The organism is Pseudomonas sp. EA_105y_Pfl2_R69 (assembly GCF_963970915.1).
GTDB lineage: Bacteria > Pseudomonadota > Gammaproteobacteria > Pseudomonadales > Pseudomonadaceae > Aquipseudomonas.
On record NZ_CAXAOO010000002.1, the window covers coordinates 565,446 to 679,663 of the forward strand.

The window sequence follows — 114,218 nt, forward strand, 5'->3', positions numbered from 1 at the left end:
GCTGGCGGCGTCCAAGGTCGAGGAGGCCGAAGGCCTGCTGCCTGACGGCGCAGTGATCATCGCTGCCATCACCAGCTGCACCAACACGTCCAATCCGCGCAACGTGGTGGCTGCCGGTCTGCTGGCGAAGAAGGCCAATGAACTGGGTCTGCTGCGCAAACCGTGGGTCAAGACCTCGTTCGCCCCGGGCTCCAAGGTCGCCAAGCTGTACCTGGAAGACGCTGGTCTGTTGACCGAGCTGGAAAAACTCGGCTTCGGCATCGTGGGTTATGCCTGCACCACCTGCAACGGCATGTCCGGTGCTCTGGATCCGGTGATCCAGCAGGAAATCATCGAGCGCGATCTGTACGCCACTGCCGTACTGTCCGGTAACCGCAACTTCGACGGTCGTATCCACCCCTACGCCAAGCAGGCCTTCCTCGCTTCGCCGCCTCTGGTGGTGGCCTACGCCATCGCCGGTACCGTGCGCTTTGACATCGAGCAGGACGTGCTGGGTACCGATAAATCGGGCAACCCGATCACCCTGAAGGATCTGTGGCCGAGCGATGAGGAGATCGATGCGATTGTCGCTGCCAGCGTGAAGCCGGAGCAGTTTAAGCAGATCTACATCCCGATGTTCGATCTGGGCACTATCGAGGAGGCCGAAAGCCCGCTATACGACTGGCGTCCGATGTCCACCTATATCCGCCGTCCGCCGTACTGGGAAGGTGCCCTGGCGGGCGAACGGACGCTCAAAGGCATGCTGCCGCTGGCGATCCTGCCGGACAACATCACCACCGATCACCTGTCGCCGTCCAACGCGATCCAGATGAGCTCGGCCGCCGGTGAATACCTGCACAAGATGGGCCTGCCGGAGGAGGACTTCAACTCCTACGCCACCCACCGCGGCGACCACCTGACGGCGCAGCGCGCCACGTTCGCCAACAAAGAACTGGTCAATGAAATGGCCGTTGTTGATGGCGTAGTGAAGAAAGGTTCGCTGGCGCGCGTGGAGCCGGAAGGCAAGGTCATGCGCATGTGGGAAGCGATCGAAACCTACATGAACCGCAAGCAGAACCTGATCATCGTTGCCGGTGCCGACTACGGCCAGGGTAGCTCCCGTGACTGGGCAGCCAAGGGCGTGCGCCTGGCCGGTGTGGAAGTGATAGTCGCCGAAGGCTTCGAGCGTATTCACCGTACCAACCTGGTAGGCATGGGTGTGCTGCCAGTCGAGTTCAAGCCGGGTACCACCCGCCTGACCCTTGGCCTCGACGGTAGTGAAACCTATGACATCCAGGGCGAACTGTCGCCGCGCTGCGAACTGACTCTGGTGGTCAATCGCCGCAATGGCGATGTGGTCAAAGTGCCGGTGATTTGCCGTCTGGATACCGCAGCCGAAGTCAACGTCTACAACGCTGGCGGGGTGTTGCAGCGCTTTGCCCAGGACTTCCTCGAGTCTACTCAGGGCTGATCCATCACCGGGGCGGCAACGCCCCGGTCTTCGTAGGGTGGATCACGCGTTATCGATCCACCATGACAGCGTTGAACGGTGGATGGAAAAGCGCCATCCACCCTACGCCCCTCACGGCCAGGTAATCACCATGCCCCACGCACCCCAAATCAAAATTCCCGCCACCTATATGCGTGGCGGCACCAGCAAGGGCGTGTTCTTTCGCCTGCAAGATTTACCAGAAAACTGTCAGGTGCCGGGCGCGGCGCGTGATGCGCTGTTTATGCGGGTGATTGGCAGCCCCGACCCTTATGCCGCGCAAATCGACGGCATGGGCGGCGCGACTTCCAGTACCAGCAAGTGCGTGATCCTGTCGAAAAGCAGCCAGCCGAATCACGATGTCGACTACCTCTATGGTCAGGTGTCGATCGACAAGGCCTTTGTCGACTGGAGCGGCAACTGCGGCAACCTGTCGACTGCCGCCGGTGCCTTTGCCATTCATGCCGGCTTGGTCGACCCGGAACGCATCCCGGATAACGGCCTGTGCGTGGTGCGTGTCTGGCAGGCCAATATCCAGAAAACCATCATCGCCCATGTACCGGTAACCAATGGCCAGGTGCAGGAAACCGGCGATTTCGAGCTGGACGGGGTGACATTCCCGGCCGCCGAGATCGTGCTGGAGTTTCTCGACCCGTCCGATGACGGCGAGGAGGGCGGTTCGATGTTCCCCACCGGCAATCTGGTCGATGAGCTGGAGGTGCCCGGCGTCGGTACCTTCAAGGCGACCATGATCAGCGCCGGCATCCCCACCGTGTTCGTCAATGCCGAAGACATCGGCTACAGCGGCACCGAGCTGCGCGAGCAGATCAACGCTGACCCCGAGCAGTTGGCGCGTTTCGAGAAGATTCGTGTGGCCGGGGCCTTGCGCATGGGGCTGATCAAGACGGCAGAAGAAGCAGCGACCCGGCAGCACACACCGAAAATCGCCTTTGTCGCCAAGCCCAGGGATTACGTTTCATCCAGCGGCAAGACGGTGCAGGCGGGTGAAGTCGATCTGCTGGTGCGTGCGCTGTCCATGGGCAAGCTGCATCACGCCATGATGGGCACCTGTGCGGTGGCCATCGGCACGGCGGCGGCGATTCCGGGCACCCTGGTCAACCTGGCGGCCGGCGGCAGTGCACGGGAGGCGGTGCGTTTTGGCCATCCGTCCGGCACCTTGCGTGTCGGTGCTCAGGCATCCCTGGTCGACGAGCAGTGGACGGTCACCAAGGCGATCATGTCGCGCAGCGCGCGCATCCTGATGGAAGGCTGGGTGCGCGTGCCGGGGGATGCACTCTGAGGTGTATGGCCTAAGCTGAAAAGAGTCCGCACACAGCCGGAGGGGGCAAGAAACCGACGGAGGAATAAGCCCATGAGCGCCAATGCCGACCTGAACGTGCGCCCCGCTTACGACCAGGTGATCCAGGCTGTTGCCGACTATGTCTTGACCTACAGGGTCGAGTCCGCCGAAGCCCTGGATAGCGCACGCAACTGCCTGATGGACAGCCTGGGCTGCGGCCTGTTGGCCCTGCGCTTTCCCGCCTGCAGCAGGCACCTCGGTCCGCTCGTCGAGGGCACTGTCGTGCCGCACGGAGCCCGGGTGCCGGGTACCCGTTTCCGCCTGGACCCACTCAAGGCGGCCTGGGACATCGGCTGCATCGTGCGTTGGCTGGACTACAACGACACCTGGCTGGCGGCCGAGTGGGGCCACCCATCGGACAATCTCGGCGCTATTCTTGCCGTGGCCGATCACCTGTCGCAGCTGCGCCTGACCCGGGGCGAAGCCCCGCTGCGCATGCGCGCGGTGCTGGAGGCGATGATCATGGCCCATGAAATCCAGGGCGTGTTCGCCCTGGAGAACGCCTTCAATAGGGTCGGCCTGGACCACGTATTGCTGGTCAAACTGGCCTCCACCGCAGTCGCCGCCAAGCTGATGGGGGCGGGGCGCGAACAATTGCTCTCGGCCATCTCCCACGCCTTCGTCGATGGCCAGGCGCTACGTGTCTACCGCCACGCGCCGAACGCCGGGCCGCGCAAGTCCTGGGCGGCGGGCGATGCCAGCAGTCGCGGTGTGCGCCTGGCCGACCTGGCCATGCGCGGCGAAATTGGCATCCCTAGTGCGCTGAGCGCACCACAGTGGGGTTTCTATGATGTGCTGTTCAGTCACACCAACAGCGATCTGGCCCTGAAACCGGCGGAGCAGCGCCAGTTCAGCCTTCCTCAGGGCTTCGGCAGTTACGTGATGGAAAATGTGCTGTTCAAGGTCAGCTTTCCGGCCGAATTTCACGCACAGACCGCCTGCGAAGCGGCGGTGCGCCTGCATTCGCAGGTCAAGGATCGCCTGCAGCAGATCGACAGAATCGTTATCAGTACGCATGAATCGGCGATTCGCATCATCTCCAAGGTCGGCCAGCTGGCCAACCCGGCCGATCGCGATCACTGCATTCAATATATGGTCGCCGTGCCGCTGATCTTTGGCGACCTGGTGGCCGAGCACTACGAAGATGACTTTCACGCCGTCAACCCGATCATCGATGAGCTGCGCGAGAAGATGGAAATCGTCGAGGAACCACGCTACAGCCGCGAGTACCTGGAGGCCGACAAGCGTTCGATTGCCAACGCCGTGCAGGTGTTCTTCCGCGACGGCAGCGGTACGGACAATGTAGAGGTGGAATACCCTGTCGGCCATCGTCGTCGTCGCGCGGAAGGCATCCCGCTGCTGGAGGAGAAGTTCAAGGCCAGTCTGGCGACTCGCTTCAGCGCCCAGCGTAGCGCTCGCATCTTCGCTCTGTGCAAGGATCAGGCGCGACTGGAGGCGACGCCGGTGCAGCGCTTTATGGATCTTTTTGTCATCTGAGCCCGCAGGAAGCGTCGGCGCGCAGGCTCAGGCGGTTTTATTCGAGATCGAGGATGCGCGTTGCACAATCTTGCTTGCAGCCTACTTGAGGCGACGCTCGACGCCTTTTTCCACCAGGATTTTCGCGGAGATCTCCTCCACGGAAAAATAGGTGGAGTTGATAAAGTTGATGTTCTCGCGGCGGAACAGATTTTCCACCTCGCGCACCTCGAACTCGCACTGGGCGAAGCTGGCGTAGCGGCTGTTGGGCTTGCGTTCGTGGCGAATGGCGGTGAGGCGGTCCGGGTCGATGGTCAGGCCGAACAGCTTGTCCTTGTGCTTTTTCAGCACGGCCGGCAGCTGCAAGCGTTCCATATCGTCTTCGGTCAGCGGGTAATTTGCGGCACGAATTCCGTATTGCATTGCCATATACAGGCAGGTCGGGGTTTTGCCGCAGCGCGAGACGCCGACCAGGATCAGATCGGCCTTGTCGTAATAGTGGGTGCGCGCGCCGTCGTCGTTGTCCAGGGCGAAGTTAACCGCCTCGATACGCTCCATATAGTTGGAGTTGTGCCCGATGGAGTGGGATTTGCCCACCGAGTAGGACGAATGCGAGGTCAGTTCCTGCTCCAGGGGGGCGAGGAAGGTCGAGAAGATATCGATCATATAGCCGTCGGACTCGGCCAGGACGTCACGGATATCCTGATTGACGATGGTGTCGAAGATGATCGGGCGGGCACCGTCCTTCTCGGACGCGCTGTTGATTTGTTGTACCATTGCGCGGGCTTTTTCCACGCTGTCGATATAAGGCCGCGTGAGTTTGGTGAAGTCGATGGTTTCGAACTGCGCCAACAGGCTTTGACCCAGGGTTTCGGCGGTGATGCCGGTGCCGTCGGAGATGAAAAAAGCGGTTCGTTTCATTTGTACCATGGGCCTTAAGCTGGGAAGGAATCTTGGCTATCATAGGCCCGCCTTTGCAGGGCCGAACTGGCTGGCATTGTTACTTATTTTCCAGGGCCAGGCCACAATCGTGCGGGCAAGTACCGCCGAACCATCCAGCTCCTGAGTTTTTCCAACACCGATAGTGGAGAGATCACCTTGGTAGAGTACGTAGTTTCCCTCGATAAGCTCGGCAATCACGATGTTGAGCACGTAGGGGGCAAGAACGCCTCCCTGGGCGAGATGATCAGCAACCTTGCCGGTGCCGGTGTCTCGGTACCCGGTGGTTTCGCCACTACCGCCCAGGCCTATCGCGACTTCCTCGAGCTGAGCGGCCTGAATGCGCAGATCCATGCGGCCCTGGACGCCCTCGACGTGGATGACGTCAATGCCCTGGCCAAGACCGGTGCGCAGATCCGCCAGTGGGTAATGGATGCGTCCTTCCCCGAAGAGCTAAACGCGCAGATCCGCACTGCCTTCGCCGCCATGGCGGGGGACAACGACAATATGGCCGTCGCCGTGCGTTCCTCGGCCACCGCCGAAGACCTGCCGGACGCCTCCTTTGCCGGTCAGCAGGAAACCTTCCTGAATATCCGCGGCGTGGAAAACGTGATCCGCGCGGCCAAGGAAGTCTTCGCCTCACTGTTCAACGACCGCGCCATCGCCTACCGCGTGCACCAGGGCTTCGACCACAAACTGGTCGCCCTGTCCGCCGGCGTGCAGCGCATGGTGCGTTCGGAAACCGGCACCGCCGGGGTGATGTTCACCCTCGACACCGAGTCGGGGTTCCGTGACGTGGTGTTTATCACCGGTGCCTATGGCCTCGGTGAAACCGTGGTGCAGGGGGCGGTCAACCCCGACGAATTCTATGTGCACAAGCAGACCCTGGAAGCCGGTCGCCCGGCGATCCTGCGCCGCAACCTGGGCAGCAAGGCGATCAAGATGGTCTATGGCGACGAAGCCAAGGCGGGCAAATCGGTCAAGGTGGTCGATGTTGACCGCGCCGAGCGGGCGCGTTTCTGCCTGAGTGATGCCGAGGTCAGCGAGCTGGCCAAGCAGGCCATGATCATCGAGAAGCACTACGGCCGGCCGATGGATATCGAGTGGGCCAAAGATGGCGACGACGGCCAGCTGTATATCGTCCAGGCCCGTCCCGAGACGGTTAAGAGCCGCTCCAGCGCCAATGTGATGGAGCGCTACCTGCTCAAGGAAACCGGCACCGTGCTGGTTGAAGGGCGCGCCATCGGCCAGAAGATCGGTGCCGGCAAGGTGCGGGTGATCAACGATGTTTCGGAAATGGACAAGGTCCAGGCCGGCGACGTGCTGGTTTCCGATATGACCGACCCGGACTGGGAGCCGGTGATGAAGCGCGCCAGTGCCATCGTCACCAACCGCGGCGGGCGTACCTGTCACGCCGCAATCATCGCCCGCGAGCTGGGGATTCCGGCGGTGGTCGGTTGCGGCAACGCCACCCACGTATTGAAAGACGGCCAGGGCGTCACCGTGTCCTGTGCCGAGGGCGACACCGGCTTTATCTTCGAGGGCGAACTGGGCTTCGATATCCGCAAGAACTCGGTCGATGCCATGCCGGATCTGCCGTTCAAGATCATGATGAACGTCGGTAATCCGGATCGCGCCTTCGACTTCGCCCAGCTGCCCAACGAGGGTGTGGGCCTGGCTCGCCTGGAATTCATCATCAATCGCATGATCGGCGTGCACCCCAAGGCACTGCTGAACTTTGCCGGCCTGCCGCCGGAGATCAAGGACAGCGTCGAGAAGCGCATCGCCGGCTACGACGACCCGGTCGGCTTTTACGTCGAGAAACTGGTCGAGGGCATCAGCACCCTGGCCGCGGCGTTCTGGCCGAAGAAGGTCATCGTGCGGTTGTCGGACTTCAAGTCCAACGAATACGCCAACCTGATCGGCGGCAAGCTCTACGAACCGGAAGAAGAGAACCCGATGCTCGGTTTCCGCGGTGCGTCGCGCTATATCAGCGAGTCCTTCCGTGATTGCTTCGAACTGGAATGCCGTGCGCTGAAGAAAGTGCGCAACGAGATGGGCCTGACCAACGTCGAAATCATGGTGCCGTTCGTGCGCACCCTGGGCGAAGCCAGCCAGGTGGTCGATCTGCTGGCGGCCAACGGCCTGGCCCGCGGTCAGGATGGCCTGAAGATCATCATGATGTGCGAACTGCCGTCCAACGCCATTCTGGCCGAAGAGTTCCTCGAGTTCTTCGACGGCTTCTCCATCGGCTCCAACGACCTGACCCAGCTGACCCTGGGCCTGGATCGTGACTCCGGGATCGTCGCGCACCTGTTCGATGAACGTAACCCTGCGGTGAAGAAGCTGCTGAGCAATGCCATCCAGGCCTGTAACAAGGCCGGCAAGTACATCGGCATCTGCGGCCAGGGCCCTTCGGACCACCCGGACCTGGCGCGCTGGCTGATGGAGCAGGGCATCGAGAGCGTGTCGCTCAACCCGGATTCGGTGCTCGATACCTGGTTCTTCCTCGCGGAAGGCCAAGCGCCGGTCTGACATATATATATATCTATTCAAGGGCAGGGTTGATCCTGCCCTTTTTTGTGTTCAGCACATCCATGTGCTTCACCCCTCCGGGGCTTGCGCGCAAAAACGCTCCTGGCGTTTTTGTGGTCTGCCATCCCTGGCGACCACCCTTCGGGCCGTCGCTAGCGACGTTAAAAATTGCTCCTGGAAATTTTTTGTGTTCAGCACGTCCGTGTGCTTCACCCCTTCGGGGCTTGCGCGCAAAAACGCTCCTGGCGTTTTTGTGTTCAGCACGTCCGTGTGCTTCACCCCTCCGGGGCTTGCGCGCAAAAACGCTCTTGGCGTTTTTGTAGCCGGCCATCCCTAGCGACCGCCCTTGGGGCTCGTCGCGAGCGATGTGAAAGCTGCTCCCGGCAGTTTTTATGGCTGTCGTAGCAGTCACCGTAGAACGGCGTGAAAGATTGTCCCCAGCAACTCTTTGTACCAGAGCGCAGAAGATGCAGAGCAGCAGTGAGCTTTTCCCCGTCGCCTTGATCAGCGCGGAGTTTCGTGGCGATCTGAGCGAGGATGTCTATCGCCTCAAGCCCGGCAACAGCCCGGATAGCAGTGTGCAACTGGCTCTGACTCGCCTGGGTCGTGCCGATCATCAGCAGGATCGTGGTGTCCCCGTGATCCTGATTCCCGGCAGCTTTTCCAACCGGCGCTTCTGGTATTCGCCCAAATGCATCGGCCTCGGCCCGCAGTTGGCGCGTGCGGGCTTTGACGTGTGGATCGCCGAGATGCGTGGTCATGGTCTGTCGCCGCGCAATCGCCAGTACAAGCACAACAAGGTCAGCGACTATGTGCGTTATGACCTGCCGGCAATTGCCGACTTCATTTACGAGCAGAACCCGCAGAAAGCCCATTGGTTGGGCCATTCTCTGGGTGGTATCACCTTGGCCGGGGCGTTGGGCGGTGGTTACCTGGACGAGTCGAGAATGGCTTCGGCGGCGTTGTTCGGTAGCCAGGTCAGCCGCGTCTACTGGCCGCTCAAGGTGCCGCCGGTGGAGTGGGGCAGCCGTCTGCTGCTCAAGGGCTTCTCGGTGATTTCCGGCTCCAGGCTAAAGCGTGGGCCTGAGGATGAACCGGTCAGTCTGGCCATCGAAAGCCTGCGCTGGCACGGCTTGTTCGGGCGTTTTGGCGATGCCGAGCGGGACTGGTGGGCCGGCCTTGCCGAGGTGCGGGTGCCGGTCATGGCCGTGGCCGCGGTGGGCGACAGCCAGGACCCGGTATGGGCCTGCCGCAAGTTGCTCGAACAGTTTGGCTCGCCCGCGAGCGAATTTCTCTGTCTGGGCAAGAAGCACGGCTTCCACAGCGACTTCGGCCATGTCGAAATGCTGGTCAGCAAGGAGGCCCAGCGTGAGGTATGGCCACTGGTGGAGCAGTGGCTGCGCAAGAGCACGCAGGTCGAGAGTGGCGAACTTGAGCGGAACAAATCCGTTTCAGCCGAGTAGTCTAGCGGCTACTATCTGACTTCTGCGCAGATTCTGGTCACTCTGTGCGGGCGGCGGAGGTGCGATGTTTATTGCTCTTGAGCGCTTGCTCAACCTCGATGAGGGCTATCGTCGAGTTTTTTCGCTGCAAGGACGCAGTTTGCTGCTGATGGTGGTCGAAGGTCGTACCCTGTTGCTGGAAAATCGCTGCCCCCATCAGGGCGCTCCTTTGCATAACGCGACCCTGGTCGCCGGCGTGTTGCGTTGTGCACGGCACGGGATCGAGTTCGAACTGGCCAGCGGTCGGGCCTTGAATGCCCAGTGCCCCGGCCTTGTCCATCTACCCCTGGTCTATACGGCTGATCGAGTCGGCATAGAGCTTTAAGTCTTACCCATAGATAACAGGAGTTTTGCCATGCACTACATCACCCCCGATCTGTGCGACGCCTACCCGGAGCTGGTTCAGGTGGTCGAGCCGATGTTCAGCAACTTCGGCGGTCGCGACTCCTTTGGCGGCGAGATCGTCACCATCAAGTGCTTCGAGGACAACTCGCTGGTCAAGGAGCAGGTCGAGCAGCCAGGCAAGGGCAAGGTCATGGTGGTCGATGGCGGCGCTTCCATGCGCCGTGCACTGCTTGGCGACATGCTGGCGGAAAAGGCCGCGCACAATGGCTGGGAAGGCATTGTGGTGTATGGCTGTGTGCGTGATGTCGATGTACTGGCGCAGACCGAACTGGGTATCCAGGCCCTGGCCAGCCACCCGATGAAGACCGACAAGCGCGGTATCGGCGACCTCAACGTGGCGGTGACCTTTGGTGGCGTGACGTTCCGCCCGGGCGACTACCTGTACGCCGACAACAACGGCGTGATCGTCTCGCCGTCCGCGTTGCAGATGCCGGAGTAAGCTGAATTTGTTAGATGCCACAATGCCGCGTGAAGACCGCGGTCTGGTCCATGCCTTTGTCCTCGATGGACGTGGCGGCGCGCGGGCCGTGGATCGTCGCCAGCTGCAGGAACTGCAACTGGCCGAGCAGGAAAGCCTCTGGGTGCACTGGGATCGCAGTCACCCGCAGACCCAGGACTGGTTGCGCCGTGAGAGCGGGTTGAGCGAGTTCGCCTGCGACCTGTTGCTCGAAGAGAACACCCGGCCGCGCATGCTGCCGCTTCCGGAGCAGGCGTTGTTGCTGTTCCTGCGCGGGGTCAACCTCAACCCCGGGGCCGAGCCTGAGGATATGGTCTCGCTGCGCATCTTTGCCGATGCGCGTCGGGTGATTTCCCTGCGCTTGCGGCCTGTGCGGGCGACAGAGGCCCTGATCGCTGATCTGGCCGCGGGCAATGGGCCGAAATCCGCCTCGGAAGTGATCCTGAGCCTGGCCCACTACCTGACCGACAAGATCGAGAATCTGGTGACGGAGTTGTCCGAACAGGTCGACGAGCAGGAGGAGATGGTCGATGCCGAGCAGCGGCTGGTACCCGACCACGGCCAACTCCTGCAAATGCGCCGGCGCGCGGCCAGCCTGCGGCGGTTCCTCGCCCCGCAGCGGGATATCTATGCGCAGCTGACGCGCCATCAGCTGCCCTGGTTCCTGGCCGACGACACCGATTACTGGAACGAACTGAACAACCGCCTGACCCGTTATCTGGAGGAGCTGGAACTGAGTCGTGAGCGGGTCAGTCTGGTTCTCGAGGCGGAAAATCGGCGTATGGATCAGCGCATGAACCGTACCCTCTATCGCTTCGGCGTCATCGCCGGAGTGTTCCTGCCCCTGACCTTTCTCACCGGGCTGCTGGGTATCAATGTCGGCGGCATCCCCGGGGCGGAAAGCCCCTACGGCTTTGCCATCATCTGCGTGTTGATGGTGGTTTTGGCCCTTGGCCAATGGTGGTTGTTACGTCGGCTGCGTTTGGCCTGATGTGACTATCCAGGCCGTCCGCTCGTCTAGCCGTCACGTCCTATGAGGTGTGCAATGCACGACCCTTTTGAAGAATCGCTGCGCGATCTGCTCAAGTCATCCGCGTCGCATCACGACGACGATGCCTGTCTGCATCGCGTTTTGAAGACCGCCAACCGCCAAGTGGGCGCGGGTGATCTGTTTGCCCTGATGGGCCATTGCCTGGGCGCGCTGATGATCGCGATCAATAGCGGTGCCGCGCATATTTCCCCCGTCACCCGGCGCAAACCTTCCGATCCCTCTCTTGATAAGGCTGACTAAGCATGGAATTTACTCAAGTCCTGGTTGATGCGATGGCCAGCGTATGGACCCCGATTGCCGCGTTTATTCCACGCCTGTTCGGGGCGATGGTGGTGGTGCTGTTGGGTTTCGTGGTGGCCAAGTTCCTCGACACCCTGCTGTCCAAACTGCTCGGCAAGATCGGCCTGGATCGCCTGATGGCAGGCACTGGCCTGACCAAGCTGCTGAGCCGTGCCGGCATACAGGTGCCGGTATCGACCCTGATCGGCAAGATCGTCTACTGGTTCGTGCTGCTGATCTTTCTGGTTACGGCCGCAGAATCCCTGGGCCTGGAGCGGGTTTCTTCGACCCTGGATACCCTGGCGCTGTACCTGCCCAAGGTGTTCGGCGCGGCATTGGTGCTGCTCGCCGGTGTGCTGTTGGCACAACTGGTCAGCGGCCTGGTGCGCGGCGCGGCCGAGGGTGTGGGGCTCGAGTATGCCCATGGCCTGTCGCGCGTGGCCCAGGGCCTGGTGATCATCATCAGCATTTCGGTGGCCATCGGCCAGCTCGAAGTCAAAACCGACCTGCTCAACAATGTCATCGCCATCGTGCTGATTTCCGTTGGCTTGGCCGTGGCTCTGGCGCTCGGTCTGGGTAGCCGGGATATTGCCAGCCAGATACTGGCCGGCATTTATGTGCGCGAGTTGTATGAGGTTGGGCAACAAGTTCAGGTTGGTGAGGTCGAAGGGCAGATCGAGGAAATTGGTACGGTCAAGACCATACTGTTGACCGATGCGGGCGAACTGGTCTCCGTGGCCAATCGCACGTTGCTCGAGCAGCGGGTAAGCAGCCGCTAAGGCGTCAATCCCTGTTATTGTATGCCGCCGACCCAGTCGCCCGCTTGTGCGGACTGCGGCGGCTTTTGTCCTGACTGTCGGCCCGACTCGTTTTGAATAAAGCCCAATCTGTGTCTGTGCGTTACGACCCCCGCGAACTCTCGGATGAAGAGCTGGTGGCGCGTGCCCACGACGAGTTGTTCCATATCACCCGTGCCTACGAAGAGCTGATGCGCCGTTACCAGCGCACGCTGTTCAATGTGTGCGCGCGCTATCTAGGCAGCGAGCGTGATGCCGATGACGTTTGCCAAGAGGTCATGCTCAAGGTTCTTTATGGGTTGAAGAACTTTGAGGGTAAATCCAAGTTTAAAACCTGGCTGTACAGCATTACCTATAACGAATGTATTACCCAATATCGCAAAGAGCGGCGCAAACGCCGCCTTATTGATGCGCTGAGCCTGGACCCCCTCGAAGAAGCTTCGGAGGATAAAACCCCGAAAGTTGAAGAACGTAGCGGTCTGGATCGCTGGTTGGTGCATGTCAATCCGATTGATCGGGAAATTCTGGTGCTACGTTTTGTCGCAGAGCTGGAGTTCCAGGAGATCGCCGACATCATGCACATGGGCCTGAGCGCCACGAAAATGCGCTATAAACGAGCCCTCGACCGCCTGCGTGAAAAGTTTTCCGACAGCCCTGAAACTTAATTAGATTTTCTGCATCGAATGACTGGCCAATTCTGTTAGAATTGCTGGCTGAGTTGTCTTGTGTTTGTCAGACAACTTACTGACCACCAAGATAGGGAACATTAGTAATGAAATTGAAAAACACTTTAGGCGTTGTCATTGGCTCGCTGCTGGCCACATCCTCCCTCAGCGTTCTGGCTCAGGGTCAAGGCGCTGTCGAAGTGGAGGGCTTTGCCAAGAAAGAAATGTTCGACAGCGCCCGTGACTTCAAGAACAACGGCAACCTGTTTGGTGGCAGCATTGGCTACTACCTGACCGATGATGTTGAACTGCGCCTGGCCTACGACGAAGTGCACAACGCTCGTGGCGAAGATGGCCGCAACATCAAGGGCTCCAACACCGCTCTGGATGCTCTGTACCACTTCAACAACGCCGGCGACGCACTGCGTCCTTACGTTTCTGCCGGTTTCTCGGATCAGAGCATCGGTCAAACCGGTCGTGGCGGCCGTAACGGTTCCACCTTCGCCAACCTGGGCGGTGGTGCCAAGTACTACTTCACCGACAACTTCTACGCCCGTGCTGGCGTTGAAGCTCAGTACAACATCGACCAGGGCGACACCGAGTGGGCTCCAAGCATCGGTATCGGCATGAACTTCGGCGGCAGCCCTAAGCCTGCCGAGGTTGTTGAGGCTGCTCCTGAGCCGATGCCTGAGCCGGTTGCTGTTGAAGAACCGATGGAGCTGGTTCGTGTCGAGCTGGACGTCAAGTTCGACTTCGACAAAGCCAGCGTCAAAGAAGAAAGCTACGGTGATATCAAGAACCTGGCCGACTTCATGAATCAGTACCCGCAGACCACCACCGTGGTTGAAGGTCACACTGACTCCGTTGGCAGCGATGCCTACAACCAGAACCTCTCCGAGCGTCGTGCAAGCGCTGTTCGTGACGTGCTGGTCAACCAGTACGGCGTAGACGCTGCTCGCGTTAACGCTGCAGGCTACGGTGAGGCCCGTCCGGTTGCCGACAACGCCACCGACTCCGGCCGCGCTGTTAACCGTCGCGTAGAAGCTGAAGTAGAAGCCCAGATCCAGCAGTAATCGATCTGACGCTGTAGAAAACCCCGCTTCGGCGGGGTTTTTTATGACTTTTTTCCGCTCAGCGGTGGCGTTCTATCCACTGTCCGGCACCTTTCTGCGACGTGCTCCAAGCCTGCTTCGCCACGCACTCGGCCACGCTAGCGACGTATTTCCCCTCGGCGAAAAAAAGCCCGCTGAGGGGGCAGCGGGCAAGGTGGCAACTCCGCAGGAGCGCGAAGCAGTTAGGCACTGATGGCAATGGCCGCGTGTTGCTGTTGGCTCGCGACCTCGCCGATGACCAGGATGGCGGGGCTTTTCAGCTGGAAAGCCAGGGCATCCTGGTGCATGGCGTGCAGGGAGCTGCGGCATTCGCGCTGCTGTGGCAGGGAGGCGTTCTCGATCAGCGCCACCGGCATATCGGCACGCATACCGCCGGCCAGCAGGCTTTCGCGGATATCCGCCAGTTTGGCTACGCCCATATAGACCACCAGGGTGGTGCCGCCCTGGGCCAGGGCGGCCCAGTTCAGCGTGCTGTCGTCCTGGGTGTGGGCGGTGACCAGGGTCACGCCGCGGGCCACGCCGCGCAGGGTCAGGGGAATGCCGCACTGGGTCGCGCCGGCTAAGCCTGCGGTGATGCCGTTGACCATTTCCACCTCGATGCCATGGGCGCTGAGCCAGTCGACTTCTTCGCTGCCGCGGCCAAAGATGCATGGGTCGCCGCCTTTCAGGCGCACCACGCACTTGCCCTGGCGGGCGTAGCGCAGCATCAGGCGATGGATAAAGGCCTGGGGCGTGGAGCGGCAACCGCCGCGCTTGCCAACGGGTACCACCCGGGCATTCGGGCAATGCTCGAGCACGGCCGGGTTGACCAGGTCGTCGATCATCACGATATCGGCGCGATTGAGGGCTTTTACCGCCTTCAGGGTCAGCAGCTCCGGATCACCGGGCCCTGCGCCTACCAGCCAGACTTTTGCGCTCATATCAGATTCCTCTAGGCATTGATCGCTATTGGCGCAGTGGCCAACAATTGCTTGATTTCCGGGACACAGGAGCCGCAACTGGTGCCGCACTTGAGTTCCTGCTTGAGACCGTCGAGGTCGAGGCCGCGGGCGATCCCGGCGCATACCGCGTCCTGGCTGACGTTCAGGCAATTGCACAGGGTCTTGCTGGCTTTCCTGGCGCTGGCCGTGCCCGGTGGAGTGGACAGTGGCGCGAGCAGCCAGCGGCGCAGGTCGGCATCGGCCTGGCCGTCGCTCCACAGGCTTTTCAGCCAGTCGCGGGCGGCGGTTTCCCCGGCCAGACGGATGGCGGTGATGCGGCCGTCCTCGATGCGCACGCGCTTGCCGACCGCTTTGCGCGGGTCGTCGTAGGCCAGCACCGGACCCTCGTGCAGGCCGAGCAGTTGGTCGATCTGCGCCAGCAGCTCGGGCTCTGGTGCCACGGCGCTGGCGGCGCGGATCAGCAGCGCGGGGCGCTCGCGACCGGTCAGGTTGAGGTTGGCGTAGGCAAAGCCTTCGAACAACGGGCGCAGGGCCTCGAAACGGGTCTGCACCTGGCCTTCGACCAGGGCGAAGAAGGTCCAGGGCAGCTCGACCTTTTCCACCTCGACCCCGGCGTGCTTGAGCTCCGGCTGCTTGGACAGCGGGTCAAATGCCGGCTGGGTTAGCACATTGGTGCCCAGGCCCTTGAGAAAGCGGTTGCCCCAGTGCATCGGCAGGTAGGCCTGGCCGGCGCGTATGCTGTCGTCGGCTTGCACCGGCAGGATCAGGCTGCCACGCCGGCTGCGCACCTTGATCAGGTCGCCGCTTTCCAGGCGGCGGCGACGCATCTCGTCTGGGTGCAGGCTGAGCACGGCCTCTTCGACATGACCGAACAGGCGCGCGGCGGTGCCGGTGCGGCTCATGCCGTGCCACTGGTCGCGCAGGCGACCGGTGTTGAGGGTCAGGGTAAAGCGCGCCTCGCGTTTTTCCTTGGGCGCACGGTAGGGGTCGGCATGAAACTGTGCACGACCATTGGCCGTGGGGTAACGACCGTCGCCATAGAGGCGCGGCGTACCCTGGGTTGCACCGGCCGGAAACGGCCATTGCTGGGGACCTTGGTTATCCAGAACCGCGTAGCTGAGCCCCGACAGGTCGAGGTCACGCTGGGCAGTCAGGTGTTTGTACTCTTCGAACAGCCCTTGTGGGTGGTCGAAGTCGAACAGGCTGGGCAGGCCGGGGCGGAGCAGTTTTTCCAGGCGACGGGCGAAGTCGGTGGTGATCGCCCAATCCGGCCGCGCATCGACGGGCGCTGGCACGGCGCGGCGTACATGGCTGACGCGGCGTTCGGAGTTGGTCACCGTGCCTTCCTTCTCGCCCCAGCTGGCGGCGGGCAGCAGCAGGTCGGCGTAGTGGCAGGTCTCGGTGGTGAAAAAGGCTTCCTGCACCACCACGAACGGGCAGGCGGCCAGGGCTTCATGCACTTTGTTCTGGTCGGGCATGGACTGCGCCGGGTTGGTGCAGGCGATCCATAGCGCCTTGACCTTGCCGGCGCGCACCGCTTCGAACAGTTCGATGGCGCTCAGCCCGGTGCTGGCCGGCAGCGCGTCGACGCCCCAGTAGCGGGCGACTTCGGTGCGGTGTTCGGCGTTGCCGGCCTCGCGATGGCCGGGCAGCAGGTTGGACAGGCTGCCGGTTTCACGACCGCCCATGGCGTTCGGTTGGCCGGTCAGGGAGAAGGGGCCGGCACCGGGTTTGCCGATCTGCCCGGTGGCCAGGTGCAGGTTGATCAGCGCGCTGTTCTTGGCGCTGCCGCTGCTCGACTGGTTGAGGCCCATGCACCAGAGCGACAGAAAGCTCGGCGCGCTGCCGATCATCCGTGCGCATTGCTGCAGGCTTTCCTGGCTGATGCCGCACAGCTCGCTGACCATTTGCGGGCTGTAATCGCGCACCAGGGTCTTGAGGGCGTCGAAACCTTCGGTGTGGGCGTCGATATAGGCGCGGTCGATCCAGCCTTCCCACATCAGGATATGCAGGATGCCGTGGAACAGCGCGACGTCGCTGCCCGGAATGATCGGCAGGTGCAGGTCGGCCAGGTCGCAGGTGTCGGTACGCCGCGGGTCGACGACGATGATCTGCATGTCCGGGCGCTTGGCCTTGGCCTCTTCCAGGCGGCGGAACAGCACCGGATGGGCGAAGGCCATGTTGCTGCCGGCGATCAGCAGGCAGTCGCTCTGCTCGATGTCCTCGTAGTTGCACGGCGGCGAATCGGCACCGAGGCTGCGCTTGTAGCCGACCACGGCCGAGGACATGCACAGGCGCGAATTGCTGTCGATATTGTTGGTGCCGACCAGGGCGCGGGCCAGCTTGTTGAAGGCGTAGTAGTCCTCGGTCAGCAGTTGTCCGCTGATATAGAAGGCGACGCTGTCCGGGCCGTGTTCGCGGATGGTTTCGGCGAAGACGTTGGCGGCGTGATCCAGGGCGCTGTCCCAGTCGGTGCGGGTACGGGCCAGGCCTTTGCCCAGGCGCAGTTCGGGATACAGCGCGCGGGCGTCGAGGTCGCCGGTCAGGTGCAGGGTCGAACCCTTGCTGCAGAGTTTGCCGAAGTTGGCCGGGTGGCTGGGATCGCCCGCAACGCCAAGAATCTTCTCGCCGTCATGTTCGATCAGCACGCCGCAGCCGACACCGCAGTAGCAGCAGGTCGAAGCGGTGATTTGATTTGGGTTGGGCATGGCGTTCGACTCCGTGGTTTGCGGCCTGCTGCAGGAGCCAGGCAGAGGCGGGTTCTGCCGGCGATCCAGGCCGCGAAAAGCATCGCCAGCAAGGACTCGGCGTCCTCCCTGGCTCCTACAGTTCTATGCGCATTGCTCGGCGGTGTTCAGGGCCAGCAGCACCCGGCCGTTTTCCACCTTGGCCTGGTGCCGGTGGGCGCAGCCCTGGTCCGGGGCCACGGCTTCGCCGGACTCCAGCTCGATCTGCCAGTTGTGCAGCGGGCAGGCCACGCGCTTGCCGTAGATCAGGCCCTGGGACAGCGGTCCGCCCTTGTGCGGGCAGCGGTCGTCGAGGGCGAACACCTCATCGCTCGAGGTGCGGAAGATGGCGATATCGCCCTTGGGGCCGGCAACGATGCGGGCACCCAGTGGGTTTATTTCATTCAGGTCGCAGATATCCAGCCAGTTCATGCGTGCACCTCCAGTTCCTGCAGTGCGATGCGGTCGAATTCTTTCTTCAGCTGCGGTTTGGCCAGCTGTTCCTTCCAGGGGTCCTGCTCGAAGGACAGGGAGAACAGCAGGCGCTCATGCAGAGCCTTGCGCCGCTCGGCATCTTCCAGCACGCCTTTCTTGATGTGCTCCATGCCCACGCGCTGCATGTAATGCACGGTGCGTTCGAGGTAGAAGGCCTCCTCGCGGTAGAGCTGAAGGAAGGCCAGGCTGTATTCCATGACCTCTTCGGCGGTCTTGAGCTTGACGAAGAACTCGCCGGCCTCGGTCTTGATCCCGCCGTTGCCGCCGATATACAGCTCCCAGCCGGAGTCGACGCCGATGATGCCGACGTCCTTGATGCCCGATTCGGCGCAGTTGCGCGGGCAGCCGGAGACCGCCAGTTTGACCTTGTGCGGCGACCACATATTGAACAGCGCGTGTTCCAGGTCGATGCCCATCTGCGTGCTGTTCTGCGTACCGAAGCGGCAGAACTCGCTGCCGACGCAGGTCTTCACGGTGCGGATTGACTTGCCATAGGCGTGGCCGGACGGCATGTCGAGGTCCTTCCACACGCCCGGCAGGTCGTCCTTCTTGATCCCCAGCAGGTCGATGCGCTGGCCGCCGGTGACCTTTACCATGGGCACGTTGTACTTGTCGGCCACGTCGGCGATGCGGCGCAGCTCGGAGGCATTGGTCACGCCGCCCCACATCCGCGGAATAACCGAGTAGGTGCCGTCCTTCTGGATATTGGCGTGGGCGCGTTCGTTGATAAAGCGCGACTGCGGGTCGTCCTTGGCCTCGCCCGGCCAGGTGGAAATCAGGTAGTAGTTCAGCGCCGGACGGCAGGTGGCGCAGCCATTCGGCGTGCTCCAGTTGAGGAAGGCCATGGTCGCCGGGATACTGGTCAGGTGCTCGTCGCGGATGGCCTTGCGGATCTGCCCGTGGTTGAGCTCGCTGCAACCGCAGATGGCTTTTTCGCTCTTCGGCTTGACGTCGGCCGCACCGCCCACGGTGTTGATCAGAATCTGCTCGACCAGGCCGGCGCAGGAGCCGCAGGAGCTGGCGGCTTTGGTGTGCTTCTTGACCTCATCGACGCTGAACAGGCCGTTTTCCTGAATGGCCCGGACTATGGTGCCCTTGCATATGCCGTTACAGCCGCACACTTCCATGTCGTCGGGCATATTGGCGGTGCTGCTCTGACCCTGGTGGCCGGCGTCACCGATGGCGTTTTCGCCGAACATCAGGTGGTCGCGAATTTCGCTGACGTTGTGGTTCTCGCGGATCTGGCGGAAATACCAGCCGCCGTCGGCGGTATCGCCGTACAGGCAGGCACCGACCAGCACGTCGTCCTTGATCACCAGCTTCTTGTACACGCCGCCGATCGGGTCGGAGAGGGTGATGGTCTCGGTGCCTTCTGCGCCCATAAATTCGCCGGCGGAGAACAGGTCGATACCGGTGACCTTGAGCTTGGTCGAGGTCACCGAACCCTGGTAGCGGGCGAAACCGAGCTGGGCCAGGTGGTTGGCGCAGACCTTGGCCTGTTCGAACAGCGGTGCCACCAAGCCATAGGCGATGCCGCGGTGGCTGGCGCATTCGCCGATCGCGTAAACCCGCGGGTCGAAGGTCTGCATGGTGTCGTTGACCAGGATGCCGCGATTGCAGGCGATCCCGGACTGTTCCGCCAGGTCGCTGTTGGGGCGGATGCCGGCGGCCATCACCACCAGGTCGGCGGGGATGACGTCGCCGTCCTTGAATTTCACCGCGCAGACCCGGCCTTCGCCGTTGTCCAGCAGTTCGGCGGTGAGCTTTGGCAGGAGGAACTTCAGCCCGCGGTCTTCCAGCGATTGCTGCAGCAGACGGCCGGCGGTGCTGTCGAGCTGACGCTCCAGCAGCCAGTCGCCCAGGTGCACCACGGTCACGTCCATGCCGCGCAGCTTGAGGCCGTTGGCCGCTTCCAGGCCAAGCAGGCCGCCGCCGATGACCACTGCGTGCTTATGGGTCTTGGCGGTTTCCATCATCATCTGGGTGTCGGCGATGTCGCGATAGCCGATCACCCCGGCCAGGTCCTTGCCCGGAATCGGCAGGATAAAGGGGTTGGAGCCGGTGGCGATAAGCAGGCGATCGTACTCGGCCTCGCTGCCGTCGTCGGCGACCACCACACGGGCCTTGCGGTCGATGTTCACCACCTTGCGCCCGAGCAGCAGCTTGATGCCGTTGTCCGCATACCAGTTGAGGTCGTTGAGCACGATTTCCTCGAAGGTCTGCTCGCCGGCCAGTACCGGCGAGAGCAGGATACGGTTGTAGTTGGGGTGCGGCTCGGCACCGAACACCGTAATGTCGTAGAGGTCGGGGGCGAGCTTGATCAGCTCTTCGAGGGTGCGGACACCGGCCATGCCGTTGCCAATCATCACCAGCTTGAGTTTTTTCATGCCGGCCATCTCCTGAATAAAAAACACGGAAAACAAAAAAGGCGTCCCGCTAGTCACCTAGCGAGGACGCCTTTGTCCAAGTCCCGTTCTCTCGGGAAGCACAGCCCTCAACGTTGAAGGCTGTGCTTTATTAATTCTGCTAAATGCAATGCAGGGCTTGTGCCAACTTCTGCAAGTGGCGTTTTTCATGGCTTTTCAGCGACTTGCGGGCTTTGTCCGGTGCTGTTGCTGCACTACTTGAAGGCGTCTTGCGCTGTATTGGTGCGCTTTGGCTCAGAGCAGCAGAAACAGCAGCGCCAGGTTCAGCAGCAGGGAAAACAGCGCCACGCTGCGCCAGACCAGCAGGGGCTCGCGTTCGAGCAGCGGTCTTGGCCGGCTGCTGAGGGATTTGCGCTCGCCCTGTTCCAGGGCCAGCAGCCATTCCTCGGCGGTTTCATAGCGCGCCTTGGGCTCGGCGGTCAGGGCGCGATTGAGGCTGTCGTCGATCCAGCCTGGCAGGTCCGGGCGATAACGGCTGGCCGGGGTCGGCTGGCCAAAGCGCGGGTGCTGAAAGGCTTCGATCTCGCCGTAGGGATAATGCCCGGTCAGCAGGTGGTAGAGGGTCACGCCGGCGCTGTAGAGGTCCTGCTGGGCCGTGGGCGCTGTGCCGGCAAAGGCCTCGGGGGCGATATAGCTGGGCGTGCCGGGCAGCTCATGGGCCTCATCGCGGGACAGGCCCGGGCAGTAGGCCAGGCCGAAATCCAGTACGCGCAATTCGCCGTCATCGCCCCACAGCAGGTTCTCCGGCTTGATATCGCGGTGCAGGATATTGCGCCGGTGCAGCATGCCCAGGGCCTTGATCAGCCGCGGGGCGATGTCCAGCCATTCCGGCAGGCCCAGCGGACCATTCAGGCGCAGGTGTTCGGCCAGGGTCTGGCCGCTGTATTCGCGCTGCACGTAATACAGGTGCTGGCGTTGCGGCAGCGGATGCACATCGGCGAAGAAGCGCCCCGCGACCCGGCGCAGAAACCATTCCTCGAGCAGCAGTGCGGGGCCGGCCTGGGCTTCATCGGCGCGGCTGGGCGGCAGGGTCTTGAGCAGCCAGCGCCGCGTCTGGGCATCGCGCACCCGGTACATCAGCGACTGGCGCGACTCAGCGAGCAGACGCTCGACCTGCCAGCCCTCGAAATCATGCCCCTCGCGCAGGCGCGGCGGCACGGGCCAATGTTCCAGCTGCGCCAGGGTATCGGCCAGGTCGCTTTCCGGCAGGGCCTCGACCCTTAATAGCAGGGCGCTGGCATTGTCCTGGCTACCGGCCAGATGCGCGGCGTTGACCAGGGCGCGGCTGGCGGCCGCGAGATCCTGTTCGTCGTGGAGGATCTGCTGGATGGCGTTGTCGCCCAGGGTGGCCCAGACCCCGTCGCTGACCAGCACGAAGCACTCACCCTCGCGCAACTCGCCGTCCAGGTAGTCCACCACCAGGTGCTGATCCAGGCCCATGGCGCGCTTGAGCACATGCTGCATGCCCGGCTGTTCCCAGACATGGTCTTCGCTGATGCGTTCGAGCAGGCCCTGCTGCCAGCGGTAGGCGCGGCAATCGCCGACATGCGCCAGGGTAAAGCGGCGGCCGCGCAGTACCAGGGCGGTGAGGGTCGTGAGCAGCGGCTGACCGCCGCCATTGGCTTGCAGCCAGCGGTTATGGGCCACCAGCAGACGGTCCAGAGACTGGGTTACGGCCCAGGTTTCCGGGGTGGAATAGTAGTCCAGGGCCAGGGCCTGCAAGGTGGCGCGGGCGGCCAGACCACCGTCGGCGCACTGGCTGACGCCGTCGGCCAGGGCGAACAGGTAGCCCTTGCTCGCGGCCAGAGCCGGAGCCGGGGTCACCACGCGGATGGCATCCTGATTCTCGGCCCTGGGGCCAATGGCGCTGGCTTCGCCGAAGGTCAGTTGCAGGGCCATGGGGTCATCCTGGGCTTGTGAAGGGGGCGAAGGGTTGAGGCAAAGGCGGGGCTGGACACGGCTGCGTGAGTTCACCGTTGCCGGCTTCACCCGTTGTTTCTGACCAGTGCAATACAGCATTGCCGATCAGCCCCGCCCTTGCCTCAACTCTCCGTGGATTGTTGGCAATAGGGCGGGTTGGTACCCGCCCTACATTAGCAGCCTTACACGCGTGCCGCGGTCACTGCGGCCGAGCCCCAGGTTGTGCGCCAGCGGCGCTTGACGCTGTACAGGCCGAACCAGGCCAGTACGCCGAGGCTGGCGAACAGCCACAGGCCCACCTGGTAATCGCCGGTTTGCTGCTTGATGGTGCCCAGACCTGCGGCCAGGAGGAAACCACCGATACCGCCAGCCATGCCGATCAGGCCGGTCATCACGCCGATTTCCTTGCGAAAGCGCTGTGGTACCAGTTGGAATACCGCGCCGTTACCGGCACCGAGGCCGAGCATGGCGGTGACGAACAGGGCCAGGGCGGCGGCCGAACTGGACAGGTTGAAACCCACGGCGGCAATGCTCAGGGAGGCCAGGGTGTACATCATCAGCAGCGAGCGGATACCACCGATGCGGTCGGCCAGTGCACCTCCGAGCGGACGCATCAGGCTGCCGGCGCAGACGCAGGCGGCGGTGTAATAACCGGCGGTCACGGGGCTCAGGCCGTACTGGTCGTTGAAGTAGCCGGGCAGGGCGCTGGCCAGGCCGATAAAGCCGCCGAAGGTGACGCTGTAGAAGAACATGAACCACCAGCTGTCGCGGTCGCCCAGCGCTCGCAGGTAGTCGGTTGCGGCTTTCGGCTTGGGCCGCTCAGGCGAGTTCTTGGCTAGAAAGGCGAAGATCAGCAGGGTGGCCAGCAGCGGAATCAGTGCCCAGCCGAACACGTTCTGCCAGCCGAACAGGGCGGCCAGGCCCGGGGCGAACAGCGCCGCCAGCACGGTGCCGGAGTTGCCCGCGCCGGCAATGCCCATGGCCTTGCCCTGGTGCTGTGGCGGATACCACTGCGAGGCCAGGGGCAGGGCCACGGCGAAGGCGGCACCGGCGAAACCGAGGAACAGGCCTAGCAGCAGTGCTTGTTCGTAGCTCTGGATACCGATCTGCCAGGCGCAGAACAGTGCCACGATGACGATGACCTGGCCGATCAGGCCGGCGGTCTTGGGCGACAGGCGATCGGCCAGAAAACCCATCAACAGGCGCAGCACGGCACCGGCGAGGATCGGCGTGGCCACCATCAGGCCGCGTTGCTGGGCGGTGAGGTCCAGGGCGGTAGCGATCTGCACGGCCAGAGGGCCGAGTAGATACCAGACCATAAAGCTCAGGTCGAAATAGAGGAACGCGGCAAACAGCGTCGGTGTGTGGCCGGATTTCCAGAAACTTGTATTCATCGCAAACCTCATCGGCAGAAAAAGGGTCCCGGCGGGCGCGTCGTGCCATGGTCGTGGACACGGCGGCCGCAACCCGCCGGGGAGGTGCCGTACTTGTGGTGCGGCACCCTGAGGCCGAAGCCACAGCTGGGTTGAGAGAGTTACAAGCGCAGCCCCTGGATCGCAGGGGCTGCACCAGCTCCGAACACTGGAGCGTAAAAACGAAAAACGCCGCATCTACCGGTCGCCCTGGGGCGTGGTCTATGCGACGTCTTTGTCGTTTGTCGAGCAGCCACCGTTGGCTACTTGTAGCTATAGCTAAGCAAAAGCTGCGCCAACACACCGGTACCACGATTTACTAGGGCTGCGCACAACGAGGCGAGATGGCGGCGCTGCAAAAAGAGGCGTTGCGACAGTGGCTGCACCTGGATGGGGCGGACAGTGGGTGCCCGGCGATCCGGGCCGGTGATGGCGGGCGTTGGGCCTGGCCTGGATTTAACGCAGCAGGGCTGTAGCGTCTGCGCGCGCGGCCTGGGCGTTGCAGGCGGCGCGGCGCTCGGCCTCGCTCGCGCCTTGGGTCATGGCCTGAGTCGGTATGGGCAGGGTAAGCAGGGCGATGGCGAGCAGGTTGCTCGCCAGCCCGGCCTGGCGGACGTGGCTGCGCGTGGTTGGCATGGCGGTTCCCCCGTTGGCGTTATGGCTAAGGCGTAGCAGGCGAATCGCGATCTGTCATGTCGATAGCCTGCTATGCGACGTATGACCTTAAATAACGCAAAAAACGCGCCTGAGTGCCGGATTCAGTGCCGCTCGTCGACTCGGGGCATTTAGGCCGGAAGCCGTTGCCGCGCTGGATGGCCGCTGCTGTCGGCTCGAGCCCGGCTTGCCAAGGTCGGCGCTCGGCTCGGCCGATAGCCGCACGCTGGCGGGGAATTCCCGAGTGCTATACTCGGACTTGACCGTGGAACATAGATGCTGTGGAACATAGATGCCGGGCAGTGGAGCTGCGATGTTCGTATCGGCCAGACGCCACCTGTGAGACTCAGCCATGGGCTGTAGAACGGGGGGCTACAGCAGAGCGGGATGGGAGGTGTGTGATGAACAGACACTATTACATCAGCGACAATCTTGACGATCTTGAAAGCCTGGAAAACGAGCTGGAAGCCCAGGGTATCGGCACCGAGCAGATACATGTACTGAGTGAAAAGGATGCCGATGTAGAGCAGCATCATCTGCACGATGTGCCCTCGTTTATGAAACAGGATGTGGTCCATTCTGGCGAGATCGGTGCCGTGGTCGGCGTGCTATTGGCTGGCCTGGTGCTTGTCGTCGCTTATTTTATGGGCTGGACCGAAACGGCCGCCGGCTGGATACCCTTTGTCTTTCTCGCCATCGTGCTGTTCGGTTTCTGCACCTGGGAGGGCGGCTTCTTCGGCATTCAGGTTCCCAACGCCCACTTCCGCCGCTTCAAGCAGAACCTGGCGGAAGGCAAGCATGTGTTCTTCGTCGATGTCGAGGCGGATCAGGAGGCGGTCCTGGAGCAGGTGATTGAGCATCATCCCCGGCTCAATGCGGCGGGCACCGGATCGGCAGCGCCGCACTGGATAGTGGCCTGGCTGCACCGCTGGCATCAATTCAAACGCACCATCTAAGTAAGTCACCTGCCTGGCCCCCGTGCGCTGTCATGGCGCGCCGGGGCCTTGTCCCTGGCCGAGAAACAGCACGCGGCTCATAAAGATATAGTCCGCTTCGCTGGCCATCAGGCCGATCAGCACCAGCAGGCACAGCGGCGGCAGCAGGATGGCATAGACCATGGCCAGCCGTTCCCAGGCCATATGCATAAAGACGGCGACGATCAGGCCTGCCTTGAGCAGCATAAACAGGATGATCAGCGACCAGCGCAGGTAGCCTGAGAACTGGTAGTAGTCGACCAGATAGGACAGGGTGCTGAGCAGGAACAGCATTGCCCAGATCTTCAGATACAGACTGATGGGGTGGTGCTGTCCTTGATCCTGTGTCTGCGCCATGGTCTGTGCTCCTCTGCAGGGTTACCACAAATAGAAGAAGGCAAAGATAAACACCCACACCAGGTCGACGAAGTGCCAGTAGAGCCCGGCTATTTCGACGTTCTGATAGTTGCCTGAGCGTTGGTAAACCCCGCGCAGGACCTTCCAGGCGATCACGCACAGGTAGATGACCCCGATCGACACGTGCAGGCCGTGGAAACCGGTAATCATGAAGAAACTCGCGCCGAATTGCGCCGCGCCCATGGGGTTGCCCCAGGGGCGTACGCCTTCCTCGATCAGTTTGCTCCACTCGAACACCTGCATGCCGACGAAGGCCACCCCGCAGAGGGCGGTTGCCAGGATCAGGGCTCCGGTCTTGCCGCGCTCGCGGCGGTAGCCATAGTTGACCGCCATGGCCATGGTGCCGCTGCTGCTGATCAGCACGAAAGTCATGATGGCGATCAGGATCAGCGGGATGTGGTTGCCGGCGATGGTCAGGGCGAAGACTTCGCTGGTGTTCGGCCAGGGCTCGGTGGCGGTCATGCGTACCGCCATGTAGGCGGTGAGAAAGCAGGTGAAGACAAAGGTGTCGCTGATCAGGAATATCCACATCATCGCCTTGCCCCAGGGGACCTGGCGGAACGCCTGGCGATCCGCCGCCCAGTCGCTGGCGATGGCGGCCCAGCCGCTTTCGGGGACCGCGGTTACGGGATTGTGACGCTCTGCCGGTGGTGCTGGGTGCGCTGCCATGGCTTCACCTCAGGCCGCAGAATGCGGCGATGGCCTCATAGGTTTGCGGAGTGCTGGTCAGCAGGGCGAACAACAGCAGCCACAGTGCCAGCAGGTAGTGCCAGTAGATGGCGCACAGCTCCACGCTGGTACTGAGCGACTGCACTGGCTCACGCAACAGCAGTTTGCTCAGGGTTCTGGCCCAGGCAATCAGGCCACCGAGCAGGTGCAGCGCGTGCAGACCGGTCAGTAGGTAGAAGAAGCTGTTGGCCGGATTGCTGGCGAGCAGATAGCCCTGGGCGGCGAACTGTTGCCAGACCCAGAACTGTCCGGCGAGAAAGGCGATGGCCAGCGCACCGCCGAGGATAAAGGCGACGGCAGTGGTCTTGCCATGACCCCGGCGGGCGGCCACCCGGGCCCACTGCAGGCCGATACTGGCGGCGATCAGAAACAGGCTGTTGAGCCACAGCGAACCGGTTTGCGCCAGGGGGGCCATGGGTTCGGTCAGGGGCTGCCAGTCGGGGATTTGCGAGCGCAGGATAAAGGCGACCAGAAACAGCAAGAACAGCGAGCTGACCACCGCGAGAAACAGGCGCAGGCCGAGCTTGGCAGCGTGTGCCCGGTCCACCCCGGATACCGATGGAGTTTGCCAGGCATTGCCGGGGTTTGGCTGCGGCTGGTTGCGCAAGAGCGACGGGGTCATGGGCGCGGCTCCGGCTGGGGGCTGGCATCGCGGTGCCTCATTAGCTCAAGCTCTTCGTCGGACACCGTTTGCGCGACGAAATCCTGGGTGATGCCCGGCACGCTGTAGTCATAGGCCCAGCGATGCACCACCGGCAGATGCTCGCCCCAGTTGCCGTGGCGCGGCGGGGTGTGCGGCGTTTGCCATTCCAGGCTGCTCGCGCCCCAGGGGTTGCCACCCGAAGGCTTGCCGTTGAACAGGCTCCAGAACAGGTTGAACAGGAACAACAACTGGGCCACGCCGACGGTCAGGGCGGCGACGGTGATAAAGGTATTCAGGTCCTGCGCCGACTGCGGGATGAAGTCGTAGTTGTCGTAGGCGTAGTAGCGCCGCGGCATGCCGAGAAAACCCAGGTAATGCATGGGGAAGAAGATGGCGTAGGTGCCGAGAAAGGTAATCCAGAAATGCAGCTGGCCCAGGCGATCGTTCATCATTCGCCCGGTGACCTTGGGATACCAATGATAGAGGGCCCCGAAGATCACCAGCACCGGGGCCACCCCCATGACCATATGGAAGTGGGCGACGACGAAGTAGGTATCCGACAGCGGGATATCGACGATCACATTGCCGAGGAACAGGCCGGTCAGGCCGCCCACCAGGAAGGTGAGGATAAAGGCCAGGGCGAACAGCATGGGCACGGTCAGGTGGATATCGCCCTGCCACAGGGTCAGCACCCAGTTGTAGACCTTCAGCGCAGTGGGCACCGCGATGATCAGGGTGCTGATGGCGAAGAAGAAGCCGAAGTAGGGGTTCATGCCGCTGACATACATATGGTGGGCCCAGACCACGAAGCTGAGTACGCCGATGGCCACGATCGCCCAGACCATCATGCGGTAGCCGAAGATATTCTTGCGGGCATGGGTGCTGATCAGGTCGGAGACCAGGCCGAAGGCGGGCAGGGCGACGATATAGACCTCCGGGTGGCCAAAGAACCAGAACAGGTGCTGGAACAGGATGGGGCTGCCGCCCTCATGGTCGAGCTGCTGGCCGAGGGAAATGATCGCGGGCATAAAGAAGCTGGTGCCCAGCAGGCTATCGAGCAGCATCATCAGTGCACTGACGAACAGGGCCGGAAAGGCCAGCAGGGCCAGGATCGAGGCCATGAAGATGCCCCACACCGTCAGCGGCATACGGAACAGGGTCATGCCCTCCGTGCGGGCCTGGAGCACGGTGGTGACGTAGTTCAGCCCGCCCATGGTGGCGGCGACGATAAAGGTCGCCAGGGACACCAGCATCAGGATGATGCCCCAGCCGGTACCCGGGGTGCCCTGGGTGATGGCCTGCGGCGGATAGAGGGTCCAGCCGGCCCCGGTGGGCCCGCCTGGCACGAAGAAGCTGGCCAGCAGCAGCACCACCGAGAGCAGGTAGAACCAGTAGCTGAGCATGTTCAGGTAGGGGAAGACCATGTCCCTGGCCCCGACCATCAGCGGAATCAGGTAATTGCCGAAGCCGCCGAGGAACAGGGCGGTCAGCAGGTAGACGACCATGATCATGCCGTGCATGGTCATCGCCTGGTAGTAGGCGCTGGCATCCATGAAGGCCAGGCTGCCGGGAAAACCGATCTGCATGCGCATCAGGCCGGACAGCACCAAGGCGATCAGGCCGACAAAGAGTGCCGTCAGGAAATATTGAATGGCTATGACCTTGTGGTCCTGGCTCCAGATATAACGGGTCAGGAAGCTCTTGGGTTCGTGTAGAGCCTCTGTTTCGACCTGTTCCGCGTAGGCCATCACGTCATCCTCCGGGTGAGGGTTGAGTGCATTTTAGCGGTTTAGGGTGCTGCTCCCGGTGTGCTGTCACCTTCGCCGGTGGTGGACTTGATCAATGCGAGCAAGGCGTCGAGCTCGTCATCCGTCAGTTCGAAGGCCGGCATGACCGGGGCAAAATTCTTGACGACCGCCGCATTGGGATCGCGAATGGATTGCTTGAGATAGGCCTCGTCGACCTCCACCGAGGTTCCGTCGGCAAGGGTCTGGGTCTTGCCGTACAGACCCTGCCAGGTCGGTCCGACGCCCGGCTTGCCATCGATACTGTGACAGGTCAGACAACCGAGGGAACCGGCCAGTTGCCGGCCCTGCGCCGCCAGGTCGTCGGAGGCTGCCGCGGCATCGGCCGGGGCCTGTTCCTCTGGCGGAGCGCCGTTGAGCGACTTGATCAGGGCGAGCAGCGCATCCAGTTCCTCCTGCTTGAACCTGTAGGGCACCATGACCGGCGGGTAGCCTTGCACCAGCCTGGCCTTGGGATCGAGGATCGATTCGCTCAGGTAGGCCTCGTCGGCCTGGATGCTGCTGCCGTCCGCCAGCGGTCGCGAGCTGCCGTACAGACCTTGCCAGGTCGGGCCCAGGCTGGCACTGCCGTCGAGGCTATGGCAGGCCTGGCAGCCATTGTTCTGCGCCAACTGGCGGCCCTGCTCAAGCAGGCTGGTCTGGCTGGGTTTGGTGGCCGTGCGCAGGCTCTGGGCAAAGGTCGGCTGCTTGCCCAGCCACTGTTCGAAGTCGGTGCGCGGTTCGACGATCAGCTTGCCGCGCATATTGTAGTGGGCGAGGCCGCAGTATTCGGCGCACAGCACTTCAAATTCGCCTAGGCGGGTCGGGGTGAACCAGAAGTAGGAGACCATGCCCGGCACCATGTCCATCTTGGCGCGCACCTGGGGAATATAGAAATTGTGCAGTACATCCTTGGAGCGCAGCAGCACCTTGACCGGTTGTTCCAGCGGCAGGCGCACCTCGTTGCCGCTGATCAGGATATCGTCCTGGCCGGCGGGGTCATCGGGGTCGAGCCCGAAGGGGTTGCGTGCGTCAACCCACTGGTTGTCCGCGCTGCCCAGTTGGCCGTCCTGGCCGGGGAAGCGGTAGCCCCAGCGCCACTGCTGGGCGACCACTTCCAGTTCGTGGGCCTCCTGCGGAACCCGGACGAAGTCGTGGTACACCACCAGGCCGGGGGCCAGCAGGGCGACGATGCCCAGGCTGGTGATGCCGATCAACCACCATTCCAGCTTCTTATTGTCGGGCTGATAGGCGGCGCGGCGACCGGCCTTATGCCGGTAGCGAATGATGGCAATCGCCATAAACAGGCAAACGGCGACAAAGAAGGCCCCGGTGATCAGCAGGGTGATAAACAGTGCGGCGTCTATCGAACCCCAATTGGAGGCGGCTTCTGTCGCCTGCCAGGGACTCAGCACATGGAACAGCACCGAGACGACGACAAGCAGAATCAAGACGATTGCAAATGCCATATGTTGTGCATCCTGTTCTTGCCGCCCCCGGGGCGACACAAAAACATCCTGCCAAACACTAGCGGGGGAGTTCACCCCCCTTACACCTGCCGGGCCACGCTGGTGTTATGCCCAAGACGACGAGCCAGGCTGCAAGGAGTATAGGGGAGGAACTGTGGCGGTGCCCGGCAGCGCTCAGCCCATAGGCTATCGGCGACGGGCAGCCGGCTCGACGCTGTCAATTCACGCAAGGACAGGTTCGCGCGGATGCTCGGCACCCCTGACCGTTTTCCCAGCACCCTGTCCACGAAGCGGCTGTGGCCGTCCAGAATTCTGGCGACCAGCTGCAGCAGAACCGCAGGGGACCGTGGTAACGCCGTTCTGAGCGCGAGGAGCGCCTTGCAGGCCTGCCGGGCCGGGGCCTTGCTGGTGGAACCAAGCAAAGCCTTGTGGCCGACCGTAGCTGGCCATGAACCGGGGAAGTGCCTATAACTTAAGGCATGGCCCTTGCGCCGTAACCTGGCGTCGTCTGGGCCTCGGCCAGCGTGCGGGCCGCCAGGACCGCACCGACTCGGCAGCTCTGCACAAGAGGCCACGCCCATGTCCAGCAATCCCTTGCTCGAGATGATCGGCAACACGCCGATCCTGCCGCTGACCCACCTCGACAGCGGCCCCTGCCAGCTATTCGTCAAGCTGGAAAACCAGAACCCCGGTGGCTCGATCAAGGACCGCATCGCCCTGACCATGATCGAGGCCGCGGAAAAAAGCGGCCAGCTGCAACCCGGCGGCACCATCATCGAAGCCACCGCCGGCAACACCGGCCTGGGTCTGGCCCTGGTCGCCGCGCAGAAGGGCTACCACATGCTGCTGGTGGTGCCGGACAAGATGAGCCGCGAGAAGATCTTCCACCTCAAGGCCCTCGGTGCCGAGGTGCGCCTGACCCGCTCGGATGTCGGCAAGGGCCATCCCGACTACTACCAGGACCTGGCGCGCAGCATCGCCGCACAGATGCCGGGCGCTTTCTACATCGACCAGTTCAACAACCCGGCCAATGCCTGGGCCCACGAGAGCGGCACCGGCCCGGAGATCTGGCGGCAGATGGAGCAGCGCCTCGATGCGGTGGTGGTCGGCGTCGGCTCGGGTGGCACCCTCGGCGGCCTGACCCATTTCTTCCAGAAGGTCGCGCCAGGCGTCGAGATGGTCCTGGCCGACCCGGCAGGCTCGGTGCTGGCCGACTACGTGGAGACCGGCCAGTTCGGCGAGGCCGGCAGCTGGCTGGTGGAGGGCATCGGCGAGGACTTCGTGCCGGCCATCGCCGACTTCGCCCTGGTCAAGCGCGCCTACCGCATCAGCGATGCCGAGAGCCTGCACACCGCGCGCCTGCTGCTCAAGGAGGAGGGCGTGCTGGCCGGTTCCTCGTCCGGCACCCTGCTGGCCGCCGCCTTGCGCTACTGCCGCGAGCAGACCAGCCCCAAACGGGTGCTGACCTTCGTCTGCGACAGCGGCAACAAGTACCTGTCGAAGATGTTCAACGACTACTGGATGATCGACCAGGGCCTGATCGAACGGCCCAAGCAGGGCAATCTGCGCGACCTGATCGCGCGGCGTTACGACGAAGGCACCACGGTCACCTGCAAGCCCGACGAGACCCTGTCTGCGGTTTACGGGCGCATGCGCTTCCACGATATCGACCAGGTGCCGGTGATGGAGGGCGACGACGTGATTGGCCTGGTCGACGAATGGGACCTGCTGCGCGCGGTCAAGGACGCCCCCGAGCATTTCCAGTCACCGGTGCGCGAGGCCATGGTCAGCAACCTGCAGACCCTCGACCCGGACGTGCCGCTGGAACGCCTGCTGCAGACCTTCGACGCAGGCCACGTGGCGCTGATCGTGGAAAACGGCCGCTTTCTCGGCCTGATCACCAAGAGCGACGTACTCAACCTCTGGCGCCGGACCCTGCGCTAGGGGCTGTTACCGTTTTATTCGCGGCGTGCCGGAACCTTACGGCATCAACGGTGGGTTACGCCGCTGCGCGGCTAACCCACCCTACGGGCTCGACCCATCCTACGGTCTGGCAAGTTGAGTCCGTGGCAGAAGGCAAACCCTGCAAGGGAGTTCACCATGAGCGAATTCGAAACCCTGACCGTGCACGCCGGCTACGAGCCGGACTGGACCGGCGCGGTGATGCCGCCGATCTACGCCACCTCGACCTTCCGCCAGCAATCGCCCGGGGTGCACGCCGGCTACGAGTACGGGCGCAGCCAGAACCCCACGCGCCAGGCGCTTGAGCGGGCCATCGCCGAGCTGGAGGGCGGCACCCACGGCTACGCCTTCGCCTCCGGCCTGGCGGCCTGCGCCACGCTGCTGGAACTGCTGCCGGCGGGCAGCCACCTGGTCGCGGTGGATGATCTTTACGGCGGCACCTACCGCCTGCTGGAACGGGTGCGCAAGCCCGGTTCCGGCCTGCAGGTCAGTTATGTGCCGGCGGACGCCGACGCCGCCAGCCTGGCCGCCGCGCTCAGGCCCGAGACGCGGATGATCTGGGTCGAGACCCCGACCAACCCGACCCTCAAGCTCTGCGACTTGGCCCAGGTCGGCCAGCTCGGTCGCGCCCGCGGCATCCTCACCGTGGCCGACAACACCTTTGCCTCACCCTACCTGCAGCGGCCTTTGGAGCACGGCTTCGACATCGTCGTGCACTCGGCCACCAAGTACCTTAACGGCCACTCCGACGTGATCGCCGGCCTGGTGGCCATCGCCGACCGCGCGGAATTGGCCGAACAGCTGGCCTTCCTGCAGAACTCGGTGGGTGCCATCCTCGATCCCTTCTCCAGCTTCCTCTGTCTGCGCGGCATGCGCACCCTGGCTTTGCGCCTGCAACGCCATGTCGCTAACGCCGGCGAACTGGCCGCCTGGCTGGCGCGCCAACCCCAGGTTGCCTCGGTGCTCTATCCCGGCCTGCCCAGTCACCCGCAGCACCAACTGGCGCTGCGCCAGATGCGCGGCGCGGGCGGCCTGATTAGCCTGAATCTGGCCAGCGACGGTGAAGGCACCCGGCGCTTCCTCGAGGCCACCCAACTGTTCACCCTGGCCGAGAGCCTGGGCGGGGTGGAAAGCCTGATCAGCCAGCCGGCGAAGATGACCCACGCCTCGATTCCCGCCGAACGCCGCGCACAGCTCGGCATCGGCGACAATCTGGTGCGGCTGTCGGTAGGCATCGAGCACCTAGACGATCTGCGCGCTGATTTGCAGCAGGCCTTGGCCGCGATAGCGGGTTAGCCTGCGCCTGTTCGCCTCGAGATCACGCGGGCTGGCCGTCGGTTAGTCGAGCCAATTGACGGCGGGAAACAGGCCGCTGAATGCCTCGGGCATCGCCACCACCTGGCCGGTTTTGTAGTTGAAGAAGACGAAGCCCGACTTGGCCATCGCCACCAGGCTGCCATCTGCCGGGCGGCTGATACGGAAGCTGATGTCGCCGCCGTACTTGTTGAAATCCATCACCCCGACCTCGAACAGCAACTGATCGCGGGCATGAGCTTCGGCGCGGTAGGTGGTGGCCAGGTCGGTGACGATGATGCCGGTGCCGTCCTCGCGGGTTTCCTCGATGCCGAACTCGAAGAGAAAACGCGCCCGCGCCTCGGAGATCATCGAGATCATCGAGTCGTTGCCCAGGTGGTTGGCCGCATTGATATCGGTCACCCGTACCGTCAGGTGGGTGCTGTAGCAGAACTGGTCTTCGGGAAACTCGAGTTTAAGGCGGGCCATGGGCAGGTCTCGTGCAAACGGGATAGGGCGGCGCAATTGTACGTGGGCTTTTATCGACTTTGTGCGATCGGCCCGCTGAATGATGCACCGCCCGCCACGGCGATTCGCTCGTCCTCAACGGTGTTGGGTGTTCACATGATAGAAGGTCACCCGGCCGCCTTCATTGGACGGGCCGTAATTGTCCTGAATATAGGCACCCGCCTTGAAGTACAGCTGTTCCTTGCCCCAGTACGCGCTTAATTGCTGATAAAGCGCGCCCTTGTCGCCTTCGCTGCTCTGGACGTTGACACCCAGCTTGCCGCTCGAGGTGATGCGCAGCTTATAGCTGAAACGCTCGTTCAGCTGGATGTTCTCGGCCAGCAGAATGTTCTGTACTTCTGCATCGCCCGGGCGTTTGCGCAGCAGCAGTTCCAGCCGACCGACGCCGCGTAGGTAGTGATATTGCAGTTTAGCCAGCGGATCATTGTTGCTGCCGGGTTCGTCCTTGCTGTGGATCTGGCCGATGACGACCTTGCCCTTGCTTGGCACTTGATTGACCGTCAACACCGCGCTCAGGTGGTTGTCGGCGCTGTAGTAGTACCAGTTGCTCAGCGAGCCGTCGGCCTGGGTTTCGCGCAGTTCGCTGCGCGGGTAGCGGGCGTCGGCGGTATGCGAGCCGTCTACCGGGACCCAGAAGGTGACACTGCCATCGTCATTGCGGCGCAAGTACTGGCTGTCATAACCGTTGTTCAGGCGCGGGGTTTCGATGGTAGTGGGGGATGGGTCGGTGGGAACCGAGAGGTTCCAGGTGGTGAGATCGAGCACGACTGATCCTTAATGATCTTGAACGACTGTGAATGGCTTGGTTTCGGTGGCCGTCTGCGCATTAAGTTCAATCGGATCGGCAGTTCTCAGTCAGGCCGCTGGCCTGCCGCTATCAACCCGCTGCAATCCTTACCGCGGGTTGATGGCGGCACAGCTCAAGCTGCCGGGCGCTGCTGGCGCTGGTAGAGGAATTCCATCACCGCCGCCCGGTAGCCGTGGTACTGCGGGTCGTTGGCCAGGGCCAGTCGCTCGCGGGGACGGGCCAGTTCTACCTTGAGAATATCGCCCACGGTGGCTGCCGGACCGTTGCTCATCATCACGATGCGGTCGGACAGCAGCACCGCCTCGTCGACATCGTGGGTGATCATGATCACCGTGTTGCCCAGTTCGGCGTGGATATCCATCAGCGAGTCCTGCAGGTGGGCGCGGGTCAGGGCATCCAGCGCGCCGAAGGGTTCATCCATCAGCAACACCTTGGGCTGCATGGCCAGGGCGCGGGCGATGCCGATGCGCTGTTTCATGCCGCCGGAGATTTCGCTGGGGCGCTTGTCTTTGGCGTGGCTCATATGCACCAGTTCCAGGTTGTGCTCGATCCACTCGCGCATTTCACCGCGCGATTTCTTGCCCTGGAACACCTGGCGCACCGCCAGCTCGACGTTCTGGTAGCAGCTCAGCCAGGGCAGCAGGCTGTGGTTCTGGAACACCACGGCGCGCTCGGGGCCGGGTTCGTCGACCTCGCGGCCGTCGAGGATGACCCCGCCAGTGGTGGCCTTGTACAGACCGGCGACGATGTTCAGCACGGTGGACTTGCCACAGCCGGAGTGGCCGATCAGGGAGACGAACTCGCCCTTGTCGATGCGCAGGTTGACGTTCTGCAGCGCGCGGTACAGGCCCTTGTCGGTGGGGAAATCGATGCCGACGCCGCTGAGTTCGAGGTGTGAATGGCTCATGGAAAAGTCTCCTGATTAGCGCAGTACGGCATTCTTGTCCCAGCTGAACTGGCGTTGCAGCAGGAGCATAAGACGGTCGAGGGCGAAGCCGATCAGGCCGATGACGATTACCGCCACCATGATCCGCCCGAGGGAGTTGGAGCTGCCGTTCTGGAACTCGTCCCAGATGAATTTGCCCAGGCCGGGGTTCTGCGCCAGCATCTCGGCGGCGATCAGCACCATCCAGCCGGTCCCCAGCGACAGGCGCAGACCGGTGAAGATCATCGGCACGGCGGCCGGCAGGACGATGCGCCGTACATGCGACATGGGCGACAGGCTCAGCACCTTGCTGACGTTGTTAAGGTCCTGGTCGATGCCGGCCACGCCCACCGTGGTGTTGATCACCGTCGGCCACAGGCAGCACAGCGCCACGGTGATCGCCGAGGTGAGGAAGGACTTGGCGAACAGTGGGTCATCGCTGACGTACAGGGCGCTGACCAGCATGGTCACCAGCGGCAGCCAGGCCAGCGGCGACACCGGCTTGAACACCTGAATCAGCGGGTTGATGGCGGTGTAGATGCCCTTGCTCAGGCCGCAGACGATCCCCAACGGAATGGCGATCAGCGAGGCGATGGCAAAGCCGGCCATCACGGTGTAGAGGCTGGTGAAGATCTGCTGGATAAAGGTCGGTTTGCCGGTATAGATGCGTACCTTGACCTCGGCGTCCGGATTCTTCGCCAGCAGGGCGGCGTTGCGCGTGTCCTGGCGCTCATAGAAGGTCCGGGCCTTTTCGCGCTCCTTGAGGTGCGCACCGACCAGGCCGGAGAACTGTTCGGAGACCTGCACCGGGCCGGGAAACTGGCCGAGGCTGGTCTGGATATTGTTGGCCAGCAGCTGCCAGCACAGCAGGAAGCCGATGATGCCCAGCATGGGCAGGATCAGGGCCGGAGCCCAGCGCTTGAGCAGCGCACTGCTGCGCGCCGACTTGAGTGTTGCGGTTATCGGGGTGGCGACGCTCGGGTTGCTCATCGTCCTGTCCTCTTGGTTAGGAGGGAGCCGGGGTGCCGGCTCCGGGAGTGCCGATTAGAGCTGCGTGTCGCCTTTCAGGCCGATCTCGAACTGCTCGAGGTAGGCATTGGGCTTGCGTCCGTCGTAAGGCACACCGTCGATGGTGTCGGTCAGCGGGGCACGGAAGCCGTCGTCGTCGGCCGGTGGGAAGTCAGCGGCGCTGAACTTGCCTTCTGCCACCAGTTCGGCAGCGGCTTCGCGGTAGATCGCCGGCAGGTAGACCTGCTTGGCCATCTCCAGGTACCAACTGTCCGGCTTGGCGTCGGCGATCTGGCCCCAGCGGCGCATCTGCGTCAGGTACCACACGGCATCGGAGTAGTAGGGGTAGGTGGCGTGGTAGCGGAAGAACACGTTGAAATCCGGCACCTCGCGCTTGTCACCCTTCTCGAACTCGAAGGTGCCGGTCATCGAGTTGGCGATCACCTTGGCGTCGGCCCCCACGTACTCGGGACGGGAAAGGATCTCCACCGCTTCCTGGCGGTTGGCGTTGTTGTCCGCGTCCAGCCACTGACCGGCGCGGATCAGCGCCTTGACCACGCGCTTGTGGGTTTCCGGATTGGCTTCGGCCCAGCTCTTGGACACGCCGAAGACCTTCTCCGACATGTTTTTGCGGATGGCGTAGTCGGCCACCACCGGCACGCCGATACCCTTGAACACGGCGGCCTGGTTCCACGGCTCGCCGACGCTGTAACCGTGGATGGTGCCGGCTTCCATGGTGGCCGGCATCTGCGGCGGTGGGGTCACCGAGAGCAGGGCCTTGGCGTCGATCTGGCCGCTGATGTCGCCCTTGTGCGGAGCGTAATAACCCGGATGGATGCCGCCGGCGGCGAGCCAGTAGCGCAGTTCGTAGTTATGGGTGGACACCGGGAACACCATGCCCAGATTGAAGGACTTGCCGCCGGCGTTGAACTTCTCGATCACCGGCTTCAGGGCGTCGGCCTTGATCGGGTGCACCGGCTTGCCGCCTTCCATCGGCACATGCTTCTTCATCTCCTCCCAGACCGCATTGGAGACGGTGATGGCGTTGCCGTTGAGGTCCATGGTGAAGGCGGTGACCACGTCGGCCTTGGTGCCGAAACCTATGGTGGCTCCGATCGGCTGGCCGGAGAGCATGTGTGCGCCGTCCAGTTCACCGTCGATCACTCGATCCAGTAGTACCTTCCAGTTGGCCTGGGCCTCCAGGGTGACGTACAAGCCTTCATCCTCGAAGAAGCCTTTCTCGTAAGCGATGGCCAGCGGGGCCATATCGGTCAGTTTGATAAAGCCGAATTTCAGCTCGTCCTTTTCCGCCTCGGCGGCGAGGGCGATCTGCACGCTCAGCGGCGATAGCAGCATGACGGCAGCACAGCCGAGTCCGGCCAGGGTTTTCTTTAGTAGCGAACGGCGAGCGGTGGAGTTACGCATAGTGGTTCCTCAGGTCCCAGAAACGAAAAAAGACGTCGCGGACAACCCCGCCAGTAGCTGGCCGAGTGTCGTTGACGTCTTTGTCAATTTCGTCCCGATCACCGCCGTTGGCGATCTGAAGACGTGTGTAGGTGTCTTGAGGAGGTATATGCAAAGGGCTTGCCAGTTTTGCGTAAACGCTGGCAATGCCGCCCTCAGGAATGGACCTGCGGAACTTAGAAACAGTCTAGGATAGATTTATATATTTATATAAATCATATGCTTGGGGTTAATATTTAATATTAATTATAGGTCGTGAGACTGGCGCGCAGATGTCCCCGGCATTGGCCCATGGGACCGCATTGCGGTGTCCATGGGCCATTGGTGTGCAGGCACGAGCGGCGTTGGGCGCTTTTGGTTCGCCTGCCGGCCTGGGGAGAAATCCCTCAGGCCCTGTGTCCCTGGCGCTGGGGAGCGGATCGCGGCTGCGCCTCCTCGACAAACTCCTTGAGCCAGCGCAGCACTTGCACCGCCTCCCAGCGAGCGGGATCGAACATGGCATAGGCCAGGCCCTGGTAACCGACCACATCGAGCTGCTTGTGGTAGCCGGCACGTTGTAGCAGGGCCTCGATTTCGGCAAAACAGGTATTGAAGTGCACTCTGGAGAACGGCGTCTTGCCTTCGGTGACGATGCCTTCCAGGTGCAATTCGGCGACCGTGGCACGGACCTTTTCCAGCGCCATGCGGTTTACCGTGTGCTTCAACTGCAGTACGTCCAGCATCCTCGTTCTCCTGGTTAATCTCTGGGGTGGCCCGGGTGTGCAGCGTTGCAGGCCTGGCGTAATGAGCGGATTCAGGGTAATCGAAAAACACTGTACAAATAAACAGTATTCGATAATAGTAAGGCTGTCTCCCAGATTTACCGCCTTGCCGTAGGCCCTGAAAGCCGCTGCCGGAGTAACTGACAATGCAACAGATGCTGATGACAATTGTGCTGCTGGGCCTGCTGAGTGGTTGTGCCCAGCCACAACTGGAACAACCCAGGGCCAATGGCACCTACCTGGTGATCGAGGACGGCCAGGCCTGGGCCGTGCTGGTTTCCGATGGCAAGCGGGTGCAGGAACAGGGTCGGGTGGTGGATACGATCAGGCTGCCGAGCCGGGACGCCCGCGTCGCGGCCAGTTACGTGATCGAAACGGCCAATTGCGGCCGGGTGCAGTGGCTGAGCGAGCGCTCGGATGCCGCCGATGGCAGCACCACGCTGATGTCGCTGCACAGCAACAGCAGTCGCAGCCAGCTGAGCCAGAGTGGCTGCGTGATTGGCGACGGCCTCAGTCGGGTATGGACGGTGCTGGATTATTCGAGCTGATTGGACAGCGCCCTGCCGGCACGACACGCGCGCGGGCAGGGCGCAGGGGCTGCTCTGCTGCCAGGGTCGGCAGCCCCTGGCGAGCCGTCAGCTATCGGTGGCCTTACGCGGTTTGCTTGCAGCCGGGGGCTGGATCAGGCCATCGGCACGGAACATCGCCTTGATGCCGCGAATGGCCTGGCGGGTACGGTCCTGGTTCTCGATCATGGCAAAGCGCACATGGTCGTCGCCGTAATCGCCGAAACCGATGCCGGGCGAGACGCAGACCTTGGCTTCCAGCAGCAGCTTCTTGGCGAACTCCAGGGAGCCGAGGTGGGCGTACTGCTCGGGAATCTTCGCCCAGACGTACATCGAGGCCTTGGGGTTTTCCACCATCCAGCCGATCTCGTGCAGGCCCTTGACCAGCACGTTCCGGCGCTGGCGGTACTGTTCGGCGATATCGCGCACGCACTGCTGGTCGCCTTCCAGGGCGGCGATGGCCGCCACCTGCAGCGGGGTAAAGGTGCCGTAGTCGTGGTAGCTCTTGATCCGTGCCAGGGCGTTGACCAGCTCCTTGTTGCCGACCATAAAGCCGATGCGCCAGCCCGCCATGTTGTAGCTCTTGGACAGGGTGAAGAACTCCACGGCAATGTCCTTGGCTCCCGGTACCTGCATGATCGAGGGCGCCTTCCAGCCGTCGTAGACGATGTCGGCGTAAGCCAGGTCGTGGATCACCAGTACGTCGTACTGCTTGGCCAGGGCCACCACCCGTTCGAAGAAGTCCAGTTCCACGCACTGCGCGGTGGGATTGGAGGGAAAACCGAGGATCATCATCTTCGGCTTGGGGATCGACTCGCGAATCGCCCGCTCCAGCTCGGCGAAGAAGTCCACCCCGGGAACCAACGGCACCGAGCGCACCTGCGCCCCGGCGATTACCGCGCCGTAGATATGGATCGGGTAGCTGGGGTTGGGCACCAGCACCGTGTCGCCATGGTCCAGGGTGGCCAGCATCAGATGCGCCAGACCTTCCTTGGAGCCAATGGTGACGATGGCTTCGCTTTCCGGGTCGATCTCCACCGCATAGCGATCCTGGTACCAGCGCGAAATGGCGCGGCGCAGGCGCGGAATGCCGCGGGAAGTGGAATAGCCGTGGGTGTCGTCGCGTTGGGCGACCTGTACCAGCTTCTCGACGATATGCGGCGGCGTGGGGCCATCCGGGTTGCCCATGCTGAAGTCGATGATGTCTTCGCCACGGCGACGCGCGGCCATCTTCAGCTCGGCGGTGATGTTGAATACGTAAGGGGGGAGTCGATCGATGCGCGCAAAGCGGCGCGGAGCTTGGTCAGCCATGCTTTCCTCGGAAACGTAAGCGCCCGGAACCGTCCGAGCGACGTTGGCCAGTGCGCTGGCCAGGTGGCGAAGATAAGCGGGAAGGGTAGGGTCTGTCGAGAGGCTGAATGCGCTCTGTAGAACCAGCTTGCTGGTGATAGCCGCCAATCGCCAGTAAGCCGGCTCCTGCAGGCCGGGCTTTAGCCGCCCAGCATGTCGTGCATGGCGATGATCTGCTCGGCGACCTGCACCAGTTTCTGCTGGCGGCTCATGGCCTGACGGCGCATCAGGGTATAGGCCTCTTCTTCGTTGCAGGATTTCATTTTCATCAGCAGGCCCTTGGCCAGTTCGATTCTTTTGCGCTCGGCCAGTTGGGCGTCGCGGGCCTGCAACTGGGCGCGCAGGGCCTGGTCGCTCTCGAAACGCGCCATGGCCACATCGAGGATGGGTTGCAGGCGCTGGGCATGGATGCCTTCGACGATGTAAGCGCTAACTCCGCTCTGGATCGCCTGGCGCATCACGCCTGGGTCATGCTCGTCGGTGAACATGACGATGGGGCGCGGCTGGTCGCGACTGACCAGTACCACCTGTTCCATCACGTCGCGGCTGGGGGACTCGGTGTCGATCAGGATCACGTCGGGGCGTACCGCCTCGACCCGTTCCGGCAGGTCGATGGTCAGGCCGGACTCGTCGATGACCTCGAAGCCGGCCTCGATCAGGGCGGTTTTCAGCCGGCCGACCTTTTTTGGCGTGTCGTTGATCAGCAAAATACGCAGCATCTCAGAGGCTCTCTTCTAGGGCGGCCGCGGCGTTTTCGGCCAGGGCGTTGAGGGCAAAACTGCGGGCATATTCTGCCGGATCGCTGCCGTCCCAGGTTTTTCCATCGAGCAGTCGACTGCTGCGCATGGCATCCGGTACCTGGATACCCAAAGCGGCGGCTGCCTGGCTGTACAGCTCAAGCTGCTGCACCTGGCGGGCCAGCGCGAGGTAGTCGGGATCGTCGCGCAGCAGGCCCCAACGGCGGAACTGGGTCATAAACCAGATGCCGTCCGACAGGTAGGGCATATTCACCAGGCCGTCGGCATGGAAGCGCAGCGGATGCGGGTCCAGCCAGGCATGGCCGAGGCCGTCCTGGTACTGGCCGAGAAAACGCGGCTGGATGGCCGACAACGGCGCATCGACATAGTCGCTACCGCTGAGCAGCTGCGCGGTGCTGCGTTTGTTTTCCTCGCTCTCGTCGATAAAGCGGCTGGCCTCCAGGACAGCCATGACCAGGGCGCGGGCAGCATTGGGATGCTGTTCGACGAAGCTACGGGTGCAGCCCAGGACTTTCTCCGGGTGATCCGGCCAGATCGACTGGCTGGTGGCCAGGGTGCAGCCAAGCTGTTCGTCCACCGCCTGGGCGCTCCAGGGTTCGCCGACGCAGAAACCGTCGATGCGCTGCGCCTTGAGGTGCGCCAGCATCTGCGGCGGCGGCACCACCACGCTGTCGACGTCCTGAAGCGGATGAATGCCTTGGCTCGCCAGCCAGTAATAGAGCCACATGGCATGGGTCCCAGTGGGGAAGGTCTGAGCGAAGGTCAGTTTTGCACCGCCCTGGTGCGCGCGTGAGGCCAGTGCTTCGCCGCTGCACACGCCAGCCGCCTGCAGGGCCGGCGACAGGTTGATGCTCTGACCATTGTGGTTCAGCCCCATCAAAATCGCCATGTCGGTGGCAGGTGCGCCGCCGAGCCCCAGCTGTACGCCGTAAATCATGCCGTAGAGGCTGTGCGCCGCATCCAGCTCACCGCTCAGCAACTTGTCGCGCAAGGTGGCCCAGGAGGCCTGGCGCTGCAGGTTGAGGGTCAGGCCGTGTTTCTCGGCAAAGCCCTGGGTGGCGGCGACGATCACCGATGCCGCGTCGGTCAGGGCCATAAAGCCGATATTCAGTACACGCTTTTCCGGTACGTCACTGCGGCTGATATCGTGCTCGCTCATGGTGCTTTTCCTTGGTTCACGCAAAAAAGTGCCGTGCCAACGGCTGATCTAGTCAGCGATTGGGACGACACCATTGTCTATCAAGTCGTTTCCGCCGTTGGAAGGACTTAGCTGGCTATAGCAAAGCAAGGCATATGCCAGGGTTGCGGTGCGCTCGCTGGAGGCCGCCACGTCGGTGATGATGGCGCAAGAATCTCCCCGGACTACACCTGCTGCGGTATGGCCGGTTCGCTGTAGGCGAGCGCTAAAAGCCGGGGCTATAAAAAATGCCGCTCACTTAGGGAAAGTGAGCGGCATTAATGTGTTGCGGGTGCGATTTCAGCGTTCGAGCATCTGCTTGACATTGCTTTGCGGGATCTGCTGTTCGCGTCCTTCACTGTCGGTGAACTCGATCATTCCGGTGTCTTTATCCAGGCGCGGCTTGCCATCGCTGGTCAGCAGCTGGCCGTCGGTGGTGCTGATGATGTATTCGCTGCTGCAGCCGGCCAGACTGAGCAGGCACAGTGCAACAATGATTCCGTGCTTCATGGACTTCTCCTTATGGTGATGTGGTGCGTTATGGTACCGCCAGGCGCAGAAGGTAGCCGTTTGGCTTTGCTCTGTGCAATTGGCGCGTAAAGAGAAGCCCCGCACAAGGCGGGGCTGCTCTTTACAAGTGCAGCGCGATGCGTTGTTTCGTTAGGCTTGAACGACCGGGATCTGGGCGTTCGCAGCGGCTTCACGGAACTCGGCGATCTGGTCGAAACTCAGGTAGCGGTAAACGTCCGCTGCCATGGTGTCGATTTTCTTCGCGTAGACCATGTATTCCTCAACACTCGGCAGTTTGCCGGTGATCGCTGCAACAGCGGCCAGCTCGGCCGAAGCCAGGTAAACGTTGGCACCATCGCCCAGACGGTTGGGGAAGTTACGGGTGGAGGTCGAAACCACGGTGGAGTTCGCCTCAACGCGTGCCTGGTTACCCATGCACAGCGAGCAGCCCGGCATTTCCATGCGCGCGCCGGCTTTGCCGTAGATGCCGTAGTAGCCTTCTTCGGTCAGCTGATGCTGGTCCATCTTGGTCGGCGGCGACAGCCACAGACGAGTCGGCAGGGTGCCTTCGACTTTCTCCAGCAACTTACCGGCAGCGCGGAAGTGACCGATGTTGGTCATGCACGAACCGATAAACACTTCGTCGATCTTCTCGCCCTGAACGGAGGACAGCAGACGAGCATCGTCCGGGTCGTTCGGTGCGCAGAGAACCGGCTCGTTGATGTCGGCCAGGTCGATTTCGATGATTTCGGCGTACTCGGCGTCCTTGTCAGCTTCCATCAGCTTCGGATCGGCCAACCAGGCTTCCATCGCTTGGGCGCGACGCTCCATGGTGCGTGCATCGCCGTAGCCTTCGCTGATCATCCAGCGCAGCAGGGTGATGTTGGACTGCAGGTATTCGGCGATGGCTTTTTCCGGCAGCTTGATGGTGCAGCCTGCAGCGGAACGCTCAGCCGAAGCATCGGACAGCTCGAACGCCTGCTCGACGGTCAGCTCGTCCAGGCCTTCGATTTCCAGGATGCGGCCGGAGAAGGCGTTGATCTTGCCTTTCTTCTCGACGGTCAGCAGGCCTTTCTGGATGGCCACGTAAGGGATGGCATGGACCAGGTCACGCAGGGTGATGCCCGGTTGCAGTTTGCCCTTGAAGCGCACCAGTACCGATTCCGGCATGTCCAGCGGCATAACGCCGGTGGCAGCGGCGAAGGCGACCAGGCCGGAACCGGCCGGGAAGGAGATGCCGATCGGGAAGCGGGTGTGCGAGTCGCCACCGGTACCGACGGTGTCCGGCAGCAGCATGCGGTTCAGCCAGCTGTGGATGATGCCGTCGCCAGGACGCAGGGACACGCCGCCACGGGTGCGGATGAAATCCGGCAGGGTGTGGTGGGTGGTGACGTCGATCGGCTTCGGATAAGCCGCGGTGTGGCAGAACGACTGCATCACCAGGTCGGCGGAGAAGCCCAGGCACGCCAGGTCTTTCAGCTCGTCGCGGGTCATCGGGCCAGTGGTGTCCTGGGAGCCGACGGTAGTCATCTTCGGTTCGCAGTAGGTGCCAGGGCGCACGCCTTGGCCTTCCGCCAAACCGCAGGCCTTGCCGACCATCTTCTGCGCCAGGGTGAAACCCTTGGTGCTGGCGGCAGGCGGCTCAGGCAGCTTGAACAGGTCGGTTGGGCCCAGGCCCAGTTCGGCGCGCGCTTTCTCGGTCAGGCCGCGACCGATGATCAGCGGGATACGGCCGCCAGCGCGGACTTCGTCGAGCAGTACCGGGGTCTTCATTTCGAAGGTGGTCAGTACTTCATCGGTGCCGTGCTTGCAGACTTTGCCAGCATGCGGGTACAGGTCGATCACGTCGCCCATGTGCATGTTGGATACGTCGAATTCGATCGGCAGGGCGCCGGCATCTTCCATGGTGTTGTAGAAGATCGGGGCGATCTTGTTACCGAAGCAGAAGCCACCCGCGCGCTTGTTCGGCACGTTCGGCACGTCGTCGCCGAAGAACCACAGCACCGAGTTGGTGGCGGATTTGCGCGAGGAGCCGGTACCGACCACGTCGCCGACGTAAGCAATCGGGAAACCTTCGCCGCGCATGGCTTCGATTTGTTTCATCGGGCCAGTAACGCCTTGTTCGTCCGGCACGATGCCGTCACGGGCCATTTTCAGCATGGCCAGGGCGTGCAACGGGATATCCGGGCGCGACCAGGCATCGGGAGCCGGGGACAAGTCGTCGGTGTTGGTTTCGCCGGTGACCTTGAACACGCGCAGGCTGATCTTGTCGGCCAGGGTCGGGCGGTTCTTGAACCACTCGCCGTCAGCCCAGGATTGCAGCACGCCTTTGGCGTGAACGTTGCCGTTCTTGGCTTTTTCCGCGACGTCGTGGAAGGCGTCGAACATCAGCAGGGTGTGCTTCAGTTGTTCGGCAGTCACGGCAGCCAGTTCGCTGTCGTCGAGCAGCTCGACCAGGGTGGCGATGTTATAGCCGCCCTGCATGGTGCCGAGCAATTCAACGGCGTGTTGCTTGCTGATCAGCGGGGAGGAGGCTTCGCCTTTGGCAATGGCAGAGAGGAAACCGGCCTTGACGTAGGCGGCTTCGTCGACGCCTGGCGGTACGCGGTTGGTGATCAGGTCGAGCAGGAAAGCTTCTTCGCCTGCTGGCGGGTTTTTCAGCAGCTCGATCAGGCCTGCGGTTTGTTCGGCGTTCAGCGGCTGGGGCACGATACCCTGAGCGGCACGCTCTGCTACATGTTTGCGATAGGCTTCAAGCACAGTTATTACCCTCATCAGTGGTCCCAAAGGGTTGTCCGGGACGCGATCCAGAAAACAACGAACCAGGCGCTTCGCGGCTTTATGGGCCCCTCAGCCGAGGTTTCGCTGCTTTCTTGCAGAAGCTGTTTTCAAAGTTTTACGCCGGCAGGACGGGCTGGATGAGGGCTGGTGCCGACTCTTGAATGGGACTCAAGGGCCGGCACCAACATCGAACCTGCAGGATTGACTGTGCTCGTGACGCTTTGAAAACAGCTTCCAACGGACATTGCTGCCTATTAAAGGCGGGCCGATTCTACTGGAAAGCTTTTATAAAGTTAAGCCAAAGGCCCCGCTTATATGGGGGTGATCTGCCTTAGACAAAGGGCTAAGATGCCAGCCTCTCCGCCAGCCTCAATCCCCTTTGCCATGTCCAACCAACGTATCAAAACCCCTTGTGTCGGCCTGTGCTCCACTGTTTACGGCGATCTGGTGTGCCGTGGCTGCAAGCGCTTCCACCATGAGGTGATCCACTGGAATGGCTACAGCGACGAGGAAAAACATGCGGTATGGCTGCGCCTGGAAGTGCTGCTGGTACAGGTGATGGCGGCCAAGCTGGAGGTTTTCGATGCGCAGCGCCTGCGTATCCAGTTGGAACAGCGCAAGATCCGCTTCGTGCCGCAGCAGTCGCCCTATTGCTGGGCTTATCAGCTGATTGCCCGTGGTGCGCGGGTGATCAGCCAGCTGGATGCCTACGGTATGGCGTTGCTGCCGGAGTTCCGCGACTGGGGCTTGCCCGAGTTGCGCGATGCCATCGACCGGGAGTTCTTTCTGCTCTCCGAGGCCCACTACGAGCGCTATATCGCGCCGCGCTTTCTGCTCGAAGGCCTTGAGACAAGAGCCTGATCGAAGATATTGGATGAAAAAGCCGCCTATTCAGGCGGCTTTTTGTTGCGCTGCACAATGGGTCAGTGCTGTGCCACCAGCTCTTCAAGGTGGGCAATGATTTCATCGGGCTTGAGTACCAGCACATCGCTTTCCAGCGAGTCGAGAATCACCTCGGCGGTATTGCCGATCAGGGCCCCGGAAATCCCGGTGCGCGCCACGGTGCCGATCACCGTGACCCCGGCATTGAGTCGGTGGGCCATCTGCGGAATCAGTACATCGGCCGGGCCTTCGGCGATGTGCAGGCGTTCATCGGCAATCTCGTACTCGGCCTGGAAGGCCTTGCACTGGTCGCGATAGCGCGCCTCGATGGTTTCCTTGAGCTGAAAGGTCGGGTCGGCAGCCGAAAGCATGGGGGCCGGGTGGGCGCTGATCACGTGTAGTTCGGCCTTGGCCAGGGCCGCGATATCGAAACCATGGCTGACGATGCTGGTATGCAGGGTGCGGTGCTCGCCGTCGGCATTACCCACATCGACCGCTGCCAGGACCACGCTGTCAGCCCAGGGTTTGTCGGTTTTAACCATCAGCACCGGGCCGGGGCAGTAGCGCAGCAGCTTCCAGTCATCCGGGGTGAGCAGGGCTTTTTTCAGCGGGTTGTCCGGGTAATGCTGCTTGATCACCAGGCCGCAGCCCTCGGCCTGCTGCACGCTGATGATGGTCTGGTGCAGGTTCTCATGCCATGACTGCTGACTGGAGGCGCTGAAGCCTTCGCTGCCGAGTTGGCCGGTCAGATCCTTAAGGTAGGTGGTGTGATCATTTTTCTTGTCGCATACCAGCAAGTGCAGATGTGACTGGGTAACGCCAGCAATCAGTTTGGCGCGTTTCAGAGCCAGCCCTTCTGGCCGTTCGGGTTCCATTACCACCAGAATGCTGCGAATAGCTTGCATGATCATCTCCATGTGCAGTCAGTTGTACTGTTTATCACTATAGATTGCTGTCGCTCGGTTGCTACTTGATCGGTGTCAATCGAGTGGTGGTTCGCGCGCCCATTCGTATAATGGCCGTGCTCTAGCTGTATCACTCCCGCCGGTCTGATTTTGTGAATTTATGTATCTGTTAGCCGAAACCGATTATCTGTTGCTCTGTTCTATCCGTGTGCCGAGGGCTTGCCCGCTTGCATGTCGCTGTCTGGCTCCTGAGGGGTACCCATGAGTCTGCCGGAAATCCACGCGTTTCTCGGTTGCCGCACGCCGGATGCCTGGATCACCGCCGCGCTGGCCGATCAGCAGACCCTGCTGATCGATCACAAGAACTGTGAATTCAAGGCCGCCAGCACGGCCCTGAGCCTGATGGCCAAGTACAGCACCTATGTCGACCTGCTTAATGCCATGTCGCGCCTGGCCCGTGAGGAACTGGTGCACCATGAGCAGGTGCTGCGCATCATGAAGCGGCGCAAGATCGGCCTGCGCCCGGTGTCGGCGGCGCGCTACGCCTCGGGCCTGCGCAAGATCGTGCGCACCCATGAGCCGCACAAACTGGTGGACACCCTGGTGATCGGGGCCTTTATCGAGGCGCGCAGTTGCGAGCGGTTCGAGGCGCTGGTGCCGCATCTGGATGAAGAACTGGGCAAGTTCTATTTCGGCCTGCTGAAAAGCGAAGCGCGGCATTTTCAGCATTATCTGAAACTGGCCTATCAGTACGGTGATGCGCGGGATGTCGATCAAGCCATCGAGCGGGTGAGGGCGGTGGAGCGCGAGCTGATCGAGTCGCCGGACAGCGAGTTTCGCTTTCATAGCGGCGTGCCGGCGCTCTAAAGCAAAAAAGCGCCCGGCTGGGCGCTTTTTCCTGGGGCGGTGCTTACTGCTGCACTTTCAGATCCAATGATAGGTCGCGCGCGGCCTTGGTGGCCAGTACGCCCATCAGTTGGCCGATCTCATCCTGGCGGCTGCTGGCACCGTCGCTAGCGCCGCCCATCATCACGCTGGGTACCGGTGCCCGGGCGGCGGCCTCGGCCCAGACCTTGTTGATCGCGATCAGGGCATCGAGTTTGGGTTGCAGCGCGCCGTCGGCCTTGATCACCGCTTCGCGGGCATGAGCCTCGGCGTCGGCGGTGATCTTCGTCGCATCGGCGGTGATCGCCGCTTTATCGCGCAGCAGTTCGGCGGTCTGTTTCTCGATCTCGGCACGGCCTTTCTCGCGCTCGGCGTTGATGATCGCCAGTTGCTTCTCGGTTTCCGCCTGGGTGGTGCGTTCGATCTGGTCGCGCAGGGTTTCCTGGCGGCGCGCTTCCACTTCCTTTTCACCGCGGGCGGTGACCAGCAGTTTCTCTTCCTCTTCCTTCAGGCGGTTCTGCCGCGCCACTGCGAGTTCGGCCAGGGCTTGCTGCACCTTGACCATGCGCTGCTTGTACTGCGGGTTGGGATCGACGTTGGTGATGCGTGCTTCGACCACTTCCACGCCGTATTTGCGGAACTGCTGTTGCTTGCGCACCGGTATGCCCTTGCTGTCCATGACCTTCTCGGTGATGAACTGGCTGACATTGTTGTCGCCGAACGCGCCCTGCTCGGTGCCGGCCTGCAGAATCGCGGTCTGGCTCGGCTGATGGCCGCGCGGGCCGCGAATCTCCTTGCGCTTGATCAGGTAGAGGCCGTCATTGAGCTGGTTTTCGAACTCGGCGGCAAATTCACTGCGCGCCCCGGCGTAGAAGTCGTCGGCGCTCATCAGCGAGGCGGTGGCTTGCAGGGTTTCCTTGATGGCCGGCACCAGAGCGGTCTTGATGAAGTTTTCCGGGTTGCGGTACTCCTGGGCGATCTTCAGGAATTGCTCGCCCGCCGGCAGGCGAAAGCGCGCGGAGGACTCGACCTTGGCGTCGACATTGCCGAGAAACACGATGGGGAAGGCTTCGATGGTCGCGCCGAGCGAGTCGTTGTCGCTGCTGTCGTCGATGGCCAGGGCTTCGGTGAGTACCGACTGCACGCTGAGGGCCTTCTTCCAGGCGGTGGCGCGGCCGAACCATTTGGTCGCATAGCCCACGTCATCGACCACTTTCTCCTCGCCGAAGATGGTTCGCACATGGGTGGCGAAACCGGCTTCGTTATAGAAGAACACGCTGTTGAAGGTGGCGACGCTGAGTGCGATAAGCGCAACCGGTGCGATGACGTATTTGAGGAGCTGTTCCTTGCTGATCGGCATGATCTGTCCCTGATGGCATTTTGAGGGCGCTGATGCTGATAAGCGGCGCAAAATCCGTCAAGGGGGGCAGGGCAGCACTTTGTGCGCGCCATCAAGTTTTTGCCTGAATGGGACCTGGGCAAAGCCTTGTTTTTTCACCGGCAGGGCCCAGACCTGACGATCCCTGTCGCCGAGCACGATGCGCCTGGCATCTGCCCGTCGCCCGTCAGCGCATGCGCTAACGGGCGGTGGCTGTGGCCATGAATCAGCGGGCGCACACTATGAACGGCCATGACTCGCGACAACTCGCGGTGATACTCAGGTCGGATAAAGACGTCCATTTCCACAGCGGTGCTGCCGCCTCACGCCACGTCGTAGGGGGCATGTTGGCCGTTATTCCGCAGACTCAGTTGGCTGCCGGTTTCGCCGCCCGCGCGGCCTGGCGGTCGCCGCGCAGAATGACGATGGCCAAGGCCACCAGCAACAGCGAAGCGGCGGCCAACACCAAAAATACGTCATGCAGCGAGCCAGTGGTTTCACGGATATAGCCGGCCAGCAGGTTGCCCAAGGTCCCGCCCAGGCCGAAAGCCACCATGCAGATGCCGCTGATCTGCATGGTCGCGGTCGATGAGTAATGCTGATTGACCCAGCCGGCGACGATGCCCCACATCGGGAAATACATCAGGCCATAGCCGAAGCCGGCGACCAGGGCGAATTTACCCGGGTCCGCGACGAAGGCCAGCAGGCCCAGGGCGAAGCCGCTGAAGATCACCATCAGCGCGGTGCCATGGCCCTTGCGGTCGGCCAGCTTGCCCGTGATAAAGCCGGCCACCATGCCCGTGCCTCCTACTGTTGCCCAGGTGTAGCCGCCCAGCGCCGCCGGCAGGCTTAGCTCATCCAGGTAGCTGTTGAGCCAGTAGGAGAACGGCATGCTGGTAAAGCCCACGAGCAGACAGATCAGGCTGGCGAACAAGGCGGTGCGTTCGCCGATGATGGTGGCGAACAGATGGCGGGCCGGGATCGCCGCGTCGACCGGGCCGAGGCTGGCCGCTGAGCTGACGGGCAAAGTCTTGAGATCGCGCAGCATATGCCAGGTCAGGGCCACGACCAGCAGGCCGAATAGCCCGGCGACCTGCCAGCTGGCCTGCCAGCCAAGCAGCGGCACCACTATCAGGATCAACAGGCCATTGAGGGCGTAGCCCCAGGCCGTGCCGCTGGAGGCGCAGGACAGGTAGGTCGAGCGTGACTCGGCACGGGCGCAGCGGCTGACGATTTCGACGATGCAACCCCAGCTGATCGCCGCACTGGCCGCCAGGCAGGTCAGGGTCAGCGTGATCAGTATGGGATCACGCAGCTGCGACATGGTGAGCAGCAGAGTGCTCGAGGTGATGCCGGTGATAAGGGCCAGGCGACGTGTGCCCAGGCGATGGCCGAGCAAGCCGAGGAGCATGGCACCGCCCAGATAGGCCAGCTGGGTGAGGGCACCAATGCTTGCCAACTGCCAGGCGCTGATCTCGATGGATTCGCGCATAAATGGCATCAGGGCGGCAAACAGGAACATACCAAAACCGTGGCTGACGATCTGGTTCATGCCGAACGTGATGGGCATCCGCATTGTTTACACTCCGTGTTGGCGCTCGGGCGCATGGAAGCGATGGATTGAGGGCTAACATATCCGCTTGCCAGAGTTCATTAAAACGATAAATATTGATCGATGCCTTCAAGTAAGTTGAATTCTGCTATGCGCGATCTACCCATTGTTCTGTTACGCACCTTTGTCGTGGTCGCCGAGACCCTGAACCTGACCACTGCGGCCCAGCGCCTGCATCGCGCGCCCTCGACCATCAGCATGCAGCTCACGCGGCTGGAAGCCCTGGTGGCGGCCGAACTGCTGCAGCGCGGTCAGTACGGGGTCAGGCTGACTCCGGCCGGGGAGCAGCTGAAGTCTTGTGCCCAGCAGCTGCTCAACCTGCATGACCGTATTCTCGGCAGCTTCCAGCATGCCGATGTGGGCGGCCAGGTGCGCTTCGGTACCCATGACCAGTACGCCACCCGCAGCCTTGTCCCGCTGCTGGAGAGCTTCGTGCTGAGCTACCCGGAGGCCAGTCTGGAAGTGATCTGCGATCACCGCCCCCATCACCTGGCAACATTGGTGGCCGAGGGCAAGCTGGACCTGGCCCTGGTGGAAATGCCGGCCTTTTCCGATGGTGGTCAGCGCTTGTTTCGTGACCAGTTGGTCTGGGTGTGCAGCGAGACCCATTCGACTCATGAGCGCGACCCGCTGCCGCTGGCGGTCTTTGCCGAGGGCTGCTACCACCGCGACTCGGCACACAGGGTTCTGAGCGACGCGCAAATTCCCTATCGGGTCGCCTTCACCAGCCAGAGCCGGGCTGGCGTCCTGGCGGCTGTACGGGCGGGGATCGGCGTGGGCATCATTCCCCGTTCGACCCTGGAGCCAGGCTTGCAGGTGATCGAGGAAGGACTGCCGCCCCTGCCGGGCACGAATATCACCTTGTTCGTCGCCGATCAGGTCAACGAGGCGACTCAACGCCTGGCGCAAACCATTCAGGCAAGCCCGCAATATCGAGGTTATGAGCAGCCGCCGCTGTAGGGTTAAACCAGCGGCCGGAGGGATTAGCTGAGTGAGAAGGGTTTCTGGACAAAGCCTTGCTTATCCACCTGCAGGGCCCAGCCCTGACGATCCCAGTCGCCGAGCACGATGCGTTGCGCTGCCTGGCCGTTGACTTGCAGCTGATGGGTGGCCGGGCGGTGGGTATGGCCGTGAATCAGCGTGCGTACGCCATGGGCGGCCATGACTCGCGGCACCTCGTCCGGGGTGACATCGACTATATCGCTGGCCTTCATGCGGGTTTGCGTGCGGCTTTCATTACGCAGTTTGCGCGCCAGTTTCTGCCGGGTACTCAGCGGCAGGTTGCGCAGGATAAACAGCGAAACCGGGTGGCGCAGCCAGCGGCGCAGCTTCATATAGCCAATATCCTGGGTGCACAGGCTGTCGCCGTGCATCAGCAGCACGCGCTCGCCGTTAAGTTCGATCACGCAGGGGTCGGGCAGCAGGCGGCAGCCGGCTTCCTGGCAGAAGGCCTTGCCGAGGAGAAAGTCGCGATTGCCATGCATCAGGTAGATGCGCGTGCCGCTGTCGCTGAGTTGGCGCAGGGCCTGGGCAATCGAGCGTTGAAAGGGGCTGATGGCGTCGTCGCCGATCCACACTTCGAAGAAGTCGCCGAGGATATACAGCGCCTGGGCCTGGGTCGCGCGGGTTTCGAGGAAATGCAGAAACGCCCGGCTGATGTCCGGGCGCTCCTGTTCAAGATGTAGATCGGAGATCAGTAGAATCACTCAACGATCTCGGCACGCTCGATGATCACGTCATCAACCGGTACATCCTGGTGGCCGGATTTGCTGGTGGTGGCCACGGCCTTGATCTTCTCGACCACGTCCATGCCTTCAACCACTTCACCGAACACCGCATAGCCCCAACCCTGTACGGTCGGCGCGCTGTGGTTGAGGAAGCTGTTGTCGCCCACGTTGATAAAGAACTGTGCGGAAGCCGAATGCGGCTCCATGGTGCGGGCCATGGCCACGGTGCCGATCTTGTTGGCGACGCCGTTGTTGGCTTCGTTCTTGATCGGTGCGCGGGTGGTTTTCTGCTTCATGCCCGGCTCGAAACCGCCGCCCTGGATCATGAAGTTGCTGATCACACGGTGGAACACCGTGTTGTCGTAATGGCCTTCCTGAACGTATTGCTTGAAGTTAGCCACGGTTTCCGGGGCTTTGTCGTCGAACAGATTCAGGGTGATAACGCCGTGGTTGGTGTGCAGCTTGATCATGTAGGTAGTCGCTCTGTCGATAAAACCGTGAGCCGGCTCAATTTCCTTTGTTTAGGCTGTATTAGCGGCACGCAAAGGGCACTGAAGCGGTTCTTGGGCCTGTCAGGGGGTTGACAGCTTCGGCTATGATAAGCGCTTTGTTTTAGTCGGCCTACCCTGAGTGCCTGTTGCGATCCGCTGAGCTTCGGCCCGCCGGCTCATCAACGGCCCGTCAAGCCGCACCACGCAACCGTTAAGGACATCATGAGCAAGCCTACCGTCGAAAAAGCCGCCAACTTTCTGCGCCCCATCGTCCAGGCCGATCTGGACAGCGGCAAGCACGCCAAGATCGTCACCCGTTTTCCGCCGGAGCCCAATGGCTATCTGCATATCGGCCACGCCAAGTCGATCTGCCTGAACTTCGGCCTGGCCCAGGAGTTCGGCGGCGAGTGCAACCTGCGTTTCGACGACACCAACCCGGCCAAGGAAGACCAGGAATACATCGACGCGATCAAGAGCGACGTGCAGTGGCTGGGTTTCCAGTGGGCCGGCGAGGAGCGCTACGCCTCCAACTACTTCGACCAGCTGCATGACTGGGCCGTCGAACTGATCAAGGCCGGCAAGGCCTATGTTTGCGACCTGTCGCCGGAGCAGGCGCGCGAGTACCGCGGCAACCTGACCGAACCGGGCAAGAACAGCCCGTTCCGCGAGCGCTCGGTGGAGGAGAACCTCGAGCTGTTCGCGCGGATGAAGGCTGGCGAGTTTGCCGATGGCACCCGTGCCCTGCGTGCCAAGATCGATATGGCTTCGCCGAACATGAACCTGCGCGACCCGATCCTCTATCGCATTCGCCACGCCCATCACCACCAGACCGGCGACAAGTGGTGCATCTACCCCAGCTATGACTTCACCCATGGCCAGTCCGACGCCATCGAAGGCATCACCCATTCGATCTGCACCCTGGAGTTCGAGGACCACCGTCCACTGTACGAGTGGTTCCTCGCCCAGCTGCCGGTACCGGCGCAACCGCGTCAGTACGAATTCGCCCGGCTGAACCTGAACTACACCATCACCAGCAAGCGCAAGCTCAAGCAACTGGTCGACGAGAAGCACGTACAGGGCTGGGACGACCCGCGCATGTCGACCCTCTCCGGTTACCGTCGCCGCGGTTATACCCCGGCCTCGATCCGTACCTTCTGCGACATGGTCGGGGTCAACCGTGCCGGCGGCGTGGTGGATATCGGCATGCTCGAGTTCGCCATCCGCGAGGACCTCGATGCCAACGCCGCCCGCGCCATGTGCGTGTTGAAGCCGCTGAAGGTGGTGATTACCAATTACCCGCAAGACCAGGTCGAGAATCTGGAACTGGCGCGCCACCCGAAACAGGACATGGGCGTGCGTGTACTGCCGTTTTCCCGCGAGATCTATATCGATGCGGGCGACTTCGAAGAAGTCCCGCCGGCCGGCTTCAAACGCTTGATCCCCGGCGGCGAAGCGCGCCTGCGCGGCAGCTACGTGATTCGCGCCGATGAGGCGATCAAGGATGCCGAGGGCAATATCGTCGAGCTGCGCTGCAGCTACGACGAAAACACCCTGGGCAAGAACCCCGAAGGGCGCAAGGTCAAGGGCGTGATTCATTGGGTGCCAGCGGCGGAAAGCGTCGAGTGCGAAGTGCGTCTGTACGACCGCCTGTTCCGCTCCGCCAACCCGGAGAAGGACGAGGACGGCGGCAGCTTCCTCGACAACATCAATTCTGAGTCGCTGGTGGTGCTCAAGGGCTGTCGCGCCGAGCCATCGCTGGGCGACGCGCTGCCGGAAGAGCGCTTCCAGTTCGAGCGCGAGGGTTACTTCTGCGCCGATATCAAGGACAGCAAGCCGGGTGCGCCGGTGTTCAACCGTACCGTGACCCTGCGCGACTCCTGGGCTTAAGAACCTGTCTCGGATCTGCTGCGCGTCGGCGATACTGCGTTAAAAATGGCCTCGGCAAGCCGCTTGCGGCTAACGCGCTTCAGCGCGACCCGAAGGGCGAGTGAAACGAGTAATGCTCATTTACAGCTAGTAAACTCCGCTTCCTCGGCCATTTTTGCCTTGTCTCGCTCTAGCTCGCGAGATCCGAAACAGGCTCTAAGGCCCAGGCGCTCTGATTAGAACCGGGCCGCTGCGCCGGCCCGTGGTTTCCAAGGAACTGCAATGCTCTCGATCTACAACACGCTGACCAAAAGCAAAGACGTTTTCAAACCGCTGGTGGGGAACCAGGTGCGCATGTATGTGTGCGGCATGACGGTTTACGACTTCTGTCATATCGGTCATGCGCGGGTGATGGTGGCATTCGATGTGGTCACCCGCTGGCTGCGCCACCGCGGCTATGAGGTGACCTACGTACGCAATATCACCGACATCGACGACAAGATCATCAAGCGTGCCAATGACAACGGCGAGCCATTCGAGGCTCTGGTAGAGCGCATGATCGCCGCCATGCACGAAGACGAGGCACGCCTCAATGTGCTGCGTCCGGATCAGGAGCCGCGCGCCACCGGGCATATCGCCGGCATGCACGCGATGATCCAGACCCTGATCGACAAGGGTTTCGCCTACGCGCCGGGCAATGGTGACGTGTATTACCGGGTCGGCAAGTTCGTCGGCTACGGCAAGCTGTCGCGCAAGAAGATCGAAGACCTGAAAATCGGCGCGCGTATCGAGGTCGATGAAGCTAAACAGGACCCGCTGGACTTCGTTCTGTGGAAGGGCGTCAAACCCGGCGAGCCGAGCTGGCAGTCGCCCTGGGGCGCGGGGCGTCCGGGCTGGCATATCGAGTGCTCAGTGATGTCGACCTGCTGCCTGGGCGAGACCTTCGACATTCATGGCGGCGGTCCGGACCTGGTGTTCCCGCACCATGAAAACGAGATCGCGCAGAGCGAGGCGGCCACCGGCAAGCTTTACGCCAACGCCTGGATGCACGCCGGCGCGGTGCGCGTGGATGGCGAGAAGATGTCCAAGTCCCTGGGCAATTTCTTCACCATTCGCGAAGTGCTGGAGAAATACCACCCGGAGGTGGTGCGCTACCTGCTGGTGTCCAGCCACTACCGCAGCCCGATCAACTACTCCGAAGACAGCCTGCGCGAAGCCAAGGGCGCGCTGGAACGCTTCTATAACGCGCTCAAGGGCCTGCCGGCTGCCGCGCCGGCTGGTGGCGACGCCTTTGTCGAGCGTTTTGCCGCTGCCATGGACGACGATTTCAACTCGCCGGAAGCCTGCGCCGTGCTGTTCGAGCTGGCCCGCGAAATCAATCGCCTGCGTGACACTGATCTACAGGCCGCTGCTGGCCTTGCGGCGCGGTTGAAGGAGCTGGCCGATGTGCTGGGTGTGCTGCAGCTTGAGCCCGAGGCGTTCCTCCAGGCCGGTGCTGCCGGCAAGGTCGATGCTGCCGAGGTTGAAGCCTTGATTGCCGCACGTCTGCAGGCTCGCGCCGAGAAGAACTGGGGCGAATCCGACCGCATCCGCGATCAGCTCACCGCCATGGGCGTGGTGCTGGAGGACGGCAAGGGCGGCACCACCTGGCGTCTGGCCGAGTAAGTCGGCACCCGCGACGGCAAACTTAGGCACATAGAAATGCCGCTCATCTACCCGGTGGGCGGCATTTTTTCTGGCCTGAGCTATGTACTTGTCGGAGGGCTGCTCCTGTTCTGGCATGCCAGGGGATAGGACTGCGCTAGTCTGTGGTTCGGCAACGAGCGGGTTCAGGGAGGGGCAATGCAATTCAGTCGTCCGGCACGCCGCCTGTTGGTCTTGCTGGCCTGGGCCGCGGCCTTGTACCTGCTGCTCTGCCTGGCCTTGCTGCTGTTTCAGCGCGCGCTGATCTATTTCCCTCAGCCCCGCGCCGTGAGTGACCCGGCTCTGTTGCTCAGGTTACCCGCGGAGGAGACCGAGGTGCTGGTGTCCACCCGGCCGTTGGCAGGCCCCAAGGCCCTGATCTACTTTGGCGGCAACGCCGAGGATGTTTCGCTCAACCTGGCACCATTCGCCCAGGCCTTTGCCGACCATGCGCTCTACCTGTTGCACTACCGCGGCTATGGCGGCAGCGACGGTTCGCCCTCCGAGGCGGCGATTCTGGCCGATGCCCTGGCCCTGTTCGACCGGGTCCACGCCGAACACCCCTGTACCGTGCTGGTTGGGCGCAGCCTGGGCTCTGGGGTGGCGGTGCGGCTCGCCAGCCAGCGCCCGGCTGCGGGCCTGGTGCTGATCACCCCCTATGAGAGTATCGAGGCGCTGGCCCGGCAGCAGTTTCCCTATGTCCCCGTGCAATGGCTGCTCAGGGACAAGTTCGAGTCCTGGAAGTACGCCCGGCAGATCGAGGTGCCCACGCTGCTGATCCTGGCCGCCGAGGATAAGGTGATCCCCCGCGCCAGCAGCGATGCCCTGTATGGCCACTTCCAGCCCGGGGTGGCGAGACTCGCGGTCATCCCGGCGGCGGGGCACAACGACCTGTCGCAGCGCCCGGAGTATCTGCGCCTGATCGAGAGCGGGTTGTGCCCGGGCTCAGTTCCATAACCAGTTCCATACCCCCGGCAGGCGCGCGTACTGCAGCGGGTCGCCCAGGGCGCGCCTGAGGGCGGCGCGCTCGAGGGGCGCGCGCTGGTCATAGAAGGGCTTGGTGTGTGTGGCAAGGCCGACATCGTCGGCGACATCCAGGAGGATCTGCAGGTATTCGCGCATATGCCGTGCGGTGTAGGGATTGAGGTCGTGGAAGGTCACCACCAGCGGAATCACCCCGTCCACCACGGGCAGGGCCCCGGCATGGATCTGCTCGGCGGCCCGCGCCAGTTGCTCGCGCAGGTTGCTGCGCCGGCGCAGGCTGCCGTTGATGCCCCAGGTCTTGCCGTCGTTGGCGCTCAGGTCGGTCAGCAACAGGCGCAGGCCATGGGCCTGGTAGGCGGCGAAGGTGCGTTCGTCGTAGTTCCAGAAGGGCGGGCGCACCAGACGCGGTGCGGCACCGCTGATGGCGGAAAGGTCGGCTACGCCATCTTTCAGCGATTGCTCCAGCTCGGCCGGACTGAGGAAACGGTGGTTGGCATGCCCGGGCGTGGCGGTGTGAAAGCCCAGCAGGTGGCCGTCGCGCTGCTGGCGGCGCAACAGTGCCTGACCCTGGAGGCTGCCGCCGGCCCCCATGGCGCGGGTCTGGACAAAGAACAGCGCCTTGATCCCCGGCTGGATCGGGTTGTCGTCCAGGGCATCGAGAATCTGCCGGGTTGGGTTGTCTCCCAGGCTCGCGCTGGGACCGTCGTCGAAGCTCAGGAGAAAGCGGATCGGCTCGACATCGGCTCGTGGCGGCTGTGACGGCGCGCTGGTGCAGGCACTCAGCAAGGCCACAGTCACTATCGGCCAGCTCCACCTGGGTAATTTGTGCCCGGACAGGCGAAGCACGGGCCATGTTCGTGACGCGGCAGCGGTGGGGCGCAGTGGAAAACTCATCGATTGCTTTTGACTCGTGAAGACCGGGGCGCAGGGTACAGCAGCCTGCGGGGTTTTGGGGGGCAGCAACGGCGGCTTGACTGTGCCGCAGAGGTCCATGCAGGACAGCAGGAGCTACGGTTTCGACAGCGCCGCACGCTTATAGGTCCTTTTTTCTGGGCTATGTCTGAGTTGGCTGTTGCCGACCTGCTCAACCCTTGCAGGAGACAAATCGCGGCTGAAGAGAAAAACATCGCGCCAAGGCAGCTCCTGCGGGTTTCGCAGCAGCCTCCAGCACTGTCGGGCCTGTTTGCAGCGCCGTATCGGCAACACAGGTGGTTTTTCAAGGGCCCGCTAAGGCATAGCCTCTCGGCTGCTGTATGGAGGGTTTGCTGCTATACCTGAACAGGGCCATCCGCAACGATCAGCCTTGGGAGCAACAATCAGATGAATTGGACTCTTCGTCGCCGCCTCCTCGCCAGTTTCGCCGTGATCATCGCCATCATGCTGGCGATGGTGGGGCTGACCTACGAGGATATGCGCGAGATCGAACGGCGCGAACAGCAGATGCAGAAAGACGCCTTGCCGGGCCTGTATTACAGCGCGCTGCTGCGCAACGCCGCGTTGCAGGACTTTATGGCGCTGCAGCGTTTGGTGCTCGACCGGGATCTGCTGGTCAGCCCGCAAGAACTCGAGCAACTGCACGAGCTCGATGAGCGGATCGGCGAGCTGATGGAGCAATACGAACAAACCATCTTCAGCGAGCGCGACCGAGCCGCGTTTGCTACCTACCAGGCGCATCAGCAGGCGCACAACCGGTTGCAGAGCGAGGTGCTGCAGATCTATCAGCAGCAACAGCAGCAACAGGCGAGCCTGCTGCTGCAGGAGAAACTCTATCCAAGCTGGATGCAGGGCGAGGCGCTGCTGGATCAGATGGTGCAGCTAAACAATCAGGCGGTGACCGAAGGTGCCACCGGCATCGTCGCCGCCGTGACCGAGGCCGAAACCAATCTGCTGGTGGCATTGCTGCTGGTGGTGATCGCGGCGAGCGTCTGCGGTTACCTGCTGCTGCGGGCGATCCTCGGCCCGGTGCAAAACATCGTCGAGGCGCTAGCAGCGATGCGCGACGGTAACCTCAATACGCGCCTGGTGCTGGCGCGGCGGGACGAGTTCGGGGTGATCGAGAGCGGTTTCAATGCCATGGCCACGGCACTGCTCGAACTGGTGACGCAGTCGCAGCGCTCATCGATTGCGGTCACCACCTCGGTCACCGAGATCGCCGCCACCTCCAAGCAGCAGCAGGCCAGCGCCACCGAGACGGCGGCCACCACCACCGAGATAGGGGCGACCTCGCGGGAGATAGTCGCCACCTCGCGCGATCTGCTGCGTACCATGGACGAGGTGGCGTCCGCCGCCGATCAGGCCGCGGCCCTGGCGGATTCCGGGCAAACGGGCCTGGCGCGCATGGAAGACACCATGCATCAGGTGATCGGGGCCGCCGAGCAGATCAACGCCAAGCTGGCGACCCTCAGCGAGAAGGCCGGCAATATCACCCAGGTGGTCACCACCATCGTCAAGGTCGCCGACCAGACCAACCTGCTCTCGCTGAATGCCGCCATCGAGGCCGAGAAGGCCGGTGAATATGGCCGCGGTTTCTCCGTGGTGGCCTCCGAAGTACGCCGCCTGGCCGACCAGACCGCGGTGGCCACCTACGACATCGAGCAGATGGTGCGCGAGATCCAGTCCGCGGTATCGGCCGGGGTCATGGGCATGGACAAATTCTCCGAGGAAGTGCGGCGCGGCATGGCCGAGGTGCAGCAGGTCGGCGAACAGCTGACGCAGATCATCCAGCAGACTCAGGCCCTGGCCCCGCGTCTGTCGATGGTCAACGAGGGCATGCAGGCCCAGGCCAGCGGTGCCGAGCAGATCAACCAGGCGCTGCAGCAATTGGCCGAGACCACCGGGCAGACGGTGGAAGCGCTGCGCCAGACCAGTAACGCCATCGATGAGTTGAGCCAGGTGGCCAGCGGCCTGCGTAGCGGAGTGTCCCGCTTCCAGACCTGAACGAGGAGGCCGCGCAGTGCTTGCAGCACATCACCAACGCATGGGTACCACAGCCACGGCGGACAGGCTTTTTTTGCTGTTCAGTTGCGCTGGCGCGCGCTATGGCCTGGAGGTTGGCGAGGTGGCCGAAGTGCTGCCTTCGCGGCGCTTGCAGCCGGTTGCCCAGTCTCCTGCCTGGGTGGCCGGGATCTTCAGCCATCGCGGCAGCCTGGTACCGGTGCTCGACCTGAGCACGCTGCTGTCCGGCCAGCCTGCGGCGCGGCGCACCAGCACGCGCCTGGTGCTGGTGGACTACCGTCGCGACGATAACGGACCAAGCCATTTGCTCGGTTTGCGGGTCGAACGGACCGGCGAAACCCTGCGCTGCGCGCCGAGCGAGTTCCGCGACTATGGCCTGGATAATCAGGGCGCAGCCTATCTCGGGCCGGTGTACCAGGGGCCACAAGGCCTGGTGCAGTGGGTGCGGGTGCAGGCGCTGTTGCCTGCCGAGGCCCATGCTTTGTTGTTCCCGGGAGACCAGGTGGCTGCGCAGGAAGGGGGCTCGATATGAGCGGCGCGCAGCGCTTCGTCGACTTCCTCAAGAGGCAGATCGGTCTGGAGGTCGGCTCGGTGGGGATTTCGGTGATCGAACGGGCGGTGCGCCAGCGCATCGCCAGCGCGTGCGCCGCCGATGCCGACGCCTACTGGCAGGTGCTGCAGCACTCGGCCAAGGAGCGCCAGGCCTTGATCGAAGCGGTGATCGTTCCCGAGACCAGCTTCTTCCGCTATCCCGAGTCCTTCGCCTTGCTCGCCCGACTGGCCGGCCAGCGCCTGTTGAGCCTGGCCGGCAGCCGTGCGCTACGCATCCTCAGCCTGCCCTGCGCGACGGGGGAGGAACCCTACACCATCGTTATGGCGCTGTTCGACGCGGGCATTGCCGCGGCGCAGTTCCAGGTCGACGCGCTGGACGTCAGTCCGCGCCTGATCGAGCGGGCGCAACAGGGGCGCTACGGCAATAATTCCTTTCGCGGGGCGCAACTGGGTTATCGCGAGCGCTATTTCAGCGCGGTCGAGGACGGCTACGCGCTGGATGAAAGTGTCCGTCAACAGGTGCGTTTCCAGTGTGGCAACCTGCTCGACCCGGCATTGCTGGCCAATCAGCCCCTCTATGATCTGGTGCTGTGCCGTAACCTGCTGATCTACTTCGATCAGGCCACCCAGGAAGCCGTGCTGGCGGGGTTCAAGCGCCTGATGCGGCAGGACGGGGTGATCTTTGTTGGGCCGGCGGAGGCCAATCTGGCGTCGCGTCTGGGCCTGCAAACGCTGGGAACTCCCCAGGCATTCGCCTTCCGCTACCCCGACGCCTCGCTACCCATCGAACGGCCAGCGCGCGCGCCGCAGGCGTCGCAGCCCAAGGCCCTGCGCCAGCCGCCCGCGCCGCCTGCACGCAGTGTCGATGGCCGCCCCCGCACGGTGGCCAGGCATAAGGCGCACCCGGCAGCGGCAAGCCTTGCGCCGCCGCCCGCCGCAGAGAACGACACTGCGCAGCTGCAGGCCATCGCCAGCCTGGCCAATCAGGGCCATATCGCCCAGGCGCAGCAGGCCTGCGAGCGCTTGCTCGCCGAGCAGGGACCGAGCGCCGAGGTGTTCTACTGGCTGGGGTTGCTCAGCGATGCCAGTGGCCAGCCGACCCAGGCCCAGGGCTTTTACCGCAAGGCACTGTATTTGCAGCCGCAGCACCCCGAAGCCCTGAGCCACCTGGCCGCCTTGCTCGCCGCCCAGGGCGATCTGGCCGCCGCCGGCCGCCTGCGGGTCCGTGCCGCACAAGGAGTGGGCAAGAATGTCTGAGTCGATCCCGGTGAATTCGCTGGCAGAGGATGCGCAGCCGCTCGACGACTGCTGGAACCGCATCGGCGTACGCGGCGACCAGTCCTGCCCACTGCTGATCGAACATATTCACTGCCGCAACTGCGCGCTGTATGCCGCGGCGGCCATCCGCCTGCTCGATCGTTACGCATTGCAGCAGGACGAAGCCGATACGGAACACGCGCAAGCGCCCGCCACGGCGCAGGCGACCCGTTCGTTGCTGGTGTTTCGCCTCGGCGAGGAGTGGCTGGCCCTGGCGACCCGGATTCTGGTGGAGGTGGCCGTGCCGGTGCCGATCCATAGCTTGCCGCACCCCCGTGGCCGCGCCTTGCTCGGGGTCGCCAATGTACGTGGCGCGCTGCTGACCTGCCTGTCGCTGGCCGAGTTGCTCGGCCTCGACGTCGGCGCTGTGCCAGCCGCGGCAGCAGGCGTGCGGGTGGCCCCGCGCATGCTGGTGCTGGGGGCTCCCGGCGGCAATCTGCTGGTTGCGGTGGACGAAGTGGACGGCATCCATGGCTTCGACCTCGAGCTGCTCGCCGAAGCCGAGCGGGGCAATAGCCTGGACGCCGCCAAGTGCAGCCGTGGCGTGCTGCAGTGGCGCGGGCGCAGCCTGCGCCTGCTGGACGAGGCGCAACTGCTGCAAAGCATGATACGGAGCCTGGCATGACGCCCGAGGAAATGCGCGACGCGCCCATGCTGGAGCTGTTCCGCCTGGAGGCCGAGGAGCAGACCCAGGTGCTCGCGGCCGGGCTGTTGCTGCTCGAACGCAATCCGACCCTGAGCGATCAGCTGGAGGCCTGCATGCGCGCGGCCCATTCGCTCAAGGGGGCGGCGCGAATCGTCGGGGTCGAGGCCGGTGTGCGGGTCGCCCATGCCATGGAGGATTGCCTGGTCGAGGCCCAGGAAGGGCGGCTGCAACTGAGCCCCGCGCATATCGACGCCCTGCTGCTGGGCAGCGACCTGCTGCTGCGTATCGCCACTCCCGAGGTGCAGGTCGCGCCGGTGGAAATCGATGCCCTGATCGCCCAGTTGACCGCTCAGGGCGACGCGCAGGTGGTCGCGCCGCCTGCTGTAGCGCCGGCCAGCGTGCTGCCAGCCGACACGCCCGCCGATATAACCGCGCCGCCGCACACGGAGAATCGCCCGCCTGAAAGCGGCGAGCGGGTGCTGCGGGTGACCGCCGAGCGCCTCGACCATTTGCTCGACCTGTCCAGCAAGACCCTGGTCGAGGCCCAGCAACTGAAACCGCAACTGCTGGCCCAGCAACGCGGCAAACGCATGCAGATGCAGTTGGGGCGGATGCTCGAAAGCGCTCAACAGGCCCTGACCGATGGCGCTGCCGACCCGTCCGTGCTGGCGACCCTGACTGAGGCCCGACGCCTGCTCGGCGAGTGCCGGCAGTTGTTCGAACAGCAGGCCGGTGCCTTGGACGAGTTCGCCTGGCAAGCCGCGCAGCGCGCCCAGCAGCTCTACGACACCGCGCTGGCGTGCCGCATGCGGCCGCTGAGCGACGTGCTGCGCGGCCAGGCGCGGATGATCCGCGACCTCGCCCGCAGCCTGGACAAGCAGGTGCGCTTGCAGGTCGAGGGGGACGCGACCCAAGTTGACCGCGACGTGCTGGAACGGCTCGACGCGCCCCTGATCCATCTGCTGCGCAATGCCCTCGACCACGGTATCGAGGCCCCGGCCGAACGGCTGGCGGCGGGTAAGCCAGCCGAGGGGGTGATCAGCATCAAGGCCCGCCAGCAGGCCGGTTCCCTGCTTCTGGAGATCGCCGACGATGGTGCCGGGGTGGCGCTGTCGCGCCTGCGCGCGGCTATCGTCCAGCGCCAGCTGGCCAGTGAGGAAACCGCCGCGCAATTGAGCGAGGATGAGTTGCTGAGCTTTCTGTTTCTGCCTGGCTTCAGCCTGCGCGAACAGGTGACCGAGGTGTCCGGGCGCGGCGTCGGGCTGGACGCGGTGCAGCATATGCTGCGCCAGTTGCGCGGCGGCATTCAGTTGCAGCAACGCAGTGGCCACGGCATGCGCTTCCTGCTCGAAGTGCCGCTGACGCTCTCGGTGGTGCGTAGCCTGGTGGTCGAAGTCGGCGGCGAGGCCTATGCCTTTCCCTTGGCCCATATCGAGCGCATGAGCGAACTGGAACCGGCCGCCATCGTGCAGCTCGAAGGGCAGCAGCATTTCACCCACGAGGGCCGCTCGGTGGGTCTGGTGGCGGCCGGTCAGCTGCTCCAGTGCCCTGTCGAGCGAACACCGCGGGCCACGATCCCGGTGGTGCTGATAGGTCTGGGCGAGGCCCTTTACGGGGTTGCCGTCGAGCGCATCATCGGCGAACGCACCCTGGTGGTCCTGCCGCTCGACCCGCGCCTGGGCAATGTGCAGAACGTCCTCGCCGGTGCCGTGCTCGACGACGGTGCGCCGGTGCTGATTCTCAATGTCGAGGACCTACAGCGCTCGCTCGAACGCCTGCGCAGCAGCGGTCGCCTGGAGCGCATCGACCGCAGCGGGCAGGAGCAAGGTGTGGCGCGCAAGCGCGTGCTGGTGGTCGACGACTCGCTCACCGTCCGCGAGCTGCAACGCAAGCTGCTACTCAACGGTGGCTACGAGGTGGCGGTCGCGGTGGACGGCATGGACGGCTGGAATGCGCTGCGCGCCGAGCCTTTCGACCTGTTGATCACCGATATCGACATGCCGCGCATGGACGGTATCGAACTGGTGACCTTGCTGCGTCGCGACCACCGGATGCAGTCCCTGCCGGTGATGGTGGTGTCCTACAAGGACCGCGAAGAGGATCGCCGGCGCGGTCTGGAGGCCGGTGCCGATTACTACCTGGGCAAAGCCAGTTTCCATGACGAAGAATTGCTGGAGGCCGTGGCGATGCTGATCGGCAGGTCGCAATGAAGATCGCCATCGTCAACGACATGCCGCTGGCGGTGGAGGCGTTGCGCCGGACGCTGGCCTGCGCTCCCGAGCATCAGATCCTCTGGGTCGCCGGCGATGGTGCCGAGGCGGTTCGCCGCTGCGCGGCGCAGACGCCGGATCTGCTGCTGATGGATCTGCTGATGCCGGTGATGGATGGCGTCGAAGCGACCCGCCGCATCATGGCGCAGAGCCCCTGTGCGATTCTGCTGGTGACCGGCGACAGCAAGCGCAACCTGCGCCAGGTCTTCGATGCCATGGGCCATGGCGCGCTGGATGTGGTCAACACCCCGACCCTGGCCACGGGCAGGGCTGGTGAGGCCGGCGCAGCGCTGTTACGCAAGATTCAGAATATCGGCTGGCTGATCGGCCATGCCGATAAACGCGCCGGTTGCATCGCGCCGAGCCGAGCCAGCGGTGGCGCGGTGCAGAATTTGGTCGCCATCGGCGCGTCGGCGGGTGGCCCGGCGGCGCTGGCGGAGCTGTTGCATGACATTCCGGGCGATTTTCCCGCGGCCATCGTGCTGGTTCAGCATGTCGATAAGGTATTTGCCGCCGGCATGGCCGAGTGGCTGGACCGGGGCTGCGGCGTGCCGGTGCGGCTGGCGCGCGATGGCGAGCCGCCGCAACAGGGAACGGCACTGTTGGCAGGCACCGATCAGCACCTGCGGCTGCTGGCCAATGGGCAGCTGGCCTATACGGTCGAGCCTAGCGGCTATTCTGCCTATCGTCCGTCCATCGACCTATTCTTCGAGAGCGTAGCCACGCACTGGCGCGGTCAGGCGGTTGGCGTACTGCTGACCGGCATGGGCCGTGACGGTGCCAGAGGGCTTAAACAAATGCGCGAGCAGGGCTTTCTGACCATCGCTCAGGATCAGCAGAGCAGCGCCGTTTACGGCATGCCCAAGGCGGCAGTGGGGCTTGACGCCGCCATCGAAATTCGGCCCTTGCAGGAGATTGCGCCGCGTTTGCTGAGCTTTTTTGCCTGAGCGATGAAGGTCGTCACAGCCAAGGGTAATTGGGAGATTCACTTATGAGCGTTGCACATGATAGGTCCGTGCTGAAAGTCGATGAGAATGCCGTAATGGTCCTCCTGGTCGATGACCAGGCGATGATAGGCGAGGCCGTGCGGCGCAGCCTGGCCGACCAGGAAAACATCGATTTCCACTTCTGCTCCGATCCGCATGAGGCCGTCACTCAGGCGATGCAGATCAGGCCCACGGTGATCCTGCAGGACCTGGTCATGCCCGGGGTGGATGGCCTGACGCTGGTCAGCCAGTACCGCGCCAACCCGGCGACCTGCGATATCCCCATCATTGTCCTGTCGACCAAGGACGACCCCGGGGTCAAGAGCGCCGCCTTTTCGGCCGGAGCCAACGACTACCTAGTCAAGCTGCCGGATGCCATCGAGCTGATCGCGCGGATCCGCTACCACTCGCGCTCCTACCTGACCCTGTTGCAGCGCGACGAAGCCTATCGGGCCCTGCGCGAGAGCCAGCAGCACCTGATGGACACCAACCTGATGCTGCAGCGCCTGATGAACGCCGATGGTCTGACCGGCCTGTCCAATCGCCGGCATTTCGATGAGTTTCTCGCCATGGAGTGGCTGCGTGCCCAGCGCGAGCAGACGCAGATATCGTTGTTATTTATCGATGTCGACTCTTTCAAGGCCTACAACGACGAACTGGGCCACCTGGCCGGCGACGACCTGCTGTGCCAGGTGGCAAACTCCCTGCGCGAGAACTGCACCCGGCCTGCCGATATGGCCGCCCGCTACGGTGGCGATGAATTCGTCATGCTGCTGCCCAATACCCCGGCCGCCGGGGCGCGGGTGGTGGCCGAGAAGATTCGTGAAGCCATGCTGGCACGGCGGATTACCCACAGTTACCCCTCGCACGGCTCCATCATGACCCTGAGCCTCGGCGGGGCGACCCTGGTACCGCTGCCCGGCGAGTCCCCGCAGCTGTTGATTCAGCTGGCTGACCAGGGCCTCTATTGCGCCAAGAATCAGGGCCGCAACCGGGTCAAGACCCTGGAGCGGCCGGTGCCGCCGGCCTGATGTGCCCGTTACAGCCTCAGGCCTTGCTCCCTTAGCCGCTTATAGAGGGTATTGCGGCTCAGCCCCAGCCGCTTGGCCAGGTGCGAAACATTGCCGCCACAGGCTTGTAGCTGGCGGGCCAGGTCATTGTCAGCAAGCGCCGCTAGCGCCGGCTGACCACTCGCCGTTTGTTCCTCATCCTTTCCCTGCAGATCGGCAAAGAAATCATCCGGCAGATGCTCGGCGCGGATTGGCTGCTCGTCGGCCATGGCCAGGGCGATCTGCAGCACGCTGCTTAACTGGCGCAGGTTGCCCGGCCAGGGGTGACGCTCGAACAGGGCCATGACCTCCGGGCTGAGCCCGGCCCATTGTTGCGGTTCGCGCTGATGGTCCCAGATACGCTGGACCATGGCGGCCTTGTCCGTGCGCTGGCGCAGCGGTGGCAGTTCCAGGTTGAGACCGCTGATGCGGTAGTACAGATCCTGGCGAAACAACCCGGCCTCCACATCCTGGCGCAGCGGTCGATTGGTCGCCGAAACCAGGCGGATATCCACCGGGTACAGTTCGCTGCTGCCCAGGGGCTGTACGCAGCGTTCCTGCAACACGCGTAGCAGGCGCGCCTGTACGCGCAGGGGCATGTCGCCGACTTCGTCGAGAAACAGGGTGCCTTTGTGCGCCTTGCGGATCAGGCCAACACTGCCTTTCTGGTTAGCACCGGTGAAGGCACCTTTCTCGTAGCCGAACAGTTCGGATTCCACCAGTTCGGCTGGGATGGCCGCGCAGTTGACTGCGATCAGCGCCTGCTTGGCGCGCGAGCTGGCGTGGTGCAGGGCTTTGACGAACACCTCTTTGCCGACGCCGGTTTCGCCGTGGACCAGGATCGGGATGTCCTTTTCCAGCAGGCGTTCGGCCTGGCGCACGGCCTTGTCCACCCGCGGGTCGCCGAGGTTGATCGAGGCCAGGGTAAAGCCGCTGTCCTGGGCCGGCTGCCGGGCTTCGGCGGCTGGGCGGAAATCGCGGGCCTGGATCGGCGCGGGCTGTTGCGGGCGTTTGACCAGTGCGTGGAAGCGGAAACGGCCACCGGCGCGCAGGTTGAACGGCTGGCCTTCGGGCTGGTTGAGCAAGTGTTGCAGCGGCACATCGAACAGGCTCTCGATATTCACTCGGGCCAGGCCCACGCCCAGCAGGCTGTCGGCGCGGCGGTTGGCCGACACAACCTGACCCTGGTCGTCGAAGATCAGCAGCCCGGCCCAGGGGCTGTCGAGGTTGTCCAGGCTGGTGTTGAAGCTGAGTTGGAAGTAGCGCTGCTGGAACAGGTTGAGAATCAGGCGGTTCTCTACCGACTGGCTCATCATCTTGACCATGCCCAGGGTGTGGGCCGGCGGCAGGTAGCTGTCGCTGGAGACATCCAGCACCGCAATCATCTGCCGTTGCTCGTCGAAGATCGGCGAGGCCGAACCGGTCATAAAACGGTTGGCCTTGAGGAAGTGTTCGTCGTGCTGGATGTGCACCGCCTGGCCGCAGCTCAGGGCGGTGCCTATGGCGTTGGTGCCGGTATGGCGCTCCAGCCAGCTGGCCCCGGCGACGAAACCGGGGGCGCGGCTGGGCTCGATAAAGCGCTGGTCGCCCCAGGATTGCAGTACCTGGCCCTGATGGTCGGCGAGCATGATCAGGCAGTTGGAGTTGGCCAGGATATTGCCGTAGTAGGGCAGCACTTCCTTGTGGGTGGTCTGCACCAGGGCGTGCTGGCTGTCGAGCAGGGCCGACACTTCGCCGGGGCTGGGGCGGCTGAAGATGGGCGTGCTCTGATGGGTCAGGCCGAAGTCGCGGCAGCGCGACCAGGAGTCCTGGATGATGCGGTCGTGGGGCAGGGCAGCGGCAGCTTCAGCCATCACAAGGGTCTCGGGGTGGTGCTTGTTGTTATGGGTTTCGGTCTGCGCCGAAGTCGGTTGAGTGTCGCTCATGACTGTTCAATGTCAACGCCGCGACTGTTCAGTTGTTCACTGTGCACTGTTCAACATTGTTCAAATGATCTGCCGCGGGGATTCAGAATTATTAATTATTTTGTTGTAAATCAATGGCTTGACGTTTTATTTCAGGGTTTGGCACGGAACTCGCCTTGTTAGATGGAGATAACAAGAAAAAGGACGGCCCATGTCACTTACCCTGGAGCATGTCACGCGTATCGTCGATAACCAGCTGCATATCGACGATGCCTGCCTGAGCTTCGAACCCGGTTCCTTCAACGTGTTGCTGGGCCGCACCCTGTCCGGCAAGACCAGCCTGATGCGCTTGATGGCCGGCCTGGACAAACCCAGCAGCGGGCGCATCCTGATGAATGGCGCGGACATGACCCATGTCTCGGTGCGCCAGCGCAACGTGTCGATGGTTTACCAGCAGTTCATCAATTACCCGACCCTGACGGTGTTCGAGAACATCGCCTCGCCGCTGCGTCAGGCCGGGGTGAGCAAGGCCGAGATTCTGGAAAAGGTCCACGCTACGGCGAAGATGCTGCGTATCGAGGCCTTGCTCCAGCGTCATCCGCTGGAGTTGTCCGGCGGCCAGCAGCAGCGCACGGCCATGGCCCGGGCCCTGGTCAAGGATGCCTCGCTGATTCTGTTTGACGAGCCCCTGGTCAACCTCGACTACAAGCTGCGCGAAGAGCTGCGCCAGGAGATGCGCGAGCTGTTCGCCGCCCGCCACACCATCGCCATCTACGCCACCACCGAACCCAACGAGGCCCTGGCCCTGGGCGGTACCACCACCATCCTGCACGAAGGGCGGGTGGTGCAGAGCGGCAAGACCGCCGAGGTCTATCACCGCCCGCAGCAGGTGCTGGCCGCCGAGCTGTTCTCGGAGCCTGCGATCAACCTGATGCCGGGACGGATCAGCGGTACCGAGGTGAGCTTTGCCGATACCGTGCATTTCCCCCTCAACCCGGACCTGCAGAACATCGCCGAGGGCGAGTACCGCTTCGGTGTGCGCCCCAGCCATATCGGCCTGGTGCCGTCCAACGACGACGATCTGGAGCTGGCGGTGACCGTCGAACTGGCCGAAATCAGCGGCTCGGAAACCTTTCTGCATGTACGCAACGAGCAGTTCGTGCTGGTGCTGCACCTGCCCGGGGTACACGAGTACGACGTGGACACGCCGATCCTTATCTATATCCCCACCCACAAACTGTTTGTCTTCGCTGCCGACGGCCAGCTGATCCAGGCCCCCAGCCGCCGTTTAGGGAGGACCGCCTGATGGCCGAGATCCGTCTGCACAACCTGGCCCACAGCTACAGCCGCGACCCCAAGGGCCCGGCCGATTACGCCATCCGCGAGATGAACCACATCTGGCAGCAGGGCGGTGCCTATGCTCTGCTGGGGCCGTCCGGCTGCGGCAAGTCGACCCTGCTCAATATCATTTCCGGGCTGCTCAGCCCCTCCCATGGCGAGGTGCAGTTCGACGGCAAGGTGGTTAACCAGCTGCACCCCGAGCAGCGCAATATCGCCCAGGTTTTCCAGTTTCCGGTGGTCTACGACACCATGACGGTGTTCGACAACCTGGCCTTTCCGCTGCGCAATCAGGGCATGAACGAGGCGAAGGTCCTGGCCAAGGTCAACGAAATCGCCGAGGTGCTGGAACTGCACCCACTGCTGCACAAGCGGGCGCGCAACCTCACCGCCGACGAGAAGCAGAAGGTCTCCATGGGCCGCGGTCTGGTGCGCGATGATGTCTCGGCGATCCTGTTCGACGAGCCGCTGACGGTAATCGACCCGCACCTGAAATGGAAGCTGCGGCGCAAGCTCAAGCAGATCCACGAGCAGTTCAATATCACCATGGTCTACGTCACCCACGACCAGCTGGAGGCCTCGACCTTCGCCGACAAGATCGCGGTGATGTACGGCGGCCAGATCGTTCAGTTCGGCACCCCGCGCGAGCTGTTCGAGCGGCCCAGCCACACCTTCGTCGGCTACTTTATCGGCAGCCCGGGAATGAACCTGATCGAGGTGCAGCCCTGCGCTGAGGGGGTGCGCTTCAATGACACCGTGCTGCCGCTGTCGCCGGCGCTCAATCGGCGCATTGCCGAGCTGGGTGGGCAACGCCTGAAAGTCGGTATCCGTCCGGAGTTTGTGCATATCTGGGACGGCCCCAACGACGATGCCCTGTGCGGTGACGTAGTGCACCTGGAGGATCTGGGCACCTACAAGATTCTCAGCCTGAAACTCGATGGCCAGTTGCTCAAGGTGCGCCTGCAGGAGGACCAGCCGGTGCCGCAGCAGCGCGTTTACCTGAGCTTTCCGGCGCAGTGGCTGATGCTCTACGCCGACGACTTTCTGGTCGAGACCCAAGCGCCGGAGGTGCAGCCATGAAGGTGCAGAACAACAAGGCCTGGTGGCTGGTGCTGCCGGTGTTTCTGTTGGTGGCGTTCAGCGCCATCGTGCCGATGATGACGGTGGTCAATTACTCGGTGCAGGACATCTTCGACCACTCCACGCGCTATTTCGTCGGTGTCGACTGGTACAAGCAGGTGCTGCAGGACACCCGCCTGCATGACTCGCTGCTGCGCCAGTTCATCTTCTCCGGCTGCGTGCTGCTGATCGAGATCCCCTTGGGGATTGCCATCGCCCTGTGCATGCCGACCAAGGGCCGGATGGCCTCGCTGGTGCTGATCGTGCTGGCCATCCCGCTGCTGATTCCGTGGAACGTGGTCGGCACCATCTGGCAAATCTTCGGCCGCGCCGACATCGGCTTGCTTGGTTGGAGCCTGAACAGCCTGGGTATCAGTTACAACTACGCCTCCAATACCAGCGACGCCTGGGTCACGGTGCTGATCATGGACGTCTGGCACTGGACCTCACTGGTGGCGCTGCTGTGCTATTCCGGGCTGCGGGCGATTCCCGATGTGTATTACCAGGCGGCGCGGATCGACCGCGCCTCAAGCTGGGCGGTGTTCCGCCATATCCAGCTGCCCAAGCTGAAAAGCGTGCTGCTGATCGCGGTGATGCTGCGGTTTATGGACAGCTTCATGATCTACACCGAGCCCTTTGTGCTCACTGGCGGCGGGCCGGGTAACGCCACTACCTTCCTCAGTCAGACCCTGACCCAGATGGCCATCGGCCAGTTCGACCTGGGCCCTGCGGCGGCGTTCTCCCTGGTGTATTTCCTGATCATCCTGCTGGTGTCCTGGCTGTTCTACACCGCCATGACCCACAACGATAAGAACCGCTGAGGCCGACCATGAACCTACGCAAACAAGTGGTGCTGGGGCTGTATATCCTGTTCCTGCTGGTGCCGATCTACTGGCTGCTGAACATGTCGTTCAAGAGCAACGGCGAAATCCTCGGAGGCCTGAGTCTCTGGCCCCATGACTTCACCCTGGCCAACTACAAGGTGATCTTCACCGATCCCAGCTGGTACGAGGGCTACCTCAATTCGCTGTACTACGTCAGCCTCAATACGGCGATCTCCCTGAGCGTGGCGCTGCCGGCGGCCTACGCCTTCTCGCGCTACCGCTTTCTCGGCGACAAGCACCTGTTCTTCTGGCTGCTGACCAACCGCATGGCACCGCCGGCGGTGTTTCTGCTGCCGTTCTTCCAGCTGTATTCCTCGATCGGTCTGTTCGACACCCATATCGCCGTGGCCCTGGCCCACTGCCTGTTCAACGTGCCGCTGGCGGTGTGGATTCTCGAAGGCTTTATGTCCGGGGTACCGAAGGAAATCGACGAAACCGCCTATATCGACGGCTACAGCTTCCCGAAATTCTTCGTGAAGATCTTTATCCCGCTGATCGGTTCGGGCATCGGCGTCACCGCGTTCTTCTGCTTCATGTTTTCCTGGGTCGAGCTGCTCCTGGCGCGCACCCTGACCTCGGTGGATGCCAAGCCGATTGCTGCGGTGATGACCCGTACCGTCTCGGCCTCGGGTATCGACTGGGGCGTGCTGGCGGCGGCGGGGGTGTTGACCATCCTGCCGGGCATGCTGGTGATCTGGTTCGTGCGCAACCACGTGGCCAAGGGCTTCGCCCTGGGCCGGGTATAAGGAGAGAAACGATGGACTGGATGGCCTGGACTCTGCCCACCGCACTGTTTTTCGGCGGCATCGCCGCGATTCTCGCGGGCATGACGGTGTGGGAACTGCGTTCGCCCTGTGTCGAGCGCAAAGGCTTCTTGCCGATCAGCACCACCCGTGGTGATCGGTTGTTTATCGGTCTGCTGGGAAGCGCCTACCTGCACCTGCTGGTGGTGGGCACGACCGATTGGAGTATCTGGATAGCCACGCTGCTGTCCCTGCTCTGGCTGTTTGCAGTGATGCGCTGGGGTTAAGCCGGGCTGCCCTGGGCGCGCCAGCTGATTGGCGCGGCCATGACCCGCTTGCCTCATCCCAAACCCTGAGATGGAGGTCTCTATGTTCGACAATAACAACAAAACGCGACATAGCATGGCGCTGGCTGCCCTGCTGACATTGTCTGGATTAAGCGGCGCAGCCTGGGCCGACGCCTACGAGGAGGCCGCCAAGAAGTGGATTGCCGATGAGTTCAGCCCCTCGACCCTGACCGCCGAGCAACAGCTCGCCGAGCTGCAGTGGTTTATCAAGGCGGCTGAACCCTTCCGCGGCATGAGCATCAGCGTCGCCTCGGAAACCATCGCCACCCACGAATACGAGTCCAAGGTGCTGGCCAAGGCCTTCAGCGAAATCACCGGGATCAAGCTCAAACATGACCTGATGCAGGAAGGCGATGTGGTGGAGAAACTGCAGACCCAGATGCAGTCGGACAAGAACATCTACGACGGTTATATCAACGACTCCGACCTGATCGGCACCCACTTCCGTTACGGCAAGGCGGTGTCGCTGACCGATATGATGGCCGGCGACGGCAAGGACTACACCTCGCCGACCCTCGATCTCGAGGATTTTATCGGCCTGTCCTTTACCACTGGGCCGGACGGCAAGCTCTACCAGCTGCCTGACCAGCAGTTCGCCAACCTCTACTGGTTCCGCGCCGACTGGTTCGAGCGCCCGGAGCTCAAGGCCAAGTTCAAGGAAATCTACGGCTACGAGCTGGGCGTGCCGGTCAACTGGTCGGCCTATGAAGACATCGCCGAGTTCTTCTCCGAGAAGGTCAAGGAGATCGACGGCCAGCGCGTCTATGGCCATATGGACTACGGCAAGAAAGACCCGTCCCTGGGCTGGCGCTTCACCGATGCCTGGTTCTCCATGGCCGGTGGCGGCGACAAGGGCCTGCCCAACGGCTTGCCGGTGGACGAGTGGGGTATCCGCGTCGACGGTTGCCGTCCGGTGGGTTCCAGCGTTTCCCGCGGCGGCGACACCAATGGCCCGGCGGCGGTCTATGCCACCACCAAGTATGTCGACTGGATGCGCCAGTACGCGCCGCCGGAAGCCCAGGGCATGACCTTCTCCGAATCCGGCCCGGTACCGGCCCAGGGCAGCATCGCCCAGCAGATCTTCTGGTACACCGCTTTTACCGCCGACATGACCAAGCCGGGCCTGCCGGTGGTCAACGAAGACGGCACGCCGAAATGGCGCATGGCACCGTCGCCCAAGGGGCCGTACTGGGAGGAGGGCATGAAGCTGGGCTATCAGGACGCCGGTTCCTGGACCTTCCTCAAATCCACCCCGGACAAGCAGCGCCTGGCGGCTTGGCTGTACGCCCAGTTCGTCACCTCCAAGACCGTGTCGCTGAAGAAGACCCTGGTCGGCCTGACGCCGATTCGAGAGTCGGATATCAACTCCCAGGCCATGACCGACGCCGCGCCGAAGCTCGGTGGTCTGGTGGAGTTCTACCGCAGCCCGGCGCGGGTGCAGTGGACGCCCACCGGCACCAACGTGCCGGACTACCCGCGTCTGGCCCAGCTGTGGTGGCAGTTTATCGCCGAGGCAGCCAGTGGCGACAAAACCCCGCAAGAGGCGCTGGACGGCCTGGCCGCGGCCCAGGACACCATGCTCGGGCGTCTGGAGCGTGCCGGCGTACTGGGCGAGTGCGGGCCCAAGCTGAACGAGGCAAAAGACCCGCAATACTGGCTGGATCAGCCGGGTGCACCCAAGCCGAAACTGGCCAACGAGAAACCCAAGGGTGAAACCATCAACTACAACGAACTGCTGAAATCCTGGGAGCAGGCGCGCAACTGAGGGCCGCGCGCAATACAACATGTCCAATAAAAAAGGCCGCTTAGTTAAGCGGCCTTTTTTGTTTACTGGTTAAGCGATCAATCGTCGCCGCCCATGATGCCGAAGATCTGCAGCAGGCTGACGAACAGGTTGTAGATCGATACATACAGGCTGATGGTCGCCATGATGTAGTTGCGCTCGCCGCCGTGGATGATGGCGCTGGTCTGGAACAGGATGCAGGCCGAGGAAAACAGCACGAAACCGGCGCTGATCGCCAGTTGCAGGCCGCTGATCTCGAAGAAGAAACCGGCCAGCATGGCACCGATCAGGACGAAGAAACCGGCCGTGATAAAGCCACTGAGAAAGCTCATGTCCTTGCGGGTGGTCAGTACATAGGCCGACAGGCCGCAGAACACCAGGGCGGTCATGGTAAAGGCCGCACTGACGACCTCGGCACCATTGGCCGTGCCCAGGTAGCGATTGAGGATCGGGCCCAGGGTGTAACCCATAAAGCCGGTGAGGGCGAGGGTGGATACCAGGCCCCAAGGCGAGTTGCGCAGTTTGGCAGTGAGGAAGAACAGGCCGTAGAAGCCGATCAGCACCACGAAGATATTCGGATAAGGCAGGTTGGCGCGCTGCGCCATAAAGGCAACCAGACCGCTAAAGGCCAAGGTGATGGCCAGCAAGCCATAAGTGTTGCGCAGGACGCGGCTGACTTCTTGCTGCTCGACCTGCGTATGGTCGAGGGCATAATTGTGATCGTTCATGGCGACACTCCTGTAGAGGCTAGATGGTTCCGTGACCAAGGTCGAAGGGGATCATAACAGAGCCGCACGGGCTGCCAAGACGCAGAGTTTGACAGTGTGTTGCGTTCCGGTAAGATTGCCGCCCGCACTAACGCCGGAAGCGTGGCAGAGCGGTTGAATGCAACGGTCTTGAAAACCGTCGAAGGGGAAACTCTTCCGTGAGTTCGAATCTCACCGCTTCCGCCAATTTTCCTCTGGTCGTCATGCTCACGTATTTTGGCGTTTGCTTTTTGACGGTCATGCGCCAAGCTTGGTCAAACAACGTAAATCTGATTTGATCAGCATTTCAACAAGGCCGCTGTTTGGGGTGGCCTGACGCACAATGGGGTGTCGCTTGATTAGGGTGCTAGTAGTCGATGACCACGACCTGGTTCGCACAGGCATCACGCGGATGCTTGCCGACATTGAAGGGCTTCTGGTCGTAGGCCAGGCCGAGTCCGGTGAAGAATCCCTGCATAAAGCCCGCGAACTGAAGCCCGATGTCGTCTTGATGGACATCAAAATGCCCGGCATCGGCGGTCTCGAAGCCACCCGCAAACTGATCCGCAGCCACCCCGACCTCAAGGTCGTGGCCGTGACCGTATGCGAAGAAGATCCCTTTCCCACCCGCCTGCTGCAGGCCGGTGCCGCTGGCTACCTGACCAAGGGCGCGGCACTGGAGGAAATGGTCCAGGCCATCCGCATGGTGTTCAGCGGTCAGCGCTATATCAGCCCGCAGATCGCCCAGCAGCTGGCGCTCAAGTCGTTTCAGCCGCAGAACAGCAATTCGCCATTCGACCTGCTGTCCGAGCGTGAGATCCAGATTGCCCTGATGATCGCCGGCTGCCAGAAAGTGCAGAGCATCTCGGACAAGCTGTGCCTGTCGCCGAAAACCGTGAACACTTACCGCTACCGGATCTTCGAGAAGATGTCGATCACCAGTGACGTGGAGCTGGCACTGTTGGCGGTGCGCCATGGCATGATCGATGCCGGCAGCTGAAACCGGCGCGGCTTTCGACTCAAGCGCCTTTCTCGCCACCTGCAGTGGCCGGCCCGGCGTCTACCGCATGTTCGATGCGGATGCCAGGCTGCTCTATGTCGGCAAAGCCAAGAACCTGAAGAAGCGCCTGGCCAGCTACTTCCGCAAGACCGGTCTGGCCCCCAAGACCGCCGCTCTGGTGGGGCGTATTGCCCAGATCGAAACCACCATTACCGCCAATGAAACCGAAGCTCTGCTGCTCGAGCAGACGCTGATCAAGGAATGGCGGCCGCCCTACAACATCCTGCTGCGCGACGATAAGTCCTACCCCTACGTGTTTCTCTCGGATGGCGATTACCCGCGCCTGAGCATTCATCGTGGGGCGAAAAAATCGAAAGGCCGCTATTTCGGGCCCTATCCCAGCGCCGGGGCGATTCGCGAAAGCCTCAATCTGCTGCAGAAAGCCTTTCTGGTGCGCCAGTGTGAGGACAGCTTTTTCAAGAACCGCACCCGGCCTTGCCTGCAGTACCAGATCAAACGCTGCAAGGGACCCTGTGTCGGTCTGGTGACGCCCGAGGAATATGCCGAGGATGTACGCCACTCGGTGATGTTCCTTGAAGGTCGCAGCAATGCCCTGAACGATGAGTTGTCCAGCGGTATGCAAAAGGCGGCGGCGGAACTGGATTTCGAACGCGCCGCCGAGCTGCGCGACCAGATCTCCCTGCTGCGCCGGGTGCAGGATCAGCAGAGCATGGAAGGTGGCAGCGGCGACGTCGATGTGGTCGCGGCCATGGTCAATCCGGGCGGTGCCTGCGTGCACCTGATCAGCGTGCGCGGCGGGCGGGTGCTGGGCAGCAAGAATTTCTTCCCGCAGGTGGCCATCGAGGAGGAGGGCAGCGATGTCTTGTTGGCCTTCCTCGCCCAGTACTACCTGAGCAGTCAGGAGCGCGACCTGCCCAGCGAGCTGATCGTCAATGCCCAGCACGAAGACTTCCCCACCCTGATCGCCGCCATCGAGGAGATGCGCGGTCGCCAGCTGAGTATCAGCCATCGCGTGCGCGGTACCCGGGCGCGCTGGCAGCAGTTGGCGGTAACCAATGCCGAACAGGCCCTGGGGGCGCGTCTGGCCGACCGCCAGCATGTGGCCGCGCGCTTCGAGGCCCTGGCCGAGGCGCTGGCCATGGATGAACTGCCGCAACGCCTGGAGTGTTTCGATATCAGCCACTCCAGCGGTGAGGCCACGGTGGCCTCCTGCGTGGTGTTCGGCCCGGAAGGCCCGCTGAAATCCGATTACCGCCGCTACAACATCGAGGGCGTGACGGCAGGCGACGACTACGCCGCCATGCACCAGGCACTGACCCGGCGCTTCAGCAAGATCAAGGAGGGCGAAGGCAAGTTGCCCGATATCCTCCTGGTCGACGGCGGCAAGGGCCAGCTGGCCATGGCCCGCACGGTGCTCGAAGAACTGGCGGTGCCCGAGCTGATTCTGCTCGGCGTGGCCAAGGGCACCACCCGCAAACCGGGGCTGGAAACCCTCTACCTGAATGACGCCGCCCATGAGTTCACCCTGCCGGGCAATTCGCCGGCGCTGCACCTGATCCAGCAGATTCGTGACGAGTCGCACCGCTTCGCCATTACCGGTCACCGCGCCCGGCGTGGCAAGGCGCGGCGCACCTCGAGTCTGGAGGAGGTTGCGGGTGTCGGGCCGAAGCGCCGCCGTGAGCTGCTCAACCACTTCGGCGGCCTGCAGGAACTCTCCCGCGCCAGCAGCGAAGAAATCGCCAAAGCACCGGGTATCAGTAAAAAGCTTGCAGAGCTGATTTATGCCGCACTGCACAGCGAGTAGAATGCCCGCTCACTTTGCAGCCTAGTTGTGCCGATGAATATCCCCAACCTGCTTACCGTGCTCCGCGTTCTGCTGATTCCCTGCTTTATTCTGCTGTTCTATATGCCCTTCAGCTGGAGCTATTGGGCAGCCAGCGGGGTATTCGCCTGTGCCGCAGCAACCGACTGGCTGGACGGTTACCTGGCACGGCGGCTGGAACAGAGCACGCCATTCGGGGCCTTTCTCGACCCAGTGGCCGACAAGCTGATGGTGGCCGTGGCCCTGGTGCTGTTGGTGGCGGAGCACACCAACCTATGGCTGACCCTGCCGGCGGTGATCATTATCGGTCGCGAAATCGTGGTGTCGGCCTTGCGCGAGTGGATGGCCGAACTGGGCGCGCGGGCCCATGTCGCCGTCTCCAACCTGGCCAAATGGAAAACCGCGGCGCAGATGGTTGCGCTGATCGTCCTGTTGGCCAACCCGCCGACATTTACCGCCTGGGTGATCCTGGGTTATGTGCTGTTGATGATCTCCGCCGTGCTGACCCTGTGGTCGATGGTGCAGTACCTGATGGCGGCCTGGCCGCACCTCAGCCCAGTTGCCGAAAAGAAATAAGTTTTTTGAATCAAGGGGTTGACGCGGCGTTCCGAAGCTATAGAATGGCGGCCGTCAGCACGACAAGCGGGAATAGCTCAGTTGGTAGAGCACGACCTTGCCAAGGTCGGGGTCGCGAGTTCGAGTCTCGTTTCCCGCTCCAATTTTAACGGGCCGTTTGAACGGCCCGTTTAGTTTCAAGGCTGAGTAGCAGAGTGGTTATGCACCGGATTGCAAATCCGTGAACGCCGGTTCGATTCCGACCTCAGCCTCCAATTAGAAAAGCCTCGTAGATCCATGATTTACGAGGCTTTTTTCATTTTAAGGTGCGCGGCTTGCGGCTCGCCTATGGGCTGTATATAGTCCAGACCTCGCAAGTCGAGCCTCTGGCGGCACTAGCCGTCAGCCGATACGCAACAACGCGCCAAACGCCCCGATGGTGAAATTGGTAAACACAGCAGACTTAAAATCTGCCGACCGCAAGGTCTTGCCGGTTCGATTCCGGCTCGGGGCACCATTGACATGATTTCAGATGTTCCCAGATGAACCTGAAACCCACTGAAACCGGCCTTTGTAGCCGGTTTTTTTGTGCCCGTATGCTTTCCAGGGCTCCTGTACATTCCCATTATTCAGGGGTGCGTTTAGGGGTACGCCAGTTCGGTAAGGAAGGTGTACCCCTAAGAGCGGGCGCTAAATTAGATCCTGAGAACTCTAGCTCCCTACGCACTCTGCTTCCGTCGCCAGGTTTCCACCACTGGCGGCCACCTCGGTGTTAGGACGACTGATCGGCGACGTCAATGGCGATCATGGCCAGGAAATCAGACTCGCCGATGATCTGAATATCTTGCCCGGACTCCATCAACTCTTCAGCCTTAACGTGCTTGCTGCTCTTGTCCTTGCCACCAAACCTTGTGAGGTCCTGGTCGCCGACCACGAGGATGGTGGTCTTCTTGGTCACGCCATTAGTGGGCGCGCATCCAATAGCGGCCGCCAGGGCCTGTGCCTGCTGGCGTGGCATCTGGAGGGCACCCGTAAAAACGATGCTCTCGCCTGCTAGTGGACCATCTTGGTTCACGGTGATTTCGAGCTTCGCAGCGGTAGCTGTATGAAGGGACCGGCGATTCTTGGAAATCCACTCCACAGCTGCTATGCCGGTGGTTTCACAGGCTCGGGATAGGATCAGGCCGGCAGCTCTCGCGTCATCTACTGCATTGTGATGTCGTGGCAGGGGTATGCCGAGGTATTTGCACACAGAGTTGAGGCGGTATCCGCCATCAACGTATTTCTCCGGCCAGGCGCGCTTTACCACGGAGTGGATGTTGATCCACGGGTTGGCGATATTGGTCAGGGATCGTGTATGGCAAGCTTGGCTGAAGGCTGATCGATCGAAGTGGCCATAGCTGGCTATTAAGGACTCCCCGGCTATTTGCTTGACCTGCTCAAGTGCGCCGGCGAACAGTGGCTGCCCGGTAACCATCTCCGGGGTGATCTTGTGAATCCGGACGTTGAAATCTAGGAAGTCACCTTCCGGGTCAACCAGGGTTTCCCACTCCTGGACTATTTGACCGCCTGCAAATTCAACAACTCCGATCTGGCAGATTGAACCGAACCAGGAGTTGGCCGTTTCCACGTCAATGGCAACGAAGTGATTTTCGGACATGGCCTTCTCCTTGATGGCGGGTAGCTGGAGTTTTGCACAGTTGATGTAGTGTGGGTGGAAGCCGAGGCGAGAGAGTTGGCAGGCCCGGAGCTTCGACTGCAGCAGGCGCTGGCCCTGCCACGGCGTGCGATGCCCCAGCGTGATCTGTCGATCGCTTTGCGGAAACTGATCAGCATGGAGCGGCACCAGCTCGGCCTGGACGATGGTTCTTGGTTGCTCAAGGCCTACGCGGCTATAAATGCGTGCGCCGGTCCACTGTGTCGCGGATAGATAAGCGCTACAGCCCAGGGGGATTTCGTGAATACTGTTTTTTCGAACAGTGATGGCATAGCAACCATATCTGTTTATGCTGCTGAAAAAGCTTTTGCCGGAGTACTGGTATCTACCGGTACGAGAGCTATCCAAGAAGCATGCTGCAGAAGGATATCGCAAAGCATATGACGACTCTTATTCACCGTTCGATCAACGAGCCAGAGCGCTCAGGCCTAGACTGGGCTGCCACATGGAAAGGCCCCGATCGTGGGTTAATCAAGAGCTGGGAAACCGGCCGAAAACTCGCCATCCATAGGCCTGAGCTGACTGAGTGCTGTAAAGCCGGCGAACTGCCGCCGCTAAACTGGAAAGGCGGTGTCGCTCGTACCCTGAAGAAAAAGGACAAGGTCGGTGCGCTCCACTATCTCGCCCAGTGGCAAGGCCTGCGAGGTGATGATCTCGATGTCGATCTAGATGCCGAAGTAACTCTCACATGCACCAAGACGGGAATGGTGATTACCTATACCGGGGATATCACCAAGCTTGCCGCCCAGCAAAGCGACACTGAAAACGAGGAAGGAGACTCGAATGGTCGACCTGCACCAGGAATTCCAGAACAGCCGCTTTTTTCATGAGGCTCGAATTGACAGACGCTCAGCTGATGCGTTGGCAGGCTTGGCTGCCGGCATCACTGCGGACGGTATGATTAACCAGCAAGAGGCCGAATTTCTCGAAAGCTGGATCGCCACAAATCTCGTCCACCTGGACGATCCCGTAGTGAACCTACTCTATCGCCGACTGACTGACATGCTCGCCGACGGTGTGCTTGATGCTGAGGAGTCCGCGGAGCTGCTATGTATGCTGCGTAGTTTCACGGGCCTGAGTGTGGGTAAGCCCCTACCCAGGGATAACGCTTTTACAGCTCCCAACGATTTACCTTTGTGCAAGCCTGCTCCGGAACTGGAGTGGAACGGCCGGCTATTTGTCTTCACTGGCGTTATGGCTTATGGCCCGCGTAAGGATTGTGAGGCCTTAGTACTTGAGCGCAACGGTCAGATCGGTGCTGGCGTGAGTAAGAAAGTCCATTTCCTTGTAGTTGGCAGCATCGGAAATGACCAATGGCTACACAGCACCTACGGCACCAAAATCAAAAAGGCCGTCGAGTTACGTGAGGCCGGTGCTCATCTCGCCATTGTGAGCGAGGAGCACTGGCAAAACGCAATTTTTGGATAGCCGGGGGAAAATGGGCTGATATCGTAGACAAGGTCCCTTTACCCGCTGGGCACTTGGTCTGGCAGGTGCAATCATCATGGCGGTAGTTGCATATCAACTACCTTGTAGCTGATCGGCTGTAGAGTCAGATTCACCGTGTTTTCGCTCCTGTTTGGCAGGGGCACTTTCTGCTTTAGGGGGACAGCCTGAGCTTAAAAATTCATACGCAAGCATTTAAACGGTGTTTTGGCTGATATTCGACTCCGGCCGGCACCTTTCCTCGCTACAACTCCCTCGCCTTAAGCACGCTGTCACGCGCCTGTCGCGTCAGTGTCATATGCCTGCCACCTGTTTTAGCTGCAATCGCTGCAACTCATCTGGAGGTGTGGCGATGCGAATTTGCGTGATCGGAGCCGGGTATGTCGGGCTGGTATCGGCGGTCTGTTTTGCCGAAATGGGTAACCGGGTGATCTGCGTCGAGCAAGATGCCGCCCGTGTCGCCGGCCTCGCTGAGGGGCAGGTACCCATTTATGAGCCCGGATTGGAAGCGCTGCTCAAGGCCCATCTGGCCAGCGGCCAGTTGAGCTTTACCGAGCACCTGGCGCTGGGCGTCGCCCAGGCGGAGATCGTCTTTATCGCCGTGGGCACGCCAAGCGGGGAGGATGGTTCGGCGGATCTGTCCCATGTGCTCGCCGTGGCCGATGCCCTGGGGGCCTGCCTGCAGCGCAACTGCATCGTGGTCGACAAATCGACGGTGCCGGTGGGTACCGGGGAGCGGGTCGCGCAGCGGATCGACAATGGCCTGCGCAAACGCGGCCAGTCGTGCAAGGTCAGTGTGGCCAGCAACCCGGAGTTCCTCAAGGAGGGCTCGGCCATCGATGACTTTATGCGTCCGGACCGGGTCATCATCGGCTGCGACGAGCCGCAGGCCGCCGAAGTGCTGCGCCGCCTGTATGCGCCTTTCCTGCGCAACCACGAACGCCTGCTGTGCATGAGCCTGCGCGCCGCGGAGTTCAGCAAGTACGCCGCCAATGCTTTTCTCGCCACCAAGATTTCCTTTATCAATGAAATGGCCGGGCTGTGCGCGCGCCTGGACGTCGATATCGAGGAGGTGCGCCGCGGTATTGGCAGTGACAAGCGTATCGGCACGCACTTTATCTATGCCGGCTGTGGTTATGGCGGCTCCTGTTTCCCCAAGGATGTGCGGGCGTTGATCCGCACGGCAGAGCAGGAGGGCATTGAGCCCGGCATCCTGCGCGCGGTGGAGGCGCGCAATGCCCTGCAGAAGACCCTGCTGTTCCAGGCCGTGCGCGAGCACTTCAGCGGGCATCTGCAGGGTCGCGTGGTGGCGCTGTGGGGATTGGCCTTCAAACCCGGCACCGACGACCTGCGCGAGGCTCCCAGCCTGGTCCTGCTGGATGCGCTGCTGGCCGCGGGGGTGCGGGTGCAGGCCTATGACCCGGTTGCCGGTGCCGGCGTGGCGGCGCGCTATGGTGCAGAGGTCGAGAGCGGTCAGGTGCGCCTGAGCGAGTCGCCTTACAGTGCTGTCGAGGGGGCCGACGCCCTGGTTCTGGTAACCGAGTGGAAGCAGTTTCGTCAGCCGGACTTCGTCAGAATTCGCGGCCTGATGCGCATGCCGGTGCTGTTCGATGGGCGCAATATCTACGATGGCAAACAGCTCGCGGCGCTCGGTTTTCTCTACCGCGGCATTGGCCGTCCGGGGCTTGGTCATTGTAACGTCAGTGCAGCCTGATAGACTTGGGCGGTTTTTCGCTGTTTATTTAAAGGATTTTCATGATCAAGAAATGCTTGTTCCCCGCAGCCGGTTACGGCACACGCTTTCTCCCGGCCACCAAGGCCATGCCCAAGGAGATGCTGCCGATCGTGAACAAGCCGTTGATCCAGTATGGCGTTGAAGAGGCGCTGCAGGCCGGATTGACGGAAATCGCCATGATCACCGGGCGCGGCAAGCGTGCCCTGGAAGACCATTTCGATATCAGCTACGAGCTGGAGCATCAGATTCGCGATACCGACAAGGAAAAATACCTGACCGGGATCCGTCGCCTGATCGATCAATGCAGCTTTTCCTACACCCGCCAGGTCGAAATGAAAGGCCTGGGCCATGCCATTCTCTGCGGACGCCCCCTGATCGGCGATGAAGCCTTTGCCGTGGTATTGGCCGATGACCTGTGCCTGAACCTGGACGGCGACGGCGTGCTGACCCAAATGGTCAAGCTGTACAAGCAGTTCCGCTGCTCGATCGTGGCCATCCAGGAAGTGCCGCCGGAAGAAACCCACAAGTACGGGGTAATTTCCGGCGAAATGATCCGGGAAGATATCTACCGGGTTAACAGCATGGTCGAGAAGCCCAAGCCTGAAGACGCACCCTCGAACCTGGCCATTATCGGCCGCTATATCCTGACACCGGATATCTTCGAGCTGATCGAGCAGACCGAGCCCGGTAAGGGCGGCGAAATCCAGATCACCGATGCCTTGATGAAGCAGGCGCAGAATGGCTGCGTAATAGCCTACAAGTTCAAGGGCCAGCGCTTCGACTGCGGCGGTGCGGAAGGCTATATCGATGCCACCAACTTCTGTTTCGAGAACCTCTACAAGCCAGGCAAAGCCTACTGAGGCAGCAAGCTGAACGCCTTAAGCCGTAAGTGAATAGCAAAGCCACCGCGAGGTGGCTTTGCCGTTTTCGCTCAGAGCTTGCGGCCTGGACGCGCCCGTCAGGGTATCGGCATCGCCTCAGAGCCCGGCCCAAGCGGCTGGCCATAGCTGAACTCGACATAATTGCCCGCCGGATCACGCAGCCCGCAGTAATAGCCGACCGGGTAGGGCTCGTCGCGCGGGGCCCAGATCAGGCAGCCCGCGGCCTGGGCCTTGGCGGCAATGGCATCGACCTGCTCGCGGCTGGCCACGGCGAAGCCGAAGTGGCTGTAGTCATCGGCCGCCAACTGACGGTCCTGCCCGCCGGGCATGATCACGAAGATGAATTCGTGTTCCTTGCCGGGCTCGGCCATCCAGACAATCCGCGAGCCCTTGCCGGCGCGCTGGTGAATCACCGCCATGGCGCAGAACTCGCGGTAGAAGGCCACGCAGGCATCCAGGTCGGGGACGTGTAACGCCAAGTGGGTGAGGGTTGGACGCATGGGGCTGCTCCTTGAGGGTACCCTCCAAGCGTAGTCCGAGCGCGGCGCTCGGGGCGATTGGGTTATGCTTGCGGCCTGTTCTGGAGGCTTGTGATGACCTACGACTTCGACCTGTTTGTAATCGGTGCCGGCTCCGGCGGCGTACGCGCGGCACGCTTTGCCGCAGGCTACGGTGCCCGCGTGGCGGTGGCCGAGAGCCGCTATCTGGGCGGCACCTGTGTCAACGTCGGCTGCGTGCCGAAAAAGCTGCTGGTGTACGGTGCCCACTTCGCCGAAGACTTCGAACAGGCCCAGGGCTTTGGCTGGTCGCTGGATCAGGCGCAGTTCGACTGGCCGACCCTGATCGCCAACAAGAACCGCGAAATCGAGCGTCTCAACGGTATCTACCGCAACCTGCTGGTCAATAGCGGGGTGACCCTGCTGGAAGGCCACGCCCGCCTGCTCGATGGGCACAGCGTCGAGCTGGACGGCAAGCGTTACAGCGCCAAGCATATTCTTATCGCCACCGGCGGCTGGCCCCATATCCCGGAGATTCCCGGCCGCGAACATGCCATCGACTCGAACCAGGCCTTCTTCCTCGCGCAACTGCCCAGGCGCGTGCTGGTGGTGGGCGGCGGCTATATCGCCGTGGAATTCGCCTCGATCTTTCACGGCCTGGGCGCGCAGACGTCCTTGCTCTACCGGGGCGAGTTGTTCCTGCGCGGCTTCGATGGCGCGGTGCGTCAGCACCTGCGTGAAGAACTGAGCAAGCGCGGCCTCGATCTGCAGTTCAATAGCGATATCGCGCGCATCGACAAGCAGGCCGATGGCAGTCTGTTGGCAACGCTCAAGGATGGTCGCGAGCTGGTAACCGACTGTGTGTTCTATGCCACCGGCCGGCGGCCGATGCTGGACAACCTCGGCCTGGAAAACACCGAGGTGCAGCTGGACGAGCGCGGCTTTATCCAGGTCGACGAGCAATACCAGAGCACGGCTCCCTCGATCATGGCCATCGGCGATGTAATCGGCCGGGTACAGCTGACCCCGGTGGCGCTGGCCGAAGGCATGGCCGTGGCGCGGCGGCTGTTCAAACCGGAGGAGTACCGCAAGGTCGATTACCGGATGATCCCCACGGCGGTGTTCAGCCTGCCGAATATTGGCACCGTGGGCCTGAGCGAAGAGCAGGCGAGGGAGGAGGGCTACCGGGTCAAGGTGTTCGAAAGCCGTTTCCGGCCGATGAAACTGACGCTGACCGACTGCCAGGAGCGCACCCTGATGAAACTGGTGGTGGATGCCGACAGCGACCGGGTCCTGGGTTGCCATATGGTCGGCCCGGAGGCGGGGGAAATCGTCCAGGGCCTGGCCATTGCCCTGAAAGCCGGAGCAACCAAGCAAATGTTCGACGAAACCATCGGCGTGCACCCAACGGCGGCCGAGGAATTCGTCACCATGCGTACCCCGGTCGAGTCCTGAGGACGCCATGGCAGAACTTTTCTACCTCGCCGACCTGTTCGGCGTTGCGGTATTCGCCATTACCGGTGCGCTGATGGCCGGGCGCAAGTCCATGGACCTGTTCGGCGTGCTGGTGATTGCCATCATCACCGCGCTGGGCGGCGGCACCCTGCGCGATGTGATCCTGGACAACCACCCGGTCAGCTGGATTCTCAACGACCTCTATATCCTAGTGGCCTCTCTGGCAGCCATCGGCACGGTGATCTGGGTGCGCCTGACCCAGCCCATTCACGAGAAGGGGCTGCTGCTGGCGGATGCCTTCGGCCTGGCGGTGTTTACCGTGATCGGCACCGAAGTGGCGCTGCAGCATGCCGTGCCCCATAGCACGGCGGTGATCATGGGGGTGATGACCGGCGTGGCCGGCGGGGTGATGCGCGATGTGATCTGCAACGAGATTCCGCTGATCTTCCAGAAGGAAATCTACGCCACCGCCTGCATTGCCGGAGCCCTGATGTTTATCGGCCTGCGCGAGCTGGCCACCCCACACTGGCTGGATACCGGAGTGGCGATGCTGACGGTGCTGCTGATTCGCCTGGCCGCTATCCGCTGGCACGTATCCTTGCCCCGCTTTCATTTGCTGGACAGAGACTGATGATCGCGTGCCCGATCACCTGGTACTGACCCTGGCCGATATAGCACGGAGCATGGATTTCCACCGGCGCGTATTCGGCATGGGTCACCTAAGCGTTGGCCGAGGGCTATCGCCCCGATCGAGTCGGCGTAGTTCCGCGGCCCGGACGGCACCCTGATGGTGGTCAGCCGTCCCCAGCTCCGTTCGTCAACGCCTGATGGCATAGGCCGCTGTCGCGCCTCCAGCCCGCTATTGCCGTGCGCAAGCCTGTCTATCCGCGCCCTGGGCCGGGTTGAACTCTGGCTTCAGCAGAACGACTGATGCCGGCGAAACTGGACGCCCGAAACAGCTGAGCTAGGGTACAAGCACGAGAGAGTGAGATCGCAACGACAGGGATGCATCTATGGATAGATACGCGGTGCTGCCCTTCTGGCTGGCAGGGCAACACTTTGCAGTCGCACTCGAGAATGTCGTTCGAGTATTGCCAGCATTGCTCAGTACACCTTTGCCTGGTGCGCCGGCAACCGTGCGCGGGTTGGTCAATGTGCAAGGCCATGTACTGCCGGTGATCGACCTGGCCCGGCGTTTCGACTGGCCATCAGCCCCAACGACCCTGTGGCAACCCTTTATCTGGCTGAAAACCAGTAAACGCCAACTGCTTCTACCGGTGGAAAAGGTAGCGGCGGTATGCAGTTGCGCCGCCAGCGATTTTTCCCCGGCTCCCGATCCCCATGTGCCATCCAGCCTGCTCCAGGGCGTGCTGCGCAGCGCGGAAGGCATGCTGTTGATTCAGGATGTCGAGCAACTGCTTTGCGCCGCCGAAGAAAGCCAACTGGACGCCGCCCTGGCCGAACAGGGAGGTGCCGCCAATGCGAGAACCTAAGCCGTTCTGTTCGGCCCCGCTGCTGGAGGTGCTGGTGCACAAGGTCCATCGCCACCTGGGCATGGACTTTTCCGCGCAGCGCAGCGGCGAACTGTTGCGTCGCCTGAAGTTGCTGGCGGCCGAACAACAGTTGAGCGATCCGACGGCCTGGTTGCAGGCGCTGGCCTTTACCGAGTGGGATGCCGCGCTGATACAGCGCCTGGTACCGGCCTTCAGCGTCGGCGAAACCTATTTCCGCCGCGACCCGGAAACCTTCGACTGGCTGGCCCAGCACCACCTGGCCGGCCTGCTGGCGCGCCGCCGGCAGAGCGGGCAGCGCGTCCTGCGCCTGTGGAGCGCCGGCTGCTGTACCGGTGAAGAAGCCTATAGCCTGCTGTTTCTGCTCGATGAGTTGCTGGGCGACGAGCGCGATAGCTGGACGCTGGAACTGGTCGCCAGCGATATCAACGGGCAATTTCTCGCCAGGGCCGAGCAGGCCCTGTATGGCAGCAACGCCTTTCGCCGCAACGAAAGCGCCTTCCGCCAGCGCTACTTCCAGGCCGAAGGCCGCCTGTGGCGGGTCCGCCCGGCCTGGCGCGGACGCATCCGCTTTTGCCAGTACAACCTTATCGATGAGCAGCAGGGTTGTCTGCTGGCGGAGGCCGATCTGATCCTCTGCCGCAATGTGCTGATGTATTTTTCCCCGACACGGGCCGCTGCGGTGGTCAAACGCCTGCTCGGTTGCCTGAATGACGAGGGGCTGTTACTGCTTGGTGCAGTCGAGGCAGGGATCGCCACCCAGGCGGGGCTGACAGGTAGCTGGGCGGGCTGCAATTACGCCCTGAACCGTCACGCGGTGCGGGCAGCCGCGGCCGTTCCGGCTAGAACCATGGCAGCGCCGACGGAGACCTTTGCTCAGCCAGAAACCGCCCGCCGCAGTATCCGCACAGACAACCACCACGGGCACGCCGAAGTCCGGGCACCGATGCCGCTGACCACGCCCCAGGCCGTCCCTCCCGAGGAGCTCTGGCAGCAAGCACAGCAGGCCCTGGTTGCCGGTAACTCTGCGGCGACCCGCGCGGCTCTGCTGGCCTATCTGGCCTGTGCCGGTCTGAGTCGTGCACAACAGCACCAGGCCTGTCTGTTGACCGCGCGCACCTGGGCCGACCAGCAATGCCTCGACGAGGCCAGAGACTGGTTGCAGCGAGCGCTGCAACTGCAAGCCGACTCGGTGCCGGCCTACTGGTTGCAGGCCCAGTTGGCTCAGCACAGCGGCGACGACCCGGGCGCACTGCAGGCCCTGCACAAGGCCCTGTATCTGCAGCCCGAGTTTATCCTCGGCTACTTTTTCCAGGCTCGCTTGCTGGTCGCCCAGGGGCGTGCCCAGGCTGCCGCGAAAGCGCTGCGGGTTTGTCAGCAGTTACTGCGGCAGCAGAGCGGGGATAGCCTGGTGCCCCTGGGCGACGGCATAAGCTGTGGCCAATTGTTGCTCCTGTGCCAACAACTGCAGGAGGCCGCGCCACCATGTCCGAGCCGATAGACATCAGCCAACGCTGGGATCAGCTGCGCGAACGCCTGGGCGAACTCGACCGCCGCCTGGACGAAGGCCGCGATATTGACGCCAGCGAGTTGAGCGCGCGGCTGTCCGCGCGTACCCGTCAGTGGGCCAAGGCAGTGCAGCCGCCGGTACTCGGCGAGCAGCTCGAGGTGCTCAATTTCAGCATCAGTAGTGAGCGGTATGCCATCGGCAGCGAACATGTCGCTCAGGTGCTGCCACTGAACCAGTACACGCCCTTGCCCAATACCCCGGGCCATGTGCTGGGCATCGTCAATGTGCGCGGGCGTATCGTATCGGTGCTGGATTTGCGGGTGTTGTTCGAACGGCCCCACGGCAGCCTGTCCGATCGCAGCTTTCTGCTGATCCTGCATGGCCAGGACATGGAGTTTGGCCTGCTGATCGACCGCGTGCTTGGGGTGGCCCGGATCAGCTGCGCCAGCTTGCAGAAGGACCTGGCCAACCTGGGCGGGGTGCGCGCGCGTTATCTGCTGGGGGTGACAACAGAACAATGCACGGTGCTGGACGGCGCACGCCTGCTGGGCGACCCGGATCTGCGCGTTATGGCTGAGTAATGCTCAACGGAAAGGGACACAGATGATGCTCAGGATTTTGCGCTTCAACATAGGTGGCAAATTGCTCCTGGCTTTCGCCTTGCTGATTCTGGGCTTTGGCGGCCTGCTGTTTACCACTCTGGAGCGCTTCGTCGAGTTGCAAGCCCGCGAGGAGGTGCAGTTTCAGCGCAACTACGAGCGGATCTCGGCAGTCAAGGAGCTGCGCATCAATATCGCCGCCCAGCGCAGCGAACTGCTTCTGGCCATCAGCCCCGGGGGCAACGGCGAACTGAACGAGCGAGAGGAACAGATTCGCCAGCACAGCGTCGAGAACGAGCGCCTGATCAAGCAACTGCGCAGGGTGGTCAGCGACGACCCGCAAGCCAGCGAGCTGCTCGATCAATTGCTCGATGTGCGCAATGCCACGGCGCATACCCGCGCCACGCAACTGCAGCTGATCCGCAACGGTCAGCTGGAAGAGGCGCTACAGCTGAGCAAAGGCGTGCAGCGCGAGCGCTTCGAAACGATCCATGAGCTTGGCCTGCAATTGGCCACACTGACCGAGCAACGCATCGCCGAGACGCTGGCGTATTCCCGCCAGAGCCTCGAGACCCTGCGCGAGCGTATCCGCAATCTGAGCCTGCTGTTGGTGGGGGGGAGTGCCGTGCTGGCCTGGCTGTTGAGCCGGCATATTGCCCTGCCACTGGCCCGCCTGACCGGTCTGGCCGAGCAGATCGGCCGCGGCGAGATCCCGCGTGAGGTGAGCAGCAGCCTGCGTCAGGACGAAGTGGGGCGGCTGGCCCAGGCGTTCGTGGTCATGAGCCAGTACCTGCGCGAACTGGTGCAGGAAATGAATGAAGGCATTTCGGTGCTGGCCAGTTCCAGCGAGGAAATTCTCGCCGCCACCAGCCAGGTAGCCAGCAGCACCCAGGAAACCGCCACGGCCATCAGCGAGATCGCCACCACTGTCGCAGAGGTCAAGCAAACCGCAGTGCTGGCGGGCACCAAATCGCAAGGGGTCAGCGCAAGCGCCGAGCGCACTCGGCAGATCGCCCAGGGCGGTCGGCAGGCGGTGGAGGAAGCGCTGAGCGGTATGCAGCAGATCCGCGAACAGATGCAGGCGGTGGCCGAGAGCATCATGCGTCTGGGCGAACAGAGCCAGGCCATCGGCGAGATAGTCGCCTCGGTCGGCGACCTGGCCGAGCAATCCAACCTGCTGGGGGTCAATGCCTCGATCGAGGCGGTCAAGGCCGGCGAAACCGGTAAGGGTTTCTCGGTGGTGGCCCAGGAGGTCAAGGCCCTGGCCGAGCAGTCGAAACAGGCGACGACCCAGGTGCGTGGAATTCTCGGGGAAATCCAGAAGGCCATGACCAAGGCGGTGTTGCTGGCCGAGCAGGGCAGCAAGACGGTAGAGGTCGGCTACCAGCGCGCCCAGGCCAGCGGCGAGGCGATTCGCAGCCTGAGCAGCAATATCGATGAGTCCAGCGAGATGGCGCTGCAGATCGCCGCCACCAGCCAGCAGCAGATGGTTGGCATGGACCAGGTCGCCAGCGCCATGGAAAGCATCCGCCAGGCCAGCCAGGATAATGTCGGCGGCACCCGTCAGGTCGACCTGGCGGCGCGCAATCTGCACCAACTGGGCCTGAAGCTCAAAGGCCTGGCGGGCCGGTTCAAACTGTAAGAGCAGAAAGCCAAGCGGTCATTCAGGAAGAAGGAGTTGGAATGAGGATCAATATCAAGCTGGCGACGGCGATTGCCATTCTCACCACGCTGATTGTCGGCACCTTGGGCATGATGACCTATCTGAAGAGCCAGGCCGAGCTTGAGAGGAGCATCCTGCGAGAGGTGGACAAGGACATGCTGCAGCTGGCCACCGGCATCGAGCTTTCTCTCGGCCGGGTGCGTGAGGATGTCCTGTTCCTGAGCGCCACCCCGGCACTGGCGGACATCATCGATAGTCCTCAGGAGGGGGGGGCCAGGGTAGCTGCCGAACAAGCCTTGCAGCAGACCTTCGTGGCGCTATTGAAGAGCAAACCGGATTACTGGCAGGTGCGCTATATCGATGAAAACGGCTGGGAGCGCGTTAGGGTCGATGCGAACAATGGCGAAGTGCAGGTGATCCCGGCCGAGCAACTGCAGAGCAAGGCGCAGAATGCCTACTTTATCGAGACCATGCGGCTGCCGGAGCGGGCACTGTATGTCTCGCCGATGAATCTCAACCGCGAGCAGGGGCGGATCGAAACCCCGTACAAACCCACGCTGCGCTTCGCGGTGCCGGTCTTCGCCGAACAAGGGCGGACCCGGCGCGGCATGCTCATCATCAATCTGCATGGCAAGAATATCCTGGCGAGCATTCAGGCGCAGTTCGGTCAGATGTACCTGGTGAACAAGGAAGGGTATTTCCTCAAACACCCCGATGCCTCCAAGGAGTTCGGTCTCGACCTACAGCGGCAGTACAGGCTGGAAGACCTCAACCCGCTCCTGGCGGCCAAGCTGACGAGCGCAGGCTCGTTGGTCGAACACGCTGACAATGGCGCAAGCGCAGAGTCGCGGATTCATGGTTTCAGGAAGATCCACTACGATCCACAGGACAACAGCAATTACTGGACCCTGGTGTTTGAGTTGCCTACCGCCGAGGCGTTCGCCTCGGTGGATGCCTTACACAGGGATTTTATCTGGATCGGGTTGCTGGTCATTGGCGCGGGCACGGGCGCGGGCTTTGTCTGGAGTAAACAATTTTCCAAGCCCCTAACCGAAATAGCCGAACGCGCCACCTTGATAGCCGCCGGCGAAATCTCGGTAAAGTCCATAACCCGGCCGCGTAGAGACGAGATCGGCATTCTGGACGACGCCTTCAACCGGATGGCCGCCACGCTACAGGAGAAAGCCGATGTGGCGGAGCGAATTGCCACGGGTGATCTCACGGTGGAGGTCGCCTTGCATTCGGAGCGGGATGTACTCGGCGTGGCTTACCGTCGAATGGTCAGCAATCTGCGGCAACTGGCCGACAGCGCCGAGCGAGTGGCGCGCGGCGAGTTGACGGTCGAAATCCGCCCCGCATCGGAGAACGATCAGTTGGGACGAGCGTTCAGCGGCATGGTGAGTAACCTCAAGCAGGTGATCCACGAATTGAACGAGAGCATCACAGTGCTGGCCAGTTCCAGCGAGGATATTCTCGCCGCCACCAGCCAGGTGGCCAGCAGTACTCAGGAAACTGCCACGGCCATCAGCGAGATCGCCACCACAGTGGCAGAGGTCAAGCAGACCGCGGTGCTGGCGGGCAACAAATCGCAAGGGGTCAGCGCAAGCGCCGAGCGCACTCGTCAGGTAGCACAAGGCGGCCGGCAGGCGGTGGAAGAAGCGTTGAGCGGCATGCAGCAGATCCGCGAACAGATGCAGGCGGTGGCCGAGAGCATCATGAGCCTGGGCGAGCAGAGCCAGGCCATTAGCGAGATAGTCGCCTCGGTCGGCGATCTGGCCGAGCAATCCAACCTGCTGGGGGTCAACGCCTCGATCGAGGCAGTCAAGGCTGGCGAAACCGGCAAGGGTTTCTCGGTGGTGGCCCAGGAGGTCAAGGCCCTGGCCGAGCAGTCGAAACAGGCCACCGCTCAGGTACGGGGGATTCTCGGGGAAATCCAGAAGGCCATGACCAAGGCGGTGCTGCTGGCCGAGCAGGGCAGCAAAACGGTGGAGATCGGTTACCAGCGCGCCCAGGCCAGCGGCGAGGCGATTCGCAGCCTGAGCAGCAATATCGATGAGTCCAGCGAGATGGCGCTGCAGATCGCCGCCACCAGCCAGCAGCAGATGGTTGGCATGGACCAGGTCGCCAGCGCCATGGAAAGCATCCGCCTGGCTAGCCAGGACAATGTCGGCGGCACCCAACAGGTCGACCTGGCCGCGCGCAACCTGCACCAGCTGGGCCTGAAGCTAAAAGGCCTAGCAGGTCAGTTCAAACTGTGAGCATGCCATGAGCCTGAATCGCGAGGTCCTGCAAGAGCAACTGTTGGCCAGCTTCAAGCTGGAGGCCGACGAACGCCTGGTGACACTCGCCGATGAACTGGCCGGCTGGCGCGAGTCCGCCGCTTCGGCCGAGGCCGTGGAGTCACTATTTCGCGAAGTGCACAGCATCAAGGGCGCAGCTCGGGCCGTTGGCCTGGCCGCTGTGGAGCAGCTTTGTCATGCGTGGGAAAGCCTGCTCGCCGCAGTGCGCAGTGGCGGACTGGGCCTGAGCGCCGAGCGGGTCGAGTTGTGTCGCCATGCCCTGGGCATGTTGCAACAGCTGCACGGCGGCCGTTCGCCCGATAGCGAAGAGCAGGCCGAACTGATCGAGAGCCTGGAAGCGGCCGCTACCGGCGCACCGGTGCAATTGCCCGAGCTGCCGCAGGCTCCTGTGCTCTCGCGCAACGAGCCGGGTACCGTTCGGGTTTCGACCCAGCGCCTGGATGCCCTGCTGTTTCACAGCGAAAGCCTGTTGCAGCACCGGCTCGAGGCGCAATCGCTGAGCCAGCGTCTGAGCGAGCACGTACTCGCCTGCGCGCCGCAGCATGGCCGCCAGATCGGCGCGGGGACCCTGGAGCAATTGCGCGGCAGTCTCTCCGCGCTACCCACGGCGAGCCAGGGCGGTCTCAGGCTATTGTTCGACTACCTGGACTGGAGCCAGGCCCAGCTCGATAGCCTGCATTTCGCAGCGGTGCAGTTGGATAAGGCCGGCAAGCACCTGGCGCAGGGGCTGACGCAGCTCTCTGCGGGCCTTACCGATGAGTTGCAGAGCACGCTGCTGCTGGCCGGCAGCCACTTGGTGGAAGGCCTGCCGGCGATGGTTCAGGACCTGGCCAGCCAGGCCGGCAAGCGGGTCGAGCTGCAAGTGCGCGGTAGCCATCTGCAAGTCGACAAACGCATCCTCGACGAACTGCGCGCACCGCTGACCCATCTGCTGCGCAATGCCCTGGACCATGGTCTGGAAACCCCGCAGCAGCGCATCGCCAGTGGCAAGCCGGAGCTCGGCCGGGTGCAACTGGAACTGCTCCAGGAGTCGGCGGACCGCTTCGAACTGCGGGTCCGCGACGATGGCCGCGGCCTGGACCTCGCGCAACTCAAGGCCAAGGCAGTGAGCGCTGGCCTACTTGGCCAGGAGCAGGCCGAGGCACTCGGCGCTGCGGAGGCCGCCAAGCTGGTGTTCAGTTCCGGCCTCAGTACCAGCGCCATGATCACCGACCTGTCCGGCCGCGGCCTGGGCATGTCGATCGTGCAGGAGGTGGTCGAGCGCCTCGGCGGGCGCATCGAGCTAGAGTCCAGCCCGGGGCAGGGCTGTTGTTTCCACCTGCACCTGCCCCTCAGTCTGTCGACCTTTCGCGCAGTGATCGTGCGTATCGCCGAACGCACCTTCGCCGTCCCGGCCCTGGCGGTGGAACGTTGCCTGCGCTTGCCGGCCTCGGCGTTGAAGAACCTGGAAAACCGCCCTTCGCTGGTGTTCCAGGAGCAAGTGCTGGCGGTCTGGTCCCTGGCCGAGGTGCTTGGCCTCGGCACTCAGGTTCGTGACGGTGACAAGCTGACCCTGCTGCTGCTCAAGGTGCGCGGCGAGCGCTTTGTCCTGTTGGTGGACGAGCTGCTGGGCGATCAGGAAATTACCGTGAAGAACCTCGGCAAGCAGCTGGTACGGGTGCGTAATCTGCTGGGGGCAACCCTGCTCGGCGATGGCCAGTTGGTGCCCATTCTGCACCCCGGGGATCTCTACCGCAGTGCCCTGGAGACCCGCGTCAGCGCCCTTGCCCAACGCGCCGAGCCGAGTCCCGACACACCGCAGCAGCGCGTGCTGATCGCCGAGGACTCCTTCACGTCGCGCGGGCTGCTCAAGGCCATACTCGAGGCCGCAGGCTATCAGGTGGCCACCGCCAATGATGGCCTGGAAGCCTGGAATACCCTGAAACAGACGCAGTTCGACCTGCTGGTGTCCGATGTGGAGATGCCGCGCATGGATGGTTTCACCCTGACCAGCCGGATTCGCGCCGACCGCGAGCTGGACAGTTTGCCGGTGGTGCTGGTGACGGCCCTGGGAACCGCAGAAGACCGGGCCAGGGGGCTGGAAGCCGGGGCCAATGCTTATTTGGTGAAAAGCGGCTTCGAGCAGGACAGCCTGCTCGATGCCATTCGGCGATTGATCTGAGAGGGGCGCAACCATGCGAGTACTGATAGTCGATGATTCGCCAGTCCTGCGCTTGCTGCTGCGCGCGGTCTGCGAAGAAGCCGGCTTCGAAGTGTGCACGGCCGACAGCGGGGAGCAGGCGCTGACGCTGCTGGAGCGCTATACCCCGGATATCGTGACCATGGACGTGCACATGCCGGGCATAGACGGTTACGAAACCACGGCACGGATTCTCGAACGCTATGCCTTGCCGGTGGTGGTCCTGACCGCCAGCGCCAATGTCAATGACGCGACCACCGCCATGCGCGTACTGGCAGTGGGCGCGCTGGCCGTGGTGGAGAAGCCCCGCGGGCTCGATGCACCGGACTTCCAGCAGCGCATCGAGGAACTGCTGCGCACGCTGCGCAGCCTGGTTCAGGTCAAGGTGGTGCGCCGGCCCCGTCCGGCGCAGTCGCCCCAGAGGACTTGGCCAGCAGCCAATCCGATACTCCAGGCCGCCCCGCGGCTGGTCGCCATCGGGGCCTCGGCGGGTGGGCCGGTGGCGCTGAAAAGCCTGTTGCAGAGCCTGCAGCAGGCTCCCCCTTGGCCCATGGTATTGGTGCAGCACATCAGTACAGGCTTTCTGCCCAGTTTCTGCCAGTGGCTGGGCAGCCTGGTGACGCTGTCGGTGCAGATTGCCGAGGATGGGCAGCTGCTGCAGCCTGGGGTGCTCTATCTGGCACCCGATGGCAAGCAACTGGGTGTGAGTGCAGAGCTGCGCGTGCAGCTGCAGGCGGGCACTGCCCAGCAGCAATTCTGTCCGTCGATCGATCATCTTTTCAACTGCGTGGCTCGTCAGCTTGGCAACCGTGTCATCGGTATCCAGCTGTCCGGTATGGGCCGCGACGGCGCTGCGGGCCTGGCCGAACTGCGCCGGCAGGGGGCTCTGACCCTGGTGCAGGAGCCTGCCAGCGCGGTCATCGACGCGATGCCGCGGGCCGCCATCGAGATGCAGGCCGCCAGCCAGATTCTCGCCCCGGAACAGATTGCCGCCACGCTCGATGTGCTAGCCCGGCAAGTGGCCACAGCACCGGCCGGCGAAGGAGGAGGTACGTCATGTACGACCACGCTGAAATCCTGATAGTCGAGGACAGCCCGACCCAAGCCACCGAACTGCAGTACCTGCTGGAAGCCTCGGGTTGCCAGGTACGCGTCGCCCGCAATGGCGTCGAAGCCCTGGCCATGATCGGTGAGAGTCTGCCGACCATCGTTATCAGCGATATTGTCATGCCCGAAATGGATGGCTACGAACTCTGTCGACAGTTGAAAACTGCCCCGCGCACGACGAACATCCCGGTGATCCTGGTCACTCACCTGGCCGACGCCCGCGATGTGGTGCATGGTCTGGCCTCCGGGGCGGACAACTTTATCGTCAAGCCGTACGACGAGAAGTACCTGATGTCGCGCATCCGCTACTTTCTGGTCAACCTCGAACTGCGCAGCCATGAGCGGGTGCAGATGGGTGTGGAGGTGGTGCTGGAGGGCGAGCGGCATTTCATTACCGCCAGCCGCCAGCAGATCCTCGACCTACTGATCTCCACCTACGAGCAGGGCGTGCGCCTGAACCACGAGCTGCAGTCCAAGCACGACGAGTTGGCTCGCAACAACTCGCTGCTCAATTGCCTGTTCCACTTCACCAGCGGTCTGACCGATGCCAAGACCGAGCAGCATGTCATAGACGCGGCGCTCAAGCGCATTCTGGAGTTTCCCGAGGCCGTGGCGGCCTGGCTGCTGATGACCGACACCGATCAGGTCGACGAATCGGCGCGCCTGACCGGGGCCTGCGGCCGCGGCGCGGACTATAGCCTCGAGCGACTGAGCGCCTGTGTCGACAACTGCCCGTGCCGGCATGCCTGGCTCACCGACGGTCTGACCACGCCCAGCAATATCAGCGCCTGTCCGGCGCTGATCCGGCAGGCGGGCGAGGGCTGCCACGCGAGCATCCCGCTGCTGCTGGGGCGCGAAATTATCGGCATGCTCAATGTGGTCAGACGCAACACTCAGCCCTGGTCCGAGGAGTCGCTCGATGCTCTGGCCTCCATCGGCCGCCAGCTAGCCATGGCCCTGGGGCGGGCTCGGCTGTTCGAAAGCATGGAAGAGCTGGTGGCGCAGCGCACCCGGGCGCTGGCCCAGAACGAGGTGCTGCTGCGCAAGATTCTCGACAGTCTGCCGGTCGGCGTGCTGGTCGCCGATCACAGTGGCCGGTTGATCATGAGCAACCCAGAAAGCAGCCTGATCTGGGCCGGCAAACACCCCGTCGAGCTGGCCGACTACCCGCAGTACCAGGGCTTCTGGGCCGACAACGGCCAGCCCCTGGCAACCCCGGACTGGCCGCTGGTACGGGCGGTTCAACAAGGCAAGGCGACGCGCAACAAGGTAATCGACATCGAAGCCTTCGATGGCACGAGCAAGACCATCCTCAACTCTGCCGTGCCCTTTGTCGACGAGCAGGGGGTTTTGCAGGGGGCCATCGCGGTGCTCCAGGACGTCAGCGAACAGCGCCGCCGCGATCTGGATATCCGCATTCGCACCCGCGCCGTGGAGGCCAGCGTCAATGCCATCGTCATCACCGACAACGAACAGCCGGACCAGCCGATCGTCTATGTCAATCCGGCCTTCGAGCGTATCACCGGCTATCGCCGCGATGAGGTCGAAGGGCGCAACTGCCGTTTCCTGCAAGGGGCCGACACCGACCAACCGCCCCTGGGAAACATCCGCCGGGCGCTGCGGGCCCAGGAGGAGGGCGGGGCGCTGTTGTGTAATTACCGCAAGGACGGTTCGGCGTTCTGGAATGATCTGAAAGTCGCACCGGTGATCAATGACCGTGGCAAGGTCAGTCATTTTGTCGGCATTCTTCACGACATCACCGAGGGCAAACGTTATCAGGAAGAGCTGGAGCACCAGGCCAACCACGATGGCTTGACCGGCTTGCCGAACCGCAACCTGCTCAACGACCGTATCCGCCAGGCCATTGCCTTTGCCAACCGCAATGGCAGCCAGTTCACTCTGGCCTTTATGGATCTGGATCATTTCAAGGTGGTCAACGATAGCCTCGGCCACAATGCTGGCGACCAACTGCTGGTTCAGGTGGCTGAGCGCCTGCAGCGCAACAGCCAAGAAATCGACACAGTAGCGCGCCTGGGTGGCGATGAGTTCGTCATCCTGATGGTTGGCCGCGACCAGCGCATCGGCTGGCTGGAGCAGCTGCAACAGCTGATCGCCGAACCGCTGCTGCTCGACGATCAGGAACTGGTGGTGAGCTGCAGCATCGGTTTCTGCTGTTTCCCCGAGGACGGGGCCGATGTTGTCACCCTGCTGCGCAATGCCGATACCGCCATGTACCAGGCCAAGCACCAGGGGCGTAATCGCATCTGTGCCTTTACTCCGGAAATGAATGACAAGATGCAGCGGCGCCTGCAACTGGAGCGGGAAATTCGCCAGGCCCTGCAGAACAACGAGTACTGCCTGGTGTACCAACCGCAGCTGGACCTGCTTAGCGGACGCCTGTGCGGTTTCGAAGCGCTGGTGCGCTGGCAGCACAAGGGTAAGCAGGTCCCGCCCGATGAGTTTATTCCGCTGGCGGAGGAGACCGGCCAGATCGTCGCCATCGATAACTATGTGTTCGACGCCGTATGCCGTCAGCTGCAGTCCTGGGAAGACTTGATGAAGGGTCTGAGTATTGCGGTTAACTTCTCGGCGATCAGCTTTATGGAGGCCGACTTTATCGAACGGGTACAGGAGACCATGGAGCGCTACGGGGTGGCACCGGCCAGGCTCAAGCTGGAAGTGACCGAGACCATGCTGATGACCAACACCGATGAGGTGCTGTTGAAGATGCAGGCACTCAGTGCCACGGGTATTCGTTTTTCCATCGACGATTTCGGTACCGGCTACTCGTCCCTGGGTTATCTGAAGCGCTTCCCCTTCAGCGAGTTGAAAATCGACCGCAGCTTCATCACCGATATGCACCTGGAGCCCGACAGCGCCTCGCTGGTGCGCTCGATGATCTCCATCGGTCATAACCTGGGTATCAAGGTGATCGCCGAAGGAGTGGAAACCGCCGAGCAACTGGGTTTTCTGCGTCGTACCGGCTGTGACGAGATGCAGGGCTATTACTATTCGCCGCCGTTGCCACCTCCGGCCTGCCTGGCATTGCTCCAGGGCGGGGCAGAATTGCACCTGCCGGACAATATCATTGAGGGGCAGGAGCGCTACCTGCTGCTGATCGACGCTGAACCGAGCATCCTCGTGGCCCTGCAGCGCGAACTGCACCTGGAGAACTACCGTATCCTCACCGCTGCAAGTGACGCCGAGGCATTGCCGTTGCTGGCGACCTATCCGGTGGATGTGGTGCTGACCGATATACGTCTGGCCAATATGAGCGGGGTGGACTTTCTGCGCCGCCTCAAGACTCTTCATCCTGAAATCATTCGCATGGTGCTGAGCGGTTCCAGCGAGCTTGGCAGCATCCTCAAGGCCGTCAACGAGGGGGTGATCTACCGCTTTATCAGCAAGCCCTGGGCTGTCGACGATCTGCGCGGACAGGTGCGCGAGGCCTTCAAGCAGCGCGAACTGCAACAGGATAACCAGCGCATGCGCGAACAACTGCTGAGCCTGCAGCACAGTCAGCCGCAGGTGCATGGCGAAATTATCTAGCCGCCGTATTGGCCCGCGGCGCTCGAACACCCGATTAAGCCGGGCCGGCCACATCGACCGGCCCAGCAAGCCTCAGCCCTGGGGCGTTCTGCTGCGGTACTCGGTTGTGGTCATGCCGGCATAGCCCCAGTTATCGGTATCGACTTCCTCGATCACGATATGGGTGAGATCCGGGCGTTTGTTCAGCACGCGCTCCAGCGTCTCGGTGATTTCCCTGATGACCTGGGTTTTCTGCTCGCGGGTTACGCCATCACGGGTGATACGAACGTTAACAAAAGGCATGCTATTGCTCCTGCGTTGGGGGGAAGCTCTGAGGCACTTCCCCGGGAAGGTGATCACTGTATTCAGTCCCTTAGGGCTACCACTTGCCGGCGCTCATGCCTCCGTCCACCGGCAGAATGGCACCCGTGGTGAAAGGGGCGTTGGCCAGATAGAGCACCGCATCGGCGATTTCGCTGACCTGGCCCATACGCCCGGCCGGTTGCAGACCCTTGAGAAAATCATGGGTCGCCGGGTCGTGCATCGGGGTTTCGATGATTCCCGGTGCCACAGCGTTGACCTGGATATTGTGCGGCGACAGCTCCAGGGCGAGCGCGCGGGTGAATTGATTCAGTCCGCCCTTGATCAGCACCGGCAATGCTGCCGGAACCGCCAGGTTAGGTTGTAGCGCGATCGCGGCAGTGATGTTGATGATGCGCCCCTGCTTGCGCCCGATCATATGGGCCGCCGCCACCTGGGACGCGTAGATCACCCCCTTGAGATTGGTCTGCAGAAGGTTCTCGATATCCTCCGGGCTGTACTCGACGAAGGGCTTTGGCAGAAAGAAGCCTGCATTGTTGACCAGCACATCAACATGGCCGAAGGCCTCGATGCCCGCCTGAAAGATGCGTTCGGCGGTTCGCGGCGCGGCGATATCGCCTGTCACACCGATAAAACCCTCTGGATTGCCAAGTTTGCTGCTGGCCTCGGCCAGGCCGGCCTCGGAGCGGGCATTGCCTATCACGTTGAAGTCGTTGGCGAGGAAGGCCTTGACCAGGCCGAGGCCGATGCCGCTGGAGGCACCGGTAATAGCAACGGTTCTGCGAGTAGTCATGGGGTTCTCCTGAAAGGATTGAAGGCTTTCTCAGCGCAAGTAAAGGGTGGTGCGCTGCTGGGAGGGACTATATTTTTGCTTGATGAACTGATAAATAGGGTTTTTATAACTTCAATTGATACATGGTGTAATTAATAGTGCGGCGACAATTCGACGATGTATTGCTGGGCAGCATCGAGCTGTTCTGCCTCGCGGCGGAAGAGGGCAGCTTCACCGCCGCTGCGCTGTCTGCAGGGGTAACGCCGGCCGCAGTCAGTCGCTCGGTCGCGCGCCTCGAGGAACGCCTGGGGACGCGGTTATTCGTGCGCACCACCCGGAGCATTCGCCTGACGGACGGCGGGCGCAGCTATTACGAGCAGTGCCGCCAGGCCCTGACGCAGCTGGTGGAAGCGGAGCGGGAGGTGACGGGCAAGCAGCTGGACCCCTCGGGTACGCTGCGCATCAGCCTGCCCACCACCTATGGGCATCATCGCTTGTTGCCTCTGCTGCCCGAATTTCGCCGGCTTTACCCCAAGGTTCAGGTCGAGGTGCATCTGAGCAACCGCAATATCGATTTTGTCGCCGAAGGCTATGACATGGCCGTGCGCGTACGTGCTCAGCCGGACTCGACGCTGATCGCGCGGCCGCTTGAGGATGCCCGGCTGGTGGTGGTGGCCAGCCCCGAATACCTGGCACGGGCGGGCACCCCGCTGACCCTGGACGATCTGGAGCAGCATGACTGCATCCAGTTCGAACTGCCCAGCAGCGGCCGGCCGATCACCTGGCTGTTCAGCGAAGGCAGCAAGGAGCGGGAAATGCTGACCAGCGGCGGCTACCTCTGTTCCGACGACGTGCTGGCTGGCGTGACTCTGGCCAAGCATGGCGCGGGCCTGTTCCAGACCTATCGTTTTATCGTCGAACGCGAATTGGCCGAGGGTTCGCTGGTGGAAGTGCTTCAGCCATGTTCTGGACGCTCGCGCCCCTTCACCCTGCTGTACCCCCACAGCCGGCATATGCCGCTGCGTCTACGCGCGTTCGTGAACTTCATCATGGACAAAAAGCAGGCGTGGTGAGCGCATGGCTGAACGGCACACTGTTGCCGGCTAGAGCGCATTGATCTCGTTGTGCAACGGCAAACGGCAGCGCTCCACTTTCCACCAGGTGGGTAACAGCTTGCGGATCGCCGGCTGGTTGAAGCGATCATCGATCAGGTAGACCGCGCCCTGGTCCTGCACGGTGCGAATAACCCGGCCGGCGGCCTGTACCACCTTCTGCAAGCCCGGATAGAGGTAGGTGTAGCCGTAGCCGTTGTTGCTGCCGAACATCAGCTCCATCCGCTGCTTGATCTCTTCATTGACCGGGTTGATCTGCGGCAGGCCGAGGGTGGCGATAAAGGCACCGATCAGGCGGTCGCCGGGCAGGTCGATACCCTCGCCAAAGGCTCCACCCAATACGGCAAAACCGATGCCCCGGCCACTGCTGGAGAAACGATCGAGAAAGGCCTGGCGCTCGCTTTCATCCATCTGCCGTGACTGTTGCCAGATCGGGATCTGTGGATGCGCCATCTGCAGCTCCTGCAGCACCGCCTGCAGATAGGTGTAACTGCTGAAAAAGGCCAGGTAGTTGCCCGGTTTTTCCGCGTACTGGCGGGCAATCAGGGCGGCGATGGGGGCCAGCGAGAAGTCGCGATGGGCGTAGCGGGTGGAGAGGTTGCTGACGGCCTGGACGTGTAGCTGCTCGGCGCTAAAGGGCGATTCCACATCGATCCAGGGTGTGTCTTCCGGCAGGCCGAGCAGGTCGGCGTAATAGTTGGCCGGGCTCAGGGTGGCGGAGAACAGCGTGCAGCTGTGCGCCTCGTCGAAGCGCGGCGCGAGAAACGGCGCGGGCACGATATTGCGGATGCACAGGGTGGACACCGACTGGCCACTGCTCTCGTCGCGACTGATATCGAACAGCGAGTGCGCGGCAAAGGCCTCGGCCAGGCGGCAGAACAGCATGGCGTCGAGGTAGAAGTGCAGCAGTTCGGTGGCATTGCCAGCCGGCTGTTCGCTCAGGTGATCGGTGAGGGTGCTGACCGCCTTTTGCAGCGCCATGACGAACAGGTCCGGTGCGCTGGGGTACACCTGATACGCCACTTCCTGATCACGCTCCAGCTGTCGCCAGTGCCGGCTGATGCGTTCCAGCGGGGCCTTCATCACGCTCGGGGCGATGCGCCGTACTGCTTCAAAGCGCTGTTGATTGAGCTCGGCGGTGTACATGCCGCGCGCCCGCTCAATCAGGTTGTGGGCTTCGTCCACCAGCAGGGTGATGCGCCACTCATTGAGCAGGGTGAGGCCATACAGCAGGCCGCCCATGTCGAAGTAGTAGTTGTAATCGCAGACCACCACATCGGCCCAGCGGCACAGTTCCTGGCTCAGGTAGTAAGGACAGATCTGATGGGCCAGGGCGGTTGCGCGCACGCTCTCGTGGCTTAGCCACTGGCCTTCGAGTGCAGCCTGGCGGGCGGCGGGCAAACGGTCATAGAAGCCTTTGGCCAGCGGGCAAGAGTCCCCATGGCAGGCTTTGTCAGGGTGCTCGCAGGCCTTGTCGCGCGCCACATGCTCCAGCACCCGCAGCGGCATCGCTTCTTCCTGGCTGCGCAGGGTGGCCAATGCATCCAGCGCCAGGCGCCGGCCAGGCGTTTTTGCGGTAAGAAAAAACAACCGATCCAGCTGCTGCTCGGGGAAGGCCTTGAGCTGCGGAAACAGAGTGCCGAGGGTTTTACCAATGCCGGTGGTGGCCTGGGCCATCAGGCAGTGACCGTCACGGGCGGCGCGGTAGACCTGGTTGGCCAGCTGGCGTTGCCCGCTGCGAAACTCGGCATGGGGAAAGCGCAGGCGCTCCAGGGCTTGATCACGTTGGCGGCGATGCTCGCGCTCGTACTCGGCCCAGCGGATATAGCGGCTGCATTGCAGCTCGAAAAACTCACGCAGTTCATCCACGCTGGCGGTCAGGTGAAAGGCGGTTTCATGTTGGGTGATGACATTGAAATAGACCACCGCCAGATTGATCTGTGGCATGTCGCGTTCCTGGCAGAGTAGCCAGCCGTAGACCTTGGCCTGGGCCCAGTGCAGCAGGCGATGGTTTTCCGGGATGCGGCTGATATCGCCCCGGTGGGTCTTGATCTCCTCCAGCAGGTTTTCTTCCGGGTCGTAACCGTCCGCCCGGCCGCGCACCTGCAGCCCCAGGTATTCGCCATCCAGAGGAAGTTCTGCGGAGTAGCCTGGGCCGCGTCTGGCCACCACGATGGCGTGGCCGGTCATGCCTTCCTGGGCAGTGGGCGAGGGGGTAAAACGCAGGTCGAGATCGCCGACCTTGGCGGTGAACTCGCACAGCGCGCGTACCGCGACCTGATAGTTCACGCGTCGGCCCATTGCACGTAGCAAACGTCCACCGGCATGCCGTGCTCGGCGCAGAAGGCCAGCCAGCGCCGTTGGTTGTCCTGCAGGCGGTCGCCCGGGCCTTTGACTTCGATCATCCGGTAGCGCTGCTCGGCCGGCCAGAACTGGATCAGGTCGGGCATGCCGGCGCGGTTGGCTTTGATATCCGCCAGCAGGCGCTTGAACCAGGCTCGCAGATGCGCGGCGGGCAGGCAGCTCAGTGCTTGTTCCAGCAAGGTCAGATCCAGCGCGGCCCAGAATACAAAGGGCGACTGGATGCCGAATTTAGCCGCGTAGTTTTCCCGGATCACCTGCTTGTAAGCATCCGAGTCGAGGTGCGCCAGGCAGCTGGTAAACAGCTCCTCGCGCTGGGCATGAAAGTCTGCACTGAGCAGATCAACCGGGGCAGTGTGGAAAGGGTGGAAGAAGGCCCCCGGCACCGGCGCGAAGATGGCCTGCCAGCAGAGCAGACCGAACAGGCTGCAGATCAGGCTGTTCTCGACATAGTGCACCGGCGCGTCGGCCTCGTGCAGATGGGCTTTGACGGCAAACTCGACGCTTTGCGCCTCAGGCCTAGGCAGGCTCAGATCAAACCGTGCCGGCGCTACTGGCTTATCCTTGCCGGGCTGCGCTTGCCCGAGCTGGCGGGACAGCCGGGTCAAGGCGCGCTCCACGGCCTGGGCTTCGGCATCATTTTCCGCTGCCTGGATGGCCTGCAGCGTCAACCCATAGGCTTGCTCGAGGCGACCCAGGCGCTCCAGTACGCGGATCTGCCGCAGGCGCGCGCCGACATACCGGCAGTCGGCATAAAAGGCCAGCGCACCTTCCAGGTTGGCCTCACGCTCCAGCTGCTGGCCCATGCGGAACAGCAGCTTGTTGCGGCGCGCCGCCAGAAAGGGGGTGTCGCAGGGCAGGGCGCTGATCTGTTGCAGCACGTCGGCAAGCGGCTCGCCGGCCTCGAACCGTTCACGGCTGCGTTGCAGCTGCAGGTAGCAGTCCACATCCATGCGGTGGCGAAAGGCCCGCGAGTCGGGCGTCAACTCTACGCGCTCATAACGAAAGATACCGAGCTCGGCGAGGACGAACTCGGACCAGTCCTGGCGCAGATTGCCGAAGAACATCAGGCGCAGACGCTCGCACAGGGTGTCGATGGTCAGGGAAACAATCTGCTCCTCGCTGCCCGGACACCAGGCCGCAAAGGCGCGCGGCTCTGGGTAGGTCTCGGCAAGTTGGGCCAGCAGTTCGGATTTGTTCTGCGACTTTCTCGAGGCGGGGCCCGCCAGATGCTGGAGCACTTCATCCTTGCGCAGCAGCTTGAATAGTTCTTCCAGGCACAGCTCGACGTCATGCCGTACCCAGCCCGCTTCGAGCAGCGGCGTTACCGCCTGACGCGGGCAGCCGATCTCCTCATAGCTGAGCTTGCTCAGGCGAAAGTGGCTGCCCTTGCGCATGATCATCCGCACCAGCAGGGCCTGAGCGGGCCTGCCCATGGCGAAGAACTGCCGGACAAACTCATGTTCGGCATCGTTCAACAGATCGGCATAGCGCTCCTGCAGCCAGGTAAGGGCCTGACAGAAATTCGCCAGGTAGTAGAAGCGTGGATCGAGTTGAGACTGCATGAGGGGGCTGGTTGCGGTGTGCATAGTGGCTGGGAGGGCGCTGGGAATGCTGTTGGGGATATTGGTCGGCTAGAGTTTAGCCTGCGCTGTTTATCTATACAGCATTTTCCGCTATTCGGCATCGCACTGCTGCTGTTGTTCCGTTGGCTCGAGCGCAAGGGGTTCGGAGAGGCAACCACCGGGGTCTGTCTCAGCGGCTGTCGAGGCTGTGGTAGAGCTCGTCCTCCTGGGCGAAATGCAGGCGCGAGTTTGCGTCCGTACAGCAACTGAAGCGTCCCCAAGCGGCAAGCGATTTTTCAAAGGAGCGGCTGCCATCGCCATGCATGGACTCTTGCAATCAGGTTCTATTTTGTGGATTTAACATAATATACATTATGCGAAGTATCTAGTCAGGAAAGCACTAGATAGACGTTGTGCTTTGCGTTCTGCGCGACCTGGTATCACGCAGAGGGTTTTGAGTGATGTCACTGCCCTGTGAGTGCTTGCATCGCGGCAGCGAGTCCTCCACGTTGCAATCGTAGGTGCTGCTTTGGACAAGGAGCCCGCTGTAAGCTGATTATTCGAGCACCTCCAATACGGTCAGTTTGAAGATATTCACATGATCTGGGCCGGATTCATCTTTCCTAAGCAGCAGGCTCGCTTCGATACCGTCTTCAGCAAATCCAACGTACTCGGGCAACCACTTTGGCCTTCGTAGCCAGCAAAGGTAAACGTCTCGCCTACTCGACCTGATTTCCCGAAAAAAACGAAGGGGTAAATCTGTAAAAAAGAGCCGTACTCTATTCTTGTAGGATCCTGTCTTCCTTATCCCGCAATGTAGGGAGATAAGAGTAATCGTCGATATGACGAACAACAGCAGGTTAAACTATGGCAACCTGTCCGCTCGCCCCAGAAGGCAAGATGGAAACTATTCAAAAAACGCCGTATACGCCTCAGCCCACATATACCCAGGGACGTACTCATGCTTTTACCGCAGCAGCCTAGAAGCGCTGATGGATTCACTTTAAATCAGACATTTGCACACAATTCGGCGGTGCCAGATCAAACACTGCCGAACGTTTTCGAGTGAGAACCATGTCGAATTACGACAAGTTGATCATCTGTGAGCACTGCGACTGCGTATTTGAAAAGCTCACCCTCGCCAAACACCAAACCTCGCTTTGTTCACGTTGTGGCGGAGTGCTCCAACGTTTTAACAGCTTATCGGTTGAGCAGCGCCTCGCGCTCACGATCACGGCGGCGGTGCTATGGGGGTTCGCCAACTTCTACCCGGTCATGAGCATTAGCCTGCAAGGCCTGAAGAGCAGCGCCACCTTATGGGATGCGGTGCTGGCGCTAAGCCTCGGGCCGATCACCTTTATCGCGCTGGCGGCAGCAATCTCCATCATCATCGCGCCGGTTTTCCAGTTGTTGCTGCTCGCCTGGGTGCTCTGCTTCGCCCTTCTCCACCAACGCGCCCCTGGTTTCAGGTTATGCATGCGCTGGCTGGAGTCGCTCCGACCCTGGAGCATGCTCGAGGTATGCCTACTCGGGGCGTTGGTAGCGGTATTCAAACTTGCCGGCATGCTGGATGTACTACCGGGCATCGGGCTGTTTGCTTTGGCCGTGCTCAGCTTGTTGTTGATACGCATCGCCGGGCGCGATGTGCGCGAGCTCTGGGAGATCCTATGAATACGCCGCCGGCTGCCCACGACCTTAATCTTTGCCTCTGCCATAGTTGTGGCAAGACCTGCGACATGGCCAGCCAGCCATCCGCATGCGAGCGTTGCGGTGCCCCCCTGCACGCCCGAAAGATCAACTCATTGAACCGCACCTGGGCGTTCCTACTGGCCGCTCTGGTATTCTACGTCCCGGCCAACCTGCTGCCGGTCATGAATACCAGTATGTTTGGCAGCGGTGCTGACAGCACCATCATAAGCGGCGTTCTTGAGTTCTGGCAGCATGGTGCATGGGACATCGCGCTGATCATCTTTATCGCCAGTATTGCCGTGCCGGGTATCAAATTCGGAGCCCTGACGCTGCTACTGGTCACTGTTCAGCGCGGTAGCCTCTGGGCCCGCAAGGAGCGCTCCAAACTGTACCGTTTCGTTGAGCTTATCGGCTACTGGTCGATGCTCGACGTGATTGTCGTCGCGCTAGTCGCCGCGCTGGTGAAGTTTCACGCCCTGGCCGATATCGAGCCACGCTCAGGGATTCTGTTCTTTGGCTTGGTAGTAGTGTTTACGATGCTGGCGGCGATGAGTTTCGATCCTCGCTTGATCTGGGATAAAGCAAACAACGAGGAAGGCATGGATGAAGTCGCACACCACTGAAGGAGCGCCCGCTCCCGGTCAGGCCGTTATCAAGACCCGCCGCCTCAGCGTTTCGCTGGTGTGGATCGTCCCCATCGTGGCGGTATTAGTGGGTATTTCGCTGGTGGTTAACAGCGTGATGCAGGAAGGGCCGACCATCACGGTGACCTTCGACACCGGCAGCGGTCTGACCGCTAATAAGACCGACGTTAAGTACCGCAACGTGGTGATCGGACATGTCACCGAGGTGGCGCTGAGCAAGGATCAGAAGAGCGTCGATGCCACCATAAAACTGGCCAAAGAAGCAGAGAGCTTTACCCGTGAAGACTCGCAGTTCTGGGTCGTACGGCCACGAATCGGTGCCGGCGGAGTGTCAGGCATCGATACCCTGCTCTCCGGCGACTATATCGGTGCCGATATCGGTCAGGCCAACACGCGCGTCAAACGATTCAAGGGGTTGGAAAACCCACCGCCCATTACCTACGGCGAGCCTGGTAAGCGCTTTACGCTACACAGTCGGGATCTGGGCTCGCTGGACATCGGCTCGCCCATTTACTTCCGCAGAATCCCGGTTGGCCAGGTTGTGGCCTACGCGCTGGACGCTGACGGCAAAGGCGTCAACATCGAAGTATTTGTGCGCGCGCCCAATGATGCCTATGTCACCGAAAACACGCGATTCTGGAACGCAAGCGGCATCGACATCGATGTGGGAGCCAATGGGTTTGCGGTAAAAACCGAGTCCTTATCCTCCATTCTGGTGGGCGGTATCGCCTTCCGCGCGCCCGACTACAGCCCCAATGATCAGCCGGCTGCAGAGAAAAAGTCCTTTGAGCTATTCGATGATCAGCAGACTGCTCTTGCCCCGCCCAACGGCAAAGCACAGTTTTTGAGCCTGCGTTTCGACCAGGCACTGCGAGGGCTAAGGGTCGATGCGCCGGTGGAGTTCCAGGGGGTGGAAATCGGCAAGGTGGTGGCAGTCAATCTGGATTTCGACCCGGAAAAACGCAGCTTTCCCGTGGAAGTCGGCATCTTGATTTATCCGCAACGTCTCGGTCTGGCCCACACCAAAATGCTCAAGGCCTTACATCATGATCCAAACGATGAGGCCGCGGGCATTCGGCTCATGGGTAGCTTTATTGAACATGGCCTACGCGCCCAGGCGCGTACGGGCAACCTGTTGACTGGGCAGCTGTACATCTCGCTCGATTTCTACCCAAAAGCGGAAAAGGTCACGTTTGACCCCACTGCCCGACCAGTGAGCATCCCCACCATCCCCGGCAGCTTTGAGCAGTTGCAGGAGCAACTGCAGGCCATGGTCGACAAGATCAACAAACTGCCCGTGGAACGCATTGCCGGAAACCTGGACAGCAATCTGGTCGAACTGCGCAAAGTGCTGGCGCAATTCAATGCCAAGACCCTTCCTGGCGTTCAAACAACGCTGACCGATGTGAGCAAAACCCTGCAATCGGCCAGTTCGACCCTCGCCGAGGACTCACCGCAACGGGAACAGTTGACGCAGACCCTGGAAGAGCTCGGGCGCATGTCGCGTTCCCTTCGTGAGCTGTCGGACTATCTAGGGCGGCATCCGGAGTCGCTGATTCGCGGCCGGCCAGACAATGCCGCACCGCTAAAGGCGCAGGGCAAATGAATAGAGGAGCGACACACATGGTCATTGCGCACAAATTAATCCTTGCCACCGCGTTACTGCTTCTCGCCGCATGCCGCAGTGACCCGGTGCAGTTCCATACCCTGACTCCGGCCGAGACCGGCGACTTTTCACAGCCTGTCGGGGCCGAGATTCAGATCGAGATCATCAACGTACCGCCCCAGGTCGACCGGCAACAGATCGTCATTCGCCAAAGCAACAGCAGCCTGGCCATTCTGGAAACCCAGTGGTGGGGTGCAAGCCTGGTAGATGAAATGCGCAGCGCCTTGGCGGATAGACTGTTTAATAGCAGCGTCGGGCGCAATGTGTCGGTACGACTGGATGTACAGCGCTTTGATTCGCTTCCAGGCCAGTACGCATTAATCGACGTCAAATGGCGCCTGCGCAACTTGGGCAGCGACAATGACACGCTGATCACTTGCCGAAGCATCTTAAAAACACCCGCGGGGTCAAGCATCGATGACGTCGTTATCGCCCATCAGAACAATGTGAAAAAACTGGCCGCCGACATTACCCAGGCGGCTGATAATGGCGCTAACCAATGCCCCTCTATACGGTAAAAACGCTCAACCACAACGCGTCGGTTGTCATGATTCGCTTGCCAGCAATTGGCGTACCATGAATCCCCCTCCTCCGCGGCTTGAACTAGGGCCGCTTGGGTGGGCCCTGAGCAACCCTCGTTAGATCGGAGCGGTCAAGACCAGCGTGCTCCACCTGCCAATGTGATGGCTGCCCCTTAGCCACCGTTCCAGCATGGCGGATAAAGGCTCTTAAACGTCAAAGAGCCGGCGTACCCGCATGGCGTCGGCGCTTACGCTTTGCTCAAGAGGAAGGAAGTAGCGCAGCTGCCATTGTTGTGTCCTAACGGCCGCTTTGGCGATTGGCTTGACCCAAGGCGGGTAAACACGGATAGCACGCTTACCGCCTTTACCGTTAATCGACATGATGCCTTGTGCTACCAGTATCTTCTGATCGAAAACAAACTGCCCTCGATGCGTCGCATTGCACACACTCACGACAACAAA

Annotated in this window: 96 protein-coding genes, 4 tRNA genes and 1 pseudogene (2 of these 101 cut by a window edge); 61 read left to right on the forward strand and 40 right to left on the reverse strand. The window is 62.3% G+C overall.

The window, feature by feature from the left end:
• The 3 genes from acnD to prpD form a co-directional block, all read left to right on the forward strand.
• Positions 1-1,450 carry the 3' portion of a Fe/S-dependent 2-methylisocitrate dehydratase AcnD gene (gene acnD, locus AACY13_RS08485; RefSeq protein WP_339460967.1) on the forward strand. 1,160 nt of this gene lie to the left of the window's left edge, so only the last 1,450 of its 2,610 coding nucleotides appear in the window; its start codon lies beyond the left edge, outside the window; its stop codon occupies positions 1,448-1,450.
• A 130-nt stretch (positions 1,451-1,580) separates the two neighbouring features.
• The gene (gene prpF, locus AACY13_RS08490; protein WP_339460726.1) at positions 1,581-2,768 is read left to right on the forward strand and encodes a 2-methylaconitate cis-trans isomerase PrpF; all 1,188 of its coding nucleotides are present in this window, start codon (positions 1,581-1,583) and stop codon (positions 2,766-2,768) included.
• 72 nt (positions 2,769-2,840) lie between these two features.
• Positions 2,841-4,325 (forward strand): 2-methylcitrate dehydratase, encoded by a 1,485-nt coding sequence (gene prpD / locus AACY13_RS08495; RefSeq protein WP_339460728.1) that lies wholly within the window; start codon positions 2,841-2,843, stop codon positions 4,323-4,325.
• An 81-nt stretch (positions 4,326-4,406) separates the two neighbouring features.
• Here prpD and ppsR read toward each other — a convergent pair whose 3' ends face one another.
• Positions 4,407-5,225, reverse strand: coding sequence for a posphoenolpyruvate synthetase regulatory kinase/phosphorylase PpsR (gene ppsR / locus AACY13_RS08500; protein WP_339460729.1), 819 nt, complete (start codon positions 5,223-5,225; stop codon positions 4,407-4,409).
• Positions 5,226-5,402: 177 nt separating this feature from the next.
• On the opposite strand from ppsR, the gene ppsA reads away from it, so the two are divergent.
• The 9 genes from ppsA (at position 5,403) to AACY13_RS08545 (ending at position 14,007) form a co-directional block, all read left to right on the forward strand.
• Positions 5,403-7,778, forward strand: coding sequence for a phosphoenolpyruvate synthase (ppsA, locus tag AACY13_RS08505; protein WP_339460730.1), 2,376 nt, complete (start codon positions 5,403-5,405; stop codon positions 7,776-7,778).
• 467 nt (positions 7,779-8,245) lie between these two features.
• Positions 8,246-9,241 (forward strand): alpha/beta fold hydrolase, encoded by a 996-nt coding sequence (locus tag AACY13_RS08510; RefSeq protein ID WP_339460732.1) that lies wholly within the window; start codon positions 8,246-8,248, stop codon positions 9,239-9,241.
• 64 nt (positions 9,242-9,305) lie between these two features.
• Positions 9,306-9,605, forward strand: a complete 300-nt coding sequence (locus AACY13_RS08515) for a Rieske (2Fe-2S) protein (protein WP_339460733.1) — start codon at positions 9,306-9,308, stop codon at positions 9,603-9,605.
• 30 nt (positions 9,606-9,635) lie between these two features.
• Positions 9,636-10,124, forward strand: a complete 489-nt coding sequence (gene rraA, locus AACY13_RS08520; RefSeq protein ID WP_339460734.1) for a ribonuclease E activity regulator RraA — start codon at positions 9,636-9,638, stop codon at positions 10,122-10,124.
• Between the two features lie 22 nt (positions 10,125-10,146).
• Positions 10,147-11,133 carry a zinc transporter ZntB gene (locus AACY13_RS08525; RefSeq protein ID WP_339460735.1) on the forward strand — a complete coding sequence of 329 codons (987 nt, stop codon included), beginning with the start codon at positions 10,147-10,149 and terminating at the stop codon, positions 11,131-11,133.
• Between the two features lie 54 nt (positions 11,134-11,187).
• Positions 11,188-11,433, forward strand: coding sequence for a CrfX protein (locus AACY13_RS08530; RefSeq protein WP_339460737.1), 246 nt, complete (start codon positions 11,188-11,190; stop codon positions 11,431-11,433).
• A gap of 2 nt (positions 11,434-11,435) precedes the next feature.
• Entirely contained in the window at positions 11,436-12,251 is an 816-nt protein-coding gene (locus AACY13_RS08535; protein ID WP_339460739.1) for a mechanosensitive ion channel family protein, read from the forward strand.
• 92 nt (positions 12,252-12,343) lie between these two features.
• Positions 12,344-12,934 carry an RNA polymerase sigma factor SigX gene (gene sigX, locus AACY13_RS08540; protein WP_339460740.1) on the forward strand — a complete coding sequence of 197 codons (591 nt, stop codon included), beginning with the start codon at positions 12,344-12,346 and terminating at the stop codon, positions 12,932-12,934.
• A 107-nt stretch (positions 12,935-13,041) separates the two neighbouring features.
• Positions 13,042-14,007 carry an OmpA family protein gene (locus tag AACY13_RS08545; protein WP_339460741.1) on the forward strand — a complete coding sequence of 322 codons (966 nt, stop codon included), beginning with the start codon at positions 13,042-13,044 and terminating at the stop codon, positions 14,005-14,007.
• Positions 14,008-14,228: 221 nt separating this feature from the next.
• Here the strand turns inward: AACY13_RS08545 and cobA are convergent, their stop codons facing one another.
• From cobA to AACY13_RS08580, 7 genes are all read right to left on the reverse strand, one after another.
• Complete coding sequence (cobA, locus tag AACY13_RS08550) at positions 14,229-14,966, reverse strand: uroporphyrinogen-III C-methyltransferase (RefSeq protein ID WP_339460743.1); 738 nt, start codon at positions 14,964-14,966, stop codon at positions 14,229-14,231.
• A gap of 11 nt (positions 14,967-14,977) precedes the next feature.
• Complete coding sequence (locus AACY13_RS08555; RefSeq protein WP_339460744.1) at positions 14,978-17,695, reverse strand: nitrate reductase; 2,718 nt, start codon at positions 17,693-17,695, stop codon at positions 14,978-14,980.
• 123 nt (positions 17,696-17,818) lie between these two features.
• Complete coding sequence (gene nirD / locus AACY13_RS08560) at positions 17,819-18,145, reverse strand: nitrite reductase small subunit NirD (protein ID WP_339460745.1); 327 nt, start codon at positions 18,143-18,145, stop codon at positions 17,819-17,821.
• Positions 18,142-20,595, reverse strand: coding sequence for a nitrite reductase large subunit NirB (nirB, locus tag AACY13_RS08565; RefSeq protein WP_339460746.1), 2,454 nt, complete (start codon positions 20,593-20,595; stop codon positions 18,142-18,144). The genes nirD and nirB overlap by 4 nt, the downstream gene beginning before the upstream one ends.
• Positions 20,596-20,868: 273 nt before the next feature.
• A complete protein-coding gene (locus AACY13_RS08570; RefSeq protein WP_339460748.1) occupies positions 20,869-22,533 on the reverse strand; it encodes a bifunctional protein-serine/threonine kinase/phosphatase in 1,665 nt (554 codons plus the stop codon).
• Between the two features lie 203 nt (positions 22,534-22,736).
• Positions 22,737-23,948, reverse strand: a complete 1,212-nt coding sequence (locus tag AACY13_RS08575; protein ID WP_339460749.1) for a nitrate/nitrite transporter — start codon at positions 23,946-23,948, stop codon at positions 22,737-22,739.
• A 474-nt stretch (positions 23,949-24,422) separates the two neighbouring features.
• Entirely contained in the window at positions 24,423-24,602 is a 180-nt protein-coding gene (locus AACY13_RS08580; RefSeq protein WP_339460750.1) for a hypothetical protein, read from the reverse strand.
• Between the two features lie 419 nt (positions 24,603-25,021).
• Between AACY13_RS08580 and AACY13_RS08585 the strand changes: the two genes are divergently transcribed.
• Positions 25,022-25,576, forward strand: coding sequence for a magnesium transporter (locus AACY13_RS08585; protein ID WP_339460752.1), 555 nt, complete (start codon positions 25,022-25,024; stop codon positions 25,574-25,576).
• A 30-nt stretch (positions 25,577-25,606) separates the two neighbouring features.
• On the opposite strand, the gene AACY13_RS08590 is transcribed toward AACY13_RS08585, so the two are convergent.
• Genes AACY13_RS08590 through AACY13_RS08610 form a run of 5 tightly spaced genes read right to left on the reverse strand, consistent with a single transcriptional unit; the run spans position 25,607 to position 30,636 of the window.
• Positions 25,607-25,951 (reverse strand): cytochrome C oxidase subunit IV family protein, encoded by a 345-nt coding sequence (locus tag AACY13_RS08590; protein ID WP_339460753.1) that lies wholly within the window; start codon positions 25,949-25,951, stop codon positions 25,607-25,609.
• Between the two features lie 21 nt (positions 25,952-25,972).
• A complete protein-coding gene (locus AACY13_RS08595; RefSeq protein ID WP_339460755.1) occupies positions 25,973-26,680 on the reverse strand; it encodes a heme-copper oxidase subunit III family protein in 708 nt (235 codons plus the stop codon).
• Between the two features lie 4 nt (positions 26,681-26,684).
• Complete coding sequence (locus tag AACY13_RS08600; RefSeq protein ID WP_339460757.1) at positions 26,685-27,362, reverse strand: cytochrome c oxidase subunit 3; 678 nt, start codon at positions 27,360-27,362, stop codon at positions 26,685-26,687.
• Complete coding sequence (ctaD, locus tag AACY13_RS08605) at positions 27,359-29,131, reverse strand: cytochrome c oxidase subunit I (protein WP_339460758.1); 1,773 nt, start codon at positions 29,129-29,131, stop codon at positions 27,359-27,361. Before ctaD ends, AACY13_RS08600 begins: the two co-directional genes overlap by 4 nt.
• A gap of 41 nt (positions 29,132-29,172) precedes the next feature.
• Positions 29,173-30,636, reverse strand: coding sequence for a cytochrome c oxidase subunit II (locus tag AACY13_RS08610; protein WP_339460760.1), 1,464 nt, complete (start codon positions 30,634-30,636; stop codon positions 29,173-29,175).
• Between the two features lie 579 nt (positions 30,637-31,215).
• Here AACY13_RS08610 and AACY13_RS08615 point away from each other — a divergent pair.
• Complete coding sequence (locus tag AACY13_RS08615) at positions 31,216-32,580, forward strand: cystathionine beta-synthase (RefSeq protein WP_339460762.1); 1,365 nt, start codon at positions 31,216-31,218, stop codon at positions 32,578-32,580.
• Between the two features lie 156 nt (positions 32,581-32,736).
• Positions 32,737-33,894: a trans-sulfuration enzyme family protein gene (locus AACY13_RS08620; RefSeq protein ID WP_339460763.1), complete on the forward strand. Its 1,158-nt coding sequence runs from the start codon at positions 32,737-32,739 to the stop codon at positions 33,892-33,894.
• Positions 33,895-33,936: 42 nt separating this feature from the next.
• Here AACY13_RS08620 and AACY13_RS08625 read toward each other — a convergent pair whose 3' ends face one another.
• The 6 genes from AACY13_RS08625 to AACY13_RS08650 form a co-directional block, all read right to left on the reverse strand.
• Positions 33,937-34,380: a thioesterase family protein gene (locus AACY13_RS08625; RefSeq protein ID WP_339460764.1), complete on the reverse strand. Its 444-nt coding sequence runs from the start codon at positions 34,378-34,380 to the stop codon at positions 33,937-33,939.
• A gap of 114 nt (positions 34,381-34,494) precedes the next feature.
• Positions 34,495-35,184, reverse strand: coding sequence for a polysaccharide lyase family 7 protein (locus tag AACY13_RS08630; protein ID WP_339460766.1), 690 nt, complete (start codon positions 35,182-35,184; stop codon positions 34,495-34,497).
• Positions 35,185-35,339: 155 nt separating this feature from the next.
• Positions 35,340-36,134 (reverse strand): ABC transporter ATP-binding protein, encoded by a 795-nt coding sequence (locus AACY13_RS08635; RefSeq protein ID WP_339460767.1) that lies wholly within the window; start codon positions 36,132-36,134, stop codon positions 35,340-35,342.
• A gap of 15 nt (positions 36,135-36,149) precedes the next feature.
• On the reverse strand, positions 36,150-37,142 hold the full coding sequence (locus AACY13_RS08640) for an ABC transporter permease (RefSeq protein ID WP_339460769.1): 993 nt from the start codon (positions 37,140-37,142) through the stop codon (positions 36,150-36,152).
• Between the two features lie 54 nt (positions 37,143-37,196).
• The gene (locus tag AACY13_RS08645; protein WP_339460771.1) at positions 37,197-38,585 is read right to left on the reverse strand and encodes a CmpA/NrtA family ABC transporter substrate-binding protein; all 1,389 of its coding nucleotides are present in this window, start codon (positions 38,583-38,585) and stop codon (positions 37,197-37,199) included.
• Positions 38,586-39,010: 425 nt separating this feature from the next.
• A complete protein-coding gene (locus AACY13_RS08650) occupies positions 39,011-39,346 on the reverse strand; it encodes a transcriptional regulator (protein ID WP_339460772.1) in 336 nt (111 codons plus the stop codon).
• Positions 39,347-39,531: 185 nt separating this feature from the next.
• Here AACY13_RS08650 and AACY13_RS08655 point away from each other — a divergent pair, with 185 nt between their 5' ends.
• On the forward strand, positions 39,532-39,933 hold the full coding sequence (locus AACY13_RS08655; RefSeq protein WP_339460774.1) for a hypothetical protein: 402 nt from the start codon (positions 39,532-39,534) through the stop codon (positions 39,931-39,933).
• Between the two features lie 87 nt (positions 39,934-40,020).
• On the opposite strand, the gene alaC is transcribed toward AACY13_RS08655, so the two are convergent.
• From alaC to acnB, 5 genes are all read right to left on the reverse strand, one after another.
• On the reverse strand, positions 40,021-41,262 hold the full coding sequence (gene alaC, locus AACY13_RS08660; RefSeq protein ID WP_339460776.1) for an alanine transaminase: 1,242 nt from the start codon (positions 41,260-41,262) through the stop codon (positions 40,021-40,023).
• A gap of 179 nt (positions 41,263-41,441) precedes the next feature.
• Entirely contained in the window at positions 41,442-42,020 is a 579-nt protein-coding gene (locus AACY13_RS08665; RefSeq protein WP_339460778.1) for an ANTAR domain-containing response regulator, read from the reverse strand.
• Between the two features lies 1 nt (position 42,021).
• Positions 42,022-43,218 (reverse strand): CmpA/NrtA family ABC transporter substrate-binding protein, encoded by a 1,197-nt coding sequence (locus AACY13_RS08670; protein ID WP_339460779.1) that lies wholly within the window; start codon positions 43,216-43,218, stop codon positions 42,022-42,024.
• Positions 43,219-43,536: 318 nt separating this feature from the next.
• Positions 43,537-43,746, reverse strand: coding sequence for a YgdI/YgdR family lipoprotein (locus AACY13_RS08675; protein ID WP_339460780.1), 210 nt, complete (start codon positions 43,744-43,746; stop codon positions 43,537-43,539).
• Positions 43,747-43,896: 150 nt separating this feature from the next.
• Positions 43,897-46,506 carry a bifunctional aconitate hydratase 2/2-methylisocitrate dehydratase gene (gene acnB / locus AACY13_RS08680; protein WP_339460969.1) on the reverse strand — a complete coding sequence of 870 codons (2,610 nt, stop codon included), beginning with the start codon at positions 46,504-46,506 and terminating at the stop codon, positions 43,897-43,899.
• A gap of 405 nt (positions 46,507-46,911) precedes the next feature.
• Here acnB and AACY13_RS08685 point away from each other — a divergent pair, with 405 nt between their 5' ends.
• Positions 46,912-47,388 carry a DUF1289 domain-containing protein gene (locus tag AACY13_RS08685; protein ID WP_339460782.1) on the forward strand — a complete coding sequence of 159 codons (477 nt, stop codon included), beginning with the start codon at positions 46,912-46,914 and terminating at the stop codon, positions 47,386-47,388.
• Positions 47,389-47,450: 62 nt separating this feature from the next.
• Here AACY13_RS08685 and AACY13_RS08690 read toward each other — a convergent pair whose 3' ends face one another.
• Positions 47,451-48,314 carry a universal stress protein gene (locus AACY13_RS08690; RefSeq protein WP_339460784.1) on the reverse strand — a complete coding sequence of 288 codons (864 nt, stop codon included), beginning with the start codon at positions 48,312-48,314 and terminating at the stop codon, positions 47,451-47,453.
• A gap of 261 nt (positions 48,315-48,575) precedes the next feature.
• Here AACY13_RS08690 and AACY13_RS08695 point away from each other — a divergent pair, with 261 nt between their 5' ends.
• Positions 48,576-49,181: a tRNA-(ms[2]io[6]A)-hydroxylase gene (locus AACY13_RS08695; RefSeq protein ID WP_339460786.1), complete on the forward strand. Its 606-nt coding sequence runs from the start codon at positions 48,576-48,578 to the stop codon at positions 49,179-49,181.
• Positions 49,182-49,224: 43 nt separating this feature from the next.
• Here AACY13_RS08695 and AACY13_RS08700 read toward each other — a convergent pair whose 3' ends face one another.
• The 3 genes and pseudogenes from AACY13_RS08700 to AACY13_RS08710 all read right to left on the reverse strand — a co-directional run bounded on the left by AACY13_RS08700 (position 49,225) and on the right by AACY13_RS08710 (position 52,153).
• Positions 49,225-50,559: an SPFH domain-containing protein gene (locus AACY13_RS08700; protein ID WP_339460787.1), complete on the reverse strand. Its 1,335-nt coding sequence runs from the start codon at positions 50,557-50,559 to the stop codon at positions 49,225-49,227.
• Positions 50,560-50,616: 57 nt separating this feature from the next.
• A pseudogene (locus AACY13_RS08705) lies at positions 50,617-50,846 on the reverse strand (UDP-2,3-diacylglucosamine diphosphatase); the annotation flags it as partial.
• A gap of 98 nt (positions 50,847-50,944) precedes the next feature.
• Positions 50,945-52,153: an MFS transporter gene (locus AACY13_RS08710; RefSeq protein WP_339460789.1), complete on the reverse strand. Its 1,209-nt coding sequence runs from the start codon at positions 52,151-52,153 to the stop codon at positions 50,945-50,947.
• 126 nt (positions 52,154-52,279) lie between these two features.
• Between AACY13_RS08710 and AACY13_RS08715 the strand changes: the two genes are divergently transcribed.
• Complete coding sequence (locus AACY13_RS08715) at positions 52,280-53,149, forward strand: LysR substrate-binding domain-containing protein (protein ID WP_339460791.1); 870 nt, start codon at positions 52,280-52,282, stop codon at positions 53,147-53,149.
• Positions 53,150-53,172: 23 nt separating this feature from the next.
• On the opposite strand, the gene lpxH is transcribed toward AACY13_RS08715, so the two are convergent.
• Together lpxH and AACY13_RS08725 are read right to left on the reverse strand one after the other, a co-directional pair.
• The gene (gene lpxH, locus AACY13_RS08720; protein WP_339460793.1) at positions 53,173-53,895 is read right to left on the reverse strand and encodes a UDP-2,3-diacylglucosamine diphosphatase; all 723 of its coding nucleotides are present in this window, start codon (positions 53,893-53,895) and stop codon (positions 53,173-53,175) included.
• Positions 53,892-54,386: a peptidylprolyl isomerase gene (locus AACY13_RS08725; protein ID WP_339460795.1), complete on the reverse strand. Its 495-nt coding sequence runs from the start codon at positions 54,384-54,386 to the stop codon at positions 53,892-53,894. The genes lpxH and AACY13_RS08725 overlap by 4 nt, the downstream gene beginning before the upstream one ends.
• 243 nt (positions 54,387-54,629) lie before the next feature.
• Between AACY13_RS08725 and AACY13_RS08730 the strand changes: the two genes are divergently transcribed.
• The 3 genes from AACY13_RS08730 to AACY13_RS08740 all read left to right on the forward strand — a co-directional run bounded on the left by AACY13_RS08730 (position 54,630) and on the right by AACY13_RS08740 (position 58,913).
• Positions 54,630-56,294 (forward strand): glutamine--tRNA ligase/YqeY domain fusion protein, encoded by a 1,665-nt coding sequence (locus tag AACY13_RS08730; RefSeq protein WP_339460797.1) that lies wholly within the window; start codon positions 54,630-54,632, stop codon positions 56,292-56,294.
• A 261-nt stretch (positions 56,295-56,555) separates the two neighbouring features.
• The gene (cysS, locus tag AACY13_RS08735) at positions 56,556-57,938 is read left to right on the forward strand and encodes a cysteine--tRNA ligase (RefSeq protein WP_339460799.1); all 1,383 of its coding nucleotides are present in this window, start codon (positions 56,556-56,558) and stop codon (positions 57,936-57,938) included.
• Between the two features lie 177 nt (positions 57,939-58,115).
• On the forward strand, positions 58,116-58,913 hold the full coding sequence (locus tag AACY13_RS08740; protein ID WP_339460800.1) for an alpha/beta hydrolase: 798 nt from the start codon (positions 58,116-58,118) through the stop codon (positions 58,911-58,913).
• On the opposite strand, the gene AACY13_RS08745 is transcribed toward AACY13_RS08740, so the two are convergent.
• Complete coding sequence (locus AACY13_RS08745) at positions 58,902-59,741, reverse strand: polysaccharide deacetylase family protein (protein ID WP_445262557.1); 840 nt, start codon at positions 59,739-59,741, stop codon at positions 58,902-58,904. The genes AACY13_RS08740 and AACY13_RS08745 overlap by 12 nt on opposite strands.
• A gap of 519 nt (positions 59,742-60,260) precedes the next feature.
• Between AACY13_RS08745 and AACY13_RS08750 the strand changes: the two genes are divergently transcribed.
• Genes AACY13_RS08750 through AACY13_RS08780 form a run of 7 tightly spaced genes read left to right on the forward strand, consistent with a single transcriptional unit; the run spans position 60,261 to position 68,697 of the window.
• Positions 60,261-61,877, forward strand: coding sequence for a methyl-accepting chemotaxis protein (locus AACY13_RS08750; protein ID WP_339460804.1), 1,617 nt, complete (start codon positions 60,261-60,263; stop codon positions 61,875-61,877).
• 40 nt (positions 61,878-61,917) lie between these two features.
• On the forward strand, positions 61,918-62,427 hold the full coding sequence (locus tag AACY13_RS08755; protein ID WP_339460971.1) for a chemotaxis protein CheW: 510 nt from the start codon (positions 61,918-61,920) through the stop codon (positions 62,425-62,427).
• Entirely contained in the window at positions 62,424-63,704 is a 1,281-nt protein-coding gene (locus tag AACY13_RS08760) for a CheR family methyltransferase (RefSeq protein WP_339460806.1), read from the forward strand. Before AACY13_RS08755 ends, AACY13_RS08760 begins: the two co-directional genes overlap by 4 nt.
• The gene (locus AACY13_RS08765) at positions 63,697-64,389 is read left to right on the forward strand and encodes a chemotaxis protein CheW (RefSeq protein WP_339460807.1); all 693 of its coding nucleotides are present in this window, start codon (positions 63,697-63,699) and stop codon (positions 64,387-64,389) included. The genes AACY13_RS08760 and AACY13_RS08765 overlap by 8 nt, the downstream gene beginning before the upstream one ends.
• Positions 64,386-66,620: a hybrid sensor histidine kinase/response regulator gene (locus AACY13_RS08770; protein ID WP_339460808.1), complete on the forward strand. Its 2,235-nt coding sequence runs from the start codon at positions 64,386-64,388 to the stop codon at positions 66,618-66,620. The genes AACY13_RS08765 and AACY13_RS08770 overlap by 4 nt, the downstream gene beginning before the upstream one ends.
• Positions 66,617-67,627, forward strand: a complete 1,011-nt coding sequence (locus AACY13_RS08775; protein WP_339460810.1) for a chemotaxis response regulator protein-glutamate methylesterase — start codon at positions 66,617-66,619, stop codon at positions 67,625-67,627. The genes AACY13_RS08770 and AACY13_RS08775 overlap by 4 nt, the downstream gene beginning before the upstream one ends.
• Positions 67,628-67,671: 44 nt before the next feature.
• Positions 67,672-68,697 carry a diguanylate cyclase domain-containing protein gene (locus AACY13_RS08780; protein WP_339460812.1) on the forward strand — a complete coding sequence of 342 codons (1,026 nt, stop codon included), beginning with the start codon at positions 67,672-67,674 and terminating at the stop codon, positions 68,695-68,697.
• A gap of 8 nt (positions 68,698-68,705) precedes the next feature.
• Here AACY13_RS08780 and AACY13_RS08785 read toward each other — a convergent pair whose 3' ends face one another.
• Positions 68,706-70,568 (reverse strand): sigma-54-dependent Fis family transcriptional regulator, encoded by a 1,863-nt coding sequence (locus AACY13_RS08785; RefSeq protein ID WP_339460973.1) that lies wholly within the window; start codon positions 70,566-70,568, stop codon positions 68,706-68,708.
• A 262-nt stretch (positions 70,569-70,830) separates the two neighbouring features.
• On the opposite strand from AACY13_RS08785, the gene AACY13_RS08790 reads away from it, so the two are divergent.
• The 6 genes from AACY13_RS08790 to AACY13_RS08815 all read left to right on the forward strand — a co-directional run bounded on the left by AACY13_RS08790 (position 70,831) and on the right by AACY13_RS08815 (position 76,815).
• Complete coding sequence (locus tag AACY13_RS08790; protein WP_339460814.1) at positions 70,831-71,925, forward strand: ABC transporter ATP-binding protein; 1,095 nt, start codon at positions 70,831-70,833, stop codon at positions 71,923-71,925.
• Positions 71,925-73,037: an ABC transporter ATP-binding protein gene (locus AACY13_RS08795; protein ID WP_339460816.1), complete on the forward strand. Its 1,113-nt coding sequence runs from the start codon at positions 71,925-71,927 to the stop codon at positions 73,035-73,037. The genes AACY13_RS08790 and AACY13_RS08795 overlap by 1 nt, the downstream gene beginning before the upstream one ends.
• Positions 73,034-73,897, forward strand: a complete 864-nt coding sequence (locus AACY13_RS08800) for a carbohydrate ABC transporter permease (RefSeq protein ID WP_325510128.1) — start codon at positions 73,034-73,036, stop codon at positions 73,895-73,897. The genes AACY13_RS08795 and AACY13_RS08800 overlap by 4 nt, the downstream gene beginning before the upstream one ends.
• Before the next feature lie 8 nt (positions 73,898-73,905).
• A complete protein-coding gene (locus AACY13_RS08805) occupies positions 73,906-74,706 on the forward strand; it encodes a carbohydrate ABC transporter permease (protein WP_339460818.1) in 801 nt (266 codons plus the stop codon).
• 11 nt (positions 74,707-74,717) lie between these two features.
• Positions 74,718-74,990: a DUF2160 domain-containing protein gene (locus AACY13_RS08810; protein WP_339460820.1), complete on the forward strand. Its 273-nt coding sequence runs from the start codon at positions 74,718-74,720 to the stop codon at positions 74,988-74,990.
• Between the two features lie 82 nt (positions 74,991-75,072).
• Positions 75,073-76,815, forward strand: coding sequence for an ABC transporter substrate-binding protein (locus AACY13_RS08815; RefSeq protein WP_339460822.1), 1,743 nt, complete (start codon positions 75,073-75,075; stop codon positions 76,813-76,815).
• Between the two features lie 77 nt (positions 76,816-76,892).
• On the opposite strand, the gene AACY13_RS08820 is transcribed toward AACY13_RS08815, so the two are convergent.
• The gene (locus AACY13_RS08820; RefSeq protein ID WP_339460823.1) at positions 76,893-77,561 is read right to left on the reverse strand and encodes a Bax inhibitor-1/YccA family protein; all 669 of its coding nucleotides are present in this window, start codon (positions 77,559-77,561) and stop codon (positions 76,893-76,895) included.
• 135 nt (positions 77,562-77,696) lie between these two features.
• On the opposite strand from AACY13_RS08820, the gene AACY13_RS08825 reads away from it, so the two are divergent.
• The 7 genes from AACY13_RS08825 (at position 77,697) to AACY13_RS08855 (ending at position 81,494) form a co-directional block, all read left to right on the forward strand.
• A tRNA-Ser gene (locus tag AACY13_RS08825) sits at positions 77,697-77,786 on the forward strand.
• Between the two features lie 148 nt (positions 77,787-77,934).
• Positions 77,935-78,579 (forward strand): response regulator transcription factor GacA, encoded by a 645-nt coding sequence (gene gacA, locus AACY13_RS08830; RefSeq protein WP_339460824.1) that lies wholly within the window; start codon positions 77,935-77,937, stop codon positions 78,577-78,579.
• Positions 78,566-80,404: an excinuclease ABC subunit UvrC gene (uvrC, locus tag AACY13_RS08835; protein ID WP_339460826.1), complete on the forward strand. Its 1,839-nt coding sequence runs from the start codon at positions 78,566-78,568 to the stop codon at positions 80,402-80,404. The genes gacA and uvrC overlap by 14 nt, the downstream gene beginning before the upstream one ends.
• Positions 80,405-80,437: 33 nt before the next feature.
• Entirely contained in the window at positions 80,438-80,998 is a 561-nt protein-coding gene (gene pgsA / locus AACY13_RS08840; RefSeq protein ID WP_339460828.1) for a CDP-diacylglycerol--glycerol-3-phosphate 3-phosphatidyltransferase, read from the forward strand.
• A 66-nt stretch (positions 80,999-81,064) separates the two neighbouring features.
• Positions 81,065-81,140, forward strand: a tRNA-Gly gene (locus AACY13_RS08845).
• 38 nt (positions 81,141-81,178) lie between these two features.
• Positions 81,179-81,252, forward strand: a tRNA-Cys gene (locus AACY13_RS08850).
• A 155-nt stretch (positions 81,253-81,407) separates the two neighbouring features.
• Positions 81,408-81,494, forward strand: a tRNA-Leu gene (locus tag AACY13_RS08855).
• A 255-nt stretch (positions 81,495-81,749) separates the two neighbouring features.
• Here the strand turns inward: AACY13_RS08855 and AACY13_RS08860 are convergent.
• On the reverse strand, positions 81,750-83,042 hold the full coding sequence (locus tag AACY13_RS08860; protein ID WP_339460829.1) for an exonuclease domain-containing protein: 1,293 nt from the start codon (positions 83,040-83,042) through the stop codon (positions 81,750-81,752).
• A gap of 5 nt (positions 83,043-83,047) precedes the next feature.
• Between AACY13_RS08860 and AACY13_RS08865 the strand changes: the two genes are divergently transcribed.
• From AACY13_RS08865 to galU, 4 genes are all read left to right on the forward strand, one after another.
• A complete protein-coding gene (locus AACY13_RS08865; RefSeq protein ID WP_445262545.1) occupies positions 83,048-83,524 on the forward strand; it encodes a hypothetical protein in 477 nt (158 codons plus the stop codon).
• Positions 83,478-84,122, forward strand: a complete 645-nt coding sequence (locus AACY13_RS08870; RefSeq protein ID WP_339460831.1) for a BRCT domain-containing protein — start codon at positions 83,478-83,480, stop codon at positions 84,120-84,122. Before AACY13_RS08865 ends, AACY13_RS08870 begins: the two co-directional genes overlap by 47 nt.
• A gap of 370 nt (positions 84,123-84,492) precedes the next feature.
• Complete coding sequence (locus tag AACY13_RS08875) at positions 84,493-85,854, forward strand: UDP-glucose dehydrogenase family protein (RefSeq protein ID WP_339460833.1); 1,362 nt, start codon at positions 84,493-84,495, stop codon at positions 85,852-85,854.
• 41 nt (positions 85,855-85,895) lie between these two features.
• Positions 85,896-86,735 carry a UTP--glucose-1-phosphate uridylyltransferase GalU gene (gene galU, locus AACY13_RS08880; protein ID WP_339460835.1) on the forward strand — a complete coding sequence of 280 codons (840 nt, stop codon included), beginning with the start codon at positions 85,896-85,898 and terminating at the stop codon, positions 86,733-86,735.
• A 98-nt stretch (positions 86,736-86,833) separates the two neighbouring features.
• Here the strand turns inward: galU and AACY13_RS08885 are convergent, their stop codons facing one another.
• Positions 86,834-87,256, reverse strand: coding sequence for a VOC family protein (locus tag AACY13_RS08885; RefSeq protein ID WP_339460836.1), 423 nt, complete (start codon positions 87,254-87,256; stop codon positions 86,834-86,836).
• 93 nt (positions 87,257-87,349) lie between these two features.
• Between AACY13_RS08885 and gorA the strand changes: the two genes are divergently transcribed.
• The 10 genes from gorA (at position 87,350) to AACY13_RS08935 (ending at position 103,126) form a co-directional block, all read left to right on the forward strand.
• A complete protein-coding gene (gene gorA / locus AACY13_RS08890; RefSeq protein ID WP_339460838.1) occupies positions 87,350-88,708 on the forward strand; it encodes a glutathione-disulfide reductase in 1,359 nt (452 codons plus the stop codon).
• Positions 88,709-88,715: 7 nt separating this feature from the next.
• Positions 88,716-89,339, forward strand: a complete 624-nt coding sequence (locus AACY13_RS08895; protein WP_339460839.1) for a trimeric intracellular cation channel family protein — start codon at positions 88,716-88,718, stop codon at positions 89,337-89,339.
• Positions 89,340-89,721: 382 nt separating this feature from the next.
• Complete coding sequence (locus AACY13_RS08900; protein ID WP_339460840.1) at positions 89,722-90,201, forward strand: chemotaxis protein CheW; 480 nt, start codon at positions 89,722-89,724, stop codon at positions 90,199-90,201.
• Positions 90,188-91,720 (forward strand): CheR family methyltransferase, encoded by a 1,533-nt coding sequence (locus AACY13_RS08905; protein ID WP_339460841.1) that lies wholly within the window; start codon positions 90,188-90,190, stop codon positions 91,718-91,720. The genes AACY13_RS08900 and AACY13_RS08905 overlap by 14 nt, the downstream gene beginning before the upstream one ends.
• Positions 91,705-92,310, forward strand: a complete 606-nt coding sequence (locus AACY13_RS08910) for a chemotaxis protein CheW (RefSeq protein WP_339460842.1) — start codon at positions 91,705-91,707, stop codon at positions 92,308-92,310. The genes AACY13_RS08905 and AACY13_RS08910 overlap by 16 nt, the downstream gene beginning before the upstream one ends.
• A 25-nt stretch (positions 92,311-92,335) precedes the next feature.
• Entirely contained in the window at positions 92,336-93,970 is a 1,635-nt protein-coding gene (locus tag AACY13_RS08915; RefSeq protein ID WP_339460843.1) for a methyl-accepting chemotaxis protein, read from the forward strand.
• A gap of 41 nt (positions 93,971-94,011) precedes the next feature.
• Positions 94,012-96,249: a methyl-accepting chemotaxis protein gene (locus tag AACY13_RS08920; protein WP_339460844.1), complete on the forward strand. Its 2,238-nt coding sequence runs from the start codon at positions 94,012-94,014 to the stop codon at positions 96,247-96,249.
• Between the two features lie 7 nt (positions 96,250-96,256).
• Positions 96,257-98,452: a hybrid sensor histidine kinase/response regulator gene (locus AACY13_RS08925; RefSeq protein ID WP_339460845.1), complete on the forward strand. Its 2,196-nt coding sequence runs from the start codon at positions 96,257-96,259 to the stop codon at positions 98,450-98,452.
• 13 nt (positions 98,453-98,465) lie between these two features.
• On the forward strand, positions 98,466-99,551 hold the full coding sequence (locus AACY13_RS08930) for a chemotaxis protein CheB (RefSeq protein ID WP_339460846.1): 1,086 nt from the start codon (positions 98,466-98,468) through the stop codon (positions 99,549-99,551).
• Positions 99,527-103,126, forward strand: a complete 3,600-nt coding sequence (locus AACY13_RS08935) for an EAL domain-containing protein (RefSeq protein WP_339460848.1) — start codon at positions 99,527-99,529, stop codon at positions 103,124-103,126. Before AACY13_RS08930 ends, AACY13_RS08935 begins: the two co-directional genes overlap by 25 nt.
• Before the next feature lie 72 nt (positions 103,127-103,198).
• Here AACY13_RS08935 and AACY13_RS08940 read toward each other — a convergent pair whose 3' ends face one another.
• Together AACY13_RS08940 and AACY13_RS08945 are read right to left on the reverse strand one after the other, a co-directional pair.
• Entirely contained in the window at positions 103,199-103,408 is a 210-nt protein-coding gene (locus AACY13_RS08940) for a tautomerase family protein (protein WP_339460850.1), read from the reverse strand.
• A gap of 76 nt (positions 103,409-103,484) precedes the next feature.
• The gene (locus AACY13_RS08945) at positions 103,485-104,219 is read right to left on the reverse strand and encodes an SDR family NAD(P)-dependent oxidoreductase (protein WP_339460852.1); all 735 of its coding nucleotides are present in this window, start codon (positions 104,217-104,219) and stop codon (positions 103,485-103,487) included.
• Between the two features lie 137 nt (positions 104,220-104,356).
• Between AACY13_RS08945 and AACY13_RS08950 the strand changes: the two genes are divergently transcribed.
• Positions 104,357-105,271 (forward strand): LysR family transcriptional regulator, encoded by a 915-nt coding sequence (locus AACY13_RS08950; RefSeq protein ID WP_339460854.1) that lies wholly within the window; start codon positions 104,357-104,359, stop codon positions 105,269-105,271.
• Between the two features lie 30 nt (positions 105,272-105,301).
• On the opposite strand, the gene AACY13_RS08955 is transcribed toward AACY13_RS08950, so the two are convergent.
• Positions 105,302-107,599: an ATP-dependent DNA helicase gene (locus tag AACY13_RS08955; RefSeq protein ID WP_339460856.1), complete on the reverse strand. Its 2,298-nt coding sequence runs from the start codon at positions 107,597-107,599 to the stop codon at positions 105,302-105,304.
• Complete coding sequence (locus tag AACY13_RS08960; protein WP_339460858.1) at positions 107,596-109,236, reverse strand: VRR-NUC domain-containing protein; 1,641 nt, start codon at positions 109,234-109,236, stop codon at positions 107,596-107,598. Before AACY13_RS08960 ends, AACY13_RS08955 begins: the two co-directional genes overlap by 4 nt.
• 1,074 nt (positions 109,237-110,310) lie before the next feature.
• Between AACY13_RS08960 and AACY13_RS08965 the strand changes: the two genes are divergently transcribed.
• From AACY13_RS08965 to AACY13_RS08980, 4 genes are read left to right on the forward strand one after another with little or no spacing between them, the layout of a single operon-like run.
• Entirely contained in the window at positions 110,311-110,907 is a 597-nt protein-coding gene (locus tag AACY13_RS08965; RefSeq protein WP_339460859.1) for a paraquat-inducible protein A, read from the forward strand.
• Entirely contained in the window at positions 110,904-111,548 is a 645-nt protein-coding gene (locus tag AACY13_RS08970) for a paraquat-inducible protein A (protein WP_339460860.1), read from the forward strand. Before AACY13_RS08965 ends, AACY13_RS08970 begins: the two co-directional genes overlap by 4 nt.
• On the forward strand, positions 111,529-113,175 hold the full coding sequence (locus AACY13_RS08975; RefSeq protein WP_339460861.1) for a PqiB family protein: 1,647 nt from the start codon (positions 111,529-111,531) through the stop codon (positions 113,173-113,175). The genes AACY13_RS08970 and AACY13_RS08975 overlap by 20 nt, the downstream gene beginning before the upstream one ends.
• A 17-nt stretch (positions 113,176-113,192) precedes the next feature.
• The gene (locus tag AACY13_RS08980; protein WP_339460862.1) at positions 113,193-113,753 is read left to right on the forward strand and encodes a PqiC family protein; all 561 of its coding nucleotides are present in this window, start codon (positions 113,193-113,195) and stop codon (positions 113,751-113,753) included.
• A 210-nt stretch (positions 113,754-113,963) separates the two neighbouring features.
• On the opposite strand, the gene AACY13_RS08985 is transcribed toward AACY13_RS08980, so the two are convergent.
• Positions 113,964-114,218: the 3' end of a MepB family protein gene (locus AACY13_RS08985; RefSeq protein ID WP_339460864.1), read on the reverse strand. The gene runs 315 nt beyond the window's last position; the window shows 255 of its 570 coding nt (coding positions 316-570); its start codon lies off the right edge, out of view — the gene reads right to left on this strand; the stop codon is at positions 113,964-113,966.

What these genes read in the sequence shown, in the direction of transcription:
- prpF (WP_339460726.1), top strand. Translation starts at nt 1,581, where the DNA reads ATGCCCCACGCACCCCAAATCAAAATTCCCGCCACCTATATGCGTGGC.
- prpD (WP_339460728.1), top strand. Translation starts at nt 2,841, where the DNA reads ATGAGCGCCAATGCCGACCTGAACGTGCGCCCCGCTTACGACCAGGTG.
- ppsR (WP_339460729.1), bottom strand. Translation starts at nt 5,225, where the DNA reads ATGAAACGAACCGCTTTTTTCATCTCCGACGGCACCGGCATCACCGCC.
- AACY13_RS08510 (WP_339460732.1), top strand. Translation starts at nt 8,246, where the DNA reads ATGCAGAGCAGCAGTGAGCTTTTCCCCGTCGCCTTGATCAGCGCGGAG.
- AACY13_RS08515 (WP_339460733.1), top strand. Translation starts at nt 9,306, where the DNA reads ATGTTTATTGCTCTTGAGCGCTTGCTCAACCTCGATGAGGGCTATCGT.
- rraA (WP_339460734.1), top strand. Translation starts at nt 9,636, where the DNA reads ATGCACTACATCACCCCCGATCTGTGCGACGCCTACCCGGAGCTGGTT.
- AACY13_RS08525 (WP_339460735.1), top strand. Translation starts at nt 10,147, where the DNA reads ATGCCGCGTGAAGACCGCGGTCTGGTCCATGCCTTTGTCCTCGATGGA.
- AACY13_RS08530 (WP_339460737.1), top strand. Translation starts at nt 11,188, where the DNA reads ATGCACGACCCTTTTGAAGAATCGCTGCGCGATCTGCTCAAGTCATCC.
- AACY13_RS08535 (WP_339460739.1), top strand. Translation starts at nt 11,436, where the DNA reads ATGGAATTTACTCAAGTCCTGGTTGATGCGATGGCCAGCGTATGGACC.
- AACY13_RS08545 (WP_339460741.1), top strand. Translation starts at nt 13,042, where the DNA reads ATGAAATTGAAAAACACTTTAGGCGTTGTCATTGGCTCGCTGCTGGCC.
- cobA (WP_339460743.1), bottom strand. Translation starts at nt 14,966, where the DNA reads ATGAGCGCAAAAGTCTGGCTGGTAGGCGCAGGGCCCGGTGATCCGGAG.
- AACY13_RS08555 (WP_339460744.1), bottom strand. Translation starts at nt 17,695, where the DNA reads ATGCCCAACCCAAATCAAATCACCGCTTCGACCTGCTGCTACTGCGGT.
- nirD (WP_339460745.1), bottom strand. Translation starts at nt 18,145, where the DNA reads ATGAACTGGCTGGATATCTGCGACCTGAATGAAATAAACCCACTGGGT.
- nirB (WP_339460746.1), bottom strand. Translation starts at nt 20,595, where the DNA reads ATGAAAAAACTCAAGCTGGTGATGATTGGCAACGGCATGGCCGGTGTC.
- AACY13_RS08570 (WP_339460748.1), bottom strand. Translation starts at nt 22,533, where the DNA reads ATGGCCCTGCAACTGACCTTCGGCGAAGCCAGCGCCATTGGCCCCAGG.
- AACY13_RS08575 (WP_339460749.1), bottom strand. Translation starts at nt 23,948, where the DNA reads ATGAATACAAGTTTCTGGAAATCCGGCCACACACCGACGCTGTTTGCC.
- AACY13_RS08580 (WP_339460750.1), bottom strand. Translation starts at nt 24,602, where the DNA reads ATGCCAACCACGCGCAGCCACGTCCGCCAGGCCGGGCTGGCGAGCAAC.
- AACY13_RS08585 (WP_339460752.1), top strand. Translation starts at nt 25,022, where the DNA reads ATGAACAGACACTATTACATCAGCGACAATCTTGACGATCTTGAAAGC.
- AACY13_RS08590 (WP_339460753.1), bottom strand. Translation starts at nt 25,951, where the DNA reads ATGGCGCAGACACAGGATCAAGGACAGCACCACCCCATCAGTCTGTAT.
- AACY13_RS08595 (WP_339460755.1), bottom strand. Translation starts at nt 26,680, where the DNA reads ATGGCAGCGCACCCAGCACCACCGGCAGAGCGTCACAATCCCGTAACC.
- AACY13_RS08600 (WP_339460757.1), bottom strand. Translation starts at nt 27,362, where the DNA reads ATGACCCCGTCGCTCTTGCGCAACCAGCCGCAGCCAAACCCCGGCAAT.
- ctaD (WP_339460758.1), bottom strand. Translation starts at nt 29,131, where the DNA reads ATGGCCTACGCGGAACAGGTCGAAACAGAGGCTCTACACGAACCCAAG.
- AACY13_RS08610 (WP_339460760.1), bottom strand. Translation starts at nt 30,636, where the DNA reads ATGGCATTTGCAATCGTCTTGATTCTGCTTGTCGTCGTCTCGGTGCTG.
- AACY13_RS08615 (WP_339460762.1), top strand. Translation starts at nt 31,216, where the DNA reads ATGTCCAGCAATCCCTTGCTCGAGATGATCGGCAACACGCCGATCCTG.
- AACY13_RS08620 (WP_339460763.1), top strand. Translation starts at nt 32,737, where the DNA reads ATGAGCGAATTCGAAACCCTGACCGTGCACGCCGGCTACGAGCCGGAC.
- AACY13_RS08625 (WP_339460764.1), bottom strand. Translation starts at nt 34,380, where the DNA reads ATGGCCCGCCTTAAACTCGAGTTTCCCGAAGACCAGTTCTGCTACAGC.
- AACY13_RS08635 (WP_339460767.1), bottom strand. Translation starts at nt 36,134, where the DNA reads ATGAGCCATTCACACCTCGAACTCAGCGGCGTCGGCATCGATTTCCCC.
- AACY13_RS08640 (WP_339460769.1), bottom strand. Translation starts at nt 37,142, where the DNA reads ATGAGCAACCCGAGCGTCGCCACCCCGATAACCGCAACACTCAAGTCG.
- AACY13_RS08645 (WP_339460771.1), bottom strand. Translation starts at nt 38,585, where the DNA reads ATGCGTAACTCCACCGCTCGCCGTTCGCTACTAAAGAAAACCCTGGCC.
- AACY13_RS08650 (WP_339460772.1), bottom strand. Translation starts at nt 39,346, where the DNA reads ATGCTGGACGTACTGCAGTTGAAGCACACGGTAAACCGCATGGCGCTG.
- AACY13_RS08655 (WP_339460774.1), top strand. Translation starts at nt 39,532, where the DNA reads ATGCAACAGATGCTGATGACAATTGTGCTGCTGGGCCTGCTGAGTGGT.
- alaC (WP_339460776.1), bottom strand. Translation starts at nt 41,262, where the DNA reads ATGGCTGACCAAGCTCCGCGCCGCTTTGCGCGCATCGATCGACTCCCC.
- AACY13_RS08665 (WP_339460778.1), bottom strand. Translation starts at nt 42,020, where the DNA reads ATGCTGCGTATTTTGCTGATCAACGACACGCCAAAAAAGGTCGGCCGG.
- AACY13_RS08670 (WP_339460779.1), bottom strand. Translation starts at nt 43,218, where the DNA reads ATGAGCGAGCACGATATCAGCCGCAGTGACGTACCGGAAAAGCGTGTA.
- AACY13_RS08675 (WP_339460780.1), bottom strand. Translation starts at nt 43,746, where the DNA reads ATGAAGCACGGAATCATTGTTGCACTGTGCCTGCTCAGTCTGGCCGGC.
- AACY13_RS08685 (WP_339460782.1), top strand. Translation starts at nt 46,912, where the DNA reads ATGTCCAACCAACGTATCAAAACCCCTTGTGTCGGCCTGTGCTCCACT.
- AACY13_RS08690 (WP_339460784.1), bottom strand. Translation starts at nt 48,314, where the DNA reads ATGCAAGCTATTCGCAGCATTCTGGTGGTAATGGAACCCGAACGGCCA.
- AACY13_RS08695 (WP_339460786.1), top strand. Translation starts at nt 48,576, where the DNA reads ATGAGTCTGCCGGAAATCCACGCGTTTCTCGGTTGCCGCACGCCGGAT.
- AACY13_RS08700 (WP_339460787.1), bottom strand. Translation starts at nt 50,559, where the DNA reads ATGCCGATCAGCAAGGAACAGCTCCTCAAATACGTCATCGCACCGGTT.
- AACY13_RS08710 (WP_339460789.1), bottom strand. Translation starts at nt 52,153, where the DNA reads ATGCGGATGCCCATCACGTTCGGCATGAACCAGATCGTCAGCCACGGT.
- AACY13_RS08715 (WP_339460791.1), top strand. Translation starts at nt 52,280, where the DNA reads ATGCGCGATCTACCCATTGTTCTGTTACGCACCTTTGTCGTGGTCGCC.
- AACY13_RS08725 (WP_339460795.1), bottom strand. Translation starts at nt 54,386, where the DNA reads ATGATCAAGCTGCACACCAACCACGGCGTTATCACCCTGAATCTGTTC.
- AACY13_RS08730 (WP_339460797.1), top strand. Translation starts at nt 54,630, where the DNA reads ATGAGCAAGCCTACCGTCGAAAAAGCCGCCAACTTTCTGCGCCCCATC.
- cysS (WP_339460799.1), top strand. Translation starts at nt 56,556, where the DNA reads ATGCTCTCGATCTACAACACGCTGACCAAAAGCAAAGACGTTTTCAAA.
- AACY13_RS08740 (WP_339460800.1), top strand. Translation starts at nt 58,116, where the DNA reads ATGCAATTCAGTCGTCCGGCACGCCGCCTGTTGGTCTTGCTGGCCTGG.
- AACY13_RS08750 (WP_339460804.1), top strand. Translation starts at nt 60,261, where the DNA reads ATGAATTGGACTCTTCGTCGCCGCCTCCTCGCCAGTTTCGCCGTGATC.
- AACY13_RS08755 (WP_339460971.1), top strand. Translation starts at nt 61,918, where the DNA reads ATGGGTACCACAGCCACGGCGGACAGGCTTTTTTTGCTGTTCAGTTGC.
- AACY13_RS08760 (WP_339460806.1), top strand. Translation starts at nt 62,424, where the DNA reads ATGAGCGGCGCGCAGCGCTTCGTCGACTTCCTCAAGAGGCAGATCGGT.
- AACY13_RS08765 (WP_339460807.1), top strand. Translation starts at nt 63,697, where the DNA reads ATGTCTGAGTCGATCCCGGTGAATTCGCTGGCAGAGGATGCGCAGCCG.
- AACY13_RS08770 (WP_339460808.1), top strand. Translation starts at nt 64,386, where the DNA reads ATGACGCCCGAGGAAATGCGCGACGCGCCCATGCTGGAGCTGTTCCGC.
- AACY13_RS08775 (WP_339460810.1), top strand. Translation starts at nt 66,617, where the DNA reads ATGAAGATCGCCATCGTCAACGACATGCCGCTGGCGGTGGAGGCGTTG.
- AACY13_RS08780 (WP_339460812.1), top strand. Translation starts at nt 67,672, where the DNA reads ATGAGCGTTGCACATGATAGGTCCGTGCTGAAAGTCGATGAGAATGCC.
- AACY13_RS08785 (WP_339460973.1), bottom strand. Translation starts at nt 70,568, where the DNA reads ATGGCTGAAGCTGCCGCTGCCCTGCCCCACGACCGCATCATCCAGGAC.
- AACY13_RS08790 (WP_339460814.1), top strand. Translation starts at nt 70,831, where the DNA reads ATGTCACTTACCCTGGAGCATGTCACGCGTATCGTCGATAACCAGCTG.
- AACY13_RS08795 (WP_339460816.1), top strand. Translation starts at nt 71,925, where the DNA reads ATGGCCGAGATCCGTCTGCACAACCTGGCCCACAGCTACAGCCGCGAC.
- AACY13_RS08800 (WP_325510128.1), top strand. Translation starts at nt 73,034, where the DNA reads ATGAAGGTGCAGAACAACAAGGCCTGGTGGCTGGTGCTGCCGGTGTTT.
- AACY13_RS08805 (WP_339460818.1), top strand. Translation starts at nt 73,906, where the DNA reads ATGAACCTACGCAAACAAGTGGTGCTGGGGCTGTATATCCTGTTCCTG.
- AACY13_RS08810 (WP_339460820.1), top strand. Translation starts at nt 74,718, where the DNA reads ATGGACTGGATGGCCTGGACTCTGCCCACCGCACTGTTTTTCGGCGGC.
- AACY13_RS08815 (WP_339460822.1), top strand. Translation starts at nt 75,073, where the DNA reads ATGTTCGACAATAACAACAAAACGCGACATAGCATGGCGCTGGCTGCC.
- AACY13_RS08820 (WP_339460823.1), bottom strand. Translation starts at nt 77,561, where the DNA reads ATGAACGATCACAATTATGCCCTCGACCATACGCAGGTCGAGCAGCAA.
- uvrC (WP_339460826.1), top strand. Translation starts at nt 78,566, where the DNA reads ATGCCGGCAGCTGAAACCGGCGCGGCTTTCGACTCAAGCGCCTTTCTC.
- pgsA (WP_339460828.1), top strand. Translation starts at nt 80,438, where the DNA reads ATGAATATCCCCAACCTGCTTACCGTGCTCCGCGTTCTGCTGATTCCC.
- AACY13_RS08865 (WP_445262545.1), top strand. Translation starts at nt 83,048, where the DNA reads ATGCTGCAGAAGGATATCGCAAAGCATATGACGACTCTTATTCACCGT.
- AACY13_RS08870 (WP_339460831.1), top strand. Translation starts at nt 83,478, where the DNA reads ATGGTCGACCTGCACCAGGAATTCCAGAACAGCCGCTTTTTTCATGAG.
- AACY13_RS08875 (WP_339460833.1), top strand. Translation starts at nt 84,493, where the DNA reads ATGCGAATTTGCGTGATCGGAGCCGGGTATGTCGGGCTGGTATCGGCG.
- galU (WP_339460835.1), top strand. Translation starts at nt 85,896, where the DNA reads ATGATCAAGAAATGCTTGTTCCCCGCAGCCGGTTACGGCACACGCTTT.
- AACY13_RS08885 (WP_339460836.1), bottom strand. Translation starts at nt 87,256, where the DNA reads ATGCGTCCAACCCTCACCCACTTGGCGTTACACGTCCCCGACCTGGAT.
- gorA (WP_339460838.1), top strand. Translation starts at nt 87,350, where the DNA reads ATGACCTACGACTTCGACCTGTTTGTAATCGGTGCCGGCTCCGGCGGC.
- AACY13_RS08895 (WP_339460839.1), top strand. Translation starts at nt 88,716, where the DNA reads ATGGCAGAACTTTTCTACCTCGCCGACCTGTTCGGCGTTGCGGTATTC.
- AACY13_RS08900 (WP_339460840.1), top strand. Translation starts at nt 89,722, where the DNA reads ATGGATAGATACGCGGTGCTGCCCTTCTGGCTGGCAGGGCAACACTTT.
- AACY13_RS08905 (WP_339460841.1), top strand. Translation starts at nt 90,188, where the DNA reads ATGCGAGAACCTAAGCCGTTCTGTTCGGCCCCGCTGCTGGAGGTGCTG.
- AACY13_RS08910 (WP_339460842.1), top strand. Translation starts at nt 91,705, where the DNA reads ATGTCCGAGCCGATAGACATCAGCCAACGCTGGGATCAGCTGCGCGAA.
- AACY13_RS08915 (WP_339460843.1), top strand. Translation starts at nt 92,336, where the DNA reads ATGCTCAGGATTTTGCGCTTCAACATAGGTGGCAAATTGCTCCTGGCT.
- AACY13_RS08920 (WP_339460844.1), top strand. Translation starts at nt 94,012, where the DNA reads ATGAGGATCAATATCAAGCTGGCGACGGCGATTGCCATTCTCACCACG.
- AACY13_RS08925 (WP_339460845.1), top strand. Translation starts at nt 96,257, where the DNA reads ATGAGCCTGAATCGCGAGGTCCTGCAAGAGCAACTGTTGGCCAGCTTC.
- AACY13_RS08930 (WP_339460846.1), top strand. Translation starts at nt 98,466, where the DNA reads ATGCGAGTACTGATAGTCGATGATTCGCCAGTCCTGCGCTTGCTGCTG.
- AACY13_RS08935 (WP_339460848.1), top strand. Translation starts at nt 99,527, where the DNA reads ATGTACGACCACGCTGAAATCCTGATAGTCGAGGACAGCCCGACCCAA.
- AACY13_RS08940 (WP_339460850.1), bottom strand. Translation starts at nt 103,408, where the DNA reads ATGCCTTTTGTTAACGTTCGTATCACCCGTGATGGCGTAACCCGCGAG.
- AACY13_RS08945 (WP_339460852.1), bottom strand. Translation starts at nt 104,219, where the DNA reads ATGACTACTCGCAGAACCGTTGCTATTACCGGTGCCTCCAGCGGCATC.
- AACY13_RS08960 (WP_339460858.1), bottom strand. Translation starts at nt 109,236, where the DNA reads ATGCAGTCTCAACTCGATCCACGCTTCTACTACCTGGCGAATTTCTGT.
- AACY13_RS08965 (WP_339460859.1), top strand. Translation starts at nt 110,311, where the DNA reads ATGTCGAATTACGACAAGTTGATCATCTGTGAGCACTGCGACTGCGTA.
- AACY13_RS08970 (WP_339460860.1), top strand. Translation starts at nt 110,904, where the DNA reads ATGAATACGCCGCCGGCTGCCCACGACCTTAATCTTTGCCTCTGCCAT.
- AACY13_RS08975 (WP_339460861.1), top strand. Translation starts at nt 111,529, where the DNA reads ATGAAGTCGCACACCACTGAAGGAGCGCCCGCTCCCGGTCAGGCCGTT.
- AACY13_RS08980 (WP_339460862.1), top strand. Translation starts at nt 113,193, where the DNA reads ATGGTCATTGCGCACAAATTAATCCTTGCCACCGCGTTACTGCTTCTC.